The sequence below is a fragment of the Paenibacillus sp. J31P190 genome, from assembly GCF_059692075.1.
Map to the genome: position 1 here is coordinate 57,672 of NZ_JCAUAS010000016.1, position 115,343 is coordinate 173,014.

104 protein-coding genes, 1 tRNA gene, 1 pseudogene and 2 riboswitches (2 of these 108 cut by a window edge) are annotated in these 115,343 nt (G+C 43.7%); of the genes and pseudogenes, 4 read left to right on the forward strand and 102 right to left on the reverse strand.

Going from position 1 to position 115,343, the window contains the following annotated elements:
• The 40 genes from secA to AC58U0_RS24670 form a co-directional block, all read right to left on the reverse strand.
• Window positions 1–2,508 carry the 5' portion of a preprotein translocase subunit SecA gene (gene secA / locus AC58U0_RS24475; protein WP_497381550.1) on the reverse strand. The gene continues 12 nt to the left of window position 1, outside the view, so only the first 2,508 of its 2,520 coding nucleotides appear in the window; it begins with the start codon at window positions 2,506–2,508; its stop codon lies off the left edge, out of view.
• Between the two features lie 249 nt (window positions 2,509–2,757).
• Window positions 2,758–3,306, reverse strand: a complete 549-nt coding sequence (gene hpf, locus AC58U0_RS24480) for a ribosome hibernation-promoting factor, HPF/YfiA family (protein ID WP_057303285.1) — start codon at window positions 3,304–3,306, stop codon at window positions 2,758–2,760.
• 168 nt (window positions 3,307–3,474) lie between these two features.
• Window positions 3,475–3,672, reverse strand: a complete 198-nt coding sequence (locus AC58U0_RS24485) for a cold shock domain-containing protein (RefSeq protein ID WP_047682118.1) — start codon at window positions 3,670–3,672, stop codon at window positions 3,475–3,477.
• A gap of 396 nt (window positions 3,673–4,068) precedes the next feature.
• On the reverse strand, window positions 4,069–4,410 hold the full coding sequence (fliT, locus tag AC58U0_RS24490) for a flagellar protein FliT (RefSeq protein ID WP_497381551.1): 342 nt from the start codon (window positions 4,408–4,410) through the stop codon (window positions 4,069–4,071).
• Window positions 4,403–4,813 (reverse strand): flagellar export chaperone FliS, encoded by a 411-nt coding sequence (fliS, locus tag AC58U0_RS24495; RefSeq protein WP_497381552.1) that lies wholly within the window; start codon window positions 4,811–4,813, stop codon window positions 4,403–4,405. Before fliS ends, fliT begins: the two co-directional genes overlap by 8 nt.
• Window positions 4,814–4,846: 33 nt before the next feature.
• The gene (gene fliD, locus AC58U0_RS24500; RefSeq protein ID WP_497381553.1) at window positions 4,847–7,012 is read right to left on the reverse strand and encodes a flagellar filament capping protein FliD; all 2,166 of its coding nucleotides are present in this window, start codon (window positions 7,010–7,012) and stop codon (window positions 4,847–4,849) included.
• Between the two features lie 23 nt (window positions 7,013–7,035).
• Entirely contained in the window at window positions 7,036–7,449 is a 414-nt protein-coding gene (locus AC58U0_RS24505) for a flagellar protein FlaG (RefSeq protein WP_497381554.1), read from the reverse strand.
• An 87-nt stretch (window positions 7,450–7,536) separates the two neighbouring features.
• Entirely contained in the window at window positions 7,537–8,577 is a 1,041-nt protein-coding gene (locus AC58U0_RS24510; RefSeq protein ID WP_497381555.1) for a Gfo/Idh/MocA family protein, read from the reverse strand.
• A gap of 18 nt (window positions 8,578–8,595) precedes the next feature.
• Window positions 8,596–9,903 carry a nucleotide sugar dehydrogenase gene (locus AC58U0_RS24515; protein ID WP_497381556.1) on the reverse strand — a complete coding sequence of 436 codons (1,308 nt, stop codon included), beginning with the start codon at window positions 9,901–9,903 and terminating at the stop codon, window positions 8,596–8,598.
• Window positions 9,900–10,478, reverse strand: a complete 579-nt coding sequence (locus tag AC58U0_RS24520) for an acyltransferase (RefSeq protein ID WP_497381557.1) — start codon at window positions 10,476–10,478, stop codon at window positions 9,900–9,902. Before AC58U0_RS24520 ends, AC58U0_RS24515 begins: the two co-directional genes overlap by 4 nt.
• 1 nt (window position 10,479) lies before the next feature.
• Window positions 10,480–11,673 carry a DegT/DnrJ/EryC1/StrS family aminotransferase gene (locus tag AC58U0_RS24525; RefSeq protein WP_497381558.1) on the reverse strand — a complete coding sequence of 398 codons (1,194 nt, stop codon included), beginning with the start codon at window positions 11,671–11,673 and terminating at the stop codon, window positions 10,480–10,482.
• Between the two features lie 199 nt (window positions 11,674–11,872).
• Window positions 11,873–12,229, reverse strand: a complete 357-nt coding sequence (locus tag AC58U0_RS24530) for a hypothetical protein (protein WP_497381559.1) — start codon at window positions 12,227–12,229, stop codon at window positions 11,873–11,875.
• 482 nt (window positions 12,230–12,711) lie between these two features.
• Entirely contained in the window at window positions 12,712–13,734 is a 1,023-nt protein-coding gene (locus AC58U0_RS24535; protein WP_497381560.1) for an ATP-grasp domain-containing protein, read from the reverse strand.
• Window positions 13,735–13,738: 4 nt separating this feature from the next.
• Complete coding sequence (locus AC58U0_RS24540) at window positions 13,739–14,419, reverse strand: metallophosphoesterase family protein (RefSeq protein WP_497381561.1); 681 nt, start codon at window positions 14,417–14,419, stop codon at window positions 13,739–13,741.
• Window positions 14,397–15,281 (reverse strand): NAD-dependent epimerase/dehydratase family protein, encoded by an 885-nt coding sequence (locus AC58U0_RS24545; protein ID WP_497381562.1) that lies wholly within the window; start codon window positions 15,279–15,281, stop codon window positions 14,397–14,399. The genes AC58U0_RS24540 and AC58U0_RS24545 overlap by 23 nt, the downstream gene beginning before the upstream one ends.
• Before the next feature lie 6 nt (window positions 15,282–15,287).
• Window positions 15,288–16,457: a class I SAM-dependent methyltransferase gene (locus AC58U0_RS24550; protein ID WP_497381563.1), complete on the reverse strand. Its 1,170-nt coding sequence runs from the start codon at window positions 16,455–16,457 to the stop codon at window positions 15,288–15,290.
• Window positions 16,450–17,565, reverse strand: coding sequence for a DegT/DnrJ/EryC1/StrS family aminotransferase (locus AC58U0_RS24555; RefSeq protein WP_497381564.1), 1,116 nt, complete (start codon window positions 17,563–17,565; stop codon window positions 16,450–16,452). The genes AC58U0_RS24550 and AC58U0_RS24555 overlap by 8 nt, the downstream gene beginning before the upstream one ends.
• Window positions 17,562–18,527: an NAD-dependent epimerase/dehydratase family protein gene (locus AC58U0_RS24560; RefSeq protein ID WP_497381565.1), complete on the reverse strand. Its 966-nt coding sequence runs from the start codon at window positions 18,525–18,527 to the stop codon at window positions 17,562–17,564. Before AC58U0_RS24560 ends, AC58U0_RS24555 begins: the two co-directional genes overlap by 4 nt.
• A gap of 17 nt (window positions 18,528–18,544) precedes the next feature.
• Window positions 18,545–19,972, reverse strand: coding sequence for a glycosyltransferase family 1 protein (locus AC58U0_RS24565; RefSeq protein ID WP_497381566.1), 1,428 nt, complete (start codon window positions 19,970–19,972; stop codon window positions 18,545–18,547).
• A complete protein-coding gene (locus AC58U0_RS24570) occupies window positions 19,962–21,914 on the reverse strand; it encodes a tetratricopeptide repeat-containing glycosyltransferase family 2 protein (protein WP_497381567.1) in 1,953 nt (650 codons plus the stop codon). Before AC58U0_RS24570 ends, AC58U0_RS24565 begins: the two co-directional genes overlap by 11 nt.
• 26 nt (window positions 21,915–21,940) lie before the next feature.
• Window positions 21,941–22,237 (reverse strand): DUF8042 domain-containing protein, encoded by a 297-nt coding sequence (locus AC58U0_RS24575; protein WP_497381568.1) that lies wholly within the window; start codon window positions 22,235–22,237, stop codon window positions 21,941–21,943.
• Window positions 22,238–22,337: 100 nt separating this feature from the next.
• On the reverse strand, window positions 22,338–23,966 hold the full coding sequence (locus AC58U0_RS24580; RefSeq protein WP_497381569.1) for a flagellin N-terminal helical domain-containing protein: 1,629 nt from the start codon (window positions 23,964–23,966) through the stop codon (window positions 22,338–22,340).
• Window positions 23,967–24,140: 174 nt separating this feature from the next.
• Window positions 24,141–24,371 (reverse strand): carbon storage regulator CsrA, encoded by a 231-nt coding sequence (gene csrA / locus AC58U0_RS24585; RefSeq protein WP_171640084.1) that lies wholly within the window; start codon window positions 24,369–24,371, stop codon window positions 24,141–24,143.
• A 5-nt stretch (window positions 24,372–24,376) separates the two neighbouring features.
• Window positions 24,377–24,832 carry a flagellar assembly protein FliW gene (gene fliW, locus AC58U0_RS24590; RefSeq protein ID WP_497381570.1) on the reverse strand — a complete coding sequence of 152 codons (456 nt, stop codon included), beginning with the start codon at window positions 24,830–24,832 and terminating at the stop codon, window positions 24,377–24,379.
• A 75-nt stretch (window positions 24,833–24,907) separates the two neighbouring features.
• Complete coding sequence (locus tag AC58U0_RS24595) at window positions 24,908–25,477, reverse strand: DUF6470 family protein (protein ID WP_497381571.1); 570 nt, start codon at window positions 25,475–25,477, stop codon at window positions 24,908–24,910.
• 25 nt (window positions 25,478–25,502) lie between these two features.
• The gene (gene flgL / locus AC58U0_RS24600) at window positions 25,503–26,402 is read right to left on the reverse strand and encodes a flagellar hook-associated protein FlgL (protein WP_497381572.1); all 900 of its coding nucleotides are present in this window, start codon (window positions 26,400–26,402) and stop codon (window positions 25,503–25,505) included.
• A 36-nt stretch (window positions 26,403–26,438) separates the two neighbouring features.
• The gene (gene flgK / locus AC58U0_RS24605) at window positions 26,439–27,884 is read right to left on the reverse strand and encodes a flagellar hook-associated protein FlgK (protein ID WP_497381573.1); all 1,446 of its coding nucleotides are present in this window, start codon (window positions 27,882–27,884) and stop codon (window positions 26,439–26,441) included.
• Between the two features lie 45 nt (window positions 27,885–27,929).
• A complete protein-coding gene (locus AC58U0_RS24610) occupies window positions 27,930–28,427 on the reverse strand; it encodes a flagellar protein FlgN (protein WP_497381574.1) in 498 nt (165 codons plus the stop codon).
• 39 nt (window positions 28,428–28,466) lie between these two features.
• Window positions 28,467–28,739 (reverse strand): flagellar biosynthesis anti-sigma factor FlgM, encoded by a 273-nt coding sequence (gene flgM / locus AC58U0_RS24615; RefSeq protein ID WP_497381575.1) that lies wholly within the window; start codon window positions 28,737–28,739, stop codon window positions 28,467–28,469.
• A 113-nt stretch (window positions 28,740–28,852) separates the two neighbouring features.
• The gene (locus AC58U0_RS24620; protein ID WP_497381636.1) at window positions 28,853–29,269 is read right to left on the reverse strand and encodes a TIGR03826 family flagellar region protein; all 417 of its coding nucleotides are present in this window, start codon (window positions 29,267–29,269) and stop codon (window positions 28,853–28,855) included.
• A 123-nt stretch (window positions 29,270–29,392) separates the two neighbouring features.
• Window positions 29,393–30,175, reverse strand: a complete 783-nt coding sequence (locus tag AC58U0_RS24625) for a ComFC family protein (RefSeq protein ID WP_497381576.1) — start codon at window positions 30,173–30,175, stop codon at window positions 29,393–29,395.
• On the reverse strand, window positions 30,176–32,422 hold the full coding sequence (locus tag AC58U0_RS24630; protein ID WP_497381577.1) for an ATP-dependent helicase ComFA: 2,247 nt from the start codon (window positions 32,420–32,422) through the stop codon (window positions 30,176–30,178).
• Window positions 32,423–32,469: 47 nt separating this feature from the next.
• Window positions 32,470–32,865, reverse strand: coding sequence for a hypothetical protein (locus AC58U0_RS24635; protein WP_497381578.1), 396 nt, complete (start codon window positions 32,863–32,865; stop codon window positions 32,470–32,472).
• Window positions 32,866–32,934: 69 nt separating this feature from the next.
• Window positions 32,935–33,660, reverse strand: coding sequence for a response regulator (locus AC58U0_RS24640; RefSeq protein WP_029194926.1), 726 nt, complete (start codon window positions 33,658–33,660; stop codon window positions 32,935–32,937).
• Window positions 33,638–34,825, reverse strand: a complete 1,188-nt coding sequence (locus AC58U0_RS24645; RefSeq protein ID WP_497381579.1) for a sensor histidine kinase — start codon at window positions 34,823–34,825, stop codon at window positions 33,638–33,640. Before AC58U0_RS24645 ends, AC58U0_RS24640 begins: the two co-directional genes overlap by 23 nt.
• A 94-nt stretch (window positions 34,826–34,919) precedes the next feature.
• Window positions 34,920–37,523 (reverse strand): stalk domain-containing protein, encoded by a 2,604-nt coding sequence (locus AC58U0_RS24650; RefSeq protein ID WP_497381580.1) that lies wholly within the window; start codon window positions 37,521–37,523, stop codon window positions 34,920–34,922.
• 201 nt (window positions 37,524–37,724) lie between these two features.
• Window positions 37,725–38,048 carry a hypothetical protein gene (locus tag AC58U0_RS24655; RefSeq protein WP_497381581.1) on the reverse strand — a complete coding sequence of 108 codons (324 nt, stop codon included), beginning with the start codon at window positions 38,046–38,048 and terminating at the stop codon, window positions 37,725–37,727.
• Between the two features lie 212 nt (window positions 38,049–38,260).
• Window positions 38,261–39,466 (reverse strand): methionine adenosyltransferase, encoded by a 1,206-nt coding sequence (gene metK / locus AC58U0_RS24660; protein WP_057303302.1) that lies wholly within the window; start codon window positions 39,464–39,466, stop codon window positions 38,261–38,263.
• Between the two features lie 343 nt (window positions 39,467–39,809).
• Window positions 39,810–40,082 (reverse strand): alpha/beta-type small acid-soluble spore protein, encoded by a 273-nt coding sequence (locus AC58U0_RS24665; protein WP_497381582.1) that lies wholly within the window; start codon window positions 40,080–40,082, stop codon window positions 39,810–39,812.
• Between the two features lie 203 nt (window positions 40,083–40,285).
• Complete coding sequence (locus AC58U0_RS24670) at window positions 40,286–40,834, reverse strand: hypothetical protein (RefSeq protein ID WP_497381583.1); 549 nt, start codon at window positions 40,832–40,834, stop codon at window positions 40,286–40,288.
• Between the two features lie 101 nt (window positions 40,835–40,935).
• Here AC58U0_RS24670 and AC58U0_RS24675 point away from each other — a divergent pair, with 101 nt between their 5' ends.
• Window positions 40,936–41,655: a stalk domain-containing protein gene (locus tag AC58U0_RS24675; RefSeq protein WP_497381584.1), complete on the forward strand. Its 720-nt coding sequence runs from the start codon at window positions 40,936–40,938 to the stop codon at window positions 41,653–41,655.
• A gap of 123 nt (window positions 41,656–41,778) precedes the next feature.
• On the opposite strand, the pseudogene AC58U0_RS24680 reads toward AC58U0_RS24675, so the two are convergent.
• The 31 genes and pseudogenes from AC58U0_RS24680 to AC58U0_RS24830 form a co-directional block, all read right to left on the reverse strand.
• Window positions 41,779–41,937 (reverse strand): annotated as a pseudogene (locus tag AC58U0_RS24680) (DNA repair protein RadC); the annotation flags it as partial.
• Between the two features lie 293 nt (window positions 41,938–42,230).
• Window positions 42,231–46,010, reverse strand: a complete 3,780-nt coding sequence (locus tag AC58U0_RS24685; RefSeq protein ID WP_497381585.1) for an S-layer homology domain-containing protein — start codon at window positions 46,008–46,010, stop codon at window positions 42,231–42,233.
• 439 nt (window positions 46,011–46,449) lie between these two features.
• Complete coding sequence (locus AC58U0_RS24690; RefSeq protein WP_497381586.1) at window positions 46,450–49,308, reverse strand: S-layer homology domain-containing protein; 2,859 nt, start codon at window positions 49,306–49,308, stop codon at window positions 46,450–46,452.
• Between the two features lie 277 nt (window positions 49,309–49,585).
• The gene (locus AC58U0_RS24695; protein ID WP_497381587.1) at window positions 49,586–52,444 is read right to left on the reverse strand and encodes an S-layer homology domain-containing protein; all 2,859 of its coding nucleotides are present in this window, start codon (window positions 52,442–52,444) and stop codon (window positions 49,586–49,588) included.
• Window positions 52,445–52,674: 230 nt separating this feature from the next.
• Window positions 52,675–56,634 carry an S-layer homology domain-containing protein gene (locus tag AC58U0_RS24700; RefSeq protein ID WP_497381588.1) on the reverse strand — a complete coding sequence of 1,320 codons (3,960 nt, stop codon included), beginning with the start codon at window positions 56,632–56,634 and terminating at the stop codon, window positions 52,675–52,677.
• Between the two features lie 253 nt (window positions 56,635–56,887).
• Entirely contained in the window at window positions 56,888–57,997 is a 1,110-nt protein-coding gene (locus tag AC58U0_RS24705; protein ID WP_497381589.1) for a glycosyltransferase family 4 protein, read from the reverse strand.
• Between the two features lie 132 nt (window positions 57,998–58,129).
• Window positions 58,130–58,918 carry a WecB/TagA/CpsF family glycosyltransferase gene (locus tag AC58U0_RS24710; RefSeq protein WP_497381590.1) on the reverse strand — a complete coding sequence of 263 codons (789 nt, stop codon included), beginning with the start codon at window positions 58,916–58,918 and terminating at the stop codon, window positions 58,130–58,132.
• Between the two features lie 63 nt (window positions 58,919–58,981).
• Window positions 58,982–60,115 (reverse strand): polysaccharide pyruvyl transferase CsaB, encoded by a 1,134-nt coding sequence (gene csaB / locus AC58U0_RS24715; protein WP_497381591.1) that lies wholly within the window; start codon window positions 60,113–60,115, stop codon window positions 58,982–58,984.
• Window positions 60,094–62,142 carry a DUF5693 family protein gene (locus AC58U0_RS24720; protein WP_497381592.1) on the reverse strand — a complete coding sequence of 683 codons (2,049 nt, stop codon included), beginning with the start codon at window positions 62,140–62,142 and terminating at the stop codon, window positions 60,094–60,096. Before AC58U0_RS24720 ends, csaB begins: the two co-directional genes overlap by 22 nt.
• Window positions 62,143–62,326: 184 nt before the next feature.
• Window positions 62,327–64,030: a phospho-sugar mutase gene (locus AC58U0_RS24725; protein ID WP_497381637.1), complete on the reverse strand. Its 1,704-nt coding sequence runs from the start codon at window positions 64,028–64,030 to the stop codon at window positions 62,327–62,329.
• Window positions 64,031–64,054: 24 nt separating this feature from the next.
• The gene (fabZ, locus tag AC58U0_RS24730) at window positions 64,055–64,483 is read right to left on the reverse strand and encodes a 3-hydroxyacyl-ACP dehydratase FabZ (RefSeq protein ID WP_029195635.1); all 429 of its coding nucleotides are present in this window, start codon (window positions 64,481–64,483) and stop codon (window positions 64,055–64,057) included.
• Between the two features lie 165 nt (window positions 64,484–64,648).
• The gene (locus AC58U0_RS24735) at window positions 64,649–65,167 is read right to left on the reverse strand and encodes a CDP-alcohol phosphatidyltransferase family protein (protein ID WP_497381593.1); all 519 of its coding nucleotides are present in this window, start codon (window positions 65,165–65,167) and stop codon (window positions 64,649–64,651) included.
• A gap of 102 nt (window positions 65,168–65,269) precedes the next feature.
• Window positions 65,270–65,488, reverse strand: a complete 219-nt coding sequence (locus AC58U0_RS24740) for a DNA-directed RNA polymerase subunit beta (RefSeq protein WP_171693063.1) — start codon at window positions 65,486–65,488, stop codon at window positions 65,270–65,272.
• Between the two features lie 26 nt (window positions 65,489–65,514).
• On the reverse strand, window positions 65,515–66,381 hold the full coding sequence (locus AC58U0_RS24745) for a flagellar hook-basal body protein (protein WP_497381594.1): 867 nt from the start codon (window positions 66,379–66,381) through the stop codon (window positions 65,515–65,517).
• Between the two features lie 24 nt (window positions 66,382–66,405).
• Window positions 66,406–67,299, reverse strand: coding sequence for a flagellar hook-basal body protein (locus AC58U0_RS24750; RefSeq protein WP_497381595.1), 894 nt, complete (start codon window positions 67,297–67,299; stop codon window positions 66,406–66,408).
• Between the two features lie 28 nt (window positions 67,300–67,327).
• Window positions 67,328–68,326, reverse strand: a complete 999-nt coding sequence (locus tag AC58U0_RS24755) for a rod shape-determining protein (RefSeq protein ID WP_029195639.1) — start codon at window positions 68,324–68,326, stop codon at window positions 67,328–67,330.
• 167 nt (window positions 68,327–68,493) lie between these two features.
• The gene (gene spoIIID / locus AC58U0_RS24760; protein ID WP_047682268.1) at window positions 68,494–68,784 is read right to left on the reverse strand and encodes a sporulation transcriptional regulator SpoIIID; all 291 of its coding nucleotides are present in this window, start codon (window positions 68,782–68,784) and stop codon (window positions 68,494–68,496) included.
• Window positions 68,785–69,055: 271 nt separating this feature from the next.
• Window positions 69,056–69,793: a peptidoglycan DD-metalloendopeptidase family protein gene (locus tag AC58U0_RS24765; protein WP_497381596.1), complete on the reverse strand. Its 738-nt coding sequence runs from the start codon at window positions 69,791–69,793 to the stop codon at window positions 69,056–69,058.
• 82 nt (window positions 69,794–69,875) lie between these two features.
• The gene (gene spoIID, locus AC58U0_RS24770) at window positions 69,876–70,928 is read right to left on the reverse strand and encodes a stage II sporulation protein D (protein ID WP_497381597.1); all 1,053 of its coding nucleotides are present in this window, start codon (window positions 70,926–70,928) and stop codon (window positions 69,876–69,878) included.
• A gap of 540 nt (window positions 70,929–71,468) precedes the next feature.
• A complete protein-coding gene (gene murA / locus AC58U0_RS24775; protein WP_171642824.1) occupies window positions 71,469–72,788 on the reverse strand; it encodes a UDP-N-acetylglucosamine 1-carboxyvinyltransferase in 1,320 nt (439 codons plus the stop codon).
• A 198-nt stretch (window positions 72,789–72,986) separates the two neighbouring features.
• The gene (locus tag AC58U0_RS24780; protein ID WP_497381598.1) at window positions 72,987–73,247 is read right to left on the reverse strand and encodes a DUF1146 family protein; all 261 of its coding nucleotides are present in this window, start codon (window positions 73,245–73,247) and stop codon (window positions 72,987–72,989) included.
• Window positions 73,248–73,266: 19 nt separating this feature from the next.
• Window positions 73,267–75,795 carry a S8 family peptidase gene (locus tag AC58U0_RS24785; protein ID WP_497381599.1) on the reverse strand — a complete coding sequence of 843 codons (2,529 nt, stop codon included), beginning with the start codon at window positions 75,793–75,795 and terminating at the stop codon, window positions 73,267–73,269.
• A gap of 585 nt (window positions 75,796–76,380) precedes the next feature.
• Window positions 76,381–77,892 (reverse strand): NADH-quinone oxidoreductase subunit N, encoded by a 1,512-nt coding sequence (locus AC58U0_RS24790; protein WP_497381600.1) that lies wholly within the window; start codon window positions 77,890–77,892, stop codon window positions 76,381–76,383.
• Between the two features lie 4 nt (window positions 77,893–77,896).
• Window positions 77,897–79,519: a complex I subunit 4 family protein gene (locus AC58U0_RS24795; RefSeq protein WP_497381601.1), complete on the reverse strand. Its 1,623-nt coding sequence runs from the start codon at window positions 79,517–79,519 to the stop codon at window positions 77,897–77,899.
• The gene (gene nuoL, locus AC58U0_RS24800) at window positions 79,509–81,440 is read right to left on the reverse strand and encodes an NADH-quinone oxidoreductase subunit L (protein ID WP_497381602.1); all 1,932 of its coding nucleotides are present in this window, start codon (window positions 81,438–81,440) and stop codon (window positions 79,509–79,511) included. The genes AC58U0_RS24795 and nuoL overlap by 11 nt, the downstream gene beginning before the upstream one ends.
• A 15-nt stretch (window positions 81,441–81,455) precedes the next feature.
• Complete coding sequence (nuoK, locus tag AC58U0_RS24805) at window positions 81,456–81,767, reverse strand: NADH-quinone oxidoreductase subunit NuoK (RefSeq protein WP_029195649.1); 312 nt, start codon at window positions 81,765–81,767, stop codon at window positions 81,456–81,458.
• A gap of 2 nt (window positions 81,768–81,769) precedes the next feature.
• Complete coding sequence (locus AC58U0_RS24810; protein WP_057303738.1) at window positions 81,770–82,300, reverse strand: NADH-quinone oxidoreductase subunit J; 531 nt, start codon at window positions 82,298–82,300, stop codon at window positions 81,770–81,772.
• Window positions 82,293–82,745, reverse strand: a complete 453-nt coding sequence (gene nuoI / locus AC58U0_RS24815) for an NADH-quinone oxidoreductase subunit NuoI (RefSeq protein ID WP_029195651.1) — start codon at window positions 82,743–82,745, stop codon at window positions 82,293–82,295. Before nuoI ends, AC58U0_RS24810 begins: the two co-directional genes overlap by 8 nt.
• 446 nt (window positions 82,746–83,191) lie before the next feature.
• The gene (gene nuoH / locus AC58U0_RS24820) at window positions 83,192–84,196 is read right to left on the reverse strand and encodes an NADH-quinone oxidoreductase subunit NuoH (protein WP_497381603.1); all 1,005 of its coding nucleotides are present in this window, start codon (window positions 84,194–84,196) and stop codon (window positions 83,192–83,194) included.
• The gene (locus tag AC58U0_RS24825) at window positions 84,196–85,296 is read right to left on the reverse strand and encodes an NADH-quinone oxidoreductase subunit D (protein WP_029195653.1); all 1,101 of its coding nucleotides are present in this window, start codon (window positions 85,294–85,296) and stop codon (window positions 84,196–84,198) included. The genes nuoH and AC58U0_RS24825 overlap by 1 nt, the downstream gene beginning before the upstream one ends.
• A gap of 3 nt (window positions 85,297–85,299) precedes the next feature.
• Window positions 85,300–85,740 carry an NADH-quinone oxidoreductase subunit C gene (locus AC58U0_RS24830; protein ID WP_497381604.1) on the reverse strand — a complete coding sequence of 147 codons (441 nt, stop codon included), beginning with the start codon at window positions 85,738–85,740 and terminating at the stop codon, window positions 85,300–85,302.
• 130 nt (window positions 85,741–85,870) lie between these two features.
• Between AC58U0_RS24830 and AC58U0_RS24835 the strand changes: the two genes are divergently transcribed.
• The gene (locus AC58U0_RS24835) at window positions 85,871–86,410 is read left to right on the forward strand and encodes a hypothetical protein (RefSeq protein ID WP_497381605.1); all 540 of its coding nucleotides are present in this window, start codon (window positions 85,871–85,873) and stop codon (window positions 86,408–86,410) included.
• On the opposite strand, the gene AC58U0_RS24840 is transcribed toward AC58U0_RS24835, so the two are convergent.
• The 26 genes from AC58U0_RS24840 to AC58U0_RS24965 all read right to left on the reverse strand — a co-directional run bounded on the left by AC58U0_RS24840 (window position 86,334) and on the right by AC58U0_RS24965 (window position 108,819).
• Window positions 86,334–86,852, reverse strand: a complete 519-nt coding sequence (locus tag AC58U0_RS24840; protein ID WP_029195655.1) for a NuoB/complex I 20 kDa subunit family protein — start codon at window positions 86,850–86,852, stop codon at window positions 86,334–86,336. The two genes, AC58U0_RS24835 and AC58U0_RS24840, sit on opposite strands and share 77 nt — an antisense overlap.
• Window positions 86,837–87,202, reverse strand: coding sequence for an NADH-quinone oxidoreductase subunit A (locus AC58U0_RS24845; protein ID WP_056832327.1), 366 nt, complete (start codon window positions 87,200–87,202; stop codon window positions 86,837–86,839). The genes AC58U0_RS24840 and AC58U0_RS24845 overlap by 16 nt, the downstream gene beginning before the upstream one ends.
• A 232-nt stretch (window positions 87,203–87,434) precedes the next feature.
• Entirely contained in the window at window positions 87,435–87,839 is a 405-nt protein-coding gene (locus AC58U0_RS24850) for a F0F1 ATP synthase subunit epsilon (protein WP_497381606.1), read from the reverse strand.
• A gap of 40 nt (window positions 87,840–87,879) precedes the next feature.
• Window positions 87,880–89,277, reverse strand: coding sequence for a F0F1 ATP synthase subunit beta (atpD, locus tag AC58U0_RS24855; RefSeq protein ID WP_057303735.1), 1,398 nt, complete (start codon window positions 89,275–89,277; stop codon window positions 87,880–87,882).
• Between the two features lie 48 nt (window positions 89,278–89,325).
• The gene (gene atpG / locus AC58U0_RS24860) at window positions 89,326–90,183 is read right to left on the reverse strand and encodes an ATP synthase F1 subunit gamma (protein ID WP_029195659.1); all 858 of its coding nucleotides are present in this window, start codon (window positions 90,181–90,183) and stop codon (window positions 89,326–89,328) included.
• A 127-nt stretch (window positions 90,184–90,310) separates the two neighbouring features.
• Window positions 90,311–91,825 carry a F0F1 ATP synthase subunit alpha gene (gene atpA, locus AC58U0_RS24865; protein WP_057303733.1) on the reverse strand — a complete coding sequence of 505 codons (1,515 nt, stop codon included), beginning with the start codon at window positions 91,823–91,825 and terminating at the stop codon, window positions 90,311–90,313.
• 32 nt (window positions 91,826–91,857) lie between these two features.
• Window positions 91,858–92,391, reverse strand: a complete 534-nt coding sequence (locus AC58U0_RS24870; RefSeq protein WP_057303732.1) for a F0F1 ATP synthase subunit delta — start codon at window positions 92,389–92,391, stop codon at window positions 91,858–91,860.
• Window positions 92,388–92,873, reverse strand: coding sequence for a F0F1 ATP synthase subunit B (gene atpF, locus AC58U0_RS24875; RefSeq protein WP_057303731.1), 486 nt, complete (start codon window positions 92,871–92,873; stop codon window positions 92,388–92,390). The genes AC58U0_RS24870 and atpF overlap by 4 nt, the downstream gene beginning before the upstream one ends.
• Before the next feature lie 78 nt (window positions 92,874–92,951).
• The gene (atpE, locus tag AC58U0_RS24880) at window positions 92,952–93,176 is read right to left on the reverse strand and encodes a F0F1 ATP synthase subunit C (protein ID WP_028556930.1); all 225 of its coding nucleotides are present in this window, start codon (window positions 93,174–93,176) and stop codon (window positions 92,952–92,954) included.
• Between the two features lie 78 nt (window positions 93,177–93,254).
• Window positions 93,255–93,953 (reverse strand): F0F1 ATP synthase subunit A, encoded by a 699-nt coding sequence (atpB, locus tag AC58U0_RS24885; RefSeq protein ID WP_497381607.1) that lies wholly within the window; start codon window positions 93,951–93,953, stop codon window positions 93,255–93,257.
• Window positions 93,954–93,986: 33 nt separating this feature from the next.
• Window positions 93,987–94,367, reverse strand: coding sequence for an ATP synthase subunit I (locus AC58U0_RS24890; RefSeq protein WP_057303730.1), 381 nt, complete (start codon window positions 94,365–94,367; stop codon window positions 93,987–93,989).
• Entirely contained in the window at window positions 94,367–94,588 is a 222-nt protein-coding gene (locus AC58U0_RS24895) for an AtpZ/AtpI family protein (protein ID WP_057303729.1), read from the reverse strand. The genes AC58U0_RS24890 and AC58U0_RS24895 overlap by 1 nt, the downstream gene beginning before the upstream one ends.
• A 223-nt stretch (window positions 94,589–94,811) precedes the next feature.
• Window positions 94,812–95,948 carry a non-hydrolyzing UDP-N-acetylglucosamine 2-epimerase gene (gene wecB / locus AC58U0_RS24900; RefSeq protein WP_307551065.1) on the reverse strand — a complete coding sequence of 379 codons (1,137 nt, stop codon included), beginning with the start codon at window positions 95,946–95,948 and terminating at the stop codon, window positions 94,812–94,814.
• A 95-nt stretch (window positions 95,949–96,043) separates the two neighbouring features.
• On the reverse strand, window positions 96,044–96,673 hold the full coding sequence (upp, locus tag AC58U0_RS24905; RefSeq protein ID WP_029195667.1) for a uracil phosphoribosyltransferase: 630 nt from the start codon (window positions 96,671–96,673) through the stop codon (window positions 96,044–96,046).
• Window positions 96,674–96,867: 194 nt separating this feature from the next.
• Window positions 96,868–98,691, reverse strand: coding sequence for an ABC transporter substrate-binding protein (locus tag AC58U0_RS24910; RefSeq protein ID WP_497381608.1), 1,824 nt, complete (start codon window positions 98,689–98,691; stop codon window positions 96,868–96,870).
• A 137-nt stretch (window positions 98,692–98,828) separates the two neighbouring features.
• Entirely contained in the window at window positions 98,829–100,079 is a 1,251-nt protein-coding gene (gene glyA / locus AC58U0_RS24915) for a serine hydroxymethyltransferase (protein ID WP_171642839.1), read from the reverse strand.
• Between the two features lie 66 nt (window positions 100,080–100,145).
• Window positions 100,146–100,751, reverse strand: a complete 606-nt coding sequence (locus AC58U0_RS24920; RefSeq protein WP_497381609.1) for a TIGR01440 family protein — start codon at window positions 100,749–100,751, stop codon at window positions 100,146–100,148.
• A 40-nt stretch (window positions 100,752–100,791) separates the two neighbouring features.
• The gene (gene rpiB, locus AC58U0_RS24925) at window positions 100,792–101,250 is read right to left on the reverse strand and encodes a ribose 5-phosphate isomerase B (RefSeq protein ID WP_497381610.1); all 459 of its coding nucleotides are present in this window, start codon (window positions 101,248–101,250) and stop codon (window positions 100,792–100,794) included.
• A 103-nt stretch (window positions 101,251–101,353) separates the two neighbouring features.
• A riboswitch (ZMP/ZTP riboswitch) is annotated at window positions 101,354–101,434 on the reverse strand.
• Window positions 101,435–101,510: 76 nt separating this feature from the next.
• A complete protein-coding gene (locus AC58U0_RS24930; protein WP_497381611.1) occupies window positions 101,511–102,104 on the reverse strand; it encodes a low molecular weight protein arginine phosphatase in 594 nt (197 codons plus the stop codon).
• A 58-nt stretch (window positions 102,105–102,162) separates the two neighbouring features.
• Window positions 102,163–102,723 (reverse strand): manganese efflux pump MntP, encoded by a 561-nt coding sequence (locus AC58U0_RS24935; RefSeq protein WP_029195673.1) that lies wholly within the window; start codon window positions 102,721–102,723, stop codon window positions 102,163–102,165.
• Window positions 102,724–102,787: 64 nt separating this feature from the next.
• On the reverse strand, window positions 102,788–103,861 hold the full coding sequence (locus AC58U0_RS24940; protein WP_497381612.1) for an L-threonylcarbamoyladenylate synthase: 1,074 nt from the start codon (window positions 103,859–103,861) through the stop codon (window positions 102,788–102,790).
• A gap of 70 nt (window positions 103,862–103,931) precedes the next feature.
• On the reverse strand, window positions 103,932–104,690 hold the full coding sequence (spoIIR, locus tag AC58U0_RS24945) for a stage II sporulation protein R (RefSeq protein ID WP_497381613.1): 759 nt from the start codon (window positions 104,688–104,690) through the stop codon (window positions 103,932–103,934).
• Between the two features lie 220 nt (window positions 104,691–104,910).
• Entirely contained in the window at window positions 104,911–105,795 is an 885-nt protein-coding gene (gene prmC, locus AC58U0_RS24950) for a peptide chain release factor N(5)-glutamine methyltransferase (RefSeq protein WP_497381614.1), read from the reverse strand.
• Window positions 105,795–106,871 carry a peptide chain release factor 1 gene (gene prfA / locus AC58U0_RS24955; RefSeq protein WP_497381615.1) on the reverse strand — a complete coding sequence of 359 codons (1,077 nt, stop codon included), beginning with the start codon at window positions 106,869–106,871 and terminating at the stop codon, window positions 105,795–105,797. Before prfA ends, prmC begins: the two co-directional genes overlap by 1 nt.
• Window positions 106,872–106,905: 34 nt before the next feature.
• The gene (ychF, locus tag AC58U0_RS24960; protein WP_173192273.1) at window positions 106,906–108,006 is read right to left on the reverse strand and encodes a redox-regulated ATPase YchF; all 1,101 of its coding nucleotides are present in this window, start codon (window positions 108,004–108,006) and stop codon (window positions 106,906–106,908) included.
• A 78-nt stretch (window positions 108,007–108,084) separates the two neighbouring features.
• Complete coding sequence (locus AC58U0_RS24965) at window positions 108,085–108,819, reverse strand: PilZ domain-containing protein (protein WP_497381616.1); 735 nt, start codon at window positions 108,817–108,819, stop codon at window positions 108,085–108,087.
• 102 nt (window positions 108,820–108,921) lie between these two features.
• A riboswitch (cyclic di-GMP riboswitch) is annotated at window positions 108,922–109,009 on the reverse strand.
• A gap of 279 nt (window positions 109,010–109,288) precedes the next feature.
• Between AC58U0_RS24965 and tadA the strand changes: the two genes are divergently transcribed.
• Entirely contained in the window at window positions 109,289–109,726 is a 438-nt protein-coding gene (gene tadA / locus AC58U0_RS24970; RefSeq protein WP_497381638.1) for a tRNA adenosine(34) deaminase TadA, read from the forward strand.
• Window positions 109,727–109,738: 12 nt separating this feature from the next.
• Here tadA and AC58U0_RS24975 read toward each other — a convergent pair whose 3' ends face one another.
• Window positions 109,739–110,221: a DUF1697 domain-containing protein gene (locus tag AC58U0_RS24975; RefSeq protein ID WP_497381617.1), complete on the reverse strand. Its 483-nt coding sequence runs from the start codon at window positions 110,219–110,221 to the stop codon at window positions 109,739–109,741.
• A gap of 46 nt (window positions 110,222–110,267) precedes the next feature.
• Between AC58U0_RS24975 and AC58U0_RS24980 the strand changes: the two genes are divergently transcribed.
• Window positions 110,268–110,341 (forward strand) — tRNA-Arg (locus tag AC58U0_RS24980).
• 26 nt (window positions 110,342–110,367) lie between these two features.
• On the opposite strand, the gene AC58U0_RS24985 is transcribed toward AC58U0_RS24980, so the two are convergent.
• The 4 genes from AC58U0_RS24985 to AC58U0_RS25000 all read right to left on the reverse strand — a co-directional run.
• Window positions 110,368–112,731, reverse strand: coding sequence for a helix-turn-helix domain-containing protein (locus AC58U0_RS24985; protein ID WP_497381618.1), 2,364 nt, complete (start codon window positions 112,729–112,731; stop codon window positions 110,368–110,370).
• Window positions 112,732–112,810: 79 nt separating this feature from the next.
• Window positions 112,811–114,337: an extracellular solute-binding protein gene (locus tag AC58U0_RS24990; RefSeq protein ID WP_497381619.1), complete on the reverse strand. Its 1,527-nt coding sequence runs from the start codon at window positions 114,335–114,337 to the stop codon at window positions 112,811–112,813.
• Between the two features lie 35 nt (window positions 114,338–114,372).
• Window positions 114,373–115,260, reverse strand: coding sequence for a carbohydrate ABC transporter permease (locus AC58U0_RS24995; protein WP_497381620.1), 888 nt, complete (start codon window positions 115,258–115,260; stop codon window positions 114,373–114,375).
• A gap of 22 nt (window positions 115,261–115,282) precedes the next feature.
• Window positions 115,283–115,343, reverse strand: partial view of an ABC transporter permease gene (locus tag AC58U0_RS25000; RefSeq protein ID WP_497381621.1) — the final stretch only. It continues 902 nt past the right edge of the window; only the last 61 of its 963 coding nucleotides appear in the window; its start codon lies off the right edge, out of view; the stop codon is at window positions 115,283–115,285.

Below are 115,343 nucleotides of genomic sequence, written 5' to 3' on the forward strand. Positions count from 1 at the left end.
CCCGTGGCACTGCTTGAATTTCTTCCCGCTGCCGCATGGGCATGGGTCGTTGCGTCCAATACGCTGCTCATCGCCGCGCACGAGAGGTTTCTTCCCGCCAGCTTCATTCTTCGTATCCACCGCTTGACCTTCGGCTACCGCTTGACGCTCCAGGTTGCTTTGTACGTGAGCCTTCATGATGTACATCGCGACTTCTTCGCGGATATTGTCGATCATCTCTTGGAACATCTCGAAGCCTTCGAATTGATACTCGCGCAGCGGATCCGTTCCGCCGTAAGCACGAAGATGAATACCTTGGCGCAGCTGATCCATCGCATCGATGTGATCCATCCATTTGCTATCTACCGCACGAAGAGCAACGACCTTTTCGAATTCACGCATGAATTCTTCACCAATCTCTGCTTCACGCTCATCATAACGTTTGCTTACGAGATCTTTGATGTAGTCAATAATCTCTTCTTGTTCTTTGCCCCAAATATTTTGATCCGTAATCTGGCCTTCTTCAGTTAAGAAGTTGTTGTTCACGAAGTTAGCCACTTCCTGAAGCTCCCACTCCTCCGGAATTTGTTCCTCTGGACAGTGTGCTTTCACGATGCGTTCGATAACCGCGTTGATCATGCCCTCGATGACTTCACGAATATTCTCGGATTCCAGCAGTTCACGGCGCTGTTTATATATGATTTCCCGTTGTTGATTCATTACATCGTCATACTGAAGAACGACTTTACGAACGTCGAAGTTATTACCCTCAACGCGTTTTTGGGCCGATTCCACTGCACGCGAGATCAATTTGCTTTCGATCGGTTGATCTTCTTCCATCCCGAGGCGGTCCATCATCGCCATGATATTGTCAGCGCCGAAACGTTTCATCAATTCGTCCTCAAGGGAGAGGTAGAACTGTGAAGAACCAGGGTCACCTTGACGGCCTGCGCGTCCACGCAGCTGATTATCAATCCGTCTGCTTTCATGACGTTCTGTACCTATAATATGCAGTCCGCCTGCTTCATGTACGCCTTCACCGAGCACAATGTCCGTACCGCGGCCCGCCATGTTCGTTGCAATCGTTACAGAGCCTGGTTGACCTGCGCGTGCTACGATTTCAGCTTCTTCTGCATGATACTTCGCATTAAGCACTTTGTGCTGAACGCCTTTTTTCTTAAGCATTTCCGAAAGTTTCTCGGAGTTCTCAATAGATACCGTACCTACAAGTACCGGTTGGTTCAGCTTATGACGCTCTACGATTTGCTCAACAACCGCTCTGAATTTACCCATCTCAGACTTGTAAACAACATCCGGCATATCCTTACGGATCATCGGACGGTTCGTCGGAACAATGATAACTTCAAGACCGTAAATTTTCTTGAGCTCTTCTTCTTCCGTCTTCGCTGTTCCTGTCATACCCGCCAGTTTGCGGTACATCCGGAAATAGTTCTGGAATGTAATTGTCGCCAGCGTCATGCTCTCATTCTGAACTTGCAGCTGCTCTTTGGCCTCAATGGCTTGGTGCAGCCCATCACTATAACGACGGCCTGTCATAATACGGCCCGTAAATTCATCAACAATCATGACTTCGTCTTCTTGTACCACATAATCCACATCGCGTTTCATAATGAAACGAGCCTTGAGCGCTTGAGTCACGTGATGGTTGATATTCACATTCTGATGATCGAATAAGTTCTCAATGCCGAATGCCCGTTCTGCTTTAGCTACCCCTTCTTCAGTAAGAGCCACAGAACGAACTTTAATATCTATCGTGTAATCCTCTTCTTCTTTTAACTTAGCTACAAATCGGTCTGCCGCGTAGTACAAGTCTGTCGACTTAGCAGCCTGTCCCGAAATAATCAATGGCGTTCTCGCCTCATCGACCAAAATGGAGTCAACTTCATCGATAACCGCAAAATAAAGCGGACGCTGAACCATCTGCTCTTTGTAAAGCACCATGTTATCACGCAAGTAGTCAAAACCGTATTCGTTATTCGTACCATACGTAATATCACAAGCATAAGCCGCTTGCTTTTCCTCATGTGATAGATCGTGGAGATTAACCCCAACCGTCAAACCGAGGAATTCATAGATCTGACCCATTTCGGCGCTGTCACGTTGAGCCAAATAGTCATTGACCGTAACCACGTGTACGCCTTTGCCAAGCAAAGCATTCAAATAGACAGGGAGTGTTCCAACGAGCGTTTTCCCTTCCCCTGTTCTCATCTCCGCGATACGGCCTTCGTGAAGCACCATACCCCCGATGAGCTGAACGTCGTAATGACGTTTACCTAGTACACGTAAACCTGCTTCTCTAACAACAGCAAAAGCTTCCGGTAAAAGATCATCAAGTTCTTCACCTTTTTCCAGGCGGTTTCTGAACTCAATTGTCTTGCCTTTCAATTCCTCATCGGACAGCGGCTTAATGCTAGCTTCAAGGTCGTTAATATAATCCACGGCCTTGAGCATCCGTTTAATTTCCCGTTCATTGGAATCACCAAAAATTTTCTTCACTAGTCCTAGCATCGGTGAACCCCTTTCCCTTGCATTCGTATCCTTAAATTGTACCACTTTTGACGGTCTTGCCGCAACAAATGACCATTCCTACATCTGTATAATCCATCCACAACATGTGAAAAGAGCACGTTTTTACTTATTTTCTATAGTATTGAATCGATGTCCCGATTGCATGCATGAGAAAAAGCTTAATTCGACAGAATCGAATCAAGCTCATTTTTTTGTTATAGGGATGTCTCGAGTTGCTCCGCTTTCTTATTAAACAGCCGGCTCAATCAGACCATACTTGCCGTCATCACGTTTGTACACTACATTGACTTGATCCGTATCCATGTTCGAAAAAACGAAGAAATTATGGCCTACCATGTTCATTTGTAAAATCGCTTCTTCCACATCCATCGGCTTCAAATCGAAGCGTTTGTTGCGGACCAGTTCAAAGTCATCTTCCTCATCCAAATAAGTGACTGGCGATGTTTCAACCTTAAATAAATCACGCTTGCCGCCATCTTGGCGAATTTTTCGATTCGTCCTCGTCTTATGCTTACGAATCTGACGTTCCAACTTGTCCACGACCAAATCAATCGACGCATACATATCATTGTTACGTTCTTCAGCTCGCAGCAGCACGCCTGTCAGGGGAATACCTACCTCAATCGCTTGTAAACCTTTAACCACACTTAGCTTTACTTGTACATCAGATGTAAGGGGAGCTTCAAAATACCTCTCTAGTCTGTTCAATTTCTTGTCGACATAGTCCCTGAGGGCTTCAGTTACTTCAAGGTGTTCTCCGCGAATGCTAATCATCATAGTTAAACATCTCCCTTCCTTCTTACATTATACTACATTCAACCCCCATCTTCATAATTCCTTTAAATTCCGAGCATACGATTTACGCAAAAAAACACCCCAGAATTATGCCCCAGGGCGCTAATTAGTTCATAGATGTATTAAAGCGGCACAAAACGTACCGGAAGCTTATATTCTGCTTACATTAGCGGCTTGCGGTCCACGTGCGCCTTCTACGATATCAAACTCTACAGCCTGACCTTCATCTAACGTTTTGAAGCCTTCTGATTGAATCGCTGAGAAATGCACGAATACATCCCCGCCATCTTCACGCTCAATGAAACCATAACCTTTTTCTGCATTAAACCATTTTACTTTACCTTGCATAACGTACACATTCCTTTCGTTTTAAAAAGTAATAAAATGTAAGCCCTTACTTTTCGACTATATCACCAGCCTGCTTGACCTGTCAATTTCTAACTTACCATTTGATGAAATATTTTGAAAATTCGGGTATATACAAGCCGTGGATAACTGCAGAATTTGTAAAAACTTGTCGTATCGGGCTTCTTTACATTTTATCAACAAAGTTATACACATAATTGTACACATTATCCACAGGTTGTGGGGAGAGAATTTTGGATAACTTGGGTTCATTGTGGTTGGTTTATGCACAAATGGGTTTAGCAAGGATTGATTGTCCACAGGTTTTAGTCGGAAATTAGAAAAACAGATGAATAAAGAAAAACCTTTTGCCGCGGCAAAAGGTTCGTGTGTATTTGTTTATTTTTTTCGGTCGAAAAAAAGGCTCTCGCCGTCATAGTTGTTATCATAAGCATTCCGCTGAGTCTTACCTGTGTCCAGCTTGGCCAATTGCGAGCTCGCTTCATCACGAAATTGTTCCATCTTCCGCAGGAAGATAGGATCCAAGCTTACTACAGCTTGTATACGGTCCTTGAAGCTTGCTTTTTGTAAGGCAGATGGTGTTAATGTTAAGGCTAAAAGTGCCTCCATAATCTTACCACGCTGCTCCATAAACTCTCCAAGACGCTCCGCATCCATCGTAACAAGCTCAGCTAATCCCTGCTGTGTAAGCTGTTCCAATTCAGTAACCAACTTATCCATGCATAGCTCCAGCAGGTGTTGAACTTGCTGAACTTCCATTAGCTTGCTTAGCCGCTTGCATCCACGTTTCTTTCAACTGAATAAGATAACCTAGCACCTCTTCAGCAGGTTCAACCGATTTCTTCATATTGGCTTCAATTAGACGGTGCGTGAAGTATTCATACAATCTCAGCAAATCACCGGCAATTGGAGCATTACGGTCAATCGTAATGGAAAACTCGCTAATAATGTCCTGTACCTTGACTAGGTTAGTGTTAGCGTCTTGGTAGTTGGATGTTTTCAAAGCCTCAATACCCGCACGGCAAAAACGAATAGCTCCATCACAAAGCATAATTAACAGCTGTGCTGGGCTTGCTGTTTGAACAGTGTTCTCCAAGTATTTATTACGTTGGGCTTGAATCATTTATTTTTCCCCCTAGCTTAAAGTAGGACCTTACTAGCCCATTTGTTGTGTTAGTTGTGCACTTTGTTGTTGTAGTTGATTTATGTATTTTTCCATGGCAGTGAATTGATTGTAGTAACGAGTTTGCAAAGCATCTAATTTGGTAGTCCAAGCGTCAACTTTTTTGTTTATTTCATTTGTAGTTTTGCCTAATGTATAAGAAGTGTCAACACTTGCGGTAATTCCGGCCTTAGTAGTAATTTTACTAATAATGGAAGAAGCAAGGTTATTAAGGCGTGTAGCTATACCATCCCCACTAGTTACATCTTTAAGTTTGTCATCTGCTACAAAAAGAGCCATAACTTGATCCGGTTTCTCTGAAATGGCTTTCTTTAATTTTGCATCGTCAATATAAATTTTCCCATTTTCCAAGTAGCTTCCAGAAATCGCTCCACCAATCGTAATACTGCTAGATATGCCAATATCAGCAAGACTTTTAGCATCGCCAGTCGGTAATCCACTTACAGGACTTGAGAAAGAACTTCTCAAACCTGAAATTGCTTGTTTCAAGATGTCATCACTGCGAAGCGTACCACTTTTTGCTTTAGCTTCCCATGCGGTAATTTGATCATCCTTCAAATCTTTGCGTTGATCATCCGTTAACGGTTGATAATCCCTATATTTCTTTTCGGTAACCTTTGTATTTATTGTATCAATGAGTTCATTGTATTTATCAATAAAGTTTTTGATATTATTGTAAACAGCATCTGTATCGCCACTAACATTTACGTCAATCGGTAATGCAGTTACTTTCTTTGCAGTGAAATTCAATCCATTTATCGTAAATGAATTTGTGTCGTATTTAGCAGCTGCGCCATTAAACAGCACTTCGGCTTGATCCCCCGTTTTTCCGACTTTCGTATAACTTTGTCCCGTCACAGGAGCACCTAGGGCAAGTTGAGGAATGACATTTGCTGGATTATTTGCTTCATCGCTGAGTACAACTTTATTGGCTACAGAATCATTAGGATTGTCAAATACAAGATGATGCGCGCTATCTAAATAAGCAGACACGCCTAGTTTTCCGATTGCAGAGCTATTAATAGCATCGACTAGTTTTCCAATTGTTGTTGTTTTATCAATGCTGAAATCAGCTGTTGTCGAACCAACTTTAACCCTTAAGGTTTTTGTTGTTGATAGATTTTGATCGATCAAGGTTGTTAATGGAACTGCAAGGTTCGGAGCTGGTGTGACTAGTTGGCTTGGAACATTAGCCGCAACATTATTTTGATCCGATAGTGTAACGGAAGGATCTGAGAATTTCAAATTATTATTGCTGTCCAAACTTGTCGTAACGCCAGCTGTACCAATGGCAGACTTATTAATGTCTGAAATTAGTTTATCATAAGTGGTGTCCTTATCAACGGTAAAATCAGCAGTCGTGGCCCCAAAGTGAACTCGCACTGTCTTACTCGTTTTTAATGTGCTGTCTATTACTAACGATCCTGCAAAATTGTTTGTACCCGTTGCTGTCGATGCAGTTGTAGCACCAGGCGCACTTCCCGCAATTTTCAGAACTGTGGCCAAAGGATCGGCGATAGGAGAAGCCCCCCCTACACTTTTCATGCTGAGATTAACTTGTCCAGCCAATCCAGTTGAAGATGAGGTAAAAAAGAGCTTATCAATAGAGGCATCATAACTTAAATTTACACCCGTAATACTTGAACTACCATTAATAGATGATATGATACTGCCGAGCGTATCGGTAGGTTTCACTTCAATGGTCTTCGTACCTTTAGAACCACCAACGGTTAGTGTCGTAGTGCCTGTCAGTCCAAGATCTGATAAAGGAGTAGCCGTTCCCTTGGTTGTTGCAGTCAGTAGGCCCGATGTAACAGCCCCAGCTGTCGCCAATTTATCGACCTTTAACGTATAGTTGCCTGGAGTAGCAGTTGCTGTTCCCGTAACGCTAACACTACTATCATCAACAGATGTAGCCTTCTTTGATTGATATGAAGATTGAAGCTTCATATTAAAAGCTAAATCGCGAAAGCTCATAATTTTAGTATTAATTGAGCGGTAATCATCTCGCTGCCATTCTAGTGACTGTTTCTGCTGCTTTAGCTTATCCTGTGGCATTCTAGCTGCTTTCATAAGCTTACTTACTGTATCATCAATATCAATACCTGTATTAGAAAACCCATTTAAACGAGTTACCATAGTTATAAGTCACCGCCTTCGATTTATCTTTTCTCATCAACAAGTATTCCTGCCATTTGCCAAAGCTTTGCAACGAAATCTAAACTCTTTTCTGGTGGAATCTCACGTATCGTTTCGCCGGTGTCTTTATCTAGAACTTTTACTGAAATCAGTTTTGTTTTTTGATGAATCGAAAACTCAAGCGATGTTGTTCTACCTTGAATAGCTTTAATAGCATGTTCAATAGCTTTAACTACTTGTGCATCACTAATTGTAACATTTTCACCCTGCAATTCTGCCTGTCTGAGTTCCGATGTATTCGTAATGCTGGATGCAATAACTGCTGCTGCATTATTTGTGCCGATCTCATCCACTTTGTGAACCTTTACAGGTTCATTGGCAGGCCTGCTGTCCCCCCCAGAATTACCTAATCCACCTATTGGGTAGTTCATACTCATAGAACAAACCTCCATCCGAAGATATACATATATCTTTTATATCGGATGGAGGTCGTTTAGTTGTTATAGATCATAAGTATTTATTTGTTAATTTCCGACTAATGGTAGCGTAATTTCCCTGTGTTCTTTGGCCGATTGATAAATAGCTAAAATGACTTCTAAAGACTTTTTCCCTTCGTTTCCATCCGTACCTGGTTTAGCACTATCAATAAGGACATCTACTACATTTTGATAATATCCAATATGACCAAATCCATAAACGGATGGAGGTGTATAGCTGACATTAGTTGCAAGGATATCGTCATCGTCTGGGTCGGAAAACTCCCATTTTTCAATAGTATTAACTGATGTACCTCCAACAATGACGGTGCCTTTCTCCCCGAGGATAGTTAAATTACCAGCAAGGTTCTTGGGGTAAGTAAGCATGGTCACATTCATATTTCCTATTGCCCCATTTTTAAAGCGAAGTATAGCACTCCCAGTGTCTTCAGCTTCTATGTCCCGAGCCATGGTATCTGTCATTGCAGTGACCTTGTCTACATCGCCTATCAGCCATTCCATCATATCTACGTAATGACTTGCTTGATTCATGAAAGCACCACCATCAAGCTCCCAGGTCCCCCGCCATGGTGCAGCGTCATAATAGCTTTGGGGTCTTTGCCAGAAGACATTGACTGACACCATATATATTTTACCAAATCTATTCTTATCAACAGCTCTTTTAACAAGTTGAAGTGTACTATTTAAACGATTCTGTTTAACAACAAATAGTTTTACTCCATTATCATCACAGGCTTGAATCATCTTGTTGGCATCTTTCAATGATATTGCCATAGGCTTTTCTGTAATAACATGAATCTTCTTCTCTGCGGCCATTACAGCTTGTTGTGGATGCAACCCACTTGGCGTGCATAAGGAAATAAGTTCAATATCCGCACGATTTAACAATTCTTCATAAGTGACGTAAGAGGAAACGTTCCATTTGTTTCCGGCTTCCTCAGCTCTTTCTTGAACAATGTCACAAACGGCTACGAGCTCTAGACTAGGGTTGTTATGAATAGCTTCAAAGTGGTTAGCAGATATTCTCCCACAGCCAACTAAAGCGATTTTGAGTATTCTTTCCGTCATGCCTATCGCTCCAATCTATTATAAAACTTCTATATTTTCACGATTCTTCACATGTTTGAAGGCATTCTTTGTGTCAAAAATATAAGTGGCATCCCTTGCAATATGTTCATAATCAAATTGTGTATGCATGGTTGTAAGAATAACCAAGTCAGCGTCACGAAGCTTATCTTGAGTAAGTTTAATCGATCGATACTCAATTCCTTGATGTGTGAACTGCGGAATGTAAGGGTCGTAATAACTGATGATTGCCCCCTCTTTATCCAAATGTTCAATAACCTTTAAGGCTGGAGATTCACGCAAATCATCTATATCTTGTTTATAGGCAACTCCTAAGAGTAAAATACGAGCACCATTCATCGTTTTTTTGAAACGATTCAAGATTTTCATGCTTCTTTCTGTTACAAACTGCGGCATATAAATGTTAATTTCCCCTGCTGTTTCAATCAGGCGAGTATGATAATCATATTCTCTCGCCTTCCATGTCAAATAAAAAGGATCCACTGGGATACAATGACCGCCTAATCCTGGACCAGGGTAGAACGCCATAAAGCCATAGGGTTTTGACTTCGCTGCATCAATGACTTCCCAAACATCAATGCCCATTTTGTGACAAAGAATAGCCATTTCATTAGCTAGCGCTATATTAATATTCCGGAATGTATTTTCAAGAATCTTCTCCATTTCTGCGACTGCAGGGCTTGAGACTTCATGAATTTCACCTTCCAAAACACTACGATATAAAGCCGCGGCAAGCTTCGTGCTTGCTTCTCCTACACCACCAACGACCTTAGGCGTATTCTTTGTGCCATATAGTTTATTACCTGGATCCACCCGCTCAGGAGAAAAGGCTAAATAGAAGTCCTTTCCACATTCAAGCCCTCCCTCTTCAAGGATAGGCTTAAGTATTTCCTCTGTCGTACCCGGATAGGTCGTACTCTCGAGTATAATCAGCATCTTTTTATTTAGATATTTTGCAATGTCTCTAGTTGATTTTACAACATATGAAATATCTGGTTGATAGTATTTATCAAGTGGTGTAGGAACACATATCGCAATACAATCGACATCTCTAACAAAAGAGAAATCAGAAGTAGCAGTTAGCAAGCCTTGTGAAACAATATCATTGAATTCACTATCAATAATATCACCTATATAATTGATACCTTTGTTTACCTTATCTACTCTATCGGGCAATATATCAAAGCCAATGACACGAAACCCAGCTTTTGCTTTCTCTAATGCAAGTGGAAGACCAACATAACCGAGACCTACTACGCCAATAACGGCCGTTTTATCTTGAATTTTACTTAATAGTGCCTCACTCATTTCAACACTTCCCTTACCTCTAGATCATTCTTGGTATAATTAGTTTTGCACGTTTTACAGATAGCTTTTTCAGCATTAAAATGAAGTCTCTCACCGCACTGGCATACCCATCCGAGAATTCTAGATGGATTACCAACCACAAGAGCATAATCAGGAACATCCCTAGTGATTACTGACCCTGCTCCGATCAAAGCATACTTTCCAATGTTGTGACCGCATACAATAGTTGCATTTGCCCCAATCGTAGCACCCTTTCCAACTAAGGTCTGCTTATACTCCTGTTTACGATTAATGTGACTTCTGGGATTGGTAACATTCGTAAATACACAAGATGGTCCCAAGAAAACATCATCTTCACAAATAACTCCTGTGTAAACGGATACGTTATTTTGTATTTTTACGTTATTGCCTAAAATAACATTAGGTGATATTACAACGTTTTGGCCAATATTACAATTCATACCTATTCGAGAGTTTGACATAATATGGCTAAAGTGCCATATCTTAGTATCTTTTCCGATTTCACACGGTTGGTCGATATAGCTTGATTCGTGTACAAAATAGTTATTATCCATGCTAATTCTCTCTCTCAAACTGATAAATCGCTTCTATGACATAATCCTGCTCTTTTTTAGTCATCTCCGGAAAAAGTGGTATTGCCATAGTTCTGTTTGATAAATATTCAGAAATAGGAAAATCCCCAGGCTTATAACCTAAATGGACATAAACTTTCTGCAGATGCAGTGGAATCGGGTAGTAATTTCCAGTGGCAATTCCTCTACTTCCCAAAAAAGAAGCTAGTTGCTTTCGTTGCTCAGTTTGAATTACGTATAGGTGTACAACCTCTTCTTCACTTCTCAAGGTTTTTGTTGGTAACTTCAAGTTTGTAACTTGTAAATTCTCCTGGTAATACGCAGATCGTTCTCTTCTTTCCTTATTCCACTGATCTAATAAGGGAAGCTTAATCCTTAAGATAGCCGCTTGTATTTCATCAAGTCTAGAATTATAGCCAATTAAATAGTTATAGTATTTTGCAAACTGGGAGTCAACATCAATCAATTCGTTATTCGTTTCAATATTAGAAATATTCATAGCATTATATGCTTGCAAACCCGCATAACCACTGCCGTGAACCCTAAGGCCCTTTAAAACTTTGGCCAACTGCTCATCATTAGTGACCAATAACCCGCCATCCCCGAATGCCCCTAGATTTTTTGTGGGGAAAAAAGAAAAGCATCCAATATCACCGAAAGTACCAACCTTCTTTCCCTCATACGTAGCTCCAATAGCCTGACAAGCGTCTTCAATAATTTTTAGATGGTGTTCTCTGGCTATTTTAACAATTGCTTCAATATTTGCAGGTCGACCAAAAAGATGAACAGGTATAATAGCTTTTGTTCTAGGTGAGATTTTTTTCACTATTTGGTTGGTATCGATATTATATGTCTCTATGTCTACATCAACAAAAACTGGAGTTGCTCCAACACTTGAAATTGCCTCTGCGGTTGCAAAAAAAGTGAAAGGTGTTGTGATGACTTCATCTCCTGTACCAACTCCCAGGGCTCGTAAAGCAAGCACAAGGGCATCTGTTCCATTTGCACATGAAATAGCAAAGTTGCATTGGAGATACTGGGCAATCTCATTCTCAAATGAGCTGACTTCCGGCCCCATAATATAAGAGCTTGAACGATAAACTCTTTCTGTCGCGGCTAGTACAGAGGCCTCAATTGATGCATATTGTCTTGAAAGATCTAATAGTGGGATTTGCATTTGAATTCCTCCTTGCATGTCTATTGAAAAAAGAAATTTTATATACATCCTTATATCGGTTAAAAATGAACCTTAAATTACACGAAATAATTTTCAGTTTATGTATTACTATTATTTTTTAAGAACTGCTAATTCTTCTTGGCACAACAATTTTTTTTAACTGGTATTCAAACTTCTCAGTTTCTAACACTCTTCCTATTTACGATCTATCAATTGGGATTTCCTGACTCGATTCAGTTACCAGAAGCGCTGAGTCCTTACATTTAATTAAGAGCTTTTTCTGGGTTTCATAAACATTGATTATTTGTCCCGCTTTATAAACATTAAAACCAGGCAGATCATATATCGGGATGGCTCGCCAAATAAAAATTTTCTGCCCCTCTAAGACAGAGTAGGCTCCTGGATATGGTTTTGTCAGTGCTCTTATGAAGTTATAAACTTCATCTACTGATTTGAACCAATCTATGAATCCGTCTTCCGGAGTACACTTTGGTAAATATCTAATGTAATTCTCATCTTGTTTTTTAAATTCAAGCTTAGTTATGCTACCATTCAAATATTAATTATCATATTGGCCATTAACCAAGTGGATTTAAAAAATAATGAATTCACGTCATTAAGCTGCGTTATTGGAAAATGTGAAGATTCGATGATTTCACCAAGAATCGATCTTTTGTTAATTTTAAAAATACTTATCTCAAAAAGTTCTTTATTTAAAATTAGGACCAATTAATAGGTGATCTTCCTCTACCCCCATTTATTCCCCAAGGACTTCTATGGGCCCCATACAAGAATAATTTACATGTCCAATTAACCATTCAGGAATTAATCTTTGCCAGCCTAATACTAATAAAATGTCAATTTGAAGAGAAGACAACTTACTAATATCCTGTTTGTTTTGTAATGTGTAAGAAGCGACCTAGATAAAATTTAATTTATTGGCTTCAAAATAGGTTTGGGATTGGTATGTCTTATTTCCGTTGTACATAGTGAGTCCATTTCTTGTTCTCTGTTGGCAACGTATTCTTTAAAATTATATTAAAAAAGTCTTTCTATCAAACTGCGAAGAACGATTCTATCCTCATATGTGTATCTAACATCATCAGATTTGTGAATATTGTCCAAAATCATATTAACAGGCTCATTATACCCGACAAGAGCTCGGAGAGATGTAGTTCCAGAAAGCCTAGGGTTAATTTCAAAAACTAATAGTTCACCATTCACTAATCTGCCCTGAATATTTAGTGGACCGGTTGATCCTAAAAGTTGTGCCATTTTTTCACATTGAGCTTGTATTACTGAATTATGTATGAATTCACCTTGAGAAATGCCAGAGGAAATTACTTGCACTTCATTATTTGAGCTTTTAATTTTTTTGTTTACAGAAATACCATTGCTGATAAAGCGTCTCATTATTATAGAACCAACGACATCACCATTAAATCTCGAAGATACGCCAATTGTAAACTCACTTTCACTCGAACCTACGTACTGCTGTGCAACGATGTCAACACCATTCTTCAACATATGTTGTGTAAACATCTTCAACTCTTCATGGTTCGAAGCAATATTAACATTAGCCGATCCGCCAGATCCTGTATTTGGCTTTAGTACTAGTGGAAAATAGTCTATACCATCACAATCCTCAATAGTATTGATTTTCGTATACTTAGGTACATTTATCGATAACTTACTTAATTTTTCATAGGTACTGTATTTATTCAGACACAATTGAATAACGGTATCATTATTAATACCTAAATATATATCTTTGAAGCGTTCTCTATATTGGCTGAACCATTTTAATTCGGGTTCAGACCCAGGAAATACCACTTGAATATTGTGGGTAGCGATCAACTCCTTAATCACTCCTTCATATTCTGTTTCCGTAGCAAGTGGAACAATATGAAATAAATCCACTTCATTCTTGTTGAAGCATACGTTAGAAATGTCTGTTCCTATAATAAAAAGAGAGGCACCAGAATGTTTCAGTGCCTTCAGTATTTGCTCGCCAAACCCAGCTGCTCCTATTCCTGTTATAAGTACATTTATGCGTTCCATTCAACTACCTGCGCTTTCTTAGTATATTAATCACACGTTCATGATAATGTTTTGCCTGCAATTGTTTGGTGTATTCTTCTATATCATAATAGATGTACTGCCTAGTATATTCACACGTTTCAGTATCGAATATAATATAACTTGCTATATTGTTTGTACCTCTTGGTTGACCTACCGAACCGGGATTTATATATCGAGTTCCCTGATGATAAACATCAAAGAGTTGGTGGGTATGACCAAAGAAATAAAAATTACTTTTTTCAGGATTAACCTTGTTAAAAATAATATCATTCGTATCTTTTAGATAGATCTGTGTATTTGTTCTCGTTGAATGACAAAAGCAGAAAGTTAAATTATTAATATTAACCTCATAATAAAGCGGGCATCGACGTATAAATTCAAGATTTTTTCTACTTATTTCTTTCCTATGTCTATACACTCCATACAATGGTTCATTATCCACAGAAAATTCAATCTCGCCTAAAATAATTTGATCATGGTTGCCTTTTACACACAAAAATCCGTTTATTTGCAAGGCATCTAAAACTTCATTTGGTTGATCATAATATCCAACCATGTCTCCCAAACATATTTTTTTATCAACAAAAAAATGTTCCATGTCCATTAGTAATGCATTGAAAGCGGCGAAGTTAGAGTGGATGTCAGAGACAATCGCTATTTTCATTAGACCTTCTCCACAATAAGTAATTAGTTAATCCTATATCTAAATTGTAATCTAGTGTAAATTTAAATTCGTCTCTCATACGAGTAGATGTATAGCTTGGTTTATATCCTTCTAAGGGATCAGGTCGATCATTAAAGACGATATTTGATTTAGAATCGGTAAGCTCTTTTATCTTCATTGCAAGTTCCAACATTGTAATATTATGACGCGAACAAAGCTCATAAATGCCATTTAATCTTGTTGTAGGTTCTAAAAACATATTAATAGCTCTAACAACATCTTCGATATAAACAAAATTTTGTTCACGTTGTCCAGACCCAAACAAGATAATGTCTCTATTATTTATCGCTTGTTCAATAAATATGTTAATAACACCTTTACTCTTCAAGTATGGCCCATACAAAGAAGGCACTCTCAATGAGGCCGTTTCTATTCCTTGCGCTTCCATTATTGAGCAGATATGCTCTCCGTGAACCTTGGACAAAGTATAATAATCCTTCATCTTATAATTTTTATAGTCTTGCATAGATCCAAAACTGGATAAATAAATAAACTTCTTGATTTTATTCGAAATAGCGAACTTAAACAGATGATCTAACATATATGCGTTAGGTAAAAAAACCTGTTCAAAAGTGGCTCCACTAAACGAAGTGGGTATTACTGAAGCCAAGTGAACTATTGTATTAATTTCTTTATTATATAAAACATGATTAATGTCCGAGTAGTTCCGTTCAAAATAAGTCAACATTGGATTAGAATGCGAAGTTGTACCGAAAATAATTTCTCTTTTTTTCGCTTCGTCTAATGAAGCTATAAAATTCTTACCTATAAATCCACCGCTTCCAGTTACAAGAATCCCCATTTTATCTTAGATCTCCTTGAATATATCATGGAGTAGCAAGATTTTAGAAGCGGGTATTTCATTCCTAAGGTCTTTGGCAATATTCTTCCCAAAGGTGTTCGACATAATCAACACTTCGTCAACCGGATTCGCATACAACTCTCTTCGATCTTCAATTTTGATTGGAATACCTGGATAATACTTGTGTTTTAACAGCGGATTGTCGTCAAAAAACCGAATTCTAGTCATATCTATTTGATTAGTTAGTAATGAAAGGTAGTTAATAATTCTTCCGGGGACATAAATTCCTAATGATTTCTGGGCAGAAGTTTTTTCTAAATAATCTTTCATTAAAACTATATTTTGTTTGGCTATTCTTACATACTTGTTAAATTGATGCAAGAACTCTACTTTCAACTCTTCTGTGTCTAAACCCGAAAAAGCTCCTACCTCAACATAGGAATATAGAAGCCCACCGAAATTAGAGGTTTCCACGACCACTTTTGAACCAAATGTCGTAATGAGTGTATTTTTCAATGTTTCTGCCGTATAGTATTTCCAATGTTGATGAAACAGCATGGAAATGTCACCAATTGTTATATATGGTTCACAATCAGGAACAGCAAGTATAACTTTTCCATGTTTATTTAAGTGCGATCTTACATTCATAAAAAATGTATTAATATCATGTATATGTTCAAGTACTGCATAGAATATAATTACATCAAAGGTTTGCCCTTCTATTTGCTTAGTTGGAAAAAAATCAGAAACAATAGGCACATCATATCGGTTATGGTATTCTTTATGTCCCGGTTCGATCCCAATAACATTTGATCCTTCCCTTTTAAAAAGGTTCAAAAGATAACCAGACCCGCAACCAATCTCTAATATTGAGGTTTTTGCTAGATCTAGTTGTAGGTTTTGCTTTATAAATTTGTAAAAATCGTCAGCATATTGCCGCCCTATGCCTTCTTCCTCCATAACACCACTAATATGAGCGCCTACACTATACGCTTTGGATAATGATTCGTCAATCTCAGTATTAAATCGTTGTGTGAGAGTGCCAAACTTCTGATCGTAATCTATCACCATTGGAAGAAAATCTGGCAAATCAGCGTCATTATGAGGTGTTTCTAAATTTCTATATGTGAATGACATTGCGCCAATATCCCAAGCATGCTCAACCACTTTACTCACCGACCATTTCTTTTATGCTAGCAGACAAATTCTCTGCAATGTAGTACAATGAATCATCCGAAATATCACCATATAAAGGTAGAGCTAAACCCTGTTTGTGTGCATTTCGGGAAATGAGGTAATTTCTACTGTCAAGGTTATACTTATTTTTATAATATGGTTGTTCATGCACAGCATAAGCACCAAAATTGGTCTCAATGTTCTTGGCAAATAAACGTGTAATTAGTTCATTTCTATTTATAAGTCCGTCAAGTAGAATATGATATGTTTGGTAAATGTGTCTTGTATCTTTTGCTTCGGTTGGTAGTACGATTCCTTGAACTCCCTGCAGCAAACTTCTATAGGTTCGGGCTTTATTGATCCTTGATTCATTAATTTTTTGAAGCTTCTTTAATTGTACAATTCCAATGGCAGCCTGAAAGTTGGTCATTCTGTAATTAAATCCAGCTGTGACAAAAGAAGGGGTACCATCAATATATTGAATACCATGATTTCTAAGAATCTTCACTTTCTCTGCAATCTTATCGTCATTTGTTACGAGAAGACCTCCTTCCCCAGTTGTGATTGCTTTTCTTGGGTGCAAACTAAAACACCCTATTTCTCCAATAGTACCTACCTTTTGGCCACGAAACTCACAATCAAGGGCACAAGCGGCATCTTCAATGATTTTTAGATTAAATTTTTTGGCTATTTCAATTATTCTCTCCATGTTAGCTGCATGGCCAAATTCATGAACTGGCATAATAACTTTTGTTTTTTCTGTAATATTTTTTTCAATTAAGTCGACATCGATACAGAAATCAGTTTGAGTAATATCAACCATAACAGGCTTAGCGCCTACTAATTCAACTACATTAGCTGTTGCAGGGAATGTGAAGTCAGGAACGATTACTTGATCATTGAGTCCGATATCCATTGCAAGTAAAGCCAGATGTAGTGCTGCGGTACCACTACTAACAGCTATAACATTTCGAACTTGAAGGTGTTTAGCTAGTAAACGTTCAAACTCGGCAACCGATTCCCCCTGTACTAAATGTTTTGACTGAAATATCTCTCTAACCTTTTCTAATTCCTCATCACCTATATCCGGGACTGTTAATTTAATCATGAATTAAGACCTCTATACCACTCAATAGTCCTCTCCAACCCCTCAGGAAGATTAACTCTCGGAGAAAACCCCAGCAGTGATTTTGCTTTTTCAATACTAGGAATTCTTAATTCAACATCCACATAATTTTTTGGTACATTTACAATATCCGAGGCGGAATACGCTTTTTGTTTAATTAATTCTGCTAACATGGAGATGGTAATGGTCGCACGTGGATTCCCTAAATTAATCGAGTGGCCGATTGCATCATCATTTTCTAAGCAAAGCATTATCCCATCAACAAAATCATCAACATAACACCAAGACCTAATTTGGTCTCCTTCCCCATGAATTTGCATCTTCTCGTTTTTAATTGCTCTAATAACAAATTGATGAATAGCCCCTTCCCCGATTTGTCCGGGTCCATAAATATTAAAAGGACGCACAGTTACTTCTGGTAAACCGAACTCTTTATAATAGCTATGTGTTAAATGTTCACCAGCTAATTTACTAACCGAATAGGTCCATCTTGCTTCACCCACTGGTGCAAGATTTGTTGTATCCTTTTCGTCAGCTTTGTAGGCATAACTACCGAAAACCTCGCTAGTAGAAAAATCAATAAATCGCTTTAAATTAGGTATATGCTCCACTAAGGATTCTAACAAATGATAAGTACCAATCATATTAACCTTCATTGTTTTTACTGGATTCTGGATCACGGTGTTTATTCCGGCAACAGCAGCCAAATGAATAACGACTTCAGGCTCAAAATCATCTATTGCCTTTTTTAAGTCTTCGTAAATTAAAATGTCACCTTTAACCAATTGAATATTAGGATGTTGGAGTAAGTTCGTTTCACTAGTTGAACCCCTATGAAAGTTATCGTATATCATGATCTTATTATCGCTAACTAGTCGCTCTACAATTTTCGTTCCTATGAACCCAGCACCGCCTGTTAAAAACACTCTTTTGTTAATAATCATGTTGAAGAGCCACCCATCTAAATTTTATTATATAGCTCAAGCATTTGAGATGATACATTATCAGCATCATGGTATTGCTCTACATATTTCCTACCAGCAAGACCAATATTATTCAACATATCTGGATTTTGAAGAATATACTCTAATACCTCTCCAATTGTATCTGGATTAGCAGATATGATAGGTAATTCATAGGGATATTTTGATTTCATATATTCTGTTATCCAGCAAACCACTGGTTTTCCCATCGCCATAGCTTCAACCGCAAATAATCCATAACTTCCAATATGCAACTGATCCACGATCAAATCAGCTTCATGATACGTCTTAACAGCTTCTTCATGGGACATGTTCTGCACGAGAATAAATTCAAAATCGAATCTTCTTTTCAAATTGTTCACTGCATCTAATATAAATTGCGTACCCTTAAAAACTGGAGAGGAAGGGGCGTGTACGATTTTAAATTTACTGTTTATCTTTTTAACTTCAGAAGGTTTATATTTTTCAATGTTTATCATCGAAGGAATGACATGAACATGCTCATAATATTCTTTCAATGTATCGTATAGTTCGTAATCTCCTACAACACAATTTCTGATATAACGTGATAGTTTCTCCAGATTTTTGCGTATCGCTTGTTCATCTGTTAATTTGACCTTCACGTATTTATTGTGTTTTTTTGCTTTGGAGAGCAACCTTACATCGCTTCCCCAATGCTGCATAACTACTTTTTTGTTTAATTTGCTAATTATCTCTAGATCTGAACCATCCATTGTAAGAGTGGTTCCAAAATGAAAGTGAAACACATCAAAATCTGGTAATAACTCTTTTGCAATTCTTTTTGATTCTAGATTAGCATCAGTCACTTCGTTGAGATTAAAAACAAAATCAGAACTATAGTTTAAGTAATTTGGATAATAAGTAAATGTTCTAGAATATACACCATGCTTTTGCAACCCACTGGAAAGAGTATACATTTGATTAGCTATTTCCATAGTTCCTTGAAGAACACGAAGTTGGCTAGTCGTTAGTGATTTGTCTATATCCGATTTTGTTTTTTCTTGACTAAGCAGAGTCACTTTCGCATCGAGCTGGCTCTTAAGGTCTTCTTCATTTGTTCTAGGTATGACTTGTTGGTAATACGAAATCGCATCGTCTAATCTACCTTGTATTTCGTGAATATATCCTAAATTGTACATTAAATCGAGATGGTTGGGCTCTTTCGATAACCCTTGAAGAAGAGAATATCGAGCATCGTTAAGGTTACCCTCTTGTATCAAAATCATAGATTTTAAGGTGTATGCATCGATATCAGTTGGCATTAATTTTTCATATTGATACACCAATTCTTTTGCGTGGTCCAAATCACCTTTAAGAATTAATTGCTCAATTTGGTGCTTGATTTGGTGTAATTTATTAATTACTGGGTTTACATCAGAGTTCATGAGCCACCAACTCTTCTTCCAAGTTTGAGAACAATTCCTTTTGATACTCTTTCATGACTAATGCGAAATAAGGGAATACCTCTACAGCATCCTTCATGTATCTCATTACAGCCTTATAATCTGACTTCTGTTGTGCCTCAATCGCAAAATGAAGTAGTATAAAAAACTGATCTTCCTCTTGATCTAATGTAGAGTAATATAATCGCATTTTATCCAGCTGATAGATGTGGGCTAACTTTTTAATGCTTTTTTCCACCAGATTACCAAATAGTCTTAAATATTTTTCATTAATTTCTCGTTTTGCAGTTTTTGCTTTTTCTATTTCACTTAAAAATAGTACTGTACCTATGCACGAAAACACTCGATTTGCTTCATAGTCTGACGAACGTATTTTTTCATTCTCGATGTAATTTAAGAGAATTGACTCAATATTAAAATGATCCATCATGTATTTTATTAGCTGCTTTAACTTAAAACTTTTAACTTTTTTAAACGAAGCCAATATTTCTTTTTGGTATTTAATAAAATTTTTTAAAGCATCAGAATAATAGACATCTAATTTATTAAAGTCGGCGCCGCGAATGAACTCTTGGGTGAGGATATGACCAATCTCACCTTCAGAAATACGAATTTTATTTAAAATTGCATAATCATCAAATCCACTTGCAAATGCTGTCTCTATGTGATTTTTATCAGAAAACTCCATTCTTTCTTTAAGTGCTTCAATATAGGCTGCATAATCTTGTGCTTGCGTTGAATCTTTTTGTGCAAGCTCAATATAAAATTCATTTGCTCGCTTATATTCACCTAATTTAAATAAGTTTTCAAATATAAGTTTATTTCTAGTATCTCCCTCTATTACCTTCAAACAATACTCTAGCGATTTGCTAAACTCACCTTTATTATGCAATTGAGCACTTAGTAATGAGTTAATCAAACTCTCCGAACTTCTGTCCATGCTAAGCATGATAATTGACGCATCATTCGATATTTTCAAGTTTTCGAAACGGTTGTATAAATCCAAATATTTCAGAGCATATTCTATTGATTTTTCAGGATTATTTAGAGCTTGATAGGCTAAGCTAGTATAAAAGTAGAGATCAACGTAATCGGGGCTTACCTCGATTCCCTGTGTACAAACCTCAATGCATTCGTTGAATTTATTATTTGCATAACTTTCCCGACCATACTCTCCAAAAATGTAAAGGCAATCACGCCATGAGGACTTAGGCATCTTTAGGAGTGAGTCATACCCTAGCTCAACTTGTTCAAATGCTTCTTTCAAATCACCATGTATGAAATAGCTATTAGCTAATTGATATCGATAGTAAATGTTACTTGGACTCTTTTCTAACTCTTTTAATAATATTTCTGAAGTCCGCTTAAACTTCCGTTCAAGCAAATCTTTATCATCAAATTGATATCCAAAATGATTAAGAATGACTTTTGCATAATAAACTGGAGATTGTACTCTTGGCTGATTATGGACAGCACCATCATATCCAAATCCTTTAGTATTTTTAAATAAGCGGAATGAGTTATAAGTTAGAAAGGATGTAGGGTCGTGTAGTTTCGTATAGTCATTCATTAAAAATTGAACAGTATTAATCTTTTTAAGATCATTACCCTCTAGTAGTTCAATTACCTTCTGTTCATCGGCTAGGGCTTCATCGGCGTCAAGGATAAAAACCCATTCACCTTTTGCATAGGAGATCGTTATATTTCTCATATCTGAGAAATCATTATTCCATGGATGATGAAATACTTTTGTTGTGTACGAGGATGCTATCTCAACGCTTTTATCAGTCGAACCCGTATCCACAACAATCAGCTCAACATATGGCTTTTGAAGGAGTTTAGTTAGACTTTCAAAACATCGGGGCAAGTTCTTCTCTTCATTCTTCACCATCATGCAAATACTGAGCTTATAATCGTATTTCATGGAAAGGACACCACCTGTTATAGATATTAAACATTTTCTGCCCAATCAGTTAGAAGGGGTTTGAGTTCAAAGCTCATAATGTCAGTAATTAATGAAATGTCATTGTTTTCCATCGCCTGAAGAATCATGCCTAATTTATCATTTAATTCATCAAGATCAAAATCATTATTTGGTTGTTCGTTAACTGCCTTGGCAAGTAATGTACTTTTCTCAATAAGAGGGTACAATTGACCAACATTTGACGCATTTGCTTGTGAAGAAAATAGCTCAATTATCGAATTTATTGAAACAATGGTATCATTTAAAATTTCTTGCAATTCCATCATATATCCCCCTAGATTAAGCTACAATGCAGAATGTTTGGTAATACAAAAGGCTCTGGATTACCAGAGCCCTTTGTAAATAATGCACCCTAATCGCTAATTATCTCAACAACTGTAGAACGCCTTGTGGTTGTTGGTTAGCTTGAGCTAGCATTGCTTGTGCTGCTTGTGAAAGGATGTTGTTCTTCGTGAAGTCCATCATTTCTTTCGCCATATCCACATCACGAATACGGGATTCAGCTGCAGTCAAGTTTTCAGAAGCTGTTTGAAGGTTATTGATTGTGTGCTCCAAACGGTTTTGTACAGCCCCCATTTTAGAACGTTGTGCTGAAACGCCTTTAATAGCTGTGTCAAGTGAAGTAATAGCTTGGGAAGCAGATGCAGCAGTGTTAACATCAACTCCAGCAAGTCCAAGAGCTGCAGTTCTCATATCGCCAATACCAAAGCTAATTGTTTGACCGCGATTTGCACCAATTTGGAATGTTACCCCACCATTTCCGGATGCTTCAGTTTGAGCTTGGCTAAGACCAAGATCCTGTACTGTAGTTTTGCCATCAAGATCTTTGAAGGAAACAGGACCGGATTGGCTAACCACTTCAAAACGACCATCTTTGAGAGCGTTGACTTTAATATCTTCAACAAAACCTTCTTGTCCTTTTGTTTTACCTTGAAGTGCATTATAAGCACTTGTAGCAACTTTAAGAGCAGATTCTAAAGTCTTAGCTGCAGTTGTCATTGCTGTGTTAGCGGCAATTGCACCAAGAGATGCTTGTAGTGTGATATCGCCTACTTTGAAACTGAATTTATCAGCAGCAGTCGTTGCAGTACCATTGTAGTTGTTCGTACCTTTAGTAGCCGTTGCAGTACCGCCGGCAAAACTACGTACTACACCTACGCCAGTTGTTGCTGATTGGCTTTTAACAATGGAATCTTGGCCGGAAGTACCGCTTTGAAGTACAAGCTTACCAGTAGTATCAACATAACCACCGACGTGTGCAACATTTTTGCCTGATTGATCAATCGCTTCGTTAATTTTATTAATAATTAAGTCTTTAGCTTTATTCTGAGAAATGCTATCCGTTGAGGACACGCCAGTCAAAACAGCTTTTTCATCAGATGTCAGATTCTGCCAGTTTACTTCTATATCAGATCCGTCAATTGTTAAAGTTTCTTTTGCAAAACTTGTTGCCGTTGCTTTAGTTGTACCAGCACCCATCGCGGCAGTTGCTTGTAGTTTACCATTAGTAAGCTTAGCTACAGCAGAACCAGTTGTCGAATCTTGACCAACAGTTGCGCCACCAGCAGACTTCAGGGCACCATTTAGCAATTTTTGCGTGTTAAACTCTGTTGCATTACCAATACGATCGATTTCGTCTTTAAGTTGTTTAACTTCTTCTTGAAGAGCAGCGCGATCGTCAGATGTGTTTGTTCCGTTAGCGGATTGGTCAGCCAATTCGCGCATACGTTGAAGGATGGAGTGAGTTTCGTTCAATGCACCCTCAGCTGTTTGAATCAAAGAGATACCATCTTGAGCATTCTTGGAAGCCATGTCAAGACCGCGTACTTGTGCTCTCATTTTCTCGGAGATAGCAAGACCTGCTGCATCGTCGCCAGCGCGGTTGATGCGAAGACCGGAAGACAATTTCTCAAGGGATTTACTTGCCGCTGCTGTGTTACCCGTCAATTGACGGTGAGTGTTCGCTGCTGCGATATTGTGATTAATTCTCATTTGTTTTCTTCCTCCTGAAGGTTCGTTTGATCCACGTCCATGTGGATTTATTTTTAGGTTACAAGCGGGTCGGCCGCCCAGCTTGTAGACCTATTGATATATATATCGTCGAGGCCATTCAGAAAGTTTATAGCTAAAGTAAAAAAAATGTCGACCTATGGCTGACATTTTGATTTATTTGCTTCTATTGATTAGTTTACTTAGGTTTAGAGGACTAATTTTGTTAGCTGTAGCTTCTTTGTTTGACTCCTGGATTTGTTGATAGATCTCTTTACGAAACACTTCGACATGTTTAGGAGCACGAATACCGACACGAATCGTATCTCCTTCACTACCTAGTATGACGATCTCAATGTTATCTCCGATCATAATAGACTCGCCTTTTTTCCTAGCCAATACTAGCATGCCCTTCACCCCTCCGCTTGCGTTGTTGCACTAACTTCACTCAACACAATTTCATGCTTAATGTTATATTCGGAGTCATGCAGAATAATTTGTTTGCCTAACTTAGTCTTCACATTCCAAATAATCGGTGCCAGTAGATTCAAGGTGATTTTAGTAAAATCATCATTCACTGTAACTACAGTCCACACAAACACATCGTCTGGCTGCTCGATCTTCAGTTCTTCTTGTACTGCTACAGGAAGATTAAAATCATAATCTTTAAAGAAAAGAAATGGGTCTATCACAAGAAAGGAAAGATCACCTTCCTGCACAGACTGAATGTATGAGAAAGGAAAGCTGTCCTCCGGTTGAACCAAAGTAAACTGAGTTAGCTCTTCGAATCCTGGTACTCCTTGTGCGAAAGTGAAGACTTCCGTTTCTTGGACCTCTAGGTCGCCGAAAAATAGGGTCGAAATATTCATGTATCATAGCTCCTTCAGTTGGAAGATTTAAATAAAAAAAGCCATAGAAATCATCTATAGCTTGATTATAACGCTTTATGTTTTGAAATCAATTTGTGGCGCTGTAATATCTATCTTCGGGTACTGTCGCATGTAAATATCAAGCTTTCCTCTAGTGTAGTCAATCTCAGGCTTATTAACTTGTGCGTTGACATTCACTTTGCCGTCTGTAACGTTGATTTCGGCTTTATGAGCCGTATAGGTAATATCAACGTTATCGTACGCAGCCTCACCATAGTAATCGAATTGAGGACGGCTAATACTAAGGTCCTTAGCAATCTCAGCGATCGCGTTTCCACCACGATGAATAGCAGCCATACGGTTGCCATCTTCTACACGTCGCGCGATTCCCTGCATAGCTATCTCATGGCACTGAGAGTAGATCCGACTGAGAGCTGTAAGAATTGGACCTTGGCCCAATGCGTCCCAAGCACGGCTCTGATCTATTTCAAGCTCTCCCCGTGGCTGGCGGATATCCTGTTTAGGCCGATCTACTTGCATTTCATAAGTAGCTCGCGGTTGTCTGATATCTTGCTTACCAAGGTCTGCGTCTATCCCAATGAGGGCCGGTTGCTGGCTTATTTGTATTTGGGGAATACTAGGCATAACAACCGCCTCCTAATCAAAATAATTAACGCAGGAAATCAACTAATGTTGGCATAATAACTTTGGATCCTGCTGAAAGGGAAGCTTGATACACGTTTTCTTCCATTTTCAGGTTCGTTATTACTAAGGACATATCTGCATCTTCCGTTTTGGATTGAAGACTTTGTAAGTTAATACCGATGTCTTTCAAACGATCCTCAGCAAGCTGTACACGGTTGGTCTTTGCACCAATGTCCGCCCTCGCGCCTAGAACCCCGCTCATCCGTTCATCCATGAGCTCAATAGACTTTTGAATACCTGTCGTATTACTAGCTTTAAGTGAAGCAGATAAATCCTTCAAAATCTGAAAAGCATTATTCTGCATACCTGAAGCACCAAATATCTGCTCAGCCGTTTTATTCATTGCGATTTGCACTCCGGCGCCAATCTCGAATTTGATCTCTCCATTATCGGTCACTGCATTAGCTGCATTGTCCGGATCAGGGAATGGAGCTTTATCCGTAATCTGTCCATTGAAAACAAACTTACCGTTAAATTGGCTATTCCCAATGTTAGTTAATTGACCATATAACTGATCAATCTCTGTTTTCATCGCATCCAAGGATTCTTCTGAGTTTGTTCCATTCGCTGCTTCAACAGCAAGCTCACGCGCTCTATGCAGAACACTCCCCGTCTGATCCAACATCGTATCCGTGTAATCAAGGAACGACACCGTAGCATCAACGTTTCTCTGAAACTGATCATTTGTACCAAGCTCACTGCGGTAACGCATGGAGAAACTGATACCTACCGGATCATCGGAAGGTTTATTGATTCTACGACCCGTTGAAAGCTGATCCTGCAGCTTATCCATGCGAGATAGATTCCCATTCAAATTGCGCAGCAATTGCGTATTAAGCATCCCTTGCGTAACGCGTAGTGCCATTGCAATCTCACCCCATATCTAAAGTATGTCTTGCCATTATCTGCCTACCGTACCCATTGAATTAATGACTTTATCCAGCATTTCATCGAATGTTGTTAAAGACCGGGCAGCTGCATTGTATGCATGCTGGTATTTGATCATATCAGCCATCTCTTCATCGAGGGAGACTCCGCTTATGGATTGACGCCTTGCATCTACCTGATCAACGAGTATTTTCTGGTTCGATACTTGTCGTGATGCCTCTTGTGTTTGAACCCCGATTTCAGATACAACCGCACGAAGGAACTCATCGAATGTACCGCCATTGAGGATAATTTTCGTAACACCGGAACCATCGAAATTGAACTTGGTATTCTTAATGCCAGCGAGTTTCAGAGCTTGTTCATTGTTCCCTTTGACAACTCTTTCCACACCATTAGCATCTGTATATGTTCTCGCGGAAGCGGCGATCCGCTCCACATTATCTGTAATGTTCGCACTTACCTTCACGGTTTCCGCAGCCGTATTAAAATCTGTAATAGGCACGAAGAAATCCCCGCCTTTGGTCGGAGGATCTTGCAGTGTATAACCTTGTTTATGCATGTCATTAACGGCCGTCACAATAGTCGATACCATCGAGTTCAATTGGTTCTTGTATTCCGTTACATAGCGATCATTAGATAACAACAGTCCATATAACTCTCCACTATTCAAATCAGCCGGATAAGCTGCACTTGCAGTAGCGTCTGTGAAATCCGTGGCAGCATCCGCAACAACTAAATCCTGGTTCCCCATCTTCACGTGGTAACCACCGGACTCCTCTTGTACTGAGACATTGATGACTTTGGACAATTCATCAATAAGAAGATCCCTTTGATCCCGAAGATCATTCGCATTATTACCAAGGCCTTCAACACGGAAAATCTCGTTATTAAGCCCAGCAATTTGCTTCAAAGTCGTGTTCACTTGCGTTACTTTAACCGTGACATTATCATTCAAATCGGCCCCTAGGTCCTTGAGCTGCTTCGCTGCATGGTTAAACGCATCCGTTACAGCTAACGCACTTTCCTTAACAACAGCCCTTGTTTCCAAGTTGTCAGGCTGCTTACTAAGCTCTTGCCATGAGTTCCAGAAGTTATCGAGAACCTGACGAAGACCCGTATCGGTTGGCTCATTGATGATGGCTTCCAGCTTTTCTAATGTATCTTGACGAATGGTCCATTCACCTAAGCTTTTGTTCTCATTCGCAAATTGCTTATCCAAGAAGGTTTCACGAATCCGTTTCACCTCAGTAAACATAACACCTTGTCCCATTTGACCAGGAATAGTTGAACGGTTTAAACTAAGTGCCTCGATTGGCTCAGCGGCAACCATTTTGACAACCTGACGTGAAAAGCCCGGCGTGTTGGCATTAGCGACGTTATGTCCAGCTGTTGTTAATGCAGCTTGCTGTGTAAGGATCCCCCGCTTGGATATTTCAATTCCGCCAAAAGTCGATCTCATGGTTTCCCTCTCCTATGCCCTACTTGGGTATTCTGAATATAGCCGCTATCCTCTTCTATCAAACATCCCTAATCGATTACCACTTTTGGCCTGATTAGGATTCCTATAGACCATATCATCCTCTGGCGCGCCAATGACCAAATCCAGTGAATAATTGACAAAAGCCAAGGACTGTTCAATTAACTGCTGATTAATGACGTTGCTTTTTTTTAATTCCTCTATGGTAACAAGCAGCTTTTGTTGAGCTTCCATTAGCGCTTGCTTTTCTTCTGCCTTAAAAATAACCTTAATCAAATCACTAACCGTTATTTTGGGATTAGGATTATAACCTCTAGATATCAAGTAAGAGCCGATGATTTGAATCCGTTGTTGATTCGCTTCTGCAATCGCTCTAACCCATTTATTCTCCCGATTAACAATCATATTGAGTTGATCGATATCATTGCTAACAAGAACTTCCGTTTTCCCCTTTGCAAGTTCAAGTAGAGCTTCATGCGCTTCCTGAAGTTTATCCATCGTTTCCAACAAGGGCTGTATCGACATGATCGTCACCTGTTTCTATCTGTTGTATACGCTATTTTCTTACTTCAAATAAGGAAGGATTTTCTCAGCTAATTTACCTGCATCCACACGATATGTCCCTGCTGCGACAGACGACTTTAATTCCTCAATACGAAGCGTTTGTTCTTCCGTGCGAGCACTTCCCGAAGCTCCTAGAAGTTCCTTTGCTTCAGCAGAAATTTCGACTTGGTCCTTAGGCTTACCTTTCTTGCCGGCAGCATGAGCGAAAGTGGCATCTCCCGTTTTCTTATACGGATTAATGGCGCCGATTCGTTGATTATCATTAATTTTCATACCGTAACACTCCTATGTTCTTTGACCTAAAAAAATAAAATGCCGATAATCTTTAGAACTATTATCGGCATCTACTATATGAAACTTTATATCTCTGCAGACCTATTTCTAAATTAGTGCCGATCTCGCAAGCGGTCTTGAATATTAAAGCTTACTTTGCTCTCTTTGTTTGCTTGCTCTTGCCTACGACGCTCGTCCTCAGAATTGTTCTTAACATCCTTTACAAGCTTGATGCGGCACGATTCACAAATCGTATTCTCACGAATTAAAGTTCCGCACACTTCACAAGGATAGGACATATTTGGCGCATGCAAAATGGAAATTCGGCCATCCCGGATAAATTTAGTGATCTGTTTAACCGATACGCCTGTTGCCTCACTTAAATCATTTATGGTGGTACCTTTATTTTCACGCAGGTATTTCAAGCATTTCTCATACTGCTGCTCCAAATCCTTCACACAATTCGGGCAAACCTCGTTAAAACCTTTAACGAATATTTTCCCACAGCGCGGACAATTAGCTACATTCATGCCCATTGTATAGCCCCCTCCTATTATTCCCATTACCCAATTATTAATTCCAGTTTACAGCAATTCGACAGTGTTTGCACAATAATATTTTAATATTTTTGACGGATGTGGTGTGAAATCCTGCTACCGCGCCCACGTTAGTCCGAATACTTCAGCAGATAAATATTCCCCAAGAACCTTGGCACATTGATTCATGGTGCTCCCGGTCGTATAAACATCATCCACGATATAAATAACGTACGAAGCATTCAGGGATTCTCCCAAACAATCATGAATTGACTCATTCACCTCAAAAACATGCTCCAAATCGTCCAGCCGTTCACTCCTCTTCTTGAAGCTTTGTTTATCTGTATGCTTGGAACGCTTAAGAAGGGGGATAACTGGAAGTCCTATTAATCGACCTAGTTCTACAGCCATTTGCTCCGCTTGATTAAAACCACGTTCCGACATCCTGCGCTCGCTCACAGGCACGAAAGTGATAAGCTCCTTTACAGAATCGGGTTCTGCGAGAAAATTGTCTCTATCCTCATGTAATAAGTGATAGGAGTGTACAAGCATTTGCCCGAGGACCGTCTTCAAACGCTCATCTCCACGATACTTATATCGCGCCAATAATTCCTTCATCGTTTCATCATATCTGACAGCGCTGCGGCTTCTTATAAAATAGGAATGGTGCCTCCGCTGACAATCTGAGCAAAATTCCCCTCGTCCACAAGTTGGACAAAGCGCTTCTCGAATCCAGGGAATTCGTGTGTAACAGGAATGGCAAAGCCCTAATTCATCAACTTGGAGAGTGTTATTCTGCTTGCAAAGTAAACATTCTTTTCTGAGCGGACTAAACAGCGATGCCACCGAACCCATCACTTTTTTAATCAAAATTCTCGTATCCAATTGCTGATAGCTCATTCATTTCCCCCTTAATAAATAGCCATGTTTACGCGCGATGCGATTCATCTGCTTAATTTGTCGAATGGCCTCCTTTTGAGATTGCGTAATTTCTTTTGCTGTAAAATAAACCTTCCCTGCCGGATCTTCCTGCGATCTACCTGCACGCCCAGCCATCTGAACGAGCGCTGCTTCATCGAATAGCTGCGAATCTGCATCCATAATGAACACATCAGACTTTGGCACCGTGACTCCTCGCTCCAAAATCGTTGTAGTGACCAGCACACGGATCTCTCTGTTTCGAAAAAGCTGGACCTTTTCAGTTCGAGCAGGATCCTTTGATGAAGTTCCTTCGACGCACACAACGGTTTCACTCATGCCATGGCTTAGTCTTGCCCTCAGAAGATAAATCATTGGCTCAACCAATTGAATGTTGGGGACAAAAACAAACACCTGCGCACCTCGTTCCACCGAGGCCACTAACTTAGCAAATAATGAATTCGGCATTGTTTGTGACTGGACCACTTTCCTCAGAGGCGGGACCGAAACCAACTGAGGGACTGGCAATGGGTGCCTGTGATAGCGTACCGGTACTCGAACATGCGGTAATCTTCCCCGCTTTGCAGCTTGCCTTATAGCTCTCGGCGGTGTAGCCGAAAGCAAAATATTCGTTCCGCTTGGCTTACAGACTTTAGCCGCCGCATAAGCAAGCATGGGATTGTTATGGTAGGGAAAGGCATCAATCTCGTCGATAATGACAAGATCAAAAGCATCATGAAAGCGCAACAGCTGATGCGTTGTCGCGATTGTAATCTGCCCTTGCTCCCAACGCTGCACGCTTCCGCCATAAAGCGTGACCACGCTGTAATCGGCAAATGCGCGACCTATTCGTGGTTGCAGCTCCAACACCACGTCTTTACGTGGTGTCGCGATAAGTACACGGCCTCCTCTCGCAACAGTGTGATGGATAAATGGAAAGATCATTTCCGTTTTTCCAGCGCCGGTAACTGCCCAGATCAGAAACCTTCGAGGGATCAGATGTTTCACTTTTGCTTTTGCAACAGCATCAGCTCCAACTCTTTCACTGCCTCTCCTTGCTCTATTTCCTGGCCACCCCATTCTTCCATAGCCAGCCCGTTTCTCCCTCGAGCCCTCAACACTGTTCCCGCTAATATAGCGCAGTCCTTCCAACGAAGCCCGAGCCTGGGCCTCACTTAGCCCCCACGGCTCAATATAAGCACGAAGCTGCTCTTGTTGCTCCTCTCCCTCTCGTACTTCCACGTCACCTTGACCCATCCGAGTCCCCATCGTGTTAACCACATAAGGCGCAACCTCCCTGGAGCGCCCAGTAACAAGCAAAGAACAAAACCGAGTCCGCCCCATGGTCAGGCACTCCTCACAATAAGGACAGGCTTGTCCGCAATGTAAGCAATCCGACCAAAACATGCGCTCCGCTCCACTCCCACACCGCTTACAGGTGTAACTCGTCATCTTTCTAAACCCCCGGTGCCAATCTCGGCGCTCGATCACTTCCATTCCATTCCTCACCTCAACATCACCGTTGAGATGAGCAAGCTGCAGATAGGACAGCCAAGCATCTCCCACCCCAAGATCAGTCCCTGCCGCCATCAACAGCTGTTGAAATTCCTCTACAAGCAGCGACCGACCGCTGCAAGCTTCCACAACTCTGTTATATACACCCGCATCTAACCCAATACCTGGGTAGACTCCTTGCTGCCACATCTCAAAATGAATCCTTTTTAAGCTAAAAGCTTCATTACTCGGTATGTTGCATTCATTAGCAAGCTGCTGGAGCTGCCCCAGCATTCTCTCTTCATTTGATCCAAATGCCAATAAACGATTAGCATATTTTTTTTGGTGGTCTTGGTGGTCTTGGTGGTCTTGGTGGTCTTGGTGGTCTTGGTGGTCTTGGTGGTCTTGGTGGTCTTGGTGGTCTTGGTGGTCTTGGTGGCTTTGATTATCTTGGTCGTCTTTAATGTTTCCGTGGTTTCCATGGCTATTGCGATTTCCGTGGTTTCGTATCCCTTGAAGCTTTTGACTCTTTTGACACTTATGACCCTTTTCACTCCCCCTCAGCCTCTCAAGCATCCGCACACCCTGCCCTAACGAAATAAAAGGTTCGAACAATACGAGGCCGGCGTCGGCTGCGTATTGCTCGAACCAATATTGGATGTCCGTCTGTGAGTGAATCGTTAATCGCCACTCCCATTCTTTTCCCAAACAAACTGCGTAAAGTTGAACCTTCATTCCTCACCTTACTCTCTTTGTAAACTAAGTACTTGAAACCATTGCCTTCAACCGACATGGACCTTCACTAGATCTTCCCTACTGCTTAGATGAACCACAGTCACGGGCTCATTATCGTGTTGACGTAAATAGTGGTCAACCGCATCATAATCCGTCTGATATCGCAGCTCTAGCGAATGGCTATGGGATAAGCGCTCAATGATTTTCCTCGTATCGTCGGACGATCCTTCATCGAATATCGTTGTCTTCACTTCGTTGCCCTTAAATCGCGAGAAGAAAAACAAGGAGCGAATATACCATTCAATTTGGTTTTGATTATTTTTGGTGACGAGCAGCACATTAGCCGGTTTCTTGCTTCCACCCCTGCGGGTTCCGAGCAATAAATGGAGCACAGCAATGCTGATTCCGTAGCAACCTAAGATCCAAAGCAATCCAATCCACATAGCGGGTCCCTCCCTTACCTGCAGTGTATGCTGCAAAGTTAAGGGGGGTTCCTTATCGTAAAATGGAGATTACAACGTTACCCAACCATTTTTGATTGCTATAATAACCGCCTGTGTACGATCATCGACTTCCATTTTTTGGAGGATGCTGCTGACGTGGTTTTTCACCGTTTTTTCACTGATATAGAGGAACTCTCCAATCAGCTTGTTGCTTTTACCTTCCGCCATAAGACGAAGAACTTCTGCTTCTCGCTTGGTTAACGGACTATTTGCATTATGTATGTATTTAAGACCTGAATCTTTGACGCCTTGGCCGGAACCAACTACACCCACATCATCCAAATAGGTCATACGTCTAAGCTGATTAATCAGCTTGCCAGTAACCTTCGGGTGAATGTAAGCATGACCAGCCACTACGGAACGAATCGCATTAATGAGCGACTCCGCTTCCATATCCTTCAGCAAATAACCTGAAGCCCCTTTGCGAAGAGTTTCAAATACATAGCTCTCATCATCATGAATGGATAAAATGATTACTTTAATATCTGGAAAAATAAGCTTAAGCCGTTCGGTCGCCACAACGCCGTTCTCAAGCGGCATATTAATATCCATGAGAACAATATCCGGCGTGATTTGATTGCACAGCTCAATAACCTGGATACCATCACCGCACTCGCCGATGACTTCCATATCATCTTCCATATTAATAATTCGTTTAACACCTTCGCGAAACAGCTGATGATCGTCCGCAATGACAATATGCACATTGCGTTTATGACTCGCCGTGTTGTCCATTCTGTTTTTCCTCCTTGTTCTCTCCAACGCCGCCGATAGGGATTAGCATCGTAATTTTTGTACCTGAATCTTTTTCGGACTCTAGAACCATCGTGCCTTCCAGCAGCTCCACACGCTCACGCATGCCCAGCAAGCCGAAATTATTTCCCTTGGCTATTCTTTGTTCTGTCTGCGGCACGTCGAAACCGATCCCGTTATCCACCACGTAGATTTGCACTTGATCCGGCTCCAGTGTGAGTTCAACAGATAGGAAAGTAGCTTTCGCATGCTTATTTACATTAGATAAAGCTTCCTGCACAAGTCGGAAAATAGCAATTTCAAGCCCAGACGGAATGCGAGTCTCCTTGCCAACGAGATTAAACTGTGTGCGAATTCTATGCTTTTCTTCGAAATCCTGTACATATTTTCGTAGTGTCGGAACGATTCCTAAGTCATCGAGCGCCATCGGACGGAGGTTGAAGATGATCTTACGAACTTCCTCAAGCCCCCCTCTGACTTGACCCTTCAAATCTACTAATTCTTCCTTCACCGCGGGAATATCCTCTTTTACAAGCATACGCTGGGCAATTTCAGTTCGAAGCACAACATTTGCCAAAGTTTGAGCCATACCATCGTGAATTTCACGCGCAATACGCTTCCGCTCTTCTTCTTGGGCCAAAATAATCTTCAAACCGAGTAATTGCCTGTTCTTGGCGGATTCGAGTATACGAGTCACCTGATTGAGGTCGCCCGATAAATATTCCAGTACCACATTCATTTGCGATACAATTGTTTCTGCTCGCTCCACCTGCTTGTCCACATTTTTCGTGCGAACCTGCAGATCATTGCGCCGAGTCTTTAGATTATTTTCTTTTTCCCTAGCAATTGTCAGCTGTAATTGAAAAGCAATCGCGGCTTCATAAGCAATCTTGATATCTTCCTCACGGTACTTGTTGAAATCACGACTGACCTCCGTAAGTCGAATACGAGATCGCTTGTAATCCTTCTCCAAATTGTCAACCAGCTCGATGGTAACACTCGTTTCATACTTAATCTCATCGAGCTCGCGAGTGAGTGACTCTTTTTCCAAACGAGAAGCTTCAGCGATTTCAAACATTTGATACTTGCTGCTCTCCATGACGTTAATTGCGTTTTTAATGACACGATCTATAGCGTCTGGCTGCAAATGAAACGAGCTCCTTTATAAAACAATATTAGAAATTAGTCTACCCCATATTGTATCATAGTTCTACCCGTTTGCCGTGTACTTCTAGCACTATTTATTCGATTGTAATCCCATAATTTTTGGGTTCCCAGCCTACTTTAAAGCCTAATTTCTCTGAAATGAGCCGCAAAGGCACCATCGTCACATTATTCATGATTTTTGGAGACACTTCAGCAGTCACACGATCCCCGTTTACAAGCAGATCAGCATTATCAATCCACAGGTCAATCAGCTTGTCACCTCGTACGACGGTTACCTTCCGCTCTTTGTCATCCCACTTCACATTACCGCCTAATGCTTCTGTTACGAAACGAAGAGGAACCAACGTATTATCATTCACAATCGTCGGAGCCTGCTCCAATGTATAGGATTTATCATTCAATGTCGCTTGTTTCTTATACACATTCAATTTTATCGTATTTTTCGGCAGAGCGGCTAGCTGTCCTTTGTAAATGAAAGAAATATCATCAATATTAATTTTCCCTTTTGAGGCCCTTTCATCCTGTCCATTCGCTGGATTAGCGACATAGACACTCTTGATCTTGATCGGGAATTTGAGGTCAGACACATCAGCCGTTACCTTGCGCCAGCCTGTCCAGTTCATATTTTCAGTAAAACTTACGTAATTCAACTTACCGTTCGCATCAATGATTTCTGCACGCACCCAGTTAAAGCTTCCGTCACCGAGCACTTTGGCTGTAATAAATTCTGGTTCTCCTTCAATCGGAGCACCATTCATCCCATTGAATCTAGCATAAGCTGCTTTAGTACCTGTTCCTTTTGTAAAATCATACGAGATTTCCAAACTCTGATTGCCGCTAATTGGTACAATATTCACAGCTGATACAACCTCTGCCGGGTACTTATCGCCTGTTGTCATAACCGCAAATTTATCTAAATCATACCAAACCTTCTCCTGGCCAACAGGCAGAGTAACCATCGTGCTATAGCCATCATATCTCGCAATAACCTGAGCAGCCTGAGAGCCCGAAGCGCTATCCACATGAAGAATACCGTCTTTCAAAGTCCCTTTAACTCCACTTAGCTCCCAAGTCGCAGATGCCGCTGGCAATTCTCGTGTTGCGCCACTCCTAGTCGTTACAGATATAGGCAGCTTGAAATCCCCGCCTTCTGTAAGTGAAAAGGCTCCTGAGTTAAATTTCATCGAAGTAATCTGGTCTCTTCCTACAACCTCGACATCCATGGATGCTGAACCTTTGCCTGACTTGGCAATGATCTGAGTCTTACCTGGCAGTGTCGGAGTAAACACATTATCTTTGAATGCTCCGTTCGTCGTGGAACTACTCCACTGTGGAACAATACCCTCTACAGAAATCGGATTATAATAGTCATCATAAGCTTTGAATTGATAAGTGCTGGATTCATTCATGAATAAAATATTTTGACCTTTTAAAATAAGTCCCTTCAAATCGCCCTTCGGTGCCGTCGAATACACACCCACACCATTTACAACGGAACGCTGATTGCCATTCTCTGTTTTATTAACAAGCTTCGGGTCAAAATCTCCGAGTGGTCTTGAAACCATCTGCGTCGATCCTCCGCCATCTAGAACCATCCCTCTCCAAACTCCAGCACTAATCATAAACTGCTGAAGCTCCGGGAGCGTCATCCCTGCACTGCCTGCACTACGATCTGAAGTAATGATATAAGCCGTCTTCATGTCTTTGGAGTAGCCTATTGCCGTTCGGGAACGTGGGCTGTAGCCACTGAAATCTCCAATATTACGTGTAAAATAACTCGGCTTCGCCTCATCCACTAGCAGTGTGCTGCCGCCAATCAGCATTTTAAAATTCTTCCAATCATACGTCTTAGACGCATCATGCGGGACCATATCATATTTGGTAGTGATCTTATCTCCGACTTTGAGGTGATTTACGATAAACTCCCTGGCTAGTCCAGAGCCTCTGAGGATATAGCCATCTGCAGGAGCAACCATTTTAATATTCGTATCTACAGCAATTTCCTTAACTACATCATTCTGCATGAGTGCTTCTGTTGGAACATGGGTTCCATCTACCGCACGTTGCGTTAAAGCCCAAGCATTCGTATAGAGGAAAAGTCCGTCTGCGATCATCGCGACATCATTGTCGTCCCAATAATACGTTTTGTTCACACCGCCAAGGTCAAAAGAAGTCCCATCCTTCGCCGTCACCCTGCCTTGAAAATCAAAAATATCAATAATCGGTTGATTACTCTTCGTAATTGCAAAAGAATAAAGTCCAGATATTTTCGCCGGGGTCGCCATTACTTGACCATTCGTGATTTGCGCACCTTCCGGAACACCTTCCGCTTGTGTATTGAAGAAATCCCCATTCACACCTGCCACTGCACCAGTATCCTTCACCATACCCAGAACACTCTGGTTCTTTGTGAACTGATTCTTCGTTCCAGCCATTGCGTCTATCTTCACGTTCGGATTCGTCAAATCAACCTCTACCACATTGGCGTTCACCGAAACGTCCTTATTGCTTCTAGTTGTCGTCCAAATGTAATTCTTCATAATTGCACCAGATGTAATCGTCTCCTGCGAACTAAGTGTCAACGTCGGCCCTGCCGCGTTTACTGTAGTCCCCGCAACCAATTGCCATACCAATGCGCAAGCCAGCGCACCCATTCCTACTTGCTTCTGTACCGTCATGTTGCTTTTCCACTCTCCTCTTTCAGTCTAAGACTAGTATCTATCTTTTCGGATATCTATTAGACTCTTAAACTATGGAAAAAGTTACGATCTGAGAGAAGTTGTATTTATACGTCAAAAAATTGACCAAGAACTAGCAAATAAAAAAGAGCACGACCCTACTCGGATCTGCTCTCTGCTTGAGATACGTGACATGTATAATTAAAGGATACGTTTTATTTTAGCTTCATGTTCAATGGAACGTGCGGATAAGAGCTCAATAATCCTATGCTGCTGCTCTTGAATGACTTCAATTCTTTTCACGGTTTCATTGGTCTCCAGAACAGCTTGTTTAATTTGAGCTTGTTCTAATTCCAATCTGTCTAATCGATTGTCGATTCCATCTAATCGTCCGTCGATACTGCCTACTCGATTGTCAATTCCATCTAATCTGCCGTCGACTCCATCTAGTCTCTCTATTACTGGTAATAATTCAGCCTTAAGTAACGCGGATAGTGCTTCTTTCAAATCATTATCCAACATCATCACTCCCGATCCATTTACTTAATCTGTTTTACGATTATACCATAATACTCGAACTTAGAGCATCTTCGGACTATATAAATATTATACCAATTAAAAGGAAATATATCAAACAAATGTTCTTATTTTATTGTCATTATTTTTCTTTCTTATTATTAACGCAAAATACAGAAAAGCCGCCCTAATTGGACAGCTTTTCTTTTCCATCTATTTAATTAAACCAATGCTTGTGTTTTCAAAGACTCAGCTTTATCTGTGCGCTCCCAAGGAACATCCAGATCATTACGGCCGAAGTGACCATAAGCAGCTGTTTGACGGTAGATTGGACGACGCAGGTCAAGCTCTTTGATGATGCCCGCAGGACGAAGGTCGAAGTTTGAGTGGATCAGCTCAACGAGCTTCTCTTCACTTACTTTACCTGTACCGAAAGTATCCACAGCAATAGACACTGGACGAGCTACACCAATTGCGTAAGCTAATTGAACTTCACATTTTTCAGCAAGTCCAGCTGCTACGATGTTTTTCGCAACATAACGTGCTGCGTACGCACCGGAACGGTCAACTTTCGTTGGATCCTTACCAGAGAACGCGCCGCCGCCGTGACGAGCGTAACCACCGTATGTATCAACGATGATTTTACGACCTGTCAAACCAGCATCCCCTTGAGGTCCGCCAATAACGAAACGGCCAGTTGGGTTAATGAAATAGTTTGTGTTCGCATCCAACAAGTGAGCTGGAACAATTGGGTTAATAACGTGTTCTTTGATATCTTTTTGGATTTGCTCCAAAGTAACTTCTTCACCGTGCTGTGTAGACACAACAATTGCATCAACACGAACTGGTTTATCATCGACATACTCAACTGTAACTTGTGTTTTACCATCAGGACGCAGGTATGGAAGAGTTCCATTTTTACGAACTTCCGTCAAACGACGAGCCAATTGGTGAGAAATCGAGATCGGAAGAGGCATAAGCTCAGGCGTCTCGTTAACCGCGAATCCGAACATCAGACCTTGGTCACCAGCACCGATTGCTTCAATTTCCTCATCAGACATTGAACCTTCTCTTGCTTCAAGAGCTCTGTTAACACCTTGTGCAATATCAGGGGATTGTTCATTCAAAGAAACGAGAACCGCACAAGTTTGGGAGTCAAAACCATACTTCGCACGCGTGTAACCAATTTCCTTAATTGTTTGTCTAGCGATCGCTTGAATATCCACATATTCAGAGCTTGAAGTAATCTCACCGATTACCAAAACCAAACCAGTTGCTACAGATACCTCACATGCTACACGAGCATTCGGATCATTGGCAAGAAATGCATCCAATACCGAGTCAGAAATTTGGTCACAAATTTTATCCGGATGACCTTCTGTTACGGATTCGGATGTAAATAAACGACGTCCACGTACTTGCGCCATATCATTCATCCTCCTAATATCATTTAGTATGTTTGAAAAGCTTCTACACGATGCCTCTATATGAAAAAAAAGTGGGCCCGGCTTTAGCGGCAGCTTTTCACGCCAAACGGAATCCCTCTTTTGCGCTCAAGCGCTGACAAGATCCTTGAATTCCGCAATGGTAAAAAATAAGAATCAAACAATAAAGCATGAATAAAGACAACAAAAAAATGAACCTTTCCCGATTGGAAAAGGTTAAATTAAATATTGACCTTCAATTAGTTATCTTACGTCATTTGTCGTCTAGTGTCAATGCAGCAAACCGTGAAGAAATTATGAATAATTCAACAAAATACATAAAGATTTATAAAGAAAATAGTGCTTCTTCTGCCCTCTGAATCAGTCTTTTAGTAATCGTTCCTCCTACTGCTCCAGCATCTCTCGATGAGATATGTCCCCAGTAGTCTTCTTTCATCGAAGAGGAGGGAATCGAACCCAATTCCGTTGCAAACTCTGTATCCGCATGAAACGACATTTGCTTACCAACAGGCAATCCTAATTCAGCAGCAATCTCATACTTTAGAATATCCAAAGCCTTTTTAGATTCAGGAACTACTTTATTATTGTTTCTAGCCATAACAAACGCCTCCTTAGAGTTTTTGTTGTGATTACGACACTCCATAAGCAATTGCCGATGATGTGAGTACATCACTAGTATGGCTAGATTCCTGAAGTCGAACCGCATAAGAACTTGTCAGATTGGGTAAAATTATGGAGAAGACTTTTATTGAAATACGTCCAAATGAACAAACATTTTTGTTTTGAAATTCGCAAAAAACTTTATTGTGTAACCTTACTTCCGTCAGCATTCAACAATAAATAGCTTCCTCGTACCATGACAAAGATGTCCGCCGTATTTTTCGGCGATGGCTTAATACCGCGGCCTTCGACCGGGAAGATCAAAAGATGGTTCAGCGAAACTTCCGTCCCCGCTGGAAGGTCTTTGCCTCCCGTAACATCCGGGATGCCATTTTCATCGTTGCTCACGGCGAGTACCCTGCCTGTTCGCACGATAAACTCGGCGCCAGCACCGGCGTAAAGCGTTTGTCCATTTTGCAATTGGACAACCTTCATTGTCGCTGGCGTGGAAGTGCCCGTGCCTCCGTTGCTCCCGCTAGGCTGGCCTGCGCCAGCATTGGCCGCAATCGCGGAGGCGACAATCTCCTTCACCTTTGCTTCGCTTAAGGTGTTCTGATCGAAATAGCTCTTTGTGATCACCGGGTCGGTGGACGAGCCTGGGGTTGGGGCTTCTGCTTCAGATACCGATATAAATGAAGATAACAGAATCATGCTGAAAAAAGCTATTGAAATGACTTTTCTTTTCTTCATTCGCTAAAAACTCCTTATCACTAAAATTGTAAATTAAAGGAATACTCCCTAGCTTGTTGAATTATCCTTATACAAATAATCCAACAAAACGGAGTTGACCTATGAAAAAACTATTTACTATTATTTTGATTTTATTCTTTATATCCAGCAGCGTCAATGCTTCATCAAGCAACGGACAGTTTGAAGGGAAACCTATTGTATCTCTTCTATCGAATGGTAAAGAGATCCAATTCGATGACGTGCCTGCTATTAATTTCAATGGAAGAACAATGATTCCTATCTATTTGTTAAAAGAACTAGGCGTGAATGCGGTTTGGAATGAAGACTCATACAGTGTCAATGTTAATGTAAACACTACAGTAGATGATAAAATAAATGAAACAGTTTTACTCAAAGACATTTATAGCTGTCTAAAAGACACAGATATGGCATTATGGATGTATGCTGTTAAATTACAGCAATATGCTGATTCAGATTTAACTACTAATCAAGTTCAGCTTCTTGATATCGATTATACAGAGCTAAGTAACCTCTATAATGAATCTACAAAATTCACGACCGAAATGATGAGTAAAATAAATAGCAATCATAAAATTGCAGATATTGTAAAAAAACAATCAGATGCATTAGCGCAGATTAGTCAAACAAAAGATTTACTCAAAATTAGGATAGACCAAAAAAGCAGCACTCAATTAAGCAACAGCATAAAAATTAGTTTGCAGAACTCCTTCACAATATCTCAGCAAAATTTAAACTATACCAATAAATGTATGCACGAAATGATTACAAACCAATATAAAAATAGCAAACAAACATCGTAGTATACAAGATCTGTTCTAATGGATTTAAGTTTGGCTAGGAATGTAAGTTTCTAGCCTGAACTCTTTTTTGCTTACGGATGTAGAATAAATTCCCCTTAGTTCACTAGTTGTTTCAGAAGTTATTTTCGTGTCCAGGCAGACCACTACAAAGCACTCTCGATCTGCGTCCAGCTTATACCCGTCTTCCGGTGAACGGACACTCCTTTCCTTGTAAAGAAGACTTGATTCCTTTACAAGCTTTAAATTTACTACGCTAACACGTTTGGCAGGCTGGCTATTCACTTCCTCCCCTCCTTTTTTGCATCTCTAATTGCTTGATTGGCTGTACTCCGTTAGCTCCCATGGTTTCCCCCTAAATAGAAATAGCCCTAACTCTTTAAAGGGAATTAGGGCTGTTGATAATCCTATCTAATAGATAATATACGCTTACCTTTCTATTTTATATCGGCTTTTTAGATAAGTCGATGATTTTAAGTCAGGCCGCGTGAAAATGACAGTATTAAAAAATGCACTGAGGGAATACTTGTAAAATAAAAATAAAAAAGACCCCGAAGGGTCTCTTTCATTAAGAAGGATTAGTTTAGGATAACAGCAGGAGATGCTACAGCATTTCCAGCAGTATCTGCAACTGTTGTTTGAATTGTAGAAGCACCAGCAGTAGGAGCAGTTGTTGTAGTAATTACAACAGTTTTTCCGTCTGCTTGCAGTACTGCGCTAACAATTGCTTCTGCTGCCCCAGCAGGTGTGTACACATATTTCGCAATATTCGCAGCATCAGCTGTATTTAGAGCCTCGTTGAAAATCAAAGTGATTTGATTTGCACCTGTAATCGCTGATACGAATGTAGGAGCTGTTTGATCAAGAGTGATAACAACCGAGTTGGAAGCTGCGGATACTGGCAATACGCCATCAACAGCAGTTGCTTTTAGAGTGTTAGCTCCTGAAGCAAGAGTTACCACTGCATTAAACACGCCACTAGCATTTGCTGTCACAGTCACAGGAGCAGTTCCACCAGTTACTGTTACACTTGCTCCAGCTGTCGCAGTACCAGTTACAGTAGTTGTTGCAGTGTTAACTGTTTTTGCTGAAGTAACGATTGTTGGAGTAGCAGAAACTACTGCTGCTGCAGTTAGAGTAACAGCTTGTGTTGCAGATTTACCAGAAGCAGAATTTGCTACTAGGTCAAACTTAGTACCTACAGTACCAGTAATGTCACCGTATTGGTTAATCGATGCAGTACCACCCACAATGTTAGTTAAGGAGAAAGATACACCCAACAGGTAGTTGTATTTTTGTGCAGTAGCATCCTCGTACACTTTACCATAGCTATCAGTTACGTTTACGTTAGTAAATACGTTGGAACCAACCGCTCTATTCAAGGATTTATCATCAAATGTTACAGCAGTTGTAGTAAGAGCATCGTTCTTAACAGTTACGTCTTTAGTTAGAGTCTTAACTGAACCATCAGCAGCAGTGAAAGTTACACCAACTGTTGCAGTACCAGCTTTGTTACCAACCACGAAAGCTTTCTTACCTGCTGCATCATAGCCAACGCGTGCAACGTTAGGGTTGGAAGATGTTACAGAGATAACGGATTTTGGAATAGCTACTGCTTCACCAGCAGCATTTTTCGCAGAAACCGCAATTTCACGGTTGAACGCACTTGTTACAGCATCCTCTTGAGCAGCTTCAGTAAGGTCTGTTCCTTTGCCGTCAACGTTAAGTTGAGTTTTAGCCAGATCGCTATCTACAGCATTCCACAATGTAGCAACGTCATTGATGGAGTAAGTCAAGTTGGAAGAATTGACATTTGCTGTAGCAGTGAAAGTTCTGTCGATTTTGTTGATTTCAACGCCATCTTTTTGAAGCGATACTAATATTTGAGCACTTTTTCCAACAGAACCACTTCCAGCATTGAATCTGAATGTTTTGTTGAAGTTCGAAAATGCAGTTTCAGTTGGAGCAGCACCATCATCAGTATTACCAAACAAAGTAGCTGTTGAGTTGAACAATGGAATACCATTTGCATCATCTGCAGTTACAACTACACGACTAGCATCAGCGGTTCCTTTAACAGTATCAGCACCACCAGCACCACCAGGTGCAGCAACGCCATATACTTTACCATTAGCGTCTTTAGAAACAGCAGTTACAACAACTCTATAGTGTGATCCAGCTACATTGTAGTTACCATTGGAATCAACATCCCATGATGTATCGATAACTTTACCATACTGATCGATCACTTGGTACTTAAAGGAAGAAGTGGAAGTTATAACACCAGTTTTAGCAGGTGCAGTAGCCTCTTTAAGTAAGCTAGGTACACGTGCAGCTTGAATTGTATACGTTTTGGAAGCATTGCTGCTTGCATTAGCAGTAGCGATGAATACATTAACAGAAACTGCACCATTTTTAGTGTCACTAATGTTTGTTAGGTGGATTTTACCTTTGTTCTCACCAGCAATTTCGATTTGTCCTTGACCAGCAACAACGTTAGGATTAGTTGCACCAGCTACAGATACATTGATTCTAGTTACGTTAGCTGGGCTAACAAGATCTTCAACACTTAGCACAGTTCCAGCTGCATCATAAGCGATTACAGGGATGTATACATCCTGGTCATGAGCAGCGATTACATCGTTCAAATCACCGATTTCAATCTTGTTTGCAATCTTTGTAGATTGAAGAGACACTTTGCCAGTAATGGAACCTGCTTGGGAAATAATAGTGAAGTTATAATCAGCAGTTTTATCCACGTTGTTAACCAAGGAGATTTTCAACACTGGCAAGTTGTTGCCATCATCTTCAGTAACTACGTTAACATTTGCTGGATCGATATAGTCGTTCCAGATTAATTGTGGTACAGGAATGTCGTTAACACCAGCACCAAGTTGATCAAATCCGATTAGGTTGCCGTATTGATCAAACATATTCAATGCAAATTTAACATTTTGACCTGAACCAGAGATTCCAGTACCTACGGAGTATTTAGGTGCTCCAAGGTCAATTTTGGATAGAAGTGGAGCAGTACCCACTTTGAAGTTTTTAGTAGTCGTAATATGACTATCAGTATTAATTAGAGTAAGTGATACCATTCCAACTCCAATATCTTCATTGTGTGTGTCAATGCTAAGGATCAAGAAACCATCAGCATCTTTAACAATCTTGTTGGTAAGTGCTGCTTTCCCAGTAGCAATTACATTGTAACTTCCAGCAGAAGCGGAAGCATTTTCACCGTATTGGTTGGATGCTTTAATTTTAAGATTAACGAATTTATTAGCTGCAGCTGTTTTAGCAACTGTATCACTTGCGTTTACGAACTCGATTTTCGTTACTTTTTCGTCTTCTGCAGTGAAAGTAGCAGTTGTTTTGTCAACAGAAGCTGCATCCAAACCACCAAGTGTTACTGTGTAGTCACCAGCACGAAGCGCAGTGTCTGTCAAAGTTACTGTAGCGGATTTCATGTCATCAGCGAATTTAGTTGTAGTTGTTACAGCAACAGTTCCTTTTTTCAAAGCAAGCGTTGCTTTAGCAGTATCAATAGCTTTGTTGAAAGTTACTGTTACAGTTTTAGCTCCAGTTGCTTTAGCTTCTGTTACGGAAGCTTTAGAAAGAGCTGAAATAGCTGCATCAGCTTGGTATGCGCCAACTACTAGATCAGCACGAGTAGCGAATTTGGAACCGTCAGTACCTTCTGGAAGCAATTTCTTTTCAACTGCTTGCTTAACAGCGTCAGCGTACCAAGGAGTACCTGTTGTGTCAGGCGTGATTTTAAGACCTTTAACAAGTGCAGTAGCGAACTCACCAAGAGTTACGTTAGCGCCTGGGTCAAAAGTTTTGTCTGTTTTACCATCAACTAAGCCAGCTTTTTTAGCAGCTTCGATGAAAGGAATTGCCCAACCGTTAGCTGTATCATCAGCTTTTACATCTTCAAAGCTGGATACTTTAACAGTGTCGTCAACTTTAATGCCAGCTACCAAAACAAGAACTTTCGCGAATTGTGCGCGAGTCATGTTTTCTTTGATACCGAAAGTATCTGTAGCAGTACCTTCGAAGTATTTTTTAGCAAGCATAGCGTCGATTTTTGCAGTTACAGTTGCGTCTAAACCTGCAAGATCTTTAAAATCCTTGGAAGTCTTAACTGTTGTTGCAGTTGTAGTAGCTGTAGTAGTAGTAGTAGTGCTTGGTGTTGTTTCAGCAGCCATTGCCATTGAAGAAAACATGGATAATGCCATTGTTGCAGTTGCGATTACTTTTAAACTTTTTTTCATAACCTTTTTTTCTCCTCCTCGAATAACTTGCTTTTTGTTATTTCTTTCATTTCGTGTTGCAATATTTGAGCTCGATTCACTCATTTTTAGGTCACCCCCTTTCCAGAGTTGAGCGTAATTATAACTAAATTCGTTTGTGACATAAATTAGCCACAGTAGAAACTAGTAAACTTAAACTGAAAAGATAGATACTGACACCAATTTACATTATACAATGGTCGATTAGCGTCGTAAAGAATTATTTTCATGAAACGTTATAAAGTAGCAGCAAACCCTCAATCTGCTATGTATCTCTGTTTCATAGTATTAAACGCAGTGATTCGAAAAAAGTTGCGATCTAAAAAAATTTTTTTTAACCCGTAAACTAATAAGAAAAAAGCAGCTTGGCCTCTGATGAGGGTCAGCTGCTTTTTTCGTTTTTATTCTCTTAGTCTTGGTCTACAGTAACTAGAGTCGTTGCTTCTCAAGGTTAACGATGCTAAAAAAAAGAGACCCCGGAGGGCCTCTTGTTCAAAGTAATTCATTATTTCGTAATATGTGAAGTCGTTGTTTTACCATTGCTGGAGATTGCTTTAACAACGAACTCTTTAACTGTTCCTGTAGTTTTAATTGTACCATCTGAATTCAATGTCGCAGTAGGACCATCAGTACCTTGAACATTCGAGATGATGTATTGAACTCCAAAGAACTCTCCGTAAGGCGCAATTTCATTCAATTCGTACTCAGCGCCATAGTTATCTACTACTTTAGCATTGATCATCTCAGCAACGGTTTTAGCGCTGTACGTCGCATGCTCGTCAGCTGTTAATGTTGCTACTGTAGGAGCATCAGCTTTTACATTTACCGTGTAAGTGAAGTCCTGTGTTTCACCGTTAGCCTTGAATACAACCGCTGTAACTGTTGCAGTGCCCGCTTTTTGACCCAAAACTTTACCTTCAGGAGTCACTGTTGCAATGTTTGAATCAGACGTATACGCCGTTTGAATGGCTTTCAAATCAGCTGGCACAGCAACCGTATCACCAGATTTGTCAGTTACTTCAAGTTCTAATGTTTTTGCGAATTTACTTACTTTAGCATCTGCAAAGATACCAGTTTTCGCTATTTCGTTAGTTGTAATTGCAAATAAGTCAGTCATAGGCTTTGCTTTGTAAGTCAAATCTGTGCTGTTAATCACTTCTACTGTTCTTTTCAGTGCTGGAGAAACTTCAGCATCTCCTTTTTTAAGCGAAACTTCTACACTTGTTTTACCAACAGTATTATTAGCTGTAAATGTAATCTCTTTATCGTTTAGATCTTTTTTCAAATCCGTTACATTTCCTGTAGGTACACCAGTAATAGCAGCTGAAGTTCCATCAACCTTAACATTCACTGTGTAGCCAGCAGGAACTGTGTCTAACGTTTCACCATATTGGTCTTTTACCAATACTTTCATTATCGTCGTTGCATCTTTCAATGCTTTTTTAGCAGGCTCAGAACCGGACAGTACAACACTTTCAGGTGTACGAGCTGCTGCTACTGTCAATGAAAGTTGATCTTGTGTTTGAACGTTTGCGTTGAAGATGGACATGTACAGGTACACAGCGCCTCTTTCTTTGGCATTAACGGCACTCAACTTCAGCATACCTTTGTTTTCACCATACTTCACAATTCCGTTTGTTACTCCAGCATCTGTAGCTGTAGCTATAGCTGCGCCAGTTGCTGTAAATTGAATGCTACCTGCATTATCAACGATATCTTGCGCTGAAAGCTGCTTGCCAGCCGCGTCAAAAGCTGTGATTGGAATGTACACATTCGTATCACCTTCTGCTACTACACCGCTATATGCACCGAACGCTAACTTCGTTGGAACACTTCCTGCACTCAAGGAAATCTTAGCTGTAGCAGAAGCGCCAGTTTCATAGTAAGTCACTGTATATTCGCCTGTTTTATCCACTTTCTTACCACTTGCAACCGTTATAACCAATTCATTATCAACAACTGCTTTGTCAAGAACGTTCATATCATTTGGTGTAATTACCGGAGTCGTTGTCGTGGATGCATCTGCAACAACTTTAAATCCGTATTGGTCATATCTTGTAATTGCGATTGTTGCTTTATCTCCCGCTTCTGAAAGAGCAGTTTTTCCAGCTGCATATTCCGCCGCTGCAAGCTCAATCTTGGAAACCAGTTGCTCAGTTCCAATTTTGAATGTCTTCGACACAGAAATCGCAGATTGATTCATGCTTACTGTCAATGGAAGTACACCAATTTCAGTTGGATACGTTGTTTTGTTGCTTGTATCTACTTTAAGTTCAAGATAACCATTATCTGCATTACGAGTGATTGAAGCACCTGTGTAACCAAATACAGAATAGTTACTGCCGTTCAATGAAGCATTTTGGCCATATTGGTTTTCTGCTTTAAGTTGAATAACAAGATCTTTCACTTGCGGAACTTTATCACTTGCATTTACAAAGCTAAGTTTCGTTACTTTTTCATTCTCAGCAGTGAATGTTGCCGTTGTTTTATCAACGCCTGCTGCATCAAGACCGGAAAGTGTAGCTGTGTAGCTGCCTTCTGTTACTTTTACGTTAGTCAATGTCAATACAACCGATTTCTTGTCATCTGCAAATTTCGCAGTTGTCGCAACAGCAACTGTACCTTTAGTCAAAGCAATTTTAGCTTTAGCTGTATCTACCGGTTTGTTGAAACTTACAGTTACTTCTTGAACGCCTGTTGCTTTCGCTTCTGTTACAGATACTTTACCAGCTGGTACGTATTGTTGTTTCGCTTCGTATGCGCCGCTCACTAGAAGATCGCGAGTTGCGTTAGCCATACCACCGAATTTACCGTCAGTGCCGTTGGAAAGAAGTTTCAGTTCAAGTGCCAAAGCGACATAGCCTTGTGCCCAACCAGAAACGGTTGTGTCTGTACCTGTTTTACCTTTAGCTGCTGCGTCTTGTCCAAGAACACGAACCAAGAAAGTAGCGAGTTGTTCTTTTGTTACTTTACCAGCCGGGTTGTATTGACCTTCAGCATAACCATCAGTAACGCCAGCTGTTTTCAAAGCTTCGATGTAAGGAAGTGCATAACCATTTGCTGCGTCGGTTACACTAACGTCAGTGAATGTCGATGTTTTCAAGTCTTTGTTTACTTCTAGACCCATGATCAATGCCGCTACTTTCGCGAATTGTGCACGGTTCATTTCGTCTTTCAGACCGAAAGTAGTGTCAGTCACGCCGTCGAAAATACCAGCAGTGATCATCGCATCGAACTTCGCTTTTGTTGCTGCATCCAGGTCTTTCAAGTCTGTGAAGTCAGCAGATGTTTTACCAAATGCGACGGATGAGAACATGGAAAGAGCCATAGCGGATGTAAGAACTACGGATAGTGTTTTCTTCATAAAAGTTTGTTTCCTCCTAATATTATGAAAGTTTTTTGTTATAAAAACTTATAAGCAACGGGACGACTGATGAATCATGACATGACTCTATGTAGCTTCGCGTCTATCACCTTGGCTACATAAGTTAGTATACGTGATTATATACTAGATTTCATTGATAAGTATTTTCCAATTAACATTAGCTATTGAACATCAAAACCTAGCATAGAATAAAGCCGCTAATAACAAGCACTATAAAAGAAGAGACCCCGAAGGGTCTCTAGTTTAAAGCGAGGAATTAGTTTGTAATATGTGAAGTCGTTGTTTTACCATTGCTGGAGATTGCTTTAACAACGAACTCTTTAACTGTTCCTGTAGTTTTAATTGTACCATCTGAATTCAATGTCGCAGTAGGACCATCAGTACCTTGAACATTCGAGATGATGTATTGAACTCCAAAGAACTCTCCGTAAGGCGCAATTTCATTCAATTCGTACTCAGCGCCATAGTTATCTACTACTTTAGCATTGATCATCTCAGCAACGGTTTTAGCGCTGTACGTCGCATGCTCGTCAGCTGTTAATGTTGCTACTGTAGGAGCATCAGCTTTTACATTTACCGTGTAAGTGAAGTCCTGTGTTTCACCGTTAGCCTTGAATACAACCGCTGTAACTGTTGCAGTGCCCGCTTTTTGACCCAAAACTTTACCTTCAGGAGTCACTGTTGCAATGTTTGAATCAGACGTATACGCCGTTTGAATGGCTTTCAAATCAGCTGGCACAGCAACCGTATCACCAGATTTGTCAGTTACTTCAAGTTCTAATGTTTTTGCGAATTTACTTACTTTAGCATCTGCAAAGATACCAGTTTTCGCTATTTCGTTAGTTGTAATTGCAAATAAGTCAGTCATAGGCTTTGCTTTGTAAGTCAAATCTGTGCTGTTAATCACTTCTACTGTTCTTTTCAGTGCTGGAGAAACTTCAGCATCTCCTTTTTTAAGCGAAACTTCTACACTTGTTTTACCAACAGTATTATTAGCTGTAAATGTAATCTCTTTATCGTTTAGATCTTTTTTCAAATCCGTTACATTTCCTGTAGGTACACCAGTAATAGCAGCTGAAGTTCCATCAACCTTAACATTCACTGTGTAGCCAGCAGGAACTGTGTCTAACGTTTCACCATATTGGTCTTTTACCAATACTTTCATTATCGTCGTTGCATCTTTCAATGCTTTTTTAGCAGGCTCAGAACCGGACAGTACAACACTTTCAGGTGTACGAGCTGCTGCTACTGTCAATGAAAGTTGATCTTGTGTTTGAACGTTTGCGTTGAAGATGGACATGTACAGGTACACAGCGCCTCTTTCTTTGGCATTAACGGCACTCAACTTCAGCATACCTTTGTTTTCACCATACTTCACAATTCCGTTTGTTACTCCAGCATCTGTAGCTGTAGCTATAGCTGCGCCAGTTGCTGTAAATTGAATGCTACCTGCATTATCAACGATATCTTGCGCTGAAAGCTGCTTGCCAGCCGCGTCAAAAGCTGTGATTGGAATGTACACATTCGTATCACCTTCTGCTACTACACCGCTATATGCACCGAACGCTAACTTCGTTGGAACACTTCCTGCACTCAAGGAAATCTTAGCTGTAGCAGAAGCGCCAGTTTCATAGTAAGTCACTGTATATTCGCCTGTTTTATCCACTTTCTTACCACTTGCAACCGTTATAACCAATTCATTATCAACAACTGCTTTGTCAAGAACGTTCATATCATTTGGTGTAATTACCGGAGTCGTTGTCGTGGATGCATCTGCAACAACTTTAAATCCGTATTGGTCATATCTTGTAATTGCGATTGTTGCTTTATCTCCCGCTTCTGAAAGAGCAGTTTTTCCAGCTGCATATTCCGCCGCTGCAAGCTCAATCTTGGAAACCAGTTGCTCAGTTCCAATTTTGAATGTCTTCGACACAGAAATCGCAGATTGATTCATGCTTACTGTCAATGGAAGTACACCAATTTCAGTTGGATACGTTGTTTTGTTGCTTGTATCTACTTTAAGTTCAAGATAACCATTATCTGCATTACGAGTGATTGAAGCACCTGTGTAACCAAATACAGAATAGTTACTGCCGTTCAATGAAGCATTTTGGCCATATTGGTTTTCTGCTTTAAGTTGAATAACAAGATCTTTCACTTGCGGAACTTTATCACTTGCATTTACAAAGCTAAGTTTCGTTACTTTTTCATTCTCAGCAGTGAATGTTGCCGTTGTTTTATCAACGCCTGCTGCATCAAGACCGGAAAGTGTAGCTGTGTAGCTGCCTTCTGTTACTTTTACGTTAGTCAATGTCAATACAACCGATTTCTTGTCATCTGCAAATTTCGCAGTTGTCGCAACAGCAACTGTACCTTTAGTCAAAGCAATTTTAGCTTTAGCTGTATCTACCGGTTTGTTGAAACTTACAGTTACTTCTTGAACGCCTGTTGCTTTCGCTTCTGTTACAGATACTTTACCAGCTGGTACGTATTGTTGTTTCGCTTCGTATGCGCCGCTCACTAGAAGATCGCGAGTTGCGTTAGCCATACCACCGAATTTACCGTCAGTGCCGTTGGAAAGAAGTTTCAGTTCAAGTGCCAAAGCGACATAGCCTTGTGCCCAACCAGAAACGGTTGTGTCTGTACCTGTTTTACCTTTAGCTGCTGCGTCTTGTCCAAGAACACGAACCAAGAAAGTAGCGAGTTGTTCTTTTGTTACTTTACCAGCCGGGTTGTATTGACCTTCAGCATAACCATCAGTAACGCCAGCTGTTTTCAAAGCTTCGATGTAAGGAAGTGCATAACCATTTGCTGCGTCGGTTACACTAACGTCAGTGAATGTCGATGTTTTCAAGTCTTTGTTTACTTCTAGACCCATGATCAATGCCGCTACTTTCGCGAATTGTGCACGGTTCATTTCGTCTTTCAGACCGAAAGTAGTGTCAGTCACGCCGTCGAAAATACCAGCAGTGATCATCGCATCGAACTTCGCTTTTGTTGCTGCATCCAGGTCTTTCAAGTCTGTGAAGTCAGCAGATGTTTTACCAAATGCGACGGATGAGAACATGGAAAGAGCCATAGCGGATGTAAGAACTACGGATAGTGTTTTCTTCATAAAAGTTTGTTTCCTCCTAATATTATGAAAGTTTTTTGTTATAAAAACTTATAACCAACGGGGCGACTGATGAATCATGACATGACTCTATGTAGCTTCGCGTCTATCACCTTGGCTACATAAGTTAGTATACGTGACTGTATGCAGAATTTCATTGATAAGTATTTTCCAGTAATGATAAAAAACAAAGACTGCATCCGATAAATCGGACACAGTCTTTAAATGAATTATTATTTAGGAAGCTTTTTTTGCTGTTTCATTACACGAATCGCTACTTCAGCTGCTTCGGCACGTGTGAAGTTCTCTGTTGGATCAAAACGTTGAGTCAATTTCTTTTGGCCTTGAAGTAGTACATTATCTTTTCCTTCAATTAAAGCAGCCTTTGCAACGGCCTCCACAGAAGGAACTGCGTAGATATCGACGCTATTAGCATCCGTGAAGACCTTTTGAAGCGCCGCTAACGATTTCTTTTCATCTGAGGTCAGTTTCAATTCCGCGGCTCTCGCTATGATTACAGCCGCATCTTGTCGTGTAATCGGAGCTCTAGGTAAAAAGGTCCCATTTGCATTACCACGAATGATCCCTGCCCTCGCCGCTGCTTCTATGGATAAGAAGTTAGTAAGACCCGTAGGATCCGTGAAGCCTCTTTGGACATCCAAAAATGTGGAAGACGTATTATTAAATGCATTTTGTTGTGTATCTTGATTTAAAAGTGGAATATCAAAAATCTTAACGAGCATAGTGACAAACTCACCACGAGTTATAGCGTCATTAGGCATAAACTGATATGGCGTTTTTGGCAACATAATCCCTTTTGAATATAAGGTATCCAAATTATCTCTTGCCCATGGATGATTCGTCACATCATTAAAACTGTCATCCATATACATAACCTGGAAATAACCAAACGAGTCTACCGGGACTGTTATTGTATTATTTTTCTGATCAACAATACCACCAATGTTTTTCCAGCTTGGCAAAGCAGGCCCTAAACCAGTAGGATTATCAAAATATCCAAACTGAAATACGGATACATATTTCCCAGCATCACTTGTTATGTTGGAATCATAACTGAGGGTTAGCGTCCCTCTTTTAGTTGGTACAACTAGGTCGTTATAATTTCGCACATAAAATGCTGTTTGGCTAGGGTTTGTTGTATTCGGTAAAATTCCACTACCCAAATAAGCATCCTGCAGTCCTGGCGTTGACGCATTGGACGTAGGCGGTATAATACCGGCATCGATCCAATATTTTTTGCTAGCTGTTCTATAATGTGCTGGTGTAGTTAAGTAATTAACTCCAATTAAAGATTCATTAGGCTTATCAATTCTACCGTCATCATTATTTGCAATTCCAAATAAAATCTGGCGGTCGGTTGTGATAAATTGCGTTGTGCTTGTTCTATCATTACGCATTAATTTAGTGTCTTTAGGAAAGTTAAGCTGAATTTGACCATTAAATATCTTTAAGCTATTAGAAGCAAGTGGCGTCTTGTATTGCTCGCCTTCTATATCTGTATTTGTATTGAAAAGGATAATACTTGCATTCGTTTTGGAGGTACCTCGATTAACAGTAAATTTGATGGTATTAGCTCCGGCTTTAAGGTTTTTTACTTCATAAAGGTATTTTTTATTTATTTTGTCATAGACAGCCTCGTCTTTGCCAAATGTTATTGAATCGGCATTATCAGCTTGAAGCTGTATCATATAAAAGTTTTGATTAATGCTCGCCTGATCCAAACCACTACTATTTTTAATAATCTGGTTCTGTTGTGGGCTAATAAAAGCATAAGGTACCGGCTCACGTGTAATAGTAATTAATTTGTTCGCAGTTGATCCTGAAGTATTATTAGCTGAAACCAATTCAAATACATAATTCCCATACTCAGACATTGAAATTGCTGATGGGTTTGGAACAGTAGGAGTACTAGCAGGTGTGTTAAAGACTTGTAAAGGCGCACTTGTCAGTATAGAATTTAATACAATTTGACCCCCTACAGGTATCAAGGCATTTGAGTAATTTGCAGGAGCTTTACGTAAATAAAGCGCAGTTCCTGGCGTTGCACCGATTACTGAGTTAACAATCTCACCTTGAAATTGCACTGTTGTTGCTCTAGTCACGTAAGTGTCAGGCTGTGACGTTGCAATAAATTGCGGATTCAAAGGATCGGCTTCAACTGGTTTCAAGTAATTAATTGCCGGTACATTGTTTGATAATACAAAGATATCAATACTAGATGTCGTAATAAGTTGACCGTTTACTTTTAGTTGAACTTTGAACGTGTATTTGCCATCACCTTTAAAGATTGGGTTAAGTTCAGTACTGGTCAATTTAAATGAGCCATTATTCCCACCAGCTCCACCAGAAGGAATGTTTCCGGCTGTTGGGCTTATAACTGTACCATTAATTGAATATATCTCGGTACCATAGTCAGCTGTAGGCACATTTACTAACCGTCCTGTAATACAAGGACCGGTAGTACCTGTACCACACGTTAGTTTGCTTGAACTATCAACCACCATACCTGTAAAAAGATTGTTAATGATCACATATGGTGCACCTGAGATATTTAAACTATACTGTTTAGTCCCAGCCGTATATGCAGCTGCCCCAATATATGGGATAACTTTCATAACAACAGGTCCATCTGCAATGCCTTGCAAACTTATTGAAAAATCTTTTAACTGATTACCATTAGCATCTTTAATTGCATTACCACTGGCATCTACAGCCGGTTTACTAACAGTAAACAATTTATTACCCGGACTTGGATTGGCAGGATAATTGACTCCATTTAACTGAATTTCCACAGCATCTGTGTTGCTACTAGCATAGGCCTCTAAAGTCGCAGGAAACTCTGAGATTTGTGTTGTACTTGATGTACTAATAGCTGTTTCGTAAGCAGTCCCACCTACGGATGGGGTTCTCTTTATGTTAACATGATCAACATAAGGTTGATTGGGATCCACATAAGAGTAAGAATATTGAGAAGTTGTAGTAAGTCCGTTGCTATCAGTAAATACAAAGTTCACTTGCTGAACTGTACTTATTGGATTTACGGGTAATATACCTGTAAACATATAACCATAATAGTCTGCAGTTGAAAGCGCCGGTTTATGGACCAATTTTGCAGAATTAAGGGCTACATTGTTGCCTGTGTTCAATGAACCTGAAGTTGTAAGTGTAGGGTTAGTTGAATTCGTAAAATCAAAGTGCAGCTTCGTACTGGCCATACCCGATGTATAAACATCTACATATACAAACTGGGTAACGGAACTGTTCGCACTTATTAATGGATTTTTAACATTGGCTGTTAATGCAACATCTTTAATTGGTGTTGCTGCGGCATCCTGTAAAGTTGGATTATCAACTAATTTTTGATTTTGGGATGGATTGATGCCATTGAGATCAATGAATGCATTATAAGCAAATGCTTTCCCATTATCGTAAATAAATGATCTATTCGTCGTGTAATAATTAGTTAAATTATTAGCAGCAAAGACTACTTTATTGTCCCCTGGGTTAAAATTCAAATCTGTTGGTCTTGTAGTATTGGCTACGTATGTAAAATTACCATTTTGAAAGGCGGCAGGTTGATAGACAGTTCCACCGTAATTGGCTTCAATGGCGTTTGCATTGGAAGATGTACCCGTAATAGAAACTCCCGTATACGGAGGCCCTTTAGGATATATACCACCGTCTAAAAAGTCTACACCGTTAAATTGAAGGGCAGAAATATTCGTAACCGGCGTATAGTAGGCATATGCAGGCGTGGATGCAATATTCCCAGTAGTTCCGAATTTGATGGTAATTACGTTTTTACCTGGTGACAACTGAACATTTTTGAAAGATATTTCACTACTGTTCGACGTACTCTTAACAGCTTTATTCGTCTTTACAGTGTTGGTTTGATTAGTATTAGCATTAAAAATCTCGTAATACATATCCGTAATTTGATCATCTGCAATACCGTTAATTAATGCATCTACCTCAATTGGATTTACCGTAAATTTATTGACTAATGAGTCATCATAATTGCCTGGAGCAGGAGCGTTCGGATTTGGTGAATACAGATTCGTGATACTAATTGTAGCTGCCGCACTAACGGTAAGTGGCGGTAGAATTGCTAGCAGCATAGCTATCATAAGGCTTATGCTAATCCACTTATTTCTTTTTTGCTTGGTTTTCAAAACTAGTTCCTCCTTATGTAATCTAAATGTTGTTAGTTTCGCCATAGTATAAGTATTAACAATAATTTTACTAGCTAGATTTCGACAATCCCTCCCATATTCTTCTATCATTCCACATGATTAGACGCGGCAAATAGTCAAAAGTTCTTGTACTTTACTTATCGGTCGAAACAAAGGAAATGTTTAGAGAAAGAAGAAAATTCATAAAATGCAAAAAAAATCCAACCCGAAGGTTGGATTCCAATTTTATAGCTTATTTACCCATTCGGTCGCTCTGAACTTGCTTGCCTACAAGCCTTTGTAGGAAGTTCAGCACCGGCTTACGGCTCTTACTGATGATACCAATAGCTTCTGCTCCGACTAGCATAACCAGGAAGAGAGCCACGATGATCATGATAAGACCCCAAGTGGAATCTTGGGAGATAAAGACTGAGCAGATCACCGCGCTGCCGCCGAAGATGGAGGCAATTCCGTAGATGATCAGCACGCTTGTACGATGACTGAATCCAAGCTGCAGCAAACAGTGGTGCAGATGGCTTTTGTCCGGTGCAGAGATCGGTAATTTATTGACGTAGCGACGCATGATCGCAAAGAAGGTATCGGATAAGGGCACGCCTAGAATCATAATAGGAATTAAAAGTGAAACAACGGCTGCTTGTTTAAAGCCAAGAATCGATAGTGTTGCTAGGGCAAAGCCTAGGAACAAGGCGCCAGAGTCGCCCATGAAGATTTTGGCCGGATGAAAGTTATAGAACATGAAGCCTATGATACTACCAAGTAAAATGACACAAAGTAGAATAACGGTAACATTGCCCATCATTAGAGCAAGAATTAGAATCGTAGTAGTAGCAATACCCGATACGCCTGCTGACAGGCCATCTAGGCCGTCAATCAAGTTAATCGCGTTGGAAACACCGACAATCCATAATATCGTAATCGGAATACTTAACCAGCCAATTGGCAGGTTGGTGGTTCCGAAAGGAATGTTAACGAGGTCGATCTTAAGACCAAAGGAAACAACGATGCAAGCGGCAATCAGTTGCCCGAGCAGCTTCCATTTGGGAGATAGTTGAAAACGATCATCCAAGGCACCCGTGACGACAATCACAAAGCCTCCGATTAGCAACCCAAATGCGGCATTGGAGTTAACGGCATCAAGTGCTGGAGAGACGACAAAATAAGCTCCGACGAATGCAAGGAATATCGCTAATCCTCCGAGACGCGGCATTATTCGGGTATGTACCTTACGATGGTTAGGGGCATCAACGGCTCCAACCCAGAAGGCAAATTTTTTGACTAGGGGTGTCAGCAGCAGCGCCATTAAGCAAGCACCGATAAACCCAATCGCATATAATCCATACATGTCTTCTTCACAGCTCCTCTTGTCTTGGGTGGCAGGTGATCCGCCGAAATGAATTATACTCCCATTTGCTCACAAATACCACTGCTAAATTCATCTGAAATGACCGTTTTCAGCCAATTTTCATAAATATTCTCATGGTTTGGTGACTTTCTCTTTGTCCCGCATCACTTTCAATGCGAATTGAGGGAGTAAAAGCATTCGTTTGTAACGCCAAGGCTCCTGCATCAGGCGGTAAAACCACTCAAGACGTAGTTTTTGAAATAAAACGGGTGCTCGTTTTAGCTTGCCCGAAAGAACATCAAAACTTCCCCCAACACCCATCATGACAGGGACACTGATTTGTTGTTTGTATTTCCCAATCCAAGGCTCTTGATTAGCAGCAGATCTTCCTACGAGAAGAATATCCGGAGCCGCATCCACGATATCTTGAATCACTTCAGCATCCTGCTCGTCTTTAAAATATCCATCACGTACGCCAACCAGCTTTATCCCCGGATACGCCGTACGAAGCTTCTCAGCTGCAGCTTGGATAACCTCATTGGAAGCGCCAAGCAAGTAAACTTTCCAGCTTTTTGACTCACCGACTTTCATCAGCTCATGAATCAAATCATAGCCCGGAACCCGTTCTACAACAGGCTCACCTACATATTTCGCTGCCCAGACGACACCGGTTCCATCAGGAACGATGAGTTCAGCGCGCTGCATCATGCTCAGATAAGCAGGATCGTCTTGCGCGGCCATGACCATAATGGGATTGGCCGTAATAACCTGATGGGGTTGTCTTTGTTCAATAACGTTCGTAAGGTAAGCTACGGTTTGGTCCATACCCATTTTGGAGATGGGTACTCCGTAGATGCGAACTTTGGGTATAGCATTCGCAGATGCGACCTTAGATTGGGTCGTTGTTGATGTTGAACTCATAGATATCTCTTCCTTTAAATGACGTTGGTAATCGGATTTTGGTTGCTTTTTTTCATTATTTCCCTATTTGTTAGTTCTTTGTTTGTAAAAAGAAATGATGCGATGCGCAGGAAGCTGAGCCTGCGCTTTGAGCTCTTCGATGGCGGCGCGGCTGGACGCCGCCCAAGCCTCTCGGCCGGCCAGAAGGCGCAAAGCCTCGGCCGCAAAGGCATCCGTATCGAAGCGAGCTGTCGATGCGGCGGCTTTCATGCCAAGCCTATGGAGGAACTGGTCGATCTTCGGATCGTACGAGATGCCTACCATAGGCACGAACTGCGAGGCTGCATAAATCAAAGAATGCAGCCTCATCCCGATCAGCAGGTCGCATTCCGCGACCTGCGCGAGCATATCCTGCGGATGGGTGATGCCTCGCACCATCTCCACCCGGGACCCGTGATCGCCCAGACGGTCGATCACGAACTGCGACGCCACCTCGTCCGAAGGAAGGTGGAAGGGCAAGAACCGCAGCCGCACGTTGGCATCGGCTGCGAGCAGCACTTGCAGGGACCGCGAGAGAGCTTCCAGCTCTGTGCGGTCCTCATTCCAGAAGCGGACGGACACGCCGACCGTCCGCTCTAAACCATCCGGCGCGAGGTTCGACGCGCCGCCACCAGAACCGGTCCCGCGCAGCGGCAGCCCCATAACCGGGTCAGGCACTACCGTGATGCGCTCCCGTGGGAGCCGCATCTTCCCCAGCAGCTCCGCGGACTCCGTATCGCGGAGCGACACATATGCGCAACGCTGGAATACGCTGCGGATCCAGCCATAAAACATAGGGCGGCTAACAGGACCGATGCCTTGCGAGTAAATAAACGTAGGCTTGCCCAGCCACTGCGCTATTTTCAAGACAGCCAAATAATACGGGATCGTCTTCGAGCTTGTAGCATCCTGTAATAAGCTGCCACCGCCGCTAATCAAACCATCGGCTTCACGTAAAGCACGAATCAGCGGACCAGGCTTCATTCGATGATAGGCTTTCACCCCGTACATCGCTGACGTTTTCTCAGGATTAGCAGATAGGACGATAGGCTCTATCTGTACGCCTTGCTCTCGCCCTTGCTCCTGCAAAGCAAACAATATCGATTGCAGCACAGCTTCATCGCCGCTATTATCGAAGCCATAGTAGCCGGATAGCGCTATTTTGACTGTGGCACCCATCGTTTCCAACTCCTTGTGATTATTTCCCAAGCTGCAATCAGAACGAGGCCAATTAAAGCGCCAAACACAAGACCATAGGTTATACGGATCAGGGATATATGAAGCGGCGTATGCAAGTGCGCGAATGTATCTACAATTGAAAGCTGCCCAATTACACCGATGAAAATCAAATAAACAGCATGTCTATAACGAACTGACAAATATGCGCCTAGCAGGAATAACGGATGTGCGAACAAAAATTCTTTGGTTCGAGGGCGCACGCCCAATGTATTTTCCAAGAAGGAGCGGAATAATTTCTCCAAGGTAGAAGCCTGTCCTTCATTTCCTGTACGTGACAAGTAATAATAAACGGCTGCCAGAGCTACGCCAGCGACTACAATCCATAGCACACTAATGAAGGAAGCAAGGATACCTCGAATATTCGCAATCTTATCTCTGTACGTGTTATTTTCGCTAAAGAATAGTAAATACACACCTGCGATAGCAATAGGGAGCAAATGCAGGACGCCAACGCCGCGGAACTGCTGCAGCACGAGTAAATACGTAACGTGATTGAGAAGTGCCACTTCGTAAACGACACCAATCAATGAAATTGCAGATGTTTTGATTAGTGTCCATAAGGCATAAGCAAGACCTGTTTTCCATTTCGCTGCAGCTCCTGAACGAACGGAACGAATGGCCAGCATGATCGCTATGCTCGGTGCACTAATGGCTGCACTTAAGGCAAGGCCTTGCGCGTATAGATTAGCCGAAAGGGTATGTAATGCAATAAGCCCAAGCATACCTAAGACGAAGAGGAGCAGCACGGCTTCCGGTACGAAGAAGGACACCATCAGCACGATTAAACTAACGCCTCCAAGCAGCATGAAGATGCGGGCAATTTTCTGCCATCCTGTCGTTTTTACATCAAATGGCTCTGCGGATCCAAGCGTAAACCCTACTTCTTGGATGCGAGGAATAGCGCCGTCTTTCCCTTGCAAACTTTCATAGTAAGCAGCTACCGGATCAACTAACTTCCCTTTATCCAAGCTTTTTACTGGCCTTGCATTCAAAAAAACCATGCGGATATTGCGGTCTTTCACAGCAAGGACTAAACGATCTGCAACACCTTGAATACGATCCTGCAGTTCCGATTTTTTGAGCGGCTCTGTTAACTTTTCTCCGTCTTTCTCTGTGAACGAATGCAATCGAACGACGTTATAATTCGTTTGCTTCGATAACGTGCTAAACCCTTTTTGCGGCTCTTTTAATAACTCAATGGCTGCTAGACCAATGCCGTTCTTATTAAGAAGATCTGCCATTTTATTCAGGTTAATTTCCGTATTTTCTTCCGTGTAACCCGGAACTTCATTGCCGTCAACAATGATACGCTTTACGCCGATATCATGTAACTGTTTCAGCAGACGATCCATTTCATTGGTTACAAAAGGTCTGCGGTTCGATAGACGAACCACGATTTGAAACCCTTGATCTTTCAGCATTTGTAAGGTCATCGGGTCTGGGTCCATACCCTTAATCGATGCATCGTCCATGCTCATTTGGATGACAAGTCCGTTTCTATTTTTGAAACTCCACGGCTTCGTACCAACCTTCAGATCCGCGAACGTTTTCTGAATTAATGGTTCCAGCTTCTGCTGTGTGGCACTATCTGCGAACAGCACGTAGGTAAAATTTTCATTAGGATCACCCAATGTTTGGGTAAGTGCGGCAGCGTCTCGAGAGCTAAATACCTCGATGCGTCGGCTCTCTTTAAGCTCCGCTAATGTACTCTCGTACACGGCCATTGAGCTAATGCCCGCTGCTTTCATATTCTTCAGCTGCTCAGCGACAAAAGTCTGCGGATTCGTCTGAAGATCCGAAATATCCAGCAAATCACGATAATCGAAAACAAACTCGACTTGATTGACCGAAGTTTCCGTTTGGTGACGCGTGTAGGCTAGCGGCAGGGAGACTACCAATCCAATAATGACGAGCCACCATAGGATATTTTTGAAAGGTTTATTCCATGTTTGATACCATTGTGCCAAGTTGTCCACTCCTTAGAGCTTTCCGATAGAAAGCTTTCTTCGTAAAGCATGTACTTACATTCGAAAACCCCTTCAGGTCCTACCTCGGGTAATAGGCCAAATGAATGCGGATTTAATTTCCATCTATTCATTAGACGACCTATCCCTGACTTAGGTTCTGAAGAGGTTCAGTTTTCCTATTTCATTATCCGTCTACACGGTTAAGCACATATTGAATGATGCCATCTAGCTGCTGTTCGGCCGCAGGACCTGTAGATCCTTGTACCGCAAAATAAAACTTAATTTTCGGTTCCGTTCCAGAAGGACGCAGGCAGAACCATGAACCATCATCCAGCTTGAATTTCAGCACATTTTCGCGAGGAAGGCCATTTATGCCCTCTGCGTAATCTTCCACTTGGCTTACACGAGTGCCACTGATCTCCGTCGGCGGATTCGTTCTCCAAGCTTCCATGATGCGCCCGATTTGTTCCACGCCGTCTTTCCCTTTCAGCGTCCTTGATTCAAGCTTTTCCAAAAAGTAGCCAAAGGATTCGTACAGTTCCTGAAGGACTTCATATAAAGTCTTGCCTTGCTTCTTATAATAAGCTGCAGCTTCAGCAATGAGCATCGCTGCGATAACTGCATCCTTATCTCGGGCATAATCCCCAGCCAAGTAGCCGTAGCTTTCTTCGTATCCGAACAAGAACGTATATTCACCATTCTGTTCAAACTGGGACATTTTCTCCCCGATATATTTAAAGCCAGTTAACGTATTTAATGTAGGAATCCCATAATGATTGGCGATGACTGCACCCATTTCACTTGTAACGATCGTCTTGACGACGACGCCGTTCGCAGGCAGTGTTCCACGCTCTTTCAAGCTTGATAATAAATAATTGACAATGATAGCACCAGACTGATTACCTGACAAAACGACATATTCGCCGTTCGGATCTTTTACAACAGCACCCATACGATCAGCATCAGGGTCGGTTCCGATGATAATATCGGCATCCCAATCTTTCGCTTGTGCAATGGCGAGTGTAAAAGCTTCCCGCTCCTCCGGATTCGGAGACTTAACCGTCGAGAACTGTGCATCCGGCAGCTCTTGCTCAGCTACAACACGGACTTGTCCGAAGCCAACTGCTTTCAGCACTTCGCGTACTGGCACATTACCCGCTCCATGCAAAGGAGTGAAGATGATGCGGAAATCGCCTTCGATCTGCTTAATCACATCTGGATTCTGGCTAATCGCCGTTACGGCCTGGATGTACGCTTGATCGACCTCTTCACCTAGCCAAGAAAGCAGCCCTTGCGCTTCCGCTTCTTGCTGGGTTATTTTCTTGACCTTATCGAAGGAATCGATGCTCTGTACTTGTGCAATGACTTGCTCCGCAAACTCAGGAACGAGTTGTCCCCCGTCTGCTCCATATACTTTATAGCCATTATATTCTGGTGGGTTGTGACTTGCTGTAACGACAACCCCTGCGGACGCGCCTAAGTATCTCACAGCAAAGGAAAGCTGTGGTGTCGCGTGCAGTGTTTTAAAGAGATAAGCCTTAATTCCATTCCCTGCGAATACAAGAGCAGATTCTAAAGCGAACTCGGGCGACATATGACGTGAATCATAAGCTAGAACAATGGAGGGACTTGTAGCGCCTGTCCCATTCACATATTGTGCCAAGCCTTGGCTTGCGCGTCCAACGGTATACACGTTGATTCGATTCGTTCCAGCGCCAATCACGCCGCGAAGTCCTCCTGTGCCAAATTCAAGATCTTTATAAAAGCGATCCTCAATTTCTCTTTCATCTTCCCGAATAGCACGCAGTTCTTTCTTCGTTTCGGCATCCACTGCTGGATCCTCTAACCATAATTGATACTCTGTTTGTACACGCGTCATAGTAGTCAGGTTCATCTCCTTTTTATCTATGGGTTATTTATTAGCAAGGGCGAACATAAGCTCGCCTTCGACTACCACTTTGTCGCCTACCTTAGCCACCGCTTGGCCTTTGACAATAGTTCCTTTTACACGTGTAATCGTCATTTCTAAAGTTAGTGTATCGCCTGGTACGACCTGTTGGCGCCAACGAATGCCATCTGCGCCTGCAAATAAACCAATTTTACCTTTGTATTCAGGCATCGACAGAACAGCCACAGCACCCACTTGTGCCAAAGCTTCAACAATCAGCACACCGGGCATAACCGGATAGCCAGGAAAGTGTCCTGCGAAGAACGGTTCATTGATCGTAACATTCTTTATACCTACAGCTCTAACACCTTCTTCGACCTCCAAAATACGGTCAACAAGCAAGAAGGGAGGGCGATGAGGAATGATCTCTTGAATCTGGTTAATATCTAGCATAGCGGTTTAAAAACTCCTTTCAAAATGCTTGTATAAAATACAAGGTAATCACTTACAATAGGGATGTCCCTTCATTAACTGCAGAAGTGAAGGTTCATATAGGGGAGCTTATGTACAGGGCTGTGTTACAGTCTTATACATAGGCTCTTTTTTGCGTAGTATACATTATTTCAATTTGGCTCCTCGATTTAATACAAGGAACTGAATAATATAAATGAAGGAAGTTAAGAATGAGACCCCAATTACAAACCATAAATAAGTAATGGCGAAGTTTAAATGAAAAACGATGAAGAGGATTGCAAAATAGTACAAAACCGTCGTTAACTTTCCCATCACATTGGCTGGAACTGTTAACTTGCCCCTGAAGTGAAAGAAAGCAGAACCCATAATCATACCTAAATCACGAATGAACATCGCTGCAGCTGCCTGCCAAGGAATCAATCCCGAGATGAGCAGGGATAAGATCACCGCAATCATCATGCTCTTATCAGCGAGAGGGTCCAGCATGACACCAACGGGTGTTATAAGTCCGCGGGTTCTTGCGATATAGCCATCTAGGATATCCGTAAGTCCGGCTGCCAGTAAAATAAAAAAGGCAACTTGGATATGGCCATAAAAAAAAATCACGAGGTACACAGGGATTAGAACAAACCTGCTGATGGTGAGCATGTTCGGTATATTCAAAGTACCCCTCCTGCGCGTTAGTATCCGATATCTGGTACATTTAACCTTCATTCATTATACCGCTGCTTAGACAAAAATAAAACTCCCATGCGGGAGTTAGAGTTAATTCGCAAATACCAGATCGTATAAATGCCGCCAGGTGCTCATATGAAAGATTTCTCCCGCTGGCTGATGACCAAGCTTGGTGTAACCAACCCATAGGCCGATAAAAACAGCTAGCACGCATAGCACAGGAATACGAATGATTTTGAAAATAAGCCATATTATATTCAGCCATTTCGGCCTTGGTTTCTTCTTTGGTGGAGCAGGCTTGTCTGACATCGAGCCCTATCCCTCCCTTTCTAAGATCAGGCGCGCAAATTATTAGCGATATTCATCATCTGATCCGAAGATGTAATAGCTCGGGAATTGAGTTGAAGCGCTCTTTGCACGATAACCAGATCTGTCATTTCATCCGAAAGCGTAACGTTGGATTGCTCCAGAAAGCCCTGCATAAGGCTAACACGGTTAGCCGGGTTATCTACCAAGGGGTTCACATCTTGTAAGATATTCGCCTTCTCAGCAGCCGTTATGCCATTAGGAATCGCATAAAGGTTATCTCCAACGTCTTGGAGCAGCTGTGGACGTACAACGCGAACTAGCTTGATCTGTCCCAAATTAATGGGTGCTGCACTTGGGTCCTGCTCATTGTATCCTTTGATCGTACCGTTCGGTTCAACGACAGGTCGAAAACCAGTCGGCACACGAATCGGATTGCCATCCACACCAGTGATGAAATGGCCTTCTTTGGTCGTAAGCACGGTACCGCCAGTCGCATCCGGACTTAAACTGAAAGCACCATTACGAGTCCAAGCAGGCTGGAACACGGGGTTGCCGTTCTCATCTGCCTTACTCACGGATACTTCAAACAATCCATCACCTTGAATGGCAAAATCCGTCACATTCCCCGTGGGTTGAATAGGCCCTTGGGACAAATTCGTCTGAATTTGCACCAGCTTCGAGCCCCACCCTTGGTTAAAACCAAGTGGCGAGAACCGGCCTTGCTGACGGAATCCTTCTGGCTGCGATTTGACGTTAGTCAGAACGTCCTCGAAGGAGGCTTCCTTCTTCTTAAAACCGTTCGTATTCACATTCGCAATGTTATTGGAGAGAATATCCAGCTTTTGCTGTAAGCTATGCATGGATACCGATGAGTTAATCATGGAATTGTTCATGGTCCTGCCCCTTCGCAAGCTAGATTAGACGCGCCCAACTTCATTCGCGGCTTTTTCCATACTTTTATCATAAGATTGGATGACTTTTTGGTTTGCTTCATATGCGCGTAGCGCTGACATCATATCGACCATCGATTGCGCGGAATCAACATTAGAGCGTTCTATGAAGCCTTGACGAACCTCTACTTGGTCACCTGCAGCAACCTGTGTTACAGTCGCTTCATCGCCTGGATTAATGCGCAGCAGGCCGTTACCTTCACGCAGCAATAGATTCGGATTCTCTGCACGCGATAGCATCAATCCTACGGGTTGGCCAGTCGGCCCCAAAAGTGGAAGGCCATTCGCATCAAGGAACTCACCCTTGTCTGTCACCTTGAAGGAGTGAATCGGTTGACCCGCTCCATCAATCAACAGCAGGGGTTGTCCATCTCGGCCTAGCACAAGGTTCCCGTTGGCATTTACTAGCTGGCCAGCAGTATCAACGGTGAACTTCCCGTTTAAGGAATACCTCTGCTCACCTTCAGCGTTTAAAACCGTAAATAGGGCCTGCGGCTGAAACGTGCGTTCTCCGTCCGCATTCACGAACTTTCCTGAAGCGTCAAAGTTCATACCAGGCACTTGTATTTTCGAAACAAGCGCAAAATCAAAAGGGTTTTGCGTTTCCTGCAAATCACCCTGTGCATGAATGGAGATACTCTCCTCGGAGAATACACCTAGACTCATCTTCCCAAGGGGAGCTGTCGAGGCACCTTGTCCACCACGTATCGTCGATATCAGCATCTCCGGGAACGATCGAGACAAAGCATTGCCTTGTTTAAAGCCTGGGGAATTTATGTTGGCAATATTATTCGTAATGGTGTCGTGTCTGCGCTGTTCGGAGATCATGCCTGCCGCCGCGGTATACAGTCCTCTTAACATCTCTTCACCTCTTAGGTAGTATGGCTAATTAAAATTTACGTTTGGTAACCTTATCTAGGTTATCGAGCATAATGCCTGTTCCTTTAACGACACAGGACATTGGATCTTCCGCAATTAATACAGGTACTTTCAGTTCGTCCGCTAGCAGTTGATCGAGCCCATGCAGCAAAGCTCCGCCACCTGTCAAAATAACACCACGGTCAATAATATCTGCCGATAGCTCTGGAGGTGTTCGCTCCAATACACTCTTCGCCGCAGTCACGATGGAGGAAACTGGATCCCACAGCGCTTCCTGAACTTCACTGGAGTGAATCGTGATCGTAAGTGGTAAACCGGATACCATATCTCTACCGCGAATATCCATCTCTTGATCTCTACCGTGTGGATATACCGTTCCGATTTTCAGCTTAATATCTTCGCTCGTCCGTTCACCAATCAGCAGCTTGTACTTATTTTTGATATATTTCGTGATCGCAATATCGAATTTGTCGCCTGCAATCTTAATGGAGGAGGAGGTGACGATGTCACCCATGGATAACACGGCTACATCCGTCGTCCCTCCGCCGATATCTACAACCATATTGCCGCTAGGCTGGAAGATGTCCATACCGGCACCAATTGCCGCTGCCTTCGGTTCTTCTTCCATGAATACCTCTCGGGCACCGCTGCGCTCAGCTGCTTCGCGGATCGCCTTCTGCTCAACCGAGGTGATGTTGGTAGGGGCGCAGATCAGTATTCTCGGATGAGAATACCAATTCTTGCCCCCTACTTTCGCGATAAAATGCTTCAACATCATTTCCGTAATATCAAAGTCCGCAATAACGCCATCTTTCAATGGCCGAATCGCGATAATGTTGCCTGGAGTTCTACCTACCATGCGGAAAGCTTCTTCTCCTACAGCCAGCACACGTTTCGTATCGCTTTCAATCGCTACTACGGAAGGCTCATCGAGCACGACACCGCGTCCTTTTACATGAATAAGCACATTTGCCGTGCCGAGATCTATTCCAATATCCTTGCTTAACATTTCTAGTTAATCCTCCCTAAACCTACCGTCCATCCCGTGAAGAATCGGCGCTCTTGTATATAGTTCTAATTATAAGCTAAATTCGATATAAATGCATTAATTCCTCTTTTTGCGTGAAATTTCGACACGGGAAGTATGAAGGAAACCTATCGGGATGAAAGGTACTTTTAGGACTTGACCGTGACCAGGTTCTCGGAAAGCTTCGGATTTCGGGTTTTTCGGTACTTAATTTTCGTCGCTTCTCCTCCCCTAAGGTGCCTGATGGATTTGTGATACTCCAGAATGTGCTTCACCTGATTGGCCAGGTCCGGGTTGATTTCCGGTAGTCTTTCCGTCAAATCCTTGTGCACCGTGCTTTTGGAAACGCCGAATTCCTTAGCAATGGTGCGAACCGTATTCTTGGTCTCGACGATACAGGTACCAATCTTAATGGTTCGCTCTTTGATGTAATCGTGCACTCCCCTCGCCTCCCTACTCGAGATAGTTTGGTAAAGTATATGAGGGGCATGACTAGATATTCTACGTAGCCAAGCCTGACAAGCCCATTTCCCATATTTATTTTCAAAATAATCAAGAATAATCGATTCTGGCGTCCTTCGGACAAGCGGTTTTGGTAAAAGTGAAGCGAAGTCAAATAAAAACTAATCCTTCCTATCCATGCAAAAAAGCAGCAGGATGTACCCGCTGCCCTTATTTTATGTAGGCTGGTCGCCTATGCGTCGAAGCTGATTACTGCTTAGCGTTTAAAAGCGTTTCTGGATTAATCGCTGCATTATCACTAACTTGGCGGACTTCAAAGTGCAGATGCACGGCGTCCTCTTTCTCGAATTCGTTGCGTCCTGCTTTCGCGATGATATCGCCTTTTTTCACTTCAGCGCCTTTGGCTACTTTCACCTCGGACAAGCTTTGGTAAACACTGATCAAGCCATTGCTGTGTGTAATTTCAACAAGATTGCCAACAACCGGATTCTGTTCTACCGCAGTCACCTTGCCGCTTAGAGCAGCTAATACTTCGAAAGCTGCGCCATCCTTGGCTTTCAAGTCGATAGCGGTATGCGGCGTCAATTGATCGTTATATTGAATCATTGCCGCCTGCTTCATTTCATTCGTTGCATTCGTGTCATAGAAGGGGATGGAGACTTCGACAAGCGTTCTGTCTTTAACAGGCCATTGAATCGTTTCGGTCTGTGCGTTGACCGCGACTGCCCCGTCTGGTGCTTTGGTATTGTCTGTCGCTTTGTCACTGCTGCTAACCTTAATGCCCAGATCTTCTTGGCTGACTGTCTTCGTCCCGGCGTCCTGGTACACCCACATTAAGGTTAAGATAATTGCTGCTGCTGCCATATACGTTGCTGGGAATACCCACTTCTTAGCAAGCAACCTCTTCCATGTGGATGTCGTACTTTGCGCTCCTTGTGCAGTTTTAGGAGCTTCTTCTTTTTGAAAACCTTTGTTTTGATCATTCATGGTTATCACCTCATCAACCATTCTTGACACATTTAAAGGTTTTATACTTGAAGAAAGATATTTTTATAGAAACGTTAAAGGATTACGATTTTTGGATAAAAGGTGTCGCTTTTTCGATAGAGATGCCTGTGTAATAGTAGGTTACGATTTGCTCCGCGGTTTTACCCTCCATCGCCATACCATTAGCGCCCCATTGACTTAGGCCAACACCATGGCCATATCCGTAGGTAGTAAATGTGATTTTGGAGCCTGACCATTTCCACGTAAATTGAGAGGATGCTAGTCCTAGCTTCTCTCGTACTTCGCGACCTGAGAATATTTTACCACCAATCGTTATGGTTTTAATCCGGTGGCCGGCCGACCATGCTAGTACTTTCATATTTTTGGCGCTTGTACCTGTTGTTGCTATACTCGTAACGCCTAGCTTCTGAAGCATACTCTTGTAACTGAGATCAATGGTTTCTTGATAGCGAGAGGACAGCTTTATATCCCAGGGGCTTGGCACACTGCGCAGATAGGGACTCTTGAACGGCCAGTAATCTTCCGAGTTTTCGGTGTATCCATTACTTGTCGAGAAAAAGGTGGCATTAATAGGTTTATGCTCATAAGTGAGGATTAGATCTTTGGTTTCATTCACCGCTCTATCGATTTTAGCCATATTCGTCTCGTAACGCTTGTCCCATCTGTCTCTTAGCTCTTGATCCGTGATATAAGCTTGATGCGCAGTTGTGTCTGTCACAAGTGCATCGTTAACCGGCATATTGCTGTAATCCTTCTCTAGCACTCTACGCACGACATAAGTTCTAGCTGCCATTGCCTGCGCTTTGAGCGCCTCCAGTTCGAATTCGACCGGCATTTCGGCGGCGAGCACACCTTTCACATACTGTTCCAGCGGTACCGTCTCAATCGTCGCTTTCTTGGTCAGATACACGGGAATCATTAGGCCTTGTTCGGTGATTGTTTCCTCGAGCAGTCCGTCTTTCGCAATTTGGGTGGGAGGTTGCCCCCCGCCATCCGGAATCTTCTTAACTAGCAAACCTGGAACGATAATAGTCACACATAGCATGGAAGATAAGCAAACAGCCATCCAAAGGATGACCCCTTTGCCCAGCACGCGTTTCTTCTTGAACATCATCTAAGCAGCAGCCTCCATAAGCGCGTTTACTAGCACGTAGTTGATATGACTTAGCTTATGAGAGGGATTGCTAGAATAGAACAATGGACTATCTTGTAAAATGCGTGAGATTGCGGATGCTAGAGCTTACGGGGAGCTTCAACTGTTGCCAATACCGTCCCTCTACCTTTGATGTTACATATCGAGAAAGTCGATTGATTCATCCTATCTTGCTCTAGATTGAGGTGTCTTAAATAAGGATAAATCGTCAACTATGCTGGGTCGAGGGTTTCTGGATGAATGAATCCCTATTCGCCGTTGAATGATGTTGTAGAAAGTACAACATTGGTAACCGCAATATCCCATCTACCTTCATGAAGCTGCTCTAAGACTCTAAAATCGTAATTTTGAGTTTTGCCTACCAGTTGTGAGGAGGCATAAACAGCATAGCGTGTTACTGGGCATCCGCTAAGTAGCCAAAAAAAGAGCATTCTCTCCACCTGCTCTAAAAGCAAAAAGAACCATCGGAGTAATCCCCCAATGGTTCTTCAAAACACAATCCTAAGCAAGCGTCGGCTGGATGTTGAAAAAACCCAACTCCGCAGCTTCTTGCTCTACTTCTTGCGGCACCGATCTATGAATATCGGCACCTAGCTCACGCAGTACGTCAGTAATATCGACATAACCGCGATCAATATGGTGAACTCCTGTGATCTCGGTTTCGCCTTCTGCAGCTAGCGCCGCTAGAATAAGAGCCGCCCCTGCCCGCAGGTCTGTTGCGCATACCTTCGCACCCTGCAGCTTGGCATTGCCGCTTACGATAGCTGTACGGCCATCGACTTTGATATGTGCATTCATGTTCGAGAACTCCTCGACATGCATGAACCGATTCTCGAACACGGTCTCGGTCACGAGGCTCGTGCCGTCCGCCACCATCAGCAGCGCCATCATTTGCGACTGCATATCGGTTGGGAAGCCCGGATACGGCAGCGTCTTCACATCAACCGCACGAAGCGGCCCCGAAGCGCAGACACGAATACCATTCTCATCTTCTTCGATGATAACGCCCATTTCTTGCATTTTAGAAATAACAGGTCGGAGATGGTCACCAATAGCGCCCTCCATATACAGTTCACTACCAGTAATAGCTGCGGCAATCATATATGTACCCGCTTCTACGCGATCCGGAATAACCGTATGTACAACCCCACGAAGTTTCTCTACGCCTTCTATGCGAATAACACCTGTTCCTGCCCCGCGAATTGTCGCGCCCATGGCATTCAGGTAATTCGCCAAATCGACAATTTCCGGCTCTTTAGCAGCATTCTCAATGATGGTTGTGCCCTCAGCGAGCGTTGCAGCCATCATGATGTTCTCGGTTGCGCCTACACTGGCTACATCGAGATAAATTTTGGCACCCTTCAGGCGCCCCTTCACTTTAGCTTCGATATACCCTTGACCCAGTTCAATATCGGCACCCATCGCTTCAAAGCCCTTGAGATGCTGATCAATTGGCCTTGTGCCAATCGCACAGCCGCCTGGAAGCGAAATTCTCGCTTGACCAAGCCTTGCTAACAAAGGACCCATCACGAGGAAAGAGGCTCTCATTTTACGGACTAGATCATAAGATGCTTCACATGTGTTAATGTTATGAGCACGAACACGAATAACCTGACGGTCATATTCCACTTCAATACCTAAGCTTTGCAACACTTTATTAATGACTAGTACATCGTCAAGGGGAGGCGCATCATGGATGACGCTTTCACCTTCCGAACCCAGAATGGAAGCTGCAATAATCGGTAGAACCGCATTCTTTGCTCCGTTGATTTTCACATTGCCAGCTAACTTTCGGCCACCGCGGACGATAATTTTGCTCATCATGGTCCCTCCGCGCACTTATTTTAAATTACAAGGTTTTGCACATTTCCTAAGTTTATCATTTCAACCCATACAGTTACAACTGTGTTCTTTTGGTATTCCGACTGACCTACATAGAGTTCGGAGAAGGTTTCAATTTTCGATCCGTTCTATTATCCATTGTTGACAACAAACTTGCGCATTATTCGAAAAATGTGATTAAAACATCTTACCGAAGCCCATAGAGAGGCCTAAATATTGGATAAAAAAACTAGCAACCAAGTGCCCGAGAGCAATAGAAAGCAAAATTTGCAGCATAATCGCTTGAGCAGCTTTTGGCCTTTTGAGCAGGACATCGAAGCGGAACGATTGCAGCGCCCACCACGATAGGCCAATACACAGGATGTAGACAGCAATATCAACCATATTCATCATCGAAGCATATTTCGCCGCTTCACTCCATTTATCTGTATCTGCCATAAGTCACTCCTCTTCGGTTTTACCGATTGATTACTTTAGCGAGCAGTGTTACGAATTCAGCTCGTGTTGCTTGCTCATCAGGCCGGAAGGTGCCATCCGAATAGCCGCTAATCCAACCATCCGCCGACATTTGTTTCAGGATCCCGACACCCCAATACGTATCATTCACATCGCTAAAAGGGGAGTTACCCCGGCGTTTCCCCGTCATATTCATGCTGCGGGCAAGCATCTGTGTCATCTCCATACGTGTAAGCGTACGGTCAGGCCCGAATGTTCCATCCGGGTAACCGTCCACAATATTCGCTTGAACCGCTTTGGCTACGTAATCGTAAGCCCAATGCGAAGCATCCATATCGCTAAAACGCAGTTCCTGGCGTTTAGACAGCTTCAAAGCTCGCGTCAATACCGTTGCTGCCTCCGCACGTGTAATGGGCTGATTGGGAGCAAAACGGTAGTTTCCGTAACCGCTAATCACACCTTGCTCCGTAAGCTGACTAATGGCATCCTTTGCCCAGTGTCCATCAATATCGGCAAATCCGCTCACCAGCGCGTAACTGCCTACTTTTAACCGATACATTTGACTCATAAACCATTGGTTAGCCTGAAGCTTGATATAATAGGTGCCTGCAGGTAGGGTTTTCTCAATAAAAAACTGATCATTACCATAATCATTTCGATAAAAGCCTTGTTCCTTCAAAGAACTATCATATAGCGTTGCATATAAAATGCGTGATGTCGGTATGTTCGTTAAACGCACTTGGGCGAGACCATCCTTGCTCATGCGGAATTCGAACCAATCAACATCATCATTTTTGTTAAATACACCCTCATACACGGAATTCATCGCAGCAAAAGTAGCTTGATACGATTTATCATTCGGCTCATTCGGATCGATCAGCTTCGGCGTGTATTCAATTTCTAACGTATACTCTCCCGTAATCGGCTCTGAGTAATCCTTCATATTGCTGACGCGAATGTAATATTGACCTGGGAGCAGATCCATTTGGGAGCTGACCTCAATGCCTCCATCTCCGGCTTGGTCGATCGTAATCGACTTCTCCCCTTCCTTCTGAAATAGGATCATCGGATCAATGCGTCCGGTATCTACGGATAGCCTAATTCGCATTGTACCTGAGTCTTTTAGGGATATTGCAAACCAATCCAGATCTCCTTTTTGATGAAAAGTACCTCGGATAGATTGACTTCGATCAGGTAAAACGAATGCTTTATACTGCTTATCATTATCCTCAAATGGATCCTTATAAATAGCAAAATCCGTTCGCATCGAGTAAGTTAACGCCGTCTTGCGGGAACGATCCACCGTCTGCAGCTGCACATACGTACGCCCTTTGGTCACGGGGACCATGAAAGGTTGACTTCCGTCCGAGGTACTATTCGCGATAAATGTTTCTCCGGAATCAAAACGCACTCGGACACCCGAGCTATCTGCGCTATTCAACCATAATTTTATAAACCCATCATAAGCCGCATCAATGGCGTACCAATCTTGGTCTTGTGCCGTGCTAAGTACAGCTTTAACAGCCGTATGAACCGGCAATATGGCAGCCTGATTCATATTGTCATTAGGCTCAAAATAATCCTCGCTGTACGGCTTCGTCAGTGCCAAATCCACTCTTAACAAACCATAGCCCGTTTTGGTATCCCATCCCCCAGACGTCAAGTCTTCTGCCGTCTGCTCGAGTTGCGCACGAACTTGATACACGTTCATACTCGGGTATTTACCCCATACCAATGCTGCAGCTGCAGCAACCTGGGGTGCAGACATGGAGCTTCCATCTTGGTATTGATAGCCGCCACCAAGTGCTGTTGTGTATACATCCCAAGGCGCTACGAGATCCAGTTCCGGCCCAAAATTCGAACGAGGATCAGCAAGCTTTTCAGAGTTAACGCCCCCTACAGCTAGAACAGTAGGATATGCCGCCGGGTATTTCACACTTGTGCTTTCATTGCCAACAGCGGCAACGAGCAGTACATTACGATCCTCTGCATACTGCACAATGCCTTCCATATAATCGGAATATTTATTCAATCCCAGGGAAAGCACTACGATCTTCGCGCCGTGATCCACTGCGTACTTGATGCCTTCGCCAAGCTTTGCTTCGCCGCCTGTACCGTCGGCCTCCAACGCTTTAATTGGCATAATCTTGGCATTAGGAGCTATGCCTGCAATCCCTTTATCGTTATTGAACGTGGCTGCAATGATACCTGCCACATTCGTTCCATGTCCATTATCATCTTGAGGCTTTTTCGATGGTTGAAGCAGGTTCACACCATCTACCAAATTACCTACTAAATCAGGATGTACAAGATCAACGCCCGTATCGACAACCGCTACTACAATGGGGGTCCGGGAATCTCCTGCTGCAGCCCATGCTTGATCAATGTGGATCATATCCAGATAGGTTTGTTTCACCCTCATAGGATCCGTCGACACCGGGTAGGCTGCTTCTACTTTAGTCATCATCCCTGTAAGTTCCACAACAAGCATCATCAGCACGATGAGCCAAAGGTGTCGAGTACATTTCATGTAATCACAGGTCCTTTTTCTTGTATGATCTTTTTCCTTCTCTATCTATACCACATTACCCGTCTTCTCGATACCTATATCGGTTTTTCGTCGCAAAAAGTTCAGAACTTGAGCAAAAATATTTTTGCAATTATGTATGGGACGAAAGACAATCCTTCTTCTATACATTGTACATCGAAATGACAAGCCGTGAAGCCTTTGGAATAATTTGCTGTAAAAGCGAAAAAACCAAAATAAAAAAACGACTTCGTTGGCCTTACGGGATGAGCCTAATTGTTTGAGACAATCCCTCTTTAGGGGAACCTCAGGGCGCTATTTAGAGGAAAAGCTGAAGTTCGGCAGCTGTAGGGGAACTACAAGGTCTTATTCTATCGAAATGGGACCCATTTCTACCTAAAATGGCGAAATAGCGTCCCACAGTTCCCTTCCCCTCGCTCAAAGAGCTACTTTTGGTGAAATAGCACCCTCTCGTTCCCTTTCTTCACGCTCAGCTTACACCTAGCCCCAAAAAATATATTAATTCTTTTATACAAACAAAAAAGCCTTCCCCCACTTCTTTAAGTAGGGAAAGGCTTATTCATAAATTTACATAATCAGAAAATCCTTCGTTAAGGTGAAAATGGCTTCGATGCCTTTCAGCACAAGGTGTGGGACAACGCCCAATGCCACGCTGATGAGGGCACATAACCAAACTGTTATCCCTAACGGAATCGACACCTTAATCTCGGCAGGCTCGTAATCGCTGCGCATAAACATTTGGCGTACGATGCCGAAATAGTAGTAAAAGGATACCACACTGGTAGCGATCATCAGTGCTCCCAGCCAATAGTGCTGGGTCTGCATCGTTCCCAGGATGATGTAGAGCTTCCCGAAAAACCCGCCAGATAAAGGAATGCCGGCCAATGAAAGCACGATGAGCACCATGGCTACGGCTGTTATTGGGGCCCTGTAATAGAGACCAGCGAAACCCTTCGCTTCGGTATGGCCTTCTGCCTGCTCAATAATCATCAGCACAGCGAATGCTCCGATGTTCATAAACAAGTACGCGATCAGATAGAATATAAATTCAGAGAAGTTCGCGTAGTGGGTACTGGAAAAGTAAGTTCCGATCGGAACGAGTAGGTAACCTGCATTAGCAATTCCTGAGTAAGCCAAAAGCCTTTTCATATTCGTTTGCTTCAGCGCAATGAAATTACCGGTTACCATCGCAATGGCCGCCATTACCGATATGGCAAGGAACACATCTGATTGAAAACTGCTTCCTTCAAAATTGCTAAATCCAAACAGCACGTAGAATACGCGGAACAGGATGGCGAAGCCGGCGCCTTTGGACACGACAGCCAAAAATGCTGTCACTGGCGTCGGTGCGCCTTGGTATACATCCGGCGCCCAGCTGTGGAACGGGGCAGCGGCGATTTTGAAGCCGAAGCCTGCCAGCAGCATGAAGAATGCTACATAAAGCAGGGGTTCGTAAGCCGTTACGAGCGATGGAAGAGCAGCACCAATCTGCGACAAATTGCTGGAACCGACCATTCCGTATAGGAAGGACATGCCATACAAGATGATCGCAGATGAAATACCGCCCATGACCAAATACTTGAAGGCACCCTCGTTAGATTTGTTATCTTTCTTCTTCATAGCTACGAGCAAGTACGAAGTAATACTCAGCAGCTCCAACCCAACATACAGCGTGATAAGGTCACCCGAGGATGACATAATCATGGCTCCGAGCGCGGCGGGCAGATAGAAGTAGTAATACTCCCCGACATGTGGAATGGCCTCTTCTTTGATGAAGCCTAAGCTCATCAAGACAATGAAGCCCGTACCTACTAAAGTGAACAATTTGAGCAGATTCGAGAAATCATCTACTCTGTAGCTATTATTGAGCAGCCCAATAGCCTCATCTGGATTCAACTGTAGAACAACGAATATCGCAGAAATAGCGATGCCAACCAACGTCAGCCATCCAATTATCGAGCGACTAAGCCTGTTAGGAAGGACCAAATCCAAGAGAGATAGGATGATCGCGGTGGCAACCAGCGAAAGCTCAGGGAGCAGATGCACTAAATCGGCGACATGGAGTCTTATCTGTTCCACTGGTCTAACCTCCTATCTTCCCGGCTACGCTGTGGATCAATTGATCCAAGCTGCCTATCGTTTGCTGTAGCGGCTGACTCAGCACGCTTGGGTATACACCGAGCAAGAGAATGAACGCCACCAATGTAATCATCGGCACCGCCTCGATTAATCTGGCGTCGCGCATGCCTTGCAGCTGCAGGTTCGGCTGTTTAGGGCCGAACGTGATGTTCAGAACCCCGCGCAGCACGTAAACCGCGGTGAAAATGATCCCAAGTGTACCGACAATCGCGTACACTCGGTGCGTTTCGAAGAGTCCGAGAAACGCGAGGAACTCACTGATGAAGCCGGATAAGCCCGGCAATCCGAGCGATGCCATACCAGCGACCAGCAGAATGCCGCTGATGAAAGGTACCGAGCTAGCTAGACCGCCTAATTGGTCGAGCTGCGTCGTTTGGGTCCGCTCGTAGATGCTGCCTACGAGCAAGAACATCAGGGCCGAAATGAGGCCGTGTGAGATCAGTTGGAACACGGCGCCCTGCAGGCCCGATACGTTGAACGCGGCGAGACCGAGCAGGACGATGCCCATGTGGCTAATACTCGAGTAGGCCAGCACGAGCTTGAAGTCCTTTTGGACCATGGCGAGAATCGCGCCGTACACGATGTTGATGACGCCGAGGAGCGCCAGCATCCAGGCCCACTGCTTGGCTTCCCCCGGGAAGAACAGAATGCCGAACCGGATGAGGCCGTAGGCTCCCATTTTCAGCAAAATCCCGGAGTGTATCATAACAACAGCAGGCGGAGCCTCTGTATGTACTTTGAGCATCCATGTATGGAACGGGAAGATCGGCAGCTTAATGCCGAAAGCGACCAGCAGCATAATGAACACGGTCCACTTCATAGTCGGACTAAGGAAGAACGGCGTTCCTTCTTGATTGACATAAGCGGCGGGATCTTGCAGCAAATTATGTGCAATCGTATGAATGTCACCGCTGTAGTAAATGACAGCTTCTGTCTGTGAGGGCACCTGATTGAATCCAGCCGTGCTGACGAGAATTAAGAACGCGATCAACATGATCGCTGATCCAAGTCCATTGTAAAGCAAGAAGCGATTGGCAGCTTGTTCCCTATTCATATACCCCCAAATACCAATCAAGAAGAACATCGGTACGAGTGTAATTTCGAAGAACAAGAAGAACAAGAACAGATCCTGTGATAAGAAAACTCCGAACATACCCGTTTCCAGCAGCAAGAACAGAATGAAGTACGTTTTCCAGCGTTTCTTAATATACACCGAAGCTAAAGCAGCCATTGACGAAATCAATGCGGTTAGAAACACGAGCGGCAAGGAAATGCCATCAACCGCCAACGAATACTTAAACTCGAAGAAATACGAAGTAATTTGCTGAATTCCCTCATGATTAAGCGGCACTTTGATCCAGTCCAGCTGTTCTTTATACTGAATCGGGTCACCCTGATAATTGTAATCGCTATACAACCACGCCGCCAAAATTAGCGGGATCAGTGTCGTAACAATACCAATTGTTTTAATCAGACGGCCTTGATCACCACGGATGAAGAGCAAGACCAGAACGCCAAGCAGAGGCGAGAAGGCGATCATACTTAGGATGGGTATACTAGCCAGCATGGATGAACCTCCTTCCTGCGATGGCGAGTACCAGAATCAGCATCCCCAAAATCATGATGACACCATAGGTTTGTAGTTGACCATTTTGGAGACGTGAGCCTAAACGCCCTAGTCCGACCACAGTAAAGGCGACCAAACGTACAATACCGTCAACGACATACACATCAAATAGTTCAAGTATCCAGCCTAAACCGCGAAGCGGTTTTACAATGACACCATCATAAATTTCATCAATGAAATATTTGCGATTCAACAGCGTGTACAGCCACGGCATTTTACCAGAAACTACATCGCGCGGAATCGTACGTTTGAGGTAGATCAAGTAACCAAGCCCAATTCCAAGCAAACCAGCCAGTGTGGACAAAATAATAACGGTCCAATTGGCTTTCTCATCATGATCATGCCCTGTCAACCATTGACTGAGCCATTCGTTAAACGGCGTATTCACAAAGCCCGCAACAACAGCAAGCACAGCTAGAATAATCAAAGGTGTGGTCATTGTTGCCGGAGACTCATGGGGTTCATGAGCGGTATGCGCTGCATGACCATGATTATCGTGATCTTCATCAGTAGTCTTTGCTTTGCCTCTAGGCGACCCCATAAACACGAGGAAGAACAAACGTGACATATAGAACGCTGTGAAGAAGGCAGCAATGACACCGACCCAGAACAAGATCTGGTTATGCTCGTAGGCTTCCGTCAGGATCATATCCTTCGACCAGAACCCCGCGAAAGGGAAAATACCTGACAGTGCCAGCGTGCCTATCGCGAATGTCCAGGTCGTGATTTTCATTTTGCGGGATAAACCGCCCATTTCGTTAATGTCTTGTGTATGTACAGCGTGAATCACACTGCCTGCGCCCAAGAAGAGAAGCGCTTTGAAAAAGGCATGCGTGAACAAATGGAACATACCAGACGTGTAGGAAACACCAATCCCGAGCGCCATCATCATATAGCCGAGTTGACTCACGGTCGAGTAGGCGAGAATGCGTTTGATATCGTTCTGAGCAATACCAATCGTGGCCGCAAAAATCGCTGTGAAACCACCCACATAGGCTACAACAAGCAAAGCATCCGGCGATGCGTGGAAAATATCAAAGGTACGCGCAACTAGGTACACCCCAGCGGCAACCATCGTTGCTGCATGGATTAACGCACTTATCGGCGTTGGACCTTCCATGGCATCCGGCAGCCACGTGTGCAGCGGGAATTGACCTGATTTACCCATCGCGCCAATGAAGATCAGAATAGCAATCCATGTGATGATCGTGGGGTCGATTTTGCCCGTTGTAAAAGCATTATGAATAGATGTGAAATCAAGTGCATGCCCTGGCATGTACCAGTACAGCAGCAGAATGGCAATAAACAGGCCCACGTCCCCGATACGGGTAACGATGAATGCCTTTTTCGCAGCAGCCTTCGCCTCAGGTTTGAAGTACCAGAATCCGACGAGCAGGAAGGAACATACCCCTACTAACTCCCAGAAGATGTACAGCTCCAACATATTTTCCGAGATGACAAGGCCAAGCATAGAGAAGGAGAACAAAGCGATATAGCCAAAGAACACATGAATTCGCTCGTCGCCTTTCATATAACCTTTGGAATAAATGTTCACCAACAAAGAAACCAGTGTGACAATCACGAGCATCAAGGTGTTCAGATTGTTAACCTCAAAGCCCATATTCAGCGTGAAATCGCCCACTTGCAGCCAATGCAGCTTATTCCACGTGTAATCCTCCACTTTACCGCCAATTCGTTCAACGAAAATCAGCAAAGCCACGATAAATGATGCCAGCATCGCGAAAATACTGATGTAAATACCTAGATCTTTTAATTGACGTCCCATAGCCGTAAGCGCTAGAAAAGCAAGCAGCGGAAACAACGGAATGAGCCAGGCGTACTGTGAATAGTCCGATACCATATCCTTGTTAGCCTCCTAGCGCTTCATAGAATCCAAATCCGTAACTTCTACTGTCCCTTTATTTCTGTAAATCGTAATTAGAATCGCGATCCCTACAGCCGCCTCAGCAGCTGCTATAGTGATGTTGAAAAGCGAGAAAATCTGCCCGGTAAGAGCCGGATGATCACCAAGCTTCGAGAAAGCAATCAAATTCAAGTTCACCGCATTCAGCATAAGCTCAATCGAAAGCAGGACGATAACCCCGTTCTTCTTCGTTAACGCACCGTATAAACCGATGCAGAACAGGATTGCCGCCAGCGTGAGATAGGGAGTAATAATATTGCCCACAGCTAATCCTCCTCTCTCTTCGCGACCACGATAGCACCGATGAAGGCTACCGTCAGCAGCACTGACATGATTTCGAAAGGGATAACGTGCTCGTTATAGAGCAGTTTTCCGATTTCTAGTGTGTTATCCTTGCCAGCATCCAGAGTACCCGAAGCGACGAAAGTCGTTTTTTGAATGGCATAAAATAATACTCCGAACAATCCCAAAGCACCAATAATCGCTAGGCCTTCATGCCAAGGACGCTTAGGCTCCTCTTCTTCCCCTTGTCTGTGCCTCGTCATCATAATACCGAAAATCATCAGAATCGAGATTGCTCCTGCGTAGATCAAGACCTGCACGAAAGCTACAAACTCAGCCTCCAGAATGACATACAGCCCCGCCAAACTAATAAACGTAAGGGCAACGGCAATGACCATGTGAACGACTTTGGTAAAAGAAATCATGAAGATGGCTCCGCCAATTGCAAGAAGAGCGAAGACGAAGAAAGCCCAGCTTGAACCGTTGGATAAGAAATCACCAATTCCGCTAAACATCTTTCTTGGCCCCCCCTTTTGGCAAGGCTGAGTTGTTCTCTTGACGGATATTTTGCGTGTTCTCACTTAACCACTGCATATTTTTGAACAGATCATCACGACTGTAGGTACTCAGCTCAAAATTGTTCGTCATGACGATTGCTTCTGTCGGACAAACCTCAGTGCAAAGATCGCAGAGAATACAAATCTCGAAGTTAATATCGTACGTATCGATAACCTTACCCTTTTTCTCTGGGTCCGGATTCGCTTTACCTGTTAGGGTGATACACTCCGTCGGACAAACGCGTGCACATTGATTACACACAATGCATTTCTCTGGATCAAAATATTGAATACCGCGAAAGCGGTCCGGCATTTTAATCGGGACGTCAGGGTATGCGTACGTTATTTTTTTCTGTGTCATACTTTTAAACGTTACGCCTAAACCTTTCATTATGCCCTTCATTCGTTTCCCTCCTTAGAGTTTTCCGTAGGAAAACTTGATTCGTAAGCGTGGGCTTTAGAGTTTCCATAGGAAACTTGCATCGTAAGCGCGATCTTGCGTTTTGCTTTGACAAAACTGACTTGGAAAGCGTAGGGCTTGAAAAAACTTAACGCTCAAATAATCCGTAAACACGCTTGAGAATCATGACTTCATACTGTTAATTGATTTTAAGAGCGGTTATTTAAAATTCTTGCCACTAAAGGGAACGAAGATTCGTTATTTACCTCGTTTATCCGGTTGCAGGCCCTAATGCGGAACGTCGATCCTCTATTCATTGGAATCGAAGTAAATTCCCTTGTTTTGGGTCTACATAACGAATCGTAGCTCCATTTCGGGGATGAAACCATGCGTTTCGCATGAAATAGGGTACACATGTTCCCTTTCGTCGTCGCAAGGCCTATTAACAATTACATAACGGTCATGATAATCGCAGTTATTAGCATATTAACCAGTGCCAGTGGAAGCAGCACTTTCCAGCCGAATCCCATGAGTTGGTCTACCCGTACCCGAGGCAGCGTTGCGCGCAGCCAGAATAGGAAGAACACAACCGAAGAGAATTTCAGCAGGAACCAGATAATACCCGGAATGAAATCAAGGAATGGGAACGGCGAATGCCATCCACCCAGGAAAATCAAGCTCGTAAGGGAAGCAATGACGAACACGTAAACATACTCTGATAGCATGAAAAAAGCGAAGCGGAAACCACTGTATTCTACATGGTAACCAGCAACAAGCTCAGACTCCGCTTCCGGCAAGTCAAACGGCGTTCGATTGAGCTCCGAGACCCCGGCTATAACGAAAATGATAAAGCCAAGAATCTGAGGAATGAAATTCCAATGCCAGAAACCGCCTGTTTGATGATCAACGATCGTATGTAGATTTAAACTGCCTGTCATCATGATGACACCAATAACGGAGATGACGAGCGGTACCTCATAGCTAATCATTTGAGCCGCAGAACGCATACCGCCTAGCAGCGCATATTTGTTATTAGATGCCCAACCGCCGAGGATGATACCAATCGTAGAAATCCCCGTTAAAGCTACATAAAAGAGCAGTCCGACATTCAAATTCGCATTAAACATCCGATCCGAAAATGGAATCGTCGCAATAATCGTGAACGAAGGGATAAACGTAATGATAGGCGCCAGAATGAAAAGCTCGCGTTCCGCTTTTTTAGGAATCGTATCCTCTTTGATTAGAAGCTTGAAGACGTCCGCAACACTTTGCAGTAGCCCAAAAGGTCCCGTTCGGTTAGGCCCGATCCGCATCTGCATCCAGCCGATGACCTTACGCTCGAAGTAGATCGCATAGGTTACGAAGCCTAAGACCAGCATCAGCATGACGATGCCCCAGAACAGGAAAACGAAGAAGTTCGTCCAAGTTAGACTCTCCTCCAATAAATTCACCATTAGGCATCCACCTCCCCAACGACAATATCGATGCCGCCTAGAATCGTAATCAAGTTGGTCATCGATTCACCGACCAGCAGCTTGGGCAAAATTTGCAGATTTACGAAGGAAGGTCTGCGGAATTTCAGACGGAAAGGCTCTTGTTTACCTCGGGAAATAATATAACAGCCAATTTCGCCGCGCGGAGACTCGATAGCCGAATACACTTCCCCTTCTGGAGGACGAATGACTCTAGGCACTTTGCCCATAGTTTCGCCTTGCTCAGGAAACTGTTCCACGGCTTGCTCTAGGATACGAAGCGATTGCTTAACTTCCTCCATACGAAGCAAGTAACGATCATAGCAGTCACCGCCGCTGCGAACAGGCACGTCGAACTGGAAGCGGCTATACAGGCTGTACGGCTGCGTTTTGCGGATATCCCAGTCTACACCCGTACATCTTAAGTTAGCGCCGCTAAGGCCATACGCAATGGCTGTCTCTGCATCATACTTGCCTACACCCTTGATACGGGATAGAAAGATTTCATTCCCCGTTACTAACGTGTGATACTCTTCCAATTTACCGTACATATAAGGAATAAATTTCTTAACTTTATCGATCCAACCCTCTGGAGCGTCCCACTTCACCCCGCCTACACGCATGTAGTTGTAGGTTAGACGAGCGCCGCATAATTCGTTGAACAGATCGATAATAATTTCCCGATCACGAAAAGCGTATAAGAACGGGCTCATCGCGCCGATGTCAAGCAAATAAGTACCCCACCACACCATATGAGAAGCGATACGTTGAAGCTCCATCACGATTAAGCGAAGGAACTCCGCTCGTTCTGGCACTTCAAGCTGCATCATTTTCTCTACGGCATTCACAAGCACGTAATTGGTCGTCATCGCCGATACGTAATCCATACGGTCCGTGTAAGGAATAATTTGTGTATAGCTAAGGTTCTCAGCTAATTTCTCTGTTCCTCTATGTAGATAGCCCATCACGGGTATTGCTTCTTTAATAACTTCTCCATCCAGCTTCACGATCACGCGGAAAACCCCGTGCGTACTAGGATGCTGAGGACCAACGTTTAACAGGAGTTCTTCTGTCCGTAACACGAGCTACACCTCCGGGTCAAGCGGTTCGTAATCTTTGCGCAGTGGATGGCCGACCCAATCGTCAGGCATCATGATTCTTACTAAGTTAGGGTGACCTGGGAAATCGATACCCAGTAGGTCATACACTTCTCGCTCATTCCAATCCGCTGTAGCCCATACTGGAGCCACAGAGGGAATGCTTGGCTGCTCCCGATCTGTCTTCACTTTCACACAATACTCATGCTTGTGTGTGAGGGATAGCAGATGATACGCCACCTCTAGGTGCGTCTCTTGGTCCACGCCCGAGAGATTGCGTAAGTAGTTACAGCGCAGCTCTTCATGATCCCTGAGCGTCAGCGCGGCCTGCAGCCAGCGTGAGCTGTGAATGACCACGTAAGGGCGATGCGCGTCCCTTTCGTTGATGAATGCGTCGACGACAGCATCGTCGCCAACGTCGGCTTTCAAGATCGCGACCAGCCGATCAAGCAGCGGCTGGTTCGGTGAAGGCTCCTTCGGCGCCTCAGGCTCCGCCGACTCGGGCTTCGCCCCGCGCGCGCTAGCTCGCGCAGCGCGTGCTTCAGCGGCGGCCTGGGCTTTGGCCGCCTTCTCTTCGTCCCCAGCGTCCGCAGACGCTGGAGCTGCTGCCGACGCAGGCTCGCCCGTCGGCTCAGCAGCCGCCCGCGCAGCGAGGCGGGCGGCTCTCGCCGCGGCGCGCTCCGCTGCCGCGTCACTCGCTGCTGGCGCGTTGGCGCTCACGGCCGCGTCACTGCCCTTTGCTGCGCCAGCGTCGCCGCTGCTCGCAGCTCGCTCCGCAAGCTCAGCCGCAGGCGCGTCGCTCGGCTCGCTCGTCGTCTGCGCAGCCGGATCAGCGGCTTGTATCTCCGCCGCGCGATCTACCGCAGCCTGCACGTCAGCGCTAAGCGGCGTCTTACTCGCGCGCGCCTCCGGCGTAAGGTCGCCAACTTCAGCGATCGCTTCCTCTAACGGAGATTCATTCACTTTCTTACCATCAGCAGTTGGAGTCGGGTCTACCTTCTCCTCCGGCTTCTTCTCATCACTCATCGATTGGTCACCTGCTTCCCAGTCTTCGCTTCATAGCGAATCTTCTCCTGAAGCTTGTTTATCCCATAAATGAGTGCAGCCGGGTTCGGCGGACAACCCGGAATATAAACATCAACCGGAACAATTTGGTCAACTCCCTTAACAACGGAGTACGACTTCACATAAGGTCCACCCGCCGTAGCGCAGGAACCCATCGCAATGACCCACTTCGGTTCAGGCATTTGTTCGTAAAGACGGCGCAGCAAAGGAGCCATTTTCTTCGTTACAGTCCCCGCCACAATCATGACATCAGATTGTCTAGGAGACGTACGGAAGATGACTCCGAAACGGTCTAAATCATAGTGAGATCCACCAGTACCCATCATTTCGATAGCACAACAGGCCAGACCAAAAGTTAATGGCCAAAGCGAATTACTGCGAGCCCAAGCTTTCACTTGCTCCAGTGTCGTCATAAAGACATTACGGTTTAATTCTTCTCGTTCTTCGGGAGATATTGATTCTAGACTGAAGTCCATTGCAGCACCTTCTTCTTCCAAGCGTATATTAATCCAATGGCAAGCAAGGCTACAAAAATACACATTTCCACTAAGGCAAAAAGTCCAAGCTGATTAAAAGCGACAGCCCATGGATACAGGAACACGGTTTCCACATCAAAGATAACAAACATCAAAGCAAATAAATAATAACGAATGTTAAACCGGATTTGCCCCTCACCTACAGGCTCATTGCCACTCTCATACGTCGTATACTTCTCATCGACGGGTTTACTCGGTCTTAACCATTTGCCTGCCGTTAGCGCTACTATAGGGAGAATAATACCTAACCCTAGAAAAATCGCTACGATTACATAGTTATTTGTATACATCATGTGAATGTAACCGCCTCCATTCGTATTTGCTTTTCTTATGCGTGCTACTAGTTTTGGTAATATTCACCTTCAATATTATAACAAAAAGCCTTTTGGGCGTCGATGACTAATTCCAAACCCCACTTTTCATTCCTAGTGAGTAGATTTTCCATAATTATCTTTTATTAATCTTCCTATTCGAAAAAAAAACGGAGGAACCAAAGTTCCCCCGCTTTTCATCAAACATCTATTATTTCCCGGACACATTGATACGATTTAATGCTCTTTGAAGAGCGGCTTCTGCACGTTTGAAGTCAACGTTATCTTGCTTCGTTTCAGCAAGACGTTTCTCCGCACGTTCTTTCGCTGCTTTCGCACGATCGATATCAATATGTTCTGGTAGCTCGGCGCTTTCCGCCAGTATAACCACCTTATCCTTGCGCACTTCCATGAAACCGCCGTTTACTGCAATGATTTCGTCTTTAGAGCCCTGTTTCTTCACAGTAATGGAGGCGATCTTCAATGGAGTGACCAGTGGAATGTGATTCGGCAGAATTCCAAGCTCCCCTTCGACACCCTTCACGCTAACCATGTTCACTTGTTCAGCGTACACTTTGCGCTCCGGTGTAACAATTTCCAGTAGGAATGTACTCACTTGGATTCTCCTTCCTAAACTTACTTAGAGAGCATGCACCTTACAGCGTTTTAGCTTTCGCGATTGCATCCTCGATTGTGCCCACGTTGTGGAAGGCAACTTCAGGAAGATTGTCGTGCTTACCTTCAAGAACTTCTTTGAAGCTGCGCACGGTATCCTTCATTGGTACATACAAGCCTGGGAATCCGTTGAACGGCTCAGCAACGTGAAGCGGCTGAGACAAGAACAGACGAAGACGACGCGCACGAGTAACGACCAATTTGTCCTCATCAGACAACTCATCCATACCCAAGATTGCGATGATATCCAGAAGCTCTTTATAACGTTGAAGAATTTGTTTAACGCCTTGTGCTACTTTATAGTGCTCTTCACCAACGATTTCTGGTGTCAAAACACGGGAAGATGATGCAAGTGGATCTACCGCTGGGAAGATACCTGCAGCCGCGATACTACGCTCCAAGTTCGTTGTTGCGTCCAAGTGAGCGAAGGCCGTTGCAGGAGCCGGATCCGTATAGTCATCGGCAGGAACGTAAATCGCTTGAATGGAAGTAACGGAACCTTTTTTCGTGGAAGTAATACGCTCTTGCAATTGACCCATTTCTGTTGCAAGCGTTGGTTGGTAACCTACCGCGGAAGGCATACGGCCTAGCAAAGCGGAAACCTCAGAACCTGCTTGTGTGAAACGGAAGATGTTGTCGATGAACAGAAGAACGTCTTTACCTTCTTCGTCACGGAAATACTCAGCCATTGTCAAGCCGGACAATGCTACGCGAAGACGCGCGCCTGGAGGCTCATTCATTTGACCGAATACCATCGCTGTTTTTGCAATAACGCCGGAGTCTTTCATCTCGTGATAAAGGTCATTACCTTCACGAGTACGCTCACCAACGCCCGCAAATACGGAGATACCGCCGTGCTCTTGTGCAATGTTGTGAATCAACTCTTGCATCGTAACGGTTTTACCTACACCCGCTCCGCCGAAGAGACCGATTTTACCACCTTTTGCATAAGGAGCCATAAGGTCAATAACTTTAATACCTGTTTCAAGAATCTCTGATTTTGTCGACAAGTTGTCGAATGCAGGAGCTTCTTTGTGGATTGGGCTAGTTAATGTACGGTCAACTGTTTCGTTACCATCGATCGGATCGCCCAATACGTTAAATACACGACCCAGTGTTGCTGCACCAACTGGTACAGTAATCGCTGCGCCAGTATCTGTTGCTACGGCACCACGTACAAGTCCGTCAGTAGAGGACATTGCTACGCAACGTACGAGGTTGTCACCAAGGTGAACAGCCGCTTCAACCGTCATAGTGGAGGATTGTCCACCTTCGGTTCTTTCAATTTTGATTGCATTCAGAATTTCAGGGAGTTGTCCGCGTTCGAACTCAATGTCGACGACGGGCCCTGTAATATTCACAACGCGCCCTTTGCTCATGGTTTCCCTCCTAAGTAAAGCTTGTGTCTCCATCGAGACCGTTTATCATTATGCGTTCGCGTTAGCTCCAGCGACGATTTCCGAAATCTCTTGCGTAATCGAAGCTTGGCGTGCACGATTGTAAGCCAATGTGTAGCTGCTGATCATCTTCGTTGCATTCTTCGTTGCGGAGTTCATCGCTGTCATTCTCGCGCCAAACTCACTTGCTTTACCTTCCAGAACAGCACTGTAAATAAGCGTCTCAGCATATTTAGGGAGCAGTACTTCCAGAACGCCTTCCGGTGACGGCTCATACTCATAGCTAGCTGCAGCCACGCCGGATACATCTTCCATCGGAAGCAGACGAATCATGGTTGGAATTTGGGTAATCGCATTTTGGAACTTGTTGTAAATCAGGAACAGTTGGTCATACGTACCGTTAACGAAATTAGCGACCGCTGCTGTAGCAACAGGCTTAATATCCGAGAATTTCGGCGTATCCGGAACTCCGGTTACTTCTTCAACAATCGGAATATTTCGTTTCGAGAAGAAATTGCTTCCCTTACGTCCGATTACGAAGACGGAGTACTCAGCTGTTGATTTATGATTTTCACGAATTTCAGTCATTGCTTTACGCAACACGTTTGCGTTGTAACCACCAGCGAGACCACGATCGGAAGTAATGACCAAATAGGCCGTTTTCTTCACTTCACGTGATTGCAGCATCGGGTGCTTTACGCCTTTGGTGCCAGCTGCAATGCTTGCAACCACTTCCTTCAATTTCTCGGAGTACGGACGTGCCGCTTCCGCTGATTGCTGCGCTCTACGTAAGTTCGCTGCTGCAACCATTTCCATTGCTCTCGTGATTTGCTTCGTGCTTTGTGTGGATTTGATTTGGCGCTTAATCTCGCGCATTCCTTTTGCCATACCTGCTCACCTCTCTTTTGAGGCTTAGAAAAGCCTTCATTCGAAGACCTGAATTCAGGCGTCCGCCTGCCCAGGATACACATGGTAGGGAGAGCTTCACTTCAACAGGAAGCTCTGCCATCATGGTTTATTCAGAAACTGCAAAGCTCTTTTTAAATGTATTGATTGCATCAACCAATGCTTTATCGTTATCCGCAGTAATATCTTTCGTATCACGAATGCTATGCAGAACTTCAGGACGGTTAGATTCCAAGAAAGCCAAGAATTGAGCTTCAAAACGCGTTACATCTTGAACTGGAATATCATCCACATGACCTTTTACAACCGTGTAAAGGGAAGCAACTTGCTTTTCCAAAGACATCGGCTGATGAACGCCTTGTTTCAAGATTTCAAGGGTACGAACCCCACGATCCAAACGTGCTTTAGTAGCTCTATCCAAATCGGATCCAAATGCTGCGAACGCTGCAAGCTCACGATATTGTGCCAAGTCAACACGAAGTGTACCGGCAACTTTTTTCATCGCTTTCGTTTGAGCGGAGCCCCCTACACGGGATACAGAGTTACCAACGTTAACCGCTGGGCGCTGACCGGAGTAGAACAAGTCGGATTCCAAGAAGATTTGACCATCTGTGATGGAAATTACGTTCGTCGGAATGTAAGCGGAGATGTCGCCTGCTTGTGTCTCGATGAATGGAAGTGCCGTAATGGAACCACCGCCAAGCTCATCGTTCAATTTCGCAGCACGCTCCAGCAAACGGGAGTGCAAGTAGAATACGTCACCTGGATAAGCTTCACGACCTGGTGGACGACGAAGCAAGAGGGACAACTCACGGTATGCGGCAGCTTGTTTGGACAAGTCATCGTATACGATAAGAACGTGCTCGCCTTTGTACATGAAGTACTCAGCCATAGCACAACCGGAGTATGGTGCTAACCATAGCATCGGTGAAGGCTCGGAAGCGGAAGCTGTTACAACGATTGTATAGTCAAGCGCGCCAGCAGCACGAAGGGTTTCAACAACACCTACAACTGTGGATTGTTTTTGACCGATAGCAACGTAGATACATTTCACGCCATTGCCTTTTTGGTTGATGATTGCGTCGATCGCAATCGCCGTTTTACCTGTTTGACGGTCACCAATGATCAACTCACGTTGGCCACGGCCAACTGGTACCATCGCGTCAATCGCTTTAATACCTGTTTGCATTGGTTCATGTACGGATTTACGAGCCATTACGCCTGGAGCCATGTTCTCTACAGGGCGGAACGCTGTAGTATTAATTGGACCTCTGCCATCGACAGGTTGACCCAAGGAGTTAACTACACGACCTAGAAGCTCTTCACCAACTGGAACTTCCATGATACGTCCTGTACGTTTAACTTGATCACCTTCACGAATATCTTTGTAAGGTCCAAGAATAACGATACCTACGTTGCTTTCCTCAAGGTTAAAAGCATAGCCTAGTACGCCGCTTGGGAACTCAAGCAGCTCGCCTGCCATAACGTTTTCCAAGCCGTGAGCACGAGCAATACCGTCACCTACTTGAATGACTGTACCTACATCAACTACTTGGATATCGGAATTATAGTTTTCAATCTGTTGTTTAATCAATGAGCTGATTTCTTCAGGTTTGATACTCAACGAACTTCACCCCTATTCTTACAGTGCTTATATTAAACTAACGCTTTGGCCAAACGATCAAGTTTGCCTGCCAAGCTTCCATCATATAAACGATCACCGATACGCACTTGAATGCCGCCGAGCAGTTTAGGCTCAACCACAGACGAAACACGGATCGTTTTACCTGTTACTTTACTGAAATGTGAAGCAATCTCAGCTTGCTGCGCATCCGAAAGTACGTATGCGGAGTAAACGGTAGCACTCGCTAATCCGAGCGCCTCATTCGCAACCTTGGTATAGTCACTCGCCAAAGCGGAAAGAATCGACTGTCTACCTTTATCAATCAAGACAAGCAGCGTGTTCCACACCGGTTCGGAAACTTTGCCTTCGAAAATCTGCTTCAGCAAATCCGTTTTAGCGGAATTCCCGATGTTCGGATGGTTCAGGAACTTCTGCAAGTCTGCATTATCCCTAATCGCACTAGCTACAGATTTAAGCTCATCTTCAACTTGGGAAATAATATTCTTTTCCTTCGCTACTTCGAATAAAGCTTTGGCATAACGCTTCGCTACGACGATGTCACTCATACGTTGCCTCCTACCTCTTTGAGGTAATGCTCAACAAGTTCTTCTTGTGACTTTTCGTCGATTTGTTTCTCAATAATTTTGGATGCGATCAGAACAGACATCGCGCCTACTTGGCTGCGAAGAGCGGCAACCGCTTTGTTCTTCTCATTTTCGATATCTTTCAGCGCTTCGTCTTTCAGACGACTTGCTTCTGCACTAGCTGCGTGAATAATATCATCAGCTTGCTTGGAGCCTGTGTGCTTCGCTTGCTCAATGATGTCGTAAGCTTCCTTACGAGTTTGTTGTAGCGCTTGCTTTTGTTCCTCCAACAGTTGCTCAGCCTGCTTGCGGCTAGTTTCAGCTGTTTGAATTTGGTCTTTCACCAATTGTCTGCGTTTCTCCATCATGCCGAACAGAGGACCGAACGCAAATTTAGAAAGCAACAAATATAAAATTAAGAACGCGATAAGTTGTATCCAAAATGTGGACCATTCAATATGCAAGTAACGTCACTCCCTTCTGATAACATGGGCAAAACGAAGGCGTGGTGGCGACTACGGCCATCAACGCCAAGCGGTTTCTTAAGCTTTTCCCATAAAGATGAACGCAAGAACCAATGCAACGACCGGCATTGCCTCAACTAGACCTACCCCGATAAACATTGTTGTTTGAAGCGTACCACGAAGTTCTGGTTGACGAGAAATACCTTCCAAAGCGCGACCTACGATCAAACCGTTACCAATACCTGCACCTAGTGCTCCCAAACCGAATACGATACCTGCTGCTACTAATGCTATTGCTCCCATTGATAAAATCCTCCCTTAAACTCTTAGGTTTTTGTTGTTTTATAAGTGACTCGAGACTTCCCGAGGTAAGTCTTACTCTTAATGCTCTTCTTCGTGAATCAACGTTTGTGAGATGTAAACCATTGTTAGCATCGTGAATACGAAGGCTTGAATAGCACCTACGAACACACTGAAGCCCTGCCATACAAAGAGAGGCGCAATTCCAAACCAACCTGCTCCGATGATGACAGATATCATAATTTCACCTGCGTAAATGTTACCGTAAAGACGGAAAGCGAGCGTAAGCGGCTTTGATACGACTTCAATTAAATGAAGGATCAACATTGCCCCTTTGTACTCAAAGTAATGTGCGAAGTAATGCTTCGTGTTACGCGTTATTCCTAAGTAGTGACTTAGTACGATAACGATAACTGTTAGTGCTCCTGTTACTGCGATATCAGCTGTTGGCGATTTCCACCATGACACGTGATCTTCTGTCACAATCGAGAAAGGGAGACCAAGCATGTTGCCGATAAAGATATACATAATGAGTGTAAGACCTAGTGCGATAAAACCTTTACCGTGTTTGGATCCAATCGTGCTTCCGATAATGCCTTCTACAAACTCAATCGTCCATTCCATGAAGTTTTGCAATTTCGAAGGATTCGTTACGGATGCTCGGCTGGCCCCTGCGATCGCAAGGATAAGCACGATAATCGTGGTAATTCCGATCATCATGAGTGCAGATGCATCGAAATGAATACCTAACCACTCAAACTCTGGTACGTGATGTTCCATGTTTTCCATTTTCACCCCTTTCATCGAATGGAATTACTTCTTTGACTTCCTAATAGAAAGAATACCCAGTACGAGTGTTGCCAATTGAGCAAAAAAGTATCCAACGATCGTCGTCGTTAATGCGACTTGCTCGGGATACCGAACGGCAACCAGTCCTACGAAGCCAGCGATTGCTGCTCTTGTCAGAAAACCTAGGGTCACCTTGCGCCCTTTCTGCTCTATCGCAGCTGCTGCCAACTTGTTGATTTTCCAGGCTAAAAACCTTGCGTTGATCATGCTCGCAACAGATCCAAGCATAAGACCGGCAAAATAAACCCGGTAATCGACAAAAAGCGCCCATGCAGCCAAACAAAAGGATAAAAAGAAAAGAAACACATTTTGAACTGTTTTCAGAGTGGCTGAAAAGTCATCCATCATAGCCCTCCGTAATGCTTAATCATGAAGTAAATGCTAATGATTCCGGTTACAAGCCCAAGCAGAAACCCGCCTAACAACCAGAACTGTCCCCCTAGTGTGTGACTCAACCAGTCGCCGAAGAAATAACCGGCTCCTAAACAAACCACGAGGTCAATGCCAATTGCACTAGTTAACGCTACTGCCCGCCACGGATTATCATTGGGATTTTGCCGTTTCATCGCATCCTCCTGAGAGCTTTCCGCATGGGAAAACCCGTCTCGTAGACATAGTGCTACGAATCCTCATTCATTGTATCGAAGCAGTGCAAGGTTTGTCAATTGACGGAACTTCATTTGTGACTTCCTACAAAACCCGTCAGAGCCTTGCGGCTCTAGGGTTTGCGAGTTTCCAAACCAAACAGTCGAACTGTACGCTGTAGCGTTTGTCATGATTTTGTCACGGTTAGAATGCTTCCGGACGCTCCGAGGTCTTGCCGAAGTGATAAAGTATCGCTTGGACGATGCGCTCGGACGATTTTCCATCCCCATAAGGGTTGGCAGCTTGACTCATTTTGTTGTATAAATCTGGATCTGTTAGAAGCGCGCGAGCCCGCTCATAGACCACTTCCTCATCCGTTCCAACGAGTTCAAGCGTACCTGCTTGGATACCCTCAGGACGTTCTGTCGTATCGCGCAGAACTAGAACCGGCACACCAAAAGAAGGCGCTTCTTCTTGAAGACCACCAGAGTCTGTCAGGATCATATGAGCATGCGGATAGAAGTTGTGGAACTCGAATACGTCAAAGGGGTCTACCAGCTTGATCCGTGGGTGGTTGCCCAGGATCTCATGTGCAGGTTCCTTGACCGCAGGACTTGGATGCACGGGATAAACGATCGCAATATCTTCAAACTCATCGGCAATACGTTTCACAGCACGGAAGATTTGACGGTGAGGCTCACCTTGGGCTTCTCGGCGATGCGCCGTCATCAAGATCAGCTTACGGCCCGCTGCCCATTCCAATACAGGGTGTTCAAATTTCTCTTGTACCGTGTACTTAAACACATCCGTAACCGTATTCCCCGTCACATAAATCTGGGATTCAGATTTATTTTCTTTGCGCAGATTGTCAGCCGATTGCTGCGTTGGCGCAAAGTGTAAATCCGCTAGCACGCCCGTTAATTGACGGTTCATTTCCTCCGGGTAAGGAGACATTTTGTTCCACGTACGAAGACCTGCCTCGACATGTCCCACTTGAATTTGCTGCATGAATGCCGCATAGCTTGCAAGGAATGTTGTCAACGTATCGCCGTGTACCAGAATCAGGTCAGGCTTAGCTTCTTGAAAGACAGGCTCCAAGCCTTGCAGTACACGCATCGTAATTTCATTCAGCGTTTGACGGTCTTTCATGACGTTCAAGTCGAAATCCGGTTTAATTTTGAAAATATCCAGCACTTGGTCGAGCATTTGTCGATGCTGAGCTGTCACACAGACAAGGGACTCAATATGTTCAGGATGCTTTTCCAGCTCCAAAATAAGCGGAGCCATCTTAATCGCTTCGGGTCTTGTTCCGAAGATCGTAATGACTTTTAAACGTTTCATCGGTTTCTTCTCCCCTTAAAGCTTTCTGTAAGAAAGCTGACTTCGTAAGCATGAACCTTAAAGCTTTGCATAGCAAAGCTAACTTCGTAAGCCAATTATTTAGTGCCGAACAGACGATCTCCCGCATCACCAAGTCCCGGTACGATATAGCCATGATCGTTCAGGTAGTCGTCAACGGCAGCTACGTAAATATCAACATCAGGATGCTCTTGTTGAACAGCTTTGATCCCTTCTGGCGCTGCAATTAAGCACATCAGCTTCATTTGCGTACAGCCTCTGCGTTTCAGCACTTCAATCGCCATATTCGCGGATCCGCCCGTAGCCAGCATCGGGTCAATAACAATCAACTCCCGCTCCAGAACATCTGTCGGCAGCTTCACATAATACTCGACAGGCTGAAGCGTGTCAGGATCACGGTACAGGCCAACATGCCCAACTTTTGCAGCCGGAATCAACTTAAGAATCCCATCTACCATACCCAGACCTGCACGCAGGATCGGAATGAGTCCCAGCATTCTGCCGGAAATAATTCGACAATCTGCTGTAGTCACAGGCGTTTTCACCTGAACATGCTCAAGCGGAATATCTCTCGTAATCTCATAAGCCATTAAAGTAGCAACCTCGTCTACGAGATCTCGAAAATCCTTCGTTTTCGTATTCTCATCCCGAATATAAGTTAGCTTATGTTGAATTAGCGGATGATCACAAATAAATAACTTCCCCATAATTTCCTCCTAAAAAGCTGCGTTTTATATGTATTTCACCAAAAAATATCGTCATGGTACGACAAACCTCGTCCATTATATCATATGTTATCCAACTTATCCTCTGTAAAACCAAAGCTTCCGTGAATATCCATTTTACACGAAAAAACCACTAGGATTTTTGATCCGAGCGGTTTTGGTATAACAAGATGGGCTCAATCTACGATTTCGGGGCAGAACCAGATGCTCTTGAAATCGAACCAACCGAGCGTATTGAAAGAAATACCTTGAAGGTGCGGGCTATACACTAATTGTTGAGTCGTATGAAGAAGGAATAAGACCGATTGGTTTTGCGATAATAATCCTTGCATTGAGCGGATTCGTTGTAAACGTACCTGACTGTCAGGTTCTGCTTCGATTGACGCAATGGTTTCATCGAACGTTCTGCGCTGCTCATCGGTTGCGTATACACGCAGCGCTAAGTTGCCTATCTTATACATCTCAATCAGACAACGGGCCTCATCGTCATCTGCGACAACCCCGCCGACAATGATATCTGCACATTGCATCCTATCCACCTTGGACATTTCCTCAAAAGAATATTCCTGTAAAGCTACCTGAATTCCGATGTCGAGGCATCGAGCATGAACCCATTCAGCTAGGGCACGGTTTTTTGGAGTGAAAATCATCGTTATCGGCTGGCCTTCATATCCGCATTGACTCAGTAATTCTCTAGCTCGTTCAGGCTGGTTATCTTCCGGCAGTTCGATTGGTGAATCGGTCGGCAAGAAATCCGCGGCAGGTATCGCATTATATAGCCCAAGTTCCTTAATCATGCCGCTACGATTAAGTACTAGCTGAAGCGCTTGGCGAAAATGGATATCCTGCTGAGGCCCATCCTTTCGTAAATTAAAGACCAGCATGCTAGAACCCAGCATCATGATTTCTTTTTTACACCAATGCGCGGGTGCCGGCTGTTTAGAATGGCTTAGCTTGCCCATTTGGAAGTTCAGCTGCTGCCACCTTCGCTCACTTACCATTTCCGGAACGCAAAGCAGTTCGATACGATCCAGGTGGGCGGACTCCCCGTAATAATCCTCGAACGCTTCGAATGTGACGCCCCCCTCATCATACCTCGTAATCCGGAACGGACCCGTCCCGACGGGCAGCATGCCTGGATCGCTTACTTTATGAGCGCTGTACACATCAGCCGGTACGATCGCGGCCTGATAGGAACTTACGTAATGAGGGAGCATATAATTCGGCGCTTTCAACTCGACTCTAACGGTCAGCCGATCCACTGCGCGGATATCTCTGACGGATTCCAGCAGCCACCGGTTTGGAGAGTCTTCCGTGCCGAGCGTACGCACCCGATTAAGCGAAAAGACCGCATCTGCCGAAGTCATCTCTCTACCATGATGGAATCGCACTCGCTTACGCAAATAAAAAGTCCAGATTGTTGCATCTTCATTGCATTCCCAGTCATGCGCCAAACCTGGCTCTAAACTGCCGCATGCAGGATCAAAATAGATCAGCGTATCGAAAGCCTGCTTTACTAAATGGAGATCGCCTGAGAAGAGCACATCCACAGGGTCTAGGGTCAGAACTCTCATCTGCATCGGCAATCGAAGGGTTTCAGTATCGCCTGACTCAATGGTCCCTCTATACCCAAAGTAACTTCCTAACCACGCTAAGAATCGATCCATGACTCCTGAATCCAATCCCTCTATTTGAAACAAACTCATCGCACTGTTCAAATTCCCCTGTTCAACATGCATTTTCGCTTCAGCCAACAAAAGATCTTCGACGGATGCCAGAAAACGGATCGTAGAACGATTGCCGCGCCCGCGACCCGGTGTCCAGGATATCCATGCCATCTCAACCATCTTGCGAATCAATATCTTCACATTACGTTCCGTACAATACAGGTAACCGGCTATTTCTTCAACGGACACGGGCACATCCATATCGGTTTGTTGAAAATTGTGAACTCGCATCATTGCTGTTTTCAACTGCACGTACTGTAAAACAAGCTGCATGGATGCAACCTCCTTTTACACGAATTACCAAGAAGTATAGGTCTGCCCCCATACTTTCGTCAACAGTCCCTGGACGGATAAAAGGATGAAAAAAAGCCGACTCAGAGAGCCGGCCTGAACATATTTTTAAATCAGAATTAGTAAGTTAAACCTGGGTATAGCGGATATTGCGCTGTCAGGTCTTTCACCAAACCGCGTGCTTTTTCCAAAACAGCTTCATCTTTCGGGTTTTTCAAGGTAAGTCCAATCACTTTCGCGATTGTTTTCATCGCTTCTTCATTCATACCGCGGGATGTTACAGCAGGTGTACCAAGACGGATACCGCTAGTGATGAACGGACTTGTTGGGTCAAAAGGAATCGCATTTTTGTTTGCTGTAATACCAATTTCGTCTAGAACGTGTTCAGCGTCTTTACCCGAAATGTTCAAGTTGCGCAAATCGATCAGCATCAAGTGGTTATCCGTACCGCCGGAAACAAGGTTAATCCCTTCAGCTGTTAAAGCAGTCGCCAATGCTTGTGCATTGTTGATCACGTTTTGTCCGTATGTTTTGAAATCGGGTTGCAGAGCTTCACCGAAGGAAACAGCTTTAGCTGCGATAGTGTGCATCAAAGGACCACCTTGGGTACCAGGGAAAACGGCTTTATCGATCGCCGCTGCCCAAGCCTTGCGCGTAAGAATCATACCGCCGCGAGGACCGCGAAGCGTTTTGTGCGTTGTTGTCGTTACGAAATGTGCGTGCGGCACTGGGTTCGGATGCAAACCAGCAGCAACAAGACCCGCGATATGCGCCATATCGACGAAGAACAGTGCGCCTACATCATTTGCAATGGAAGCCAATGCTTCGAAATCAATCGTGCGCGGGTAAGCACTTGCGCCAGCTACGAGCATGCGAGGCTTGTGTTTGAATGCAGCTTTACGAACATCGTCGTAATCAATGCGGAAATCTTTTTCGCTTACGCCATAAGCTACGAAGTTGTAGAGAATACCGGATGCATTCACTGGGCTGCCGTGTGTTAAGTGGCCACCATGTGCCAGGTTCATACCCAGTACCGTATCACCAGGGTTTAGAGCTGCCAAGTAAACAGCCATGTTGGCTTGTGCGCCGGAATGCGGTTGAACGTTCGCGTGCTCAGCACCGAAAAGCTCTTTTGCACGATCGCGAGCGATATCTTCTACGATGTCTACGTGCTCGCAGCCGCCATAGTATCTTTTGCCTGGGTAGCCTTCAGCATATTTGTTCGTTAGCACTGTACCCATAGCTTCAAGAACAGCTTGGCTAACGATGTTTTCGGATGCAATAAGCTCAATTTTGTCACGTTGACGGGCAAGCTCAAGGTTCATCGCTGCTACAATTTTAGGATCTTGTTTGCTCAAAAAGTTTGTCATATTAAATTCCTCCTACAGGGTAGTCTTATCTGATAAGTCTTAATTCAATTTGATATGTTAAAAAGTTTAACAATCCGCATCGGGCGCGGCTGTTTGATAGAGTTGTTCAGCTTCATCAGGTAGGTATACAGCTCTTGTACCGCCAATCAGCTTAGGTCGAGTAAAAGCCATCGTTACATAGGCATGGCCAATGTTACGCACTGGCGGCCTTGCTGGCACAGCAACTGGGCGAAGATGCATACCGATGAGTGTGCTGCCAATATCGATTCCCGCATGTGCCTGAATCGTCTCAACAACGACCGGCTTCGCGAAATGGCGATACGCATAGGAGGCCATTGAACCTCCGGCCCTTGGCACCGGAATGACAGAGACTGGCTCAAGCTGAGGCGCATGCGATAACAGCTCTTCCTCAATAACGATTGCACGGTTCAAATGCTCGCAGCATTGAAAGGCTAAGTGCAGCCCGAACTCGCGGCTTATGCGCTGCGCCGTATCAAAAATCGGCTTGGCCGCATCCAGCGTACCTGATGTACCGATCCTGTGCCCGAGAATTTCACTCGTACTCGTTCCGATAATCAGAATTTGACCTGATCTGAGATTGCCGACTTTGACCAATTCCCGAAGATTTGTTTCCAAAGCCTCGGCAATAGTAGAAAGAATGGAATCTGTCATCATGATCCCTCGTTTCTGGAATTTTCCGTTAGGAAATATGCTATGGGTGCAGTGTGAAACGGTCTTCTATACTTTGCACTTTGTTAATGCGATTCTGGTGACGAACACCTTGAGAAAACTCGGTTTCGAGCCAGATTTTCACGATTTCCTCAGCTACACCCGGTCCAATAACACGTTCCCCTAAGGCTAGTACGTTGGTATCATTGTGCTCACGCGTCGCCTTCGCTGAGAATAGATCATGTACGAGTGCACAACGGATGCCCGGAACTTTATTCGCGGCAATCGACATCCCGATACCCGTTCCGCAAATCAAAATACCTTTGTCAGCTTCGCCTGATACCACTTGCTCACAAACTTTAAGCGCATAGTCGGGATAATCGACCGAATCTGCACAACTGCAGCCAAAATCGACGACTTGGTGACCTAATGACTCAATAAAAGGAATGATAACATCTTTCAAACGATAGCCTGCATGATCCGCACCTAAGGCAATTTTCATGAATAGAACGCTCCTTTGCTTGTTCGAATTCGACCATCCTATTATATCCCAAAGCTCACCAGAAAACGAAAAAAAGAGCGGACACGCTAGAAAACGCGCGTTGCTCTTTTGCCCAGGCGACCGGCCGTATAGCTCAATGCTCCATTGTGGTTACTCCCACTCGTCGCCAGTTACATTGAGTCTTGATTGATATCTCTATTTTATCGCATTCTACCCCATGTGTAAAGATGTATCCGCAATTCGTATATCTAGAACCTGGGTTATTTGGAGCCTTCATTTCGTGCACGTATTTTCTGAACCAATTTATCTAAACTCCCGCTGATTTCCTCAGCCGTCTGTCTGTAAATCTCTATGGAACCTCCGAACGGGTCAGAAATATCAAAGTCAGGAATCGCATGTTCAAGTTTAAAAATACGGCTTCTTTCTTCTGCAGAAACTGCTTGCGAAAGAGCCTGTTTGAGCTGAAGCTCCGTAACGAGCTGCTCCCTCTCCTCAATCGCCTGTAAAATATGAGTGTCATCCTCTACGTACTCTTTGAGCGTAAAAGTCTTCTCAATCGCATCCGGAAACCGCTGGATAACCGTACGCTTATGCCCCATCGTCATCGTCAAAATGAGATCAGCCCAATTCACTTCAGACTCTTGGATCGCCAAAGAACTAATGGGCTCCTTGAATCCCGCTTCCAGTAAAAGCGATGCACTATTTCGGGAAATTGGACCGCCCGTTACCGCGGATACCCCTGCTGAACGAACCTCCGCCGCAAGCCCTTCTTGGTGCACCCTGATACGCAGCAAACCTTCTGCTAATGGACTGCGGCACGTATTTCCTGTACAGACAAATAGAATTCGCAACATGATTCCCTCCTAATCGTAAGCATAAGCTAAGACCAAAACTTCCTATACCCCTATTGTATCATAGTAAAAACTTGATCCCAAACGTGAGCAAAATTAGCCCGCCAAACGCCTCGCCATACTCGCCAACCCAGCCGCTTACCCGCCTGCCAACCAACAAGCCAGCGATGGATAATAAACCTCCAAACAGACCAAATATCAGCACCGTCAACACAATATCTGTAGCAAACATACCTAGGGATACACCCACAGAGAATGAATCAATACTGACACTAAGTGAGAAGATTGTCAGGCCCCAAGCTGACCTATGATCAAAAGAAGTTGCTTCTTCTCCACGAATCGAACTATACACCATATGCGATCCCAAAAGAATGAGCAAACATCCCCCAGCCGCTGTAGCGACATTCCCAAGCAGCAATGAAACATATTGCCCCATAAACATCCCCATCAAAGGCATGAGAACGTGAAATATTCCAATCACGAAGCTAATTTTCATAATATCAATCAAACGAATACCCTTCATCCCTATGCCAATCCCTAAGGAAAAAGCATCCAGGCCCAAAGCAATCGCCATAATAATAATTGTTACCAGCTGCCCAAACTCCACCCCAGATGCGAGCATAGCGCTATCCCCCTTGTCCACGTTTCTCTCTCAAGATATGCGGACAAACAGGGAATCATGCTAGCTAAACACGTACAAGCCGATGACCGGCTGCTTTACGAAGTCGATTCATAATCGCGAGGCCAATCCCCGTTTCTGGACAACCCTCTGCAGCAATATATTGAATACCTTCTTGATCAAATTGCCTTAACGCAGCATAAAGATCCTGAGCGATTGTTTCCAGTTGCGATAACGATCCGCAGGCAATAACCAAATCAGCATGGTAACGAGAGGCTCTCTCCTCAAAAGTAAGAATACCCGTTGACTCACCACGTACCTTGGCAGCATCAATATCGTTTTGAATCCATTCAGCAACAGCTTCTGTATCTTCTCCTTGAACGATATGCATAAATCCTTGTGGTGCGTAATGCGTGTACTTCATCCCAGGAGCACGCGGTGTTTCGGAATCTTGTACCTCTTCCCGCTCTGGCTCATGAATCCGAATAGTAGGCAGTGCCGATTGCAGCTGATCTGCCGTAACACCACCGGGACGCAAAATGTACAACTCACCATCTACAAGCTCGATCACAGTCGATTCGACACCAACCCCCGTTGCACCACCATCCACGATCCCGCCAATCCGACCATCCAAATCATCTCTGACATGAGAGGCGAGTGTTGGACTAGGTCTGCCTGAGCTATTGGCACTCGGCGCGGCTATGGGAAGTCCCGCTTCACGAAGAAGCTGCAAAGCCACGGGATGATCCGGAATTCGCACACCCACAGTCTTAAGACCAGCGGTAACTAACGGCGAAATGCCACCTGTTTTCACAGGCAGCACAATGGTAAGAGGACCCGGCCAGAAAACCTCCATAAGCTGGCGATGATCTGCCGTTACACGATCAGAAAGAATTAAACTTGAAAGCTGTTCGACATCGGCAATATGGACAATGAGAGGGTTATCCGAAGGCCGACCTTTTGCTGTGAAAATCCCTTCAACCGCTGCTGTATTCGTAGCATCTGCCCCAAGACCATATACAGTCTCTGTAGGAAAGGCTACTGTTTCACCACTTTGGAGAAGCAGGGCAGCTTCAGCCAAATTCCCACCTATCTCGGTCCCATTCCCCTGATCCACTTTCCAGTATTTTGTCACGATCATCTATCATCCTAACTTCAAATAAAATTCTGATCCTCAAACACACACCCTAAATGGTATGGGGTGAATTTTCTTAGCTGAACCACGATACAATCTTCTTCACCATTTCCCAGATAAAAAACTTAACTTGTGGCTGCTTAGCATCAACGGATTCCGTTTTTTCTTCAACTTGTGTAGCTTTACTGTCTTTAACGGCAGGATTAGACTTGTCGGATTTTACTGTTGAAGCAGCTTTACTGACTTTCGTTGCAGGTGTAGGAGTGGATTGCACCTTCCCATCACCCTCCGTTTTCGCTACTACAGCAGCGGATGCTACTGCTTCTCCGGATAAGGAATCCACGAAACATAATGGCGGAAACAACACACACCACCAGTTCTGACCTTCCCCCGTACCAATCGTCACACGCAGCGCTTCATACTCTCCCGCTGGGTACACTTCATTTCCGTACATTTTCGTTGGAAAAGGGACTTTACCAAGCTCAACTGTATGTGAATAGCTGTAGCCACGTGCTTCAATCATTTGTCCAACAAGGATATCAAACTCGGACAAATGGGCTTTTACTACGGCCCTTGCGTCATCCAGCGTTTGTGGTCCAACGACCCACTCCTGCATACGAGCAATAATAGCATCACGAATCTCGCGTTTCAACGCTTGATCCTGCGGCGAATCCGAATTTGCTAGAATACGTAAACGAATTGATTCTTCCGGTATCGTAGGCGAAATAACCGCCGCATTTGTACGATTCGATTCCCAACAAGTTATCATAACAATAAGTGCAAAAGCTACTAATAATAAAGATTTATAAGATTGACGATTAGATCTCTTAACCATGAGGAAAAGCCCCTTTCCCTTCGCTTCTACTAGCCAGTATGGGCAATAAGAGGAGGAGCTAAACCTAGTAATCTATTTAAATTTGTGAAAATTGATAGAGTTGGAATTGGGGAGTTCAATGGAAGTTGGGTGGCGGAAAGAGGTGGCATTTTGGTTGGAAGACACCAATTCCTCGGTGCCATAAAAAATATCGCGTTCTTTCCCACGGTACGAACTCCCTCTAATCTCGCGAACGGATCGCGATCACATGGCGATCAATACCCTGGAGATCCGGCACGAATCGGATCTCGTCCCAGTCAGCAGCGGCGCGCAGCATCGCCGCCACAGCCTCCGCCTGCCGTATGCCCACCTCGAACCCGACCACGGTCGGGATTCGCGGCAGCTGCGGCAGCTGCGAGATCATCCGGCGGTAGAGGTCGAGTCCCTCGACACCGCCGAACAAAGCCGTGTGCGGCTCAAACAGCCGCACCTCCGGCTGAAGCGCCGGCAGGTCGCCATCAGGGATATACGGTGGGTTCGACACCAGTATATCCGGCGCGATCCGGCGCGCAATAAAGGGCTCGAGAAGGTCCCCCTCGAGCCACTCCACCCGCGCAGCCACGCCGTGGCGCTGCGCATTCACGCGAGCCATCTCCAGCGCTGCCGCGGAGATGTCGCTGGCCGCCACGCGCCACGCAGGGCGCGCGTGTGCCACCGTCACCGGGATGGCTCCGCTCCCGGTGCCCACATCCGCAAGCAGCGGAGCGCCTTGCGGGAACAGACGCGAGCCCTCGTGGAGCAAAGCTTCCACGAGCAGCTCCGTCTCCGGCCGCGGAATCAGCACGGCCGGGCTAACCGCAAAGGGAAGGCCGAAGAAATCCTGCTCCCCGATAATATACTGCACCGGCTCACCCGCGGCCTTCCGCTCCACTAGCTGGCGCCACGTTTCCGCCAGCTCCACAGGAAACTGTTCCGGAAAACGGAACAACAGCTCCGTCCGACTGCAGCCCAGCAGGTGCTGCAGCAGCAATTCCACACAGGAAGCGGCCTCGGCCACACCGAGCTTCCCTAAAAAAGAAGAAGCCTCAACAAAGGCTTCTCTTAAACTCTTAGCAGCAGTCGACATCACATTGCCTGCTCCCCGTTATCTAAAGCATCGGACTGCGCTGCAATCGTGAGCGCCGAAACGATCTCTGCCATGTCACCATTAAGCACAGTTTCTAAGCGATGCAAAGTCAAACCAATACGGTGATCGGTAATCCGGCTTTGCGGGAAGTTATACGTACGAATACGTTCGGAACGGTCACCCGTACCAACCTTGCTTTTACGCTCGCCCGCATATTTCGCTTCCTCTTCCTCACGCATTTTATCGGAAATACGTGTGCGAAGCACGCGCAGCGCTGACTCTTTATTCGAGTTCTGCGATTTCCCATCCTGACAAGTCGCTACGATACCCGTAGGTACATGCGTCACACGCACAGCGGATTTCGTCGTATTAACCGACTGACCGCCCGCTCCACTTGAACAGAACGTATCAACGCGAATATCCGCATCATGGATGACAATCTCTACATCTTCCGCTTCCGGCATAACCACTACCGTCGACGTTGAGGTATGGATACGTCCACCTGATTCCGTTACAGGAATACGTTGTACACGGTGCGCCCCACTCTCATACTTCAACTTACTATAAGCGCCTTTACCGGTGATCATGAAAATAATCTCTTTAAAACCGCCCAAATCGTTTACAGAAGCATCGAGAATCTCCGTTCTCCATCCTTGCGCATCCGCATAGCGCGTATACATGCGATACAAATCGCCTGCGAACAAAGCAGCTTCGTCGCCGCCTGCCGCACCGCGAATTTCGACGATTACGTTCTTATCATCATTAGGGTCTTTAGGCATCATGAGCATTCTAAGATGTTCTTCCAACTTGGCGGATTGCTCGCTAAGCTCTTCAATCTCCATTTTGACCATTTCACGCATTTCATCGTCCAGCTTTTCGTTTTGCATCACTTTGGCATCGGCCAGCTGTTCGCTCACACTTTTATATTCGTTATAAGCATCATAAGCTTCTTGAAGATCAGATTGCTCTTTAGAATACTCTCTAAGCTTCTTTGTATCACTTGTAACATCCGGGTCACACAGCAGTTCGCTTAATTTATCATAGCGGTCCACAATTGACTGAAGTCGATCCAACATATAGGATCACTCCTTTCTTTACTTTTTTTATTAATTACACATTAAATCTGAAATGCATGACGTCTCCGTCATTCACCACATACTCTTTACCTTCGAGACGCACTTGGCCTTTTTCTTTCGCACCATTCATCGACCCGGCAGCTGCCAAATCATTATAAGAGACGACTTCAGCACGAATAAAACCACGTTCGAAATCGGTATGAATAACACCAGCCGCTTGAGGAGCTTTTGTTCCCTTACGGATTGTCCATGCTCTTACTTCCTGTACCCCAGCTGTGAAATACGTGTACAAGCCAAGTTTTCTATAAGCTGCTTTAATCAATCTATTCAAGCCGGACTCTTGAAGTCCCAACTCTTCGAGGAACATCGCTTTTTCTTCGTCTTCCAGCTCGGCGATTTCGGATTCAACCTTCGCACTGATCGACACCACTTCGTTGTTTTCGCCCTCAGCAAATTCTTTCACAATTTTCACAAAAGGATTTTCATCTGCTGTTGCTACTTCATCTTCACTTACGTTTGCCGCATAAAGCACGGGTTTCATTGTCAGTAAATGAAGGTCGCGCACGAGAAGCTTCTCATCTTCGCTAAGATCCAGACTGCGTGCCGGTTTATCTGCATAAAGCGCTTCTTTAATACGCTCTAAACACTCCACTTCAGCAACAACTTTCTTGTCGCCGCCTTTGAGGTTTTTGCGCGAACGCTCGATCTTCTTCTCTACCGACTCAATATCGGCCAAAATTAATTCAAGATTAATCGTTTCGATATCGCCGATTGGATCCACTTTACCGGAAACGTGGGTAATATTATCATCTTCAAAACAACGTACAACATGCACAATGGCATCCACTTCACGAATGTGTGCCAAAAATTTATTTCCAAGCCCTTCACCTTTGCTCGCACCTTTTACCAAACCAGCAATATCAACGAATTCAAAGGCTGTCGGGACAATGCTCTTAGGCACAACAATCTCTACCAGCTTCTGCAATCTCTCGTCTGGTACTTCAACTACCCCAACATTCGGATCGATCGTACAAAACGGATAATTCGCAGATTCTGCTCCCGCCTGTGTAATTGCATTAAACAATGTCGATTTTCCTACGTTCGGTAGACCGACGATACCTGCTTTCAAAGCCATTGTAGTTACAACTCCTTAATTTTCGAAAATCATCCTTCTTATTATATAGCACTTGGAACGCAAAAAAAAGCCTGAAGGCTATCGATTCGCCGCAGACTTTTTTTCCGTCGCTTTTTTAAATTGCTCTTCCCGCTTCTGTACGAAGTAAGTTTCGATCTGATTCGTAAGGATAAAACCCCTTAAAGCATTGGTTTTTTCCTGCGGAATGTCGATATAACTAGCCCCGTAATAAAAACCATTTTCAACCTTTTCTTTTCTTACAATTTCCATCGAACAAGGGATCGTAAAGCCCAAATCCAGCTCGACCTCAAGTTGGGAATGTTTTTGAACGATCTTATCAATCATAGAATTATCATTAATGGTAAATCCTAGTCCGTTGATGGATATATTTTTGATTGAGATACCAAGCGGGTTTTCAAATTGATGTTTATTTCTTTTATTCATATCCTGAAGTCCGAATAGGAGACCTGTATGTTTCACATCCACGCGTGGGAATTCCCTTTTTTCTGCGAATTTCTTACGATTTTCAGGTGGATTAATGACAATGACGGAGCCGAATTCTTTGGCAACAACGGTTGTATTCATCACAAACAAGCCGGATTTGGTATAAACCGTCATTTTCGCTTTATCACCAAGTTGGAAGACATCGTATTCCGGCAATTCCACCTCAATGATATCTCCAAGAGCATAGGTTAGTACACCTGTGGCTACGAAATCGTCCTTTCCCAACACAGCCTTGCTATCGATTAGCACATCAGCGTCATACCCCTCCTTACTTCCGTAATATTTCATGACGTTATACCCGTTGGCCATTATAATCAGCACCTCTTCCTTACTCAAGTTATTCCCTATATAAAAATAGACCGCCCCTTAGGTAGGAGCAGCCTATTACCTCAATCAAAAAAAGCATCGATTTTCGGTAACTAGGCTGCCATAGTTCCAATGGAACCGTAGACCCTCAGCTTTGCGTCCTTGCTTTTCAACAAGTTTGCCTTTGTCGAACCTTGCTATTTATTTTTACCTATCACGTACTATATGGTCTAAAAGACCTACTAATATCTATCATTATACCTAGCGTAGTTGCTATTATCAACAAAATTCCTTGCATAGCTGTTCTTTTTGTTGTATGTAATGTTAGATAGATTAAATATCCACAGCTTTTTAAGTTATCCACAAACCTATCCACAGGTTGTTAACAACGGAATGAATGTTCGATTGTTATGCACATGTGGATAAAAATATATTAGCGAGGTGTTCCCCTGTGGATGAACATATCCCCTGGATGAAAGAAGCCATTCAAGAGGCTCTTAAAGCCGAAGCCATCCGAGAAGTACCGATTGGAGCGGTCGTTGTCCATCAAGGTCAAATCATTGGCCGCGGCTACAATTTGCGTGAAACAACCCTAGATCCTCTCGCTCATGCCGAAATGATCGCCATCAAACAAGCGAGCGAGCATCTGGGGGCCTGGCGGCTTTTGGATTGCCAGCTCTATGTCACCCTAGAGCCTTGCCCGATGTGTGCGGGCGCGATTGTGCAATCGCGGATTCCGGAGGTCATCTACGGCACCATTGATCCGAAGGCTGGCTGCGCCGGAACGCTCATGAATTTGCTGCAGGAGGACCGGTTCAATCACCGTGTCGATGTCGTTAGCGGGGTCTTACAAGAAGAGTGTTCGACGATGCTGACCCAATTTTTCCGTAAATTACGCGGTAAAGCTTAGAAGTTCCGTCATCTAATTCTTCATGGCCGTTGCCAACTCAGCTAGTTTGTTCATCGTATTCCAATTTCGTGTTGTTGCCGTATCCCCAAGTTTCTGAATATTGCTCGCTAGTTTCGAATCCAGAACGCTTTGACGAAATAGAAAATAAATTTCGCGCCCATTGATCTGGAATTCATCCGCATCACTTATTCCTTTGGACAAGACGTCGGAGGTTTGCTGCGGAGGATCTTCCGATAGAACAGAAATCTGTATCGTTTCGCCTTCTAATAAAGCATCCACTTCATATGGACAAGTCGCAAGAATCTGTGCCAGCTCCTCTATCGTACGCAAAATGACGGTAGGTGAAACGCCTACGGCTTTGCTAATCTCCTGCTCGATACGCTGGCGCAGCGGTTCTACCGCTTCCTCCGAGATGAACAAGACATTTCCGCTCTGCAAATACGTTTGCACCTTAGTTAGTCCCGCCGCTTCAAGTGTCTTTTTCAAATCCGCCATTAAGGTTGCGCCACGAAAGCCTTCGTGCTATCATAATTCTTGCCATGCGCCCGTAGCTCAGCAGGATAGAGCAACAGTTTCCTAAACTGTAGGCCGGATGTTCGAATCATCTCGGGCGCGTATACGAAACACCAAAAAGAGCCACCTCAAACAGGTGACTCTTTTTTTATGCTATTTATTTTATCTCTATACTGACCCGGTGTCATATCCTCATACTTTCGGAACAGTCGAATAAAATACGAAGGCTGATAGCCGATCTGCTCCGCAATCTCGTTTACCTTCAAATCCGTACCGACAAGCAGCTTCTTTGCCTTGTCCATGCGCAGCGAAATCAAGTAATCGATAAAGTTCATGCCATTGATTTGCTTGAAAGCTTTACTCAGCGCGTAGGACGTTGTATGGAATGCATCCGCACATTCCTCCAAGGAGATATCGCTGCTCATAAACCGCTCCTGTATCCGCTCCGTTACGCGTTCTACTAGGCGCTTCATATGAATGTCTTGATATTCATTAAGCCTCTCGATATAAGGCGATATCACCTTCTGTTGGAAGAAACGCACCATCTGTTCCGGTTCCCGAAGCTGAGTTAGCTGCTCATACAAGTTGTATCCTTCGAATAAATGATGCGGATTAAAGCCCGTTTCGAGCATTGTATGAAGCATATAGCCTAGTACCTGCATCACACCCTCCTGCAGCTGCTTTTCCTTATTGGACTGACGAACCAGTTCCTGAACAAAGCTCTCGATCAGACTTAGCGACTGCTCGCTTTGTCCCATACGAATAGCCTGCATAAGCTCCTTTTCCAAAGCAAACGGATAGTGCAAATCCTCATTGGCATTTGGCAGCATTTCCTCCAAATCAAGCACCTGATGATCTGCTTTTAGATCCCGATATCGGATAGCACTTCGTAAGAATGACAATAGCTGTGGCAGGTCATGCACTTGAGATGTCAATCGCCCCATGCCAACAGCTGTCTGCATCTTAAGCAGTGCGCTAATCGTATGCCCCAAATCGTCGGCCAGCAAATAAAGCTCATCTTTGGCTTGTTGTTTCGTCCTATCCATGGGATAGGAGAGAAGAATACCCACTGTCATATCCTGAAAGTTGATAATCTCAGCAGATTGATTTCGCGTCCGAACCATCTCCTGGGCAATATTCGCTGCTGCAAAGGTAACCAACTGCTCCTCACTTTCTAGAAATCTGCCATCCTCCTTCGCAAAACCGGTAATCTGCACCAGCAGCAGAGCGAACCATTGTTGCTCCGTCTTCCAGTCGAAGCTCTCCATTCGCCCTCTCAACTCAGACTCGCTTAAGGAGTAGAAATGACCTTGAACCAACTGCAAGAGGAATGCTGACCTTAGTGCAGGGTAGGCCTGGTCAAGTTTCAATTCCAGCGCTCTGCTCTCCTGACTTAAATGCTTCCACTCTCTCTCGATAAAAGCTAGTTCATCCTCTTGGCTCTCTTGCGTTGTCTTGTAATCTTTGATGACATTCACCAGCCGTACAATCGGTTGATAAATCCGTTTGGATGCGACCCAAGAGAGCAGAACGGCTATAAGCAACCCTATTCCTCCAATGCTGAGCATGCTCCTCGACATAAACTCAACGGGTGCTGTAAGTTGAGATAAAGAGGTTGCCGTTACATACTTCCACAGAGTCCCTGTACGGGTGAATTGACCGTAAGCGATAGAGTAAGACTGTCCTTTACGATCCAGAATGTAAGAGTCGGATTCTGCCGTCCTGTCCATTACACTTTCATGAATAGCTGCCTCTAATTGGACGTGCTCCTCATTGACGGTTTTCTGGGAGACGATAATATGTCCATCCTTTGCCATTAAGAAGGAAGCCCCATTGTTATCTGTGGTCATTTCCTCTACCATCTGCACCAGTTTCTCTTTATTCAAATATAAAATAAGCGCACCGTATGGCTCTCCCACATTAGGAAGCTTTTGGACTAAGGCAACTGATTCCGACTTCGCATTTACTTTAGGCAGCGAATCCCACCAAAATACCCCTCGCTTTTGATTCATTAATGCGTGGAAAGTGGCCCGCTCCTGCTCATTTTTAATGGGAACGATGCCCTCGTTATCCGAAATAATAATCGGCTCCTGCCGATCCAAATAGAGCTGCGCCTGATCAATTAACGGGTAGGCTCCCTTCATTACGCCCAGAAAACGATATAAATTTTGCGTCGTGTTGTATTCATCGCTTAAATTCATATCCCCAAGACGTGAATCCATTCTACTATCCAGCGACCACTGTGTAGCAGCCAGTTCCAGCTGGGCCAGATTATCGTTCATGCGGTCCATCGTTTTTTTAAGAAGTGCATCATGATTTCGCATAATTTCCTTCTCGATGTGGGTACGTCCTGTAATATAAGAAGTGTATCCGATGATCGCTGTAGGCAAGCTGGTAATGCATAACACTAAGATCAAGCTTTTACGATAAAAATTGCCCCTGCCGGAACGCTGCGTCCACCAACACCAAACTTGCCTCCATCGATGCCACATAACCAATCCCTCTCTAACCAAATACCGAAATCCCCCTCGACTGCGCAAAAATTTTGGCGTCGGGGGGGACGGTACTTATTTATTTAGCACTATTTCGTTTCTGATAAGCGTCATTCAATTCTTGCGTGATCTTCACCATATCCGGATCTGCTTTCAGCTTGGTTACATAAGCGTCCCATGCGCTCAATGGTTCTTTACCCATAATAACTTTGGTCTTCATATCTTGAATTTTCTTTCTCAGCTCCGTACCTACCTTGGAGTTCGTGTCGGAGTTTAGACCCAGAGCAGGATCTCCAACGCTGATTTTGGCTTTCTCATCAATGATCTTCTTATTGCGCTCTAAGAAATCATTCGGCATACCTGTGCGGTAAGCACGCAAATATTGATCATATTTCAAGAAAATTTGGCCCAATGCCTGTTGGGCTACGATATCTTTCTTAGCCTGCTCGGTGGGTGTTTTGAAACCATCCTTCTCTGTGTAGTGAACATCCTTCAAGCCAAAGCTAGCCAGATCATAGCCTTCTTGTGTAGCGCCGTAATCCATAAATTTCATCAGCTGTTTCACTTTAGCTTCAGGCACAGATTTCGGTATGGCGTACATCCCGAAGTATCCGCTGTCTTTATTCGAGTATCCGTTAAGCGATACCAGTGGTATAAAATCCGCTTTCGGGTTCGTTTTACGTAATTCTTCTGTAGGTTCCCAAGCAGCCTCGGCTGTATCCTGGAAGCCACCGCCACGGTTCGCCTTCAGCAAGTCCTTAGCCTGTGTATTTTTAAGGACAGCGATATCCTCAGGAATCAACTTCTCTTGGTAAGCACGGTTCATCCATGTAAGTGCATCCTTTATTTCAGGCAGCACATTGACATTGACCAGCTTGCCGTCTACCAACTTCCAATCGCCATTGACTTTCGTGAAGCTGTTCTGAAGCTGATTCATGTAAGACATCCCGTTCTGATCGACAAAGCCTACATAACCAATCGTATCATTTTTCCCGTTACCATCAGGATCTTTCTCAACGAATGCTTTCAACACCGTATATAATTCATCCGTTGTCTTAGGAATTTCTAGTTTCAAGGTGTCTAGCCAATCCTTACGTAGGTAAGGGAAGCCACCGCCATCTGTAGGACGAGCGCGAGGAATACCGTAATTTTTCCCATCGGCTTGTTTGGTGTTTTCCCAGGATGCTTTCGGATATTGCATCAAGTTAGGGTAGTCCTTCAACATCGGCGTCAATTCCCAGAATGCGCCTTGGGCTACCATACCGCGTACTTGAGCGCTGAACGGGTCATCCAGCAAGATCAAATCGGGAATGTCCCCCGAGGCCAATGTCACATTGATTTTATCCCCATAATTGTTGGGCGACACCCATGTAATTTTCAGCTTCGTGTTTGTTTTCTTCTCGATTTCCTTCACGATGACATTATCTGCTCCCGGAGGTTCCGGTGTGTAATACATCGTCATAATACTGATCTCGGTCGGCTTAGCTGAAGCTGCTGCTCCAGTACTGCTAGCAGGGGCATTCTCGTTGCTTCCGCAAGCTGCAAGGATCGAGGAAACCAGAAGGGTAGAAGCGACGGCGCCTATTGCTTTCTTTTTCATAATCATTATTGTACAACCTCCCCAAATTATCATCAATTGAACTATTCTTTAACAGAGCCAACCATGGCTCCTTTAGCAAAATGCTTCTGCAGGAAAGGATACACCAGCAGAATCGGGACGGTCGCAATGACCACCGCAGCCATCTTCAATGTTTCCGGCGGAATACGTTGCTCCGACATCATCTCAGCCGCGGCCCCGCCGCCTGCTGCCGTTGAAGCATCAATCAACATATTTTGCAGCAATACTTGGAGCGGCTGCTTCGTAAAATCATTAATGTATAAGAGTGCCGTGAAGAAGGTGTTCCAGTAAGCTACTGCGTAAAACAACCCGAACGCAGCAAGCGAAGGCAACGAAAGCGGTAAAATGATACGATACCAAACGCTGATGTCATTACAACCGTCGATTCTAGCTGACTCCTCCAGACTCGCTGGAATACTGTCGAAAAAGCCCTTCATCAGCAAAACATACCAACCACTTGTTAGGACAGGCAAGATAAGCGACCACGTGCTATTAATCAAGTGAAGGTCTCTCACTAACAAATACGGAGGAATAATACCTGGATTAAATAAGGTCGTAAGCAGGATTAGCAGCATGATGAACTTGCGGCCCTGCAGTCTTTTGCGGGAAATCGCATAGGATAGACAGGAAGTGACCAATAAACTGATTGCTGTGCCGACTACGGCTAGAAATATACTGTTTCCTATCGCATGAAGGAAAGCATCCGTAGACATGAGGTATTTGTAGGAAGACAAGCTCCACTTGGATGGAAACAGCGTCAGTTCACTTGATAAATAGCTGGACGGATCACTGAACGAAACGACAAAGACATAGTAAAGCGGAAAGAATGTGACGATACCCAGTATGCCAAGCAGAATGGCGTTCACTGCGTTAAACACGCGATCACTTTTGGTTGTAATGTTTGAAGACATCAAGGACTCCTCCTTCCTTTTCTTAGTAAACGCCGTCTTCACCAAATTTCTTGGCGAGCTTGTTCGCTCCAATGACCATCAAT

What these genes read in the sequence shown, in the direction of transcription:
- hpf (WP_057303285.1), bottom strand. Translation starts at nt 3,306, where the DNA reads ATGATGATTAGCATTCGCGGAGAACACCTTGAAGTAACTGAAGCCCTC.
- AC58U0_RS24485 (WP_047682118.1), bottom strand. Translation starts at nt 3,672, where the DNA reads ATGCAAGGTAAAGTAAAATGGTTTAATGCAGAAAAAGGTTATGGTTTC.
- fliT (WP_497381551.1), bottom strand. Translation starts at nt 4,410, where the DNA reads ATGGATAAGTTGGTTACTGAATTGGAACAGCTTACACAGCAGGGATTA.
- fliS (WP_497381552.1), bottom strand. Translation starts at nt 4,813, where the DNA reads ATGATTCAAGCCCAACGTAATAAATACTTGGAGAACACTGTTCAAACA.
- fliD (WP_497381553.1), bottom strand. Translation starts at nt 7,012, where the DNA reads ATGGTAACTCGTTTAAATGGGTTTTCTAATACAGGTATTGATATTGAT.
- AC58U0_RS24505 (WP_497381554.1), bottom strand. Translation starts at nt 7,449, where the DNA reads ATGAGTATGAACTACCCAATAGGTGGATTAGGTAATTCTGGGGGGGAC.
- AC58U0_RS24510 (WP_497381555.1), bottom strand. Translation starts at nt 8,577, where the DNA reads ATGACGGAAAGAATACTCAAAATCGCTTTAGTTGGCTGTGGGAGAATA.
- AC58U0_RS24515 (WP_497381556.1), bottom strand. Translation starts at nt 9,903, where the DNA reads ATGAGTGAGGCACTATTAAGTAAAATTCAAGATAAAACGGCCGTTATT.
- AC58U0_RS24520 (WP_497381557.1), bottom strand. Translation starts at nt 10,478, where the DNA reads ATGGATAATAACTATTTTGTACACGAATCAAGCTATATCGACCAACCG.
- AC58U0_RS24525 (WP_497381558.1), bottom strand. Translation starts at nt 11,673, where the DNA reads ATGCAAATCCCACTATTAGATCTTTCAAGACAATATGCATCAATTGAG.
- AC58U0_RS24535 (WP_497381560.1), bottom strand. Translation starts at nt 13,734, where the DNA reads ATGGAACGCATAAATGTACTTATAACAGGAATAGGAGCAGCTGGGTTT.
- AC58U0_RS24540 (WP_497381561.1), bottom strand. Translation starts at nt 14,419, where the DNA reads ATGAAAATAGCGATTGTCTCTGACATCCACTCTAACTTCGCCGCTTTC.
- AC58U0_RS24545 (WP_497381562.1), bottom strand. Translation starts at nt 15,281, where the DNA reads ATGGGGATTCTTGTAACTGGAAGCGGTGGATTTATAGGTAAGAATTTT.
- AC58U0_RS24555 (WP_497381564.1), bottom strand. Translation starts at nt 17,565, where the DNA reads ATGATTAAATTAACAGTCCCGGATATAGGTGATGAGGAATTAGAAAAG.
- AC58U0_RS24560 (WP_497381565.1), bottom strand. Translation starts at nt 18,527, where the DNA reads ATGATTATTAACAAAAGAGTGTTTTTAACAGGCGGTGCTGGGTTCATA.
- AC58U0_RS24565 (WP_497381566.1), bottom strand. Translation starts at nt 19,972, where the DNA reads ATGAACTCTGATGTAAACCCAGTAATTAATAAATTACACCAAATCAAG.
- AC58U0_RS24570 (WP_497381567.1), bottom strand. Translation starts at nt 21,914, where the DNA reads ATGAAATACGATTATAAGCTCAGTATTTGCATGATGGTGAAGAATGAA.
- AC58U0_RS24575 (WP_497381568.1), bottom strand. Translation starts at nt 22,237, where the DNA reads ATGGAATTGCAAGAAATTTTAAATGATACCATTGTTTCAATAAATTCG.
- AC58U0_RS24580 (WP_497381569.1), bottom strand. Translation starts at nt 23,966, where the DNA reads ATGAGAATTAATCACAATATCGCAGCAGCGAACACTCACCGTCAATTG.
- csrA (WP_171640084.1), bottom strand. Translation starts at nt 24,371, where the DNA reads ATGCTAGTATTGGCTAGGAAAAAAGGCGAGTCTATTATGATCGGAGAT.
- fliW (WP_497381570.1), bottom strand. Translation starts at nt 24,832, where the DNA reads ATGAATATTTCGACCCTATTTTTCGGCGACCTAGAGGTCCAAGAAACG.
- AC58U0_RS24595 (WP_497381571.1), bottom strand. Translation starts at nt 25,477, where the DNA reads ATGCCTAGTATTCCCCAAATACAAATAAGCCAGCAACCGGCCCTCATT.
- flgL (WP_497381572.1), bottom strand. Translation starts at nt 26,402, where the DNA reads ATGGCACTACGCGTTACGCAAGGGATGCTTAATACGCAATTGCTGCGC.
- flgK (WP_497381573.1), bottom strand. Translation starts at nt 27,884, where the DNA reads ATGAGATCGACTTTTGGCGGAATTGAAATATCCAAGCGGGGGATCCTT.
- AC58U0_RS24610 (WP_497381574.1), bottom strand. Translation starts at nt 28,427, where the DNA reads ATGTCGATACAGCCCTTGTTGGAAACGATGGATAAACTTCAGGAAGCG.
- flgM (WP_497381575.1), bottom strand. Translation starts at nt 28,739, where the DNA reads ATGAAAATTAATGATAATCAACGAATCGGCGCCATTAATCCGTATAAG.
- AC58U0_RS24620 (WP_497381636.1), bottom strand. Translation starts at nt 29,269, where the DNA reads ATGAATGTAGCTAATTGTCCGCGCTGTGGGAAAATATTCGTTAAAGGT.
- AC58U0_RS24625 (WP_497381576.1), bottom strand. Translation starts at nt 30,175, where the DNA reads ATGAGCTATCAGCAATTGGATACGAGAATTTTGATTAAAAAAGTGATG.
- AC58U0_RS24630 (WP_497381577.1), bottom strand. Translation starts at nt 32,422, where the DNA reads ATGAAGGTTCAACTTTACGCAGTTTGTTTGGGAAAAGAATGGGAGTGG.
- AC58U0_RS24635 (WP_497381578.1), bottom strand. Translation starts at nt 32,865, where the DNA reads ATGTGGATTGGATTGCTTTGGATCTTAGGTTGCTACGGAATCAGCATT.
- AC58U0_RS24640 (WP_029194926.1), bottom strand. Translation starts at nt 33,660, where the DNA reads ATGGACAACACGGCGAGTCATAAACGCAATGTGCATATTGTCATTGCG.
- AC58U0_RS24650 (WP_497381580.1), bottom strand. Translation starts at nt 37,523, where the DNA reads ATGACGGTACAGAAGCAAGTAGGAATGGGTGCGCTGGCTTGCGCATTG.
- AC58U0_RS24655 (WP_497381581.1), bottom strand. Translation starts at nt 38,048, where the DNA reads ATGATGTTGGATAATGATTTGAAAGAAGCACTATCCGCGTTACTTAAG.
- metK (WP_057303302.1), bottom strand. Translation starts at nt 39,466, where the DNA reads ATGGCGCAAGTACGTGGACGTCGTTTATTTACATCCGAATCCGTAACA.
- AC58U0_RS24665 (WP_497381582.1), bottom strand. Translation starts at nt 40,082, where the DNA reads ATGGCTAGAAACAATAATAAAGTAGTTCCTGAATCTAAAAAGGCTTTG.
- AC58U0_RS24670 (WP_497381583.1), bottom strand. Translation starts at nt 40,834, where the DNA reads ATGAAGAAAAGAAAAGTCATTTCAATAGCTTTTTTCAGCATGATTCTG.
- AC58U0_RS24675 (WP_497381584.1), top strand. Translation starts at nt 40,936, where the DNA reads ATGAAAAAACTATTTACTATTATTTTGATTTTATTCTTTATATCCAGC.
- AC58U0_RS24685 (WP_497381585.1), bottom strand. Translation starts at nt 46,010, where the DNA reads ATGAGTGAATCGAGCTCAAATATTGCAACACGAAATGAAAGAAATAAC.
- AC58U0_RS24690 (WP_497381586.1), bottom strand. Translation starts at nt 49,308, where the DNA reads ATGAAGAAAACACTATCCGTAGTTCTTACATCCGCTATGGCTCTTTCC.
- AC58U0_RS24695 (WP_497381587.1), bottom strand. Translation starts at nt 52,444, where the DNA reads ATGAAGAAAACACTATCCGTAGTTCTTACATCCGCTATGGCTCTTTCC.
- AC58U0_RS24705 (WP_497381589.1), bottom strand. Translation starts at nt 57,997, where the DNA reads ATGTATGGATTATATGCGATTGGGTTTATCGGTGCTTGCTTAATGGCG.
- AC58U0_RS24710 (WP_497381590.1), bottom strand. Translation starts at nt 58,918, where the DNA reads ATGAGTTCAACATCAACAACGACCCAATCTAAGGTCGCATCTGCGAAT.
- csaB (WP_497381591.1), bottom strand. Translation starts at nt 60,115, where the DNA reads ATGGGTGCCACAGTCAAAATAGCGCTATCCGGCTACTATGGCTTCGAT.
- fabZ (WP_029195635.1), bottom strand. Translation starts at nt 64,483, where the DNA reads ATGCTAGATATTAACCAGATTCAAGAGATCATTCCTCATCGCCCTCCC.
- AC58U0_RS24740 (WP_171693063.1), bottom strand. Translation starts at nt 65,488, where the DNA reads ATGTCAGACAAGCCTGCTCCACCAAAGAAGAAACCAAGGCCGAAATGG.
- AC58U0_RS24745 (WP_497381594.1), bottom strand. Translation starts at nt 66,381, where the DNA reads ATGAACAATTCCATGATTAACTCATCGGTATCCATGCATAGCTTACAG.
- AC58U0_RS24750 (WP_497381595.1), bottom strand. Translation starts at nt 67,299, where the DNA reads ATGTTAAGAGGACTGTATACCGCGGCGGCAGGCATGATCTCCGAACAG.
- AC58U0_RS24755 (WP_029195639.1), bottom strand. Translation starts at nt 68,326, where the DNA reads ATGTTAAGCAAGGATATTGGAATAGATCTCGGCACGGCAAATGTGCTT.
- AC58U0_RS24765 (WP_497381596.1), bottom strand. Translation starts at nt 69,793, where the DNA reads ATGAATGATCAAAACAAAGGTTTTCAAAAAGAAGAAGCTCCTAAAACT.
- spoIID (WP_497381597.1), bottom strand. Translation starts at nt 70,928, where the DNA reads ATGATGTTCAAGAAGAAACGCGTGCTGGGCAAAGGGGTCATCCTTTGG.
- murA (WP_171642824.1), bottom strand. Translation starts at nt 72,788, where the DNA reads ATGAGCAAAATTATCGTCCGCGGTGGCCGAAAGTTAGCTGGCAATGTG.
- AC58U0_RS24780 (WP_497381598.1), bottom strand. Translation starts at nt 73,247, where the DNA reads ATGGCAGATACAGATAAATGGAGTGAAGCGGCGAAATATGCTTCGATG.
- AC58U0_RS24785 (WP_497381599.1), bottom strand. Translation starts at nt 75,795, where the DNA reads ATGAAATGTACTCGACACCTTTGGCTCATCGTGCTGATGATGCTTGTT.
- AC58U0_RS24795 (WP_497381601.1), bottom strand. Translation starts at nt 79,519, where the DNA reads ATGCTGGCTAGTATACCCATCCTAAGTATGATCGCCTTCTCGCCTCTG.
- nuoL (WP_497381602.1), bottom strand. Translation starts at nt 81,440, where the DNA reads ATGGTATCGGACTATTCACAGTACGCCTGGCTCATTCCGTTGTTTCCG.
- AC58U0_RS24810 (WP_057303738.1), bottom strand. Translation starts at nt 82,300, where the DNA reads ATGTTTAGCGGAATTGGTGATTTCTTATCCAACGGTTCAAGCTGGGCT.
- nuoI (WP_029195651.1), bottom strand. Translation starts at nt 82,745, where the DNA reads ATGAAGGGCATAATGAAAGGTTTAGGCGTAACGTTTAAAAGTATGACA.
- nuoH (WP_497381603.1), bottom strand. Translation starts at nt 84,196, where the DNA reads ATGGTGAATTTATTGGAGGAGAGTCTAACTTGGACGAACTTCTTCGTT.
- AC58U0_RS24840 (WP_029195655.1), bottom strand. Translation starts at nt 86,852, where the DNA reads ATGGACTTCAGTCTAGAATCAATATCTCCCGAAGAACGAGAAGAATTA.
- AC58U0_RS24845 (WP_056832327.1), bottom strand. Translation starts at nt 87,202, where the DNA reads ATGTATACAAATAACTATGTAATCGTAGCGATTTTTCTAGGGTTAGGT.
- atpD (WP_057303735.1), bottom strand. Translation starts at nt 89,277, where the DNA reads ATGAGCAAAGGGCGCGTTGTGAATATTACAGGGCCCGTCGTCGACATT.
- atpG (WP_029195659.1), bottom strand. Translation starts at nt 90,183, where the DNA reads ATGGCAAAAGGAATGCGCGAGATTAAGCGCCAAATCAAATCCACACAA.
- AC58U0_RS24870 (WP_057303732.1), bottom strand. Translation starts at nt 92,391, where the DNA reads ATGAGTGACATCGTCGTAGCGAAGCGTTATGCCAAAGCTTTATTCGAA.
- atpE (WP_028556930.1), bottom strand. Translation starts at nt 93,176, where the DNA reads ATGGGAGCAATAGCATTAGTAGCAGCAGGTATCGTATTCGGTTTGGGA.
- atpB (WP_497381607.1), bottom strand. Translation starts at nt 93,953, where the DNA reads ATGGAACATCACGTACCAGAGTTTGAGTGGTTAGGTATTCATTTCGAT.
- AC58U0_RS24890 (WP_057303730.1), bottom strand. Translation starts at nt 94,367, where the DNA reads ATGGATGACTTTTCAGCCACTCTGAAAACAGTTCAAAATGTGTTTCTT.
- AC58U0_RS24895 (WP_057303729.1), bottom strand. Translation starts at nt 94,588, where the DNA reads ATGAAACGGCAAAATCCCAATGATAATCCGTGGCGGGCAGTAGCGTTA.
- wecB (WP_307551065.1), bottom strand. Translation starts at nt 95,948, where the DNA reads ATGAAACGTTTAAAAGTCATTACGATCTTCGGAACAAGACCCGAAGCG.
- upp (WP_029195667.1), bottom strand. Translation starts at nt 96,673, where the DNA reads ATGGGGAAGTTATTTATTTGTGATCATCCGCTAATTCAACATAAGCTA.
- AC58U0_RS24910 (WP_497381608.1), bottom strand. Translation starts at nt 98,691, where the DNA reads ATGCAGCTTGTTTTACAGTACGTGCAGTTGAAAACAGCAATGATGCGA.
- glyA (WP_171642839.1), bottom strand. Translation starts at nt 100,079, where the DNA reads ATGACAAACTTTTTGAGCAAACAAGATCCTAAAATTGTAGCAGCGATG.
- AC58U0_RS24920 (WP_497381609.1), bottom strand. Translation starts at nt 100,751, where the DNA reads ATGACAGATTCCATTCTTTCTACTATTGCCGAGGCTTTGGAAACAAAT.
- rpiB (WP_497381610.1), bottom strand. Translation starts at nt 101,250, where the DNA reads ATGAAAATTGCCTTAGGTGCGGATCATGCAGGCTATCGTTTGAAAGAT.
- AC58U0_RS24930 (WP_497381611.1), bottom strand. Translation starts at nt 102,104, where the DNA reads ATGTTGCGAATTCTATTTGTCTGTACAGGAAATACGTGCCGCAGTCCA.
- AC58U0_RS24935 (WP_029195673.1), bottom strand. Translation starts at nt 102,723, where the DNA reads ATGCTCGCATCTGGGGTGGAGTTTGGGCAGCTGGTAACAATTATTATT.
- AC58U0_RS24940 (WP_497381612.1), bottom strand. Translation starts at nt 103,861, where the DNA reads ATGATCGTGACAAAATACTGGAAAGTGGATCAGGGGAATGGGACCGAG.
- spoIIR (WP_497381613.1), bottom strand. Translation starts at nt 104,690, where the DNA reads ATGGTTAAGAGATCTAATCGTCAATCTTATAAATCTTTATTATTAGTA.
- prmC (WP_497381614.1), bottom strand. Translation starts at nt 105,795, where the DNA reads ATGTCGACTGCTGCTAAGAGTTTAAGAGAAGCCTTTGTTGAGGCTTCT.
- prfA (WP_497381615.1), bottom strand. Translation starts at nt 106,871, where the DNA reads ATGTTGGATCGACTTCAGTCAATTGTGGACCGCTATGATAAATTAAGC.
- ychF (WP_173192273.1), bottom strand. Translation starts at nt 108,006, where the DNA reads ATGGCTTTGAAAGCAGGTATCGTCGGTCTACCGAACGTAGGAAAATCG.
- AC58U0_RS24965 (WP_497381616.1), bottom strand. Translation starts at nt 108,819, where the DNA reads ATGGCCAACGGGTATAACGTCATGAAATATTACGGAAGTAAGGAGGGG.
- tadA (WP_497381638.1), top strand. Translation starts at nt 109,289, where the DNA reads ATGAAAGAAGCCATTCAAGAGGCTCTTAAAGCCGAAGCCATCCGAGAA.
- AC58U0_RS24975 (WP_497381617.1), bottom strand. Translation starts at nt 110,221, where the DNA reads ATGGCGGATTTGAAAAAGACACTTGAAGCGGCGGGACTAACTAAGGTG.
- AC58U0_RS24985 (WP_497381618.1), bottom strand. Translation starts at nt 112,731, where the DNA reads ATGTGGCATCGATGGAGGCAAGTTTGGTGTTGGTGGACGCAGCGTTCC.
- AC58U0_RS24990 (WP_497381619.1), bottom strand. Translation starts at nt 114,337, where the DNA reads ATGATTATGAAAAAGAAAGCAATAGGCGCCGTCGCTTCTACCCTTCTG.
- AC58U0_RS24995 (WP_497381620.1), bottom strand. Translation starts at nt 115,260, where the DNA reads ATGTCTTCAAACATTACAACCAAAAGTGATCGCGTGTTTAACGCAGTG.